The 103,356-nt window shown below is 67.7% G+C and carries 103 protein-coding genes, 1 tRNA gene, 1 other RNA gene and 1 riboswitch; of the genes, 52 read left to right on the forward strand and 53 right to left on the reverse strand.

Annotated elements, in window-relative coordinates:
- Window positions 1–259: 259 nt before the first annotated feature.
- From BUB20358_RS07760 to panD, 4 genes are all read left to right on the forward strand, one after another.
- Window positions 260–448, forward strand: coding sequence for a DUF3460 family protein (locus BUB20358_RS07760; RefSeq protein WP_006763667.1), 189 nt, complete (start codon window positions 260–262; stop codon window positions 446–448).
- Window positions 449–452: 4 nt separating this feature from the next.
- Complete coding sequence (locus BUB20358_RS07765) at window positions 453–1,325, forward strand: segregation and condensation protein A (RefSeq protein WP_006763666.1); 873 nt, start codon at window positions 453–455, stop codon at window positions 1,323–1,325.
- Between the two features lie 238 nt (window positions 1,326–1,563).
- On the forward strand, window positions 1,564–2,403 hold the full coding sequence (panC, locus tag BUB20358_RS07770; protein ID WP_006763665.1) for a pantoate--beta-alanine ligase: 840 nt from the start codon (window positions 1,564–1,566) through the stop codon (window positions 2,401–2,403).
- 44 nt (window positions 2,404–2,447) lie between these two features.
- Entirely contained in the window at window positions 2,448–2,834 is a 387-nt protein-coding gene (gene panD, locus BUB20358_RS07775; RefSeq protein ID WP_006763664.1) for an aspartate 1-decarboxylase, read from the forward strand.
- A gap of 123 nt (window positions 2,835–2,957) precedes the next feature.
- Here panD and BUB20358_RS07780 read toward each other — a convergent pair whose 3' ends face one another.
- The 4 genes from BUB20358_RS07780 to BUB20358_RS07790 form a co-directional block, all read right to left on the reverse strand.
- On the reverse strand, window positions 2,958–3,617 hold the full coding sequence (locus BUB20358_RS07780; protein ID WP_006763663.1) for a ParA family protein: 660 nt from the start codon (window positions 3,615–3,617) through the stop codon (window positions 2,958–2,960).
- A gap of 127 nt (window positions 3,618–3,744) precedes the next feature.
- Window positions 3,745–4,158, reverse strand: coding sequence for a DoxX family protein (locus tag BUB20358_RS07785; RefSeq protein WP_035971884.1), 414 nt, complete (start codon window positions 4,156–4,158; stop codon window positions 3,745–3,747).
- A gap of 147 nt (window positions 4,159–4,305) precedes the next feature.
- Window positions 4,306–4,434 (reverse strand): hypothetical protein, encoded by a 129-nt coding sequence (locus tag BUB20358_RS28555; protein WP_258230489.1) that lies wholly within the window; start codon window positions 4,432–4,434, stop codon window positions 4,306–4,308.
- Between the two features lie 79 nt (window positions 4,435–4,513).
- Window positions 4,514–6,016: a cobyric acid synthase gene (locus BUB20358_RS07790; RefSeq protein WP_035971883.1), complete on the reverse strand. Its 1,503-nt coding sequence runs from the start codon at window positions 6,014–6,016 to the stop codon at window positions 4,514–4,516.
- A 74-nt stretch (window positions 6,017–6,090) separates the two neighbouring features.
- Here BUB20358_RS07790 and cobU point away from each other — a divergent pair, with 74 nt between their 5' ends.
- From cobU to BUB20358_RS07810, 4 genes are read left to right on the forward strand one after another with little or no spacing between them, the layout of a single operon-like run.
- Window positions 6,091–6,645 carry a bifunctional adenosylcobinamide kinase/adenosylcobinamide-phosphate guanylyltransferase gene (gene cobU / locus BUB20358_RS07795; protein WP_035971882.1) on the forward strand — a complete coding sequence of 185 codons (555 nt, stop codon included), beginning with the start codon at window positions 6,091–6,093 and terminating at the stop codon, window positions 6,643–6,645.
- Window positions 6,639–7,583: an adenosylcobinamide-phosphate synthase CbiB gene (gene cbiB, locus BUB20358_RS07800; protein WP_035971880.1), complete on the forward strand. Its 945-nt coding sequence runs from the start codon at window positions 6,639–6,641 to the stop codon at window positions 7,581–7,583. Before cobU ends, cbiB begins: the two co-directional genes overlap by 7 nt.
- Window positions 7,576–8,595, forward strand: a complete 1,020-nt coding sequence (gene cobD / locus BUB20358_RS07805; RefSeq protein ID WP_006763658.1) for a threonine-phosphate decarboxylase CobD — start codon at window positions 7,576–7,578, stop codon at window positions 8,593–8,595. The genes cbiB and cobD overlap by 8 nt, the downstream gene beginning before the upstream one ends.
- A complete protein-coding gene (locus BUB20358_RS07810; RefSeq protein WP_035973295.1) occupies window positions 8,592–9,509 on the forward strand; it encodes a cobalamin-binding protein in 918 nt (305 codons plus the stop codon). The genes cobD and BUB20358_RS07810 overlap by 4 nt, the downstream gene beginning before the upstream one ends.
- 49 nt (window positions 9,510–9,558) lie before the next feature.
- Here the strand turns inward: BUB20358_RS07810 and cobC are convergent, their stop codons facing one another.
- The 6 genes from cobC to BUB20358_RS07840 are packed head-to-tail and all read right to left on the reverse strand — an operon-like array spanning window position 9,559 to window position 15,759.
- The gene (gene cobC / locus BUB20358_RS07815; RefSeq protein ID WP_035971879.1) at window positions 9,559–10,146 is read right to left on the reverse strand and encodes an alpha-ribazole phosphatase; all 588 of its coding nucleotides are present in this window, start codon (window positions 10,144–10,146) and stop codon (window positions 9,559–9,561) included.
- Window positions 10,131–10,907, reverse strand: a complete 777-nt coding sequence (locus BUB20358_RS07820; protein ID WP_035971878.1) for an adenosylcobinamide-GDP ribazoletransferase — start codon at window positions 10,905–10,907, stop codon at window positions 10,131–10,133. The genes cobC and BUB20358_RS07820 overlap by 16 nt, the downstream gene beginning before the upstream one ends.
- Window positions 10,897–11,952, reverse strand: a complete 1,056-nt coding sequence (cobT, locus tag BUB20358_RS07825) for a nicotinate-nucleotide--dimethylbenzimidazole phosphoribosyltransferase (RefSeq protein ID WP_035971876.1) — start codon at window positions 11,950–11,952, stop codon at window positions 10,897–10,899. The genes BUB20358_RS07820 and cobT overlap by 11 nt, the downstream gene beginning before the upstream one ends.
- A 52-nt stretch (window positions 11,953–12,004) precedes the next feature.
- Entirely contained in the window at window positions 12,005–12,811 is an 807-nt protein-coding gene (locus tag BUB20358_RS07830) for an ABC transporter ATP-binding protein (RefSeq protein ID WP_035971875.1), read from the reverse strand.
- Window positions 12,808–13,806: a FecCD family ABC transporter permease gene (locus tag BUB20358_RS07835; RefSeq protein WP_035973294.1), complete on the reverse strand. Its 999-nt coding sequence runs from the start codon at window positions 13,804–13,806 to the stop codon at window positions 12,808–12,810. The genes BUB20358_RS07830 and BUB20358_RS07835 overlap by 4 nt, the downstream gene beginning before the upstream one ends.
- Before the next feature lie 39 nt (window positions 13,807–13,845).
- Window positions 13,846–15,759 (reverse strand): TonB-dependent receptor domain-containing protein, encoded by a 1,914-nt coding sequence (locus tag BUB20358_RS07840; protein WP_035971873.1) that lies wholly within the window; start codon window positions 15,757–15,759, stop codon window positions 13,846–13,848.
- Between the two features lie 64 nt (window positions 15,760–15,823).
- Window positions 15,824–16,075, reverse strand: a riboswitch (cobalamin riboswitch).
- A 154-nt stretch (window positions 16,076–16,229) separates the two neighbouring features.
- Here BUB20358_RS07840 and BUB20358_RS07845 point away from each other — a divergent pair.
- The 5 genes from BUB20358_RS07845 to BUB20358_RS07865 all read left to right on the forward strand — a co-directional run bounded on the left by BUB20358_RS07845 (window position 16,230) and on the right by BUB20358_RS07865 (window position 18,608).
- Window positions 16,230–16,580 carry a hypothetical protein gene (locus BUB20358_RS07845; protein ID WP_006763653.1) on the forward strand — a complete coding sequence of 117 codons (351 nt, stop codon included), beginning with the start codon at window positions 16,230–16,232 and terminating at the stop codon, window positions 16,578–16,580.
- Window positions 16,577–16,891: a cell division protein ZapA gene (locus BUB20358_RS07850; protein WP_006763652.1), complete on the forward strand. Its 315-nt coding sequence runs from the start codon at window positions 16,577–16,579 to the stop codon at window positions 16,889–16,891. The genes BUB20358_RS07845 and BUB20358_RS07850 overlap by 4 nt, the downstream gene beginning before the upstream one ends.
- 81 nt (window positions 16,892–16,972) lie before the next feature.
- Window positions 16,973–17,154: non-coding RNA, 6S RNA (gene ssrS / locus BUB20358_RS07855), on the forward strand.
- A gap of 71 nt (window positions 17,155–17,225) precedes the next feature.
- Entirely contained in the window at window positions 17,226–17,687 is a 462-nt protein-coding gene (locus BUB20358_RS07860) for an EVE domain-containing protein (protein ID WP_006763651.1), read from the forward strand.
- Window positions 17,688–17,867: 180 nt separating this feature from the next.
- Entirely contained in the window at window positions 17,868–18,608 is a 741-nt protein-coding gene (locus BUB20358_RS07865) for an SIMPL domain-containing protein (RefSeq protein WP_006763650.1), read from the forward strand.
- 139 nt (window positions 18,609–18,747) lie between these two features.
- On the opposite strand, the gene lgt is transcribed toward BUB20358_RS07865, so the two are convergent.
- Both lgt and BUB20358_RS07875 read right to left on the reverse strand, forming a co-directional pair.
- A complete protein-coding gene (lgt, locus tag BUB20358_RS07870; RefSeq protein ID WP_035971872.1) occupies window positions 18,748–19,644 on the reverse strand; it encodes a prolipoprotein diacylglyceryl transferase in 897 nt (298 codons plus the stop codon).
- An 89-nt stretch (window positions 19,645–19,733) separates the two neighbouring features.
- Window positions 19,734–20,651, reverse strand: a complete 918-nt coding sequence (locus tag BUB20358_RS07875; RefSeq protein ID WP_006763648.1) for a LysR family transcriptional regulator — start codon at window positions 20,649–20,651, stop codon at window positions 19,734–19,736.
- Between the two features lie 134 nt (window positions 20,652–20,785).
- On the opposite strand from BUB20358_RS07875, the gene ilvD reads away from it, so the two are divergent.
- The gene (gene ilvD, locus BUB20358_RS07880; RefSeq protein ID WP_006763647.1) at window positions 20,786–22,459 is read left to right on the forward strand and encodes a dihydroxy-acid dehydratase; all 1,674 of its coding nucleotides are present in this window, start codon (window positions 20,786–20,788) and stop codon (window positions 22,457–22,459) included.
- Window positions 22,460–22,584: 125 nt separating this feature from the next.
- Window positions 22,585–22,908, forward strand: a complete 324-nt coding sequence (locus tag BUB20358_RS07885) for a c-type cytochrome (protein ID WP_035971870.1) — start codon at window positions 22,585–22,587, stop codon at window positions 22,906–22,908.
- A gap of 55 nt (window positions 22,909–22,963) precedes the next feature.
- Here BUB20358_RS07885 and BUB20358_RS07890 read toward each other — a convergent pair whose 3' ends face one another.
- Genes BUB20358_RS07890 through BUB20358_RS07900 form a run of 3 tightly spaced genes read right to left on the reverse strand, consistent with a single transcriptional unit; the run spans window position 22,964 to window position 25,785 of the window.
- Window positions 22,964–23,797, reverse strand: a complete 834-nt coding sequence (locus BUB20358_RS07890) for a DUF2486 family protein (protein WP_035971869.1) — start codon at window positions 23,795–23,797, stop codon at window positions 22,964–22,966.
- A gap of 25 nt (window positions 23,798–23,822) precedes the next feature.
- Window positions 23,823–24,239 carry a DNA polymerase III subunit chi gene (locus BUB20358_RS07895; RefSeq protein WP_006763644.1) on the reverse strand — a complete coding sequence of 139 codons (417 nt, stop codon included), beginning with the start codon at window positions 24,237–24,239 and terminating at the stop codon, window positions 23,823–23,825.
- Window positions 24,240–24,273: 34 nt separating this feature from the next.
- Entirely contained in the window at window positions 24,274–25,785 is a 1,512-nt protein-coding gene (locus BUB20358_RS07900) for a leucyl aminopeptidase (protein WP_006763643.1), read from the reverse strand.
- A 122-nt stretch (window positions 25,786–25,907) separates the two neighbouring features.
- Between BUB20358_RS07900 and lptF the strand changes: the two genes are divergently transcribed.
- From lptF to BUB20358_RS07915, 3 genes are read left to right on the forward strand one after another with little or no spacing between them, the layout of a single operon-like run.
- Window positions 25,908–27,002: an LPS export ABC transporter permease LptF gene (gene lptF, locus BUB20358_RS07905; RefSeq protein ID WP_006763642.1), complete on the forward strand. Its 1,095-nt coding sequence runs from the start codon at window positions 25,908–25,910 to the stop codon at window positions 27,000–27,002.
- A gap of 3 nt (window positions 27,003–27,005) precedes the next feature.
- Window positions 27,006–28,154, forward strand: coding sequence for an LPS export ABC transporter permease LptG (lptG, locus tag BUB20358_RS07910; protein WP_006763641.1), 1,149 nt, complete (start codon window positions 27,006–27,008; stop codon window positions 28,152–28,154).
- A 25-nt stretch (window positions 28,155–28,179) separates the two neighbouring features.
- Complete coding sequence (locus tag BUB20358_RS07915; RefSeq protein WP_006763640.1) at window positions 28,180–28,569, forward strand: sirohydrochlorin chelatase; 390 nt, start codon at window positions 28,180–28,182, stop codon at window positions 28,567–28,569.
- 102 nt (window positions 28,570–28,671) lie between these two features.
- Here the strand turns inward: BUB20358_RS07915 and cobA are convergent, their stop codons facing one another.
- The 6 genes from cobA to BUB20358_RS07945 form a co-directional block, all read right to left on the reverse strand.
- On the reverse strand, window positions 28,672–29,424 hold the full coding sequence (cobA, locus tag BUB20358_RS07920; protein ID WP_006763639.1) for a uroporphyrinogen-III C-methyltransferase: 753 nt from the start codon (window positions 29,422–29,424) through the stop codon (window positions 28,672–28,674).
- 69 nt (window positions 29,425–29,493) lie between these two features.
- Window positions 29,494–30,810, reverse strand: coding sequence for a sulfate adenylyltransferase subunit 1 (locus BUB20358_RS07925; protein ID WP_006763638.1), 1,317 nt, complete (start codon window positions 30,808–30,810; stop codon window positions 29,494–29,496).
- 22 nt (window positions 30,811–30,832) lie between these two features.
- Window positions 30,833–31,795 (reverse strand): sulfate adenylyltransferase subunit CysD, encoded by a 963-nt coding sequence (gene cysD, locus BUB20358_RS07930; protein ID WP_006763637.1) that lies wholly within the window; start codon window positions 31,793–31,795, stop codon window positions 30,833–30,835.
- A 79-nt stretch (window positions 31,796–31,874) separates the two neighbouring features.
- Window positions 31,875–32,621 (reverse strand): phosphoadenylyl-sulfate reductase, encoded by a 747-nt coding sequence (locus tag BUB20358_RS07935; protein ID WP_006763636.1) that lies wholly within the window; start codon window positions 32,619–32,621, stop codon window positions 31,875–31,877.
- A complete protein-coding gene (locus tag BUB20358_RS07940; RefSeq protein ID WP_006763635.1) occupies window positions 32,618–33,160 on the reverse strand; it encodes a DUF934 domain-containing protein in 543 nt (180 codons plus the stop codon). The genes BUB20358_RS07935 and BUB20358_RS07940 overlap by 4 nt, the downstream gene beginning before the upstream one ends.
- 25 nt (window positions 33,161–33,185) lie before the next feature.
- Window positions 33,186–34,865: a nitrite/sulfite reductase gene (locus tag BUB20358_RS07945; RefSeq protein WP_006763634.1), complete on the reverse strand. Its 1,680-nt coding sequence runs from the start codon at window positions 34,863–34,865 to the stop codon at window positions 33,186–33,188.
- Window positions 34,866–35,080: 215 nt separating this feature from the next.
- On the opposite strand from BUB20358_RS07945, the gene BUB20358_RS07950 reads away from it, so the two are divergent.
- From BUB20358_RS07950 to BUB20358_RS07960, 3 genes are all read left to right on the forward strand, one after another.
- Window positions 35,081–36,022, forward strand: a complete 942-nt coding sequence (locus tag BUB20358_RS07950; RefSeq protein WP_006763633.1) for a CysB family HTH-type transcriptional regulator — start codon at window positions 35,081–35,083, stop codon at window positions 36,020–36,022.
- 64 nt (window positions 36,023–36,086) lie between these two features.
- A complete protein-coding gene (locus BUB20358_RS07955; protein ID WP_006763632.1) occupies window positions 36,087–37,244 on the forward strand; it encodes an ABC transporter substrate-binding protein in 1,158 nt (385 codons plus the stop codon).
- A gap of 93 nt (window positions 37,245–37,337) precedes the next feature.
- Window positions 37,338–37,422, forward strand: a tRNA-Leu gene (locus tag BUB20358_RS07960).
- Between the two features lie 164 nt (window positions 37,423–37,586).
- On the opposite strand, the gene BUB20358_RS07965 is transcribed toward BUB20358_RS07960, so the two are convergent.
- On the reverse strand, window positions 37,587–38,489 hold the full coding sequence (locus BUB20358_RS07965; RefSeq protein ID WP_006763631.1) for a LysR family transcriptional regulator: 903 nt from the start codon (window positions 38,487–38,489) through the stop codon (window positions 37,587–37,589).
- A 117-nt stretch (window positions 38,490–38,606) separates the two neighbouring features.
- On the opposite strand from BUB20358_RS07965, the gene BUB20358_RS07970 reads away from it, so the two are divergent.
- Window positions 38,607–39,347 (forward strand): SDR family oxidoreductase, encoded by a 741-nt coding sequence (locus BUB20358_RS07970; protein WP_006763630.1) that lies wholly within the window; start codon window positions 38,607–38,609, stop codon window positions 39,345–39,347.
- Window positions 39,348–39,555: 208 nt separating this feature from the next.
- Here BUB20358_RS07970 and BUB20358_RS07975 read toward each other — a convergent pair whose 3' ends face one another.
- Window positions 39,556–40,446 (reverse strand): alpha/beta fold hydrolase, encoded by an 891-nt coding sequence (locus BUB20358_RS07975; RefSeq protein WP_035971867.1) that lies wholly within the window; start codon window positions 40,444–40,446, stop codon window positions 39,556–39,558.
- Window positions 40,447–40,552: 106 nt separating this feature from the next.
- Here BUB20358_RS07975 and BUB20358_RS07980 point away from each other — a divergent pair, with 106 nt between their 5' ends.
- On the forward strand, window positions 40,553–41,359 hold the full coding sequence (locus tag BUB20358_RS07980) for a LysR substrate-binding domain-containing protein (protein WP_035971866.1): 807 nt from the start codon (window positions 40,553–40,555) through the stop codon (window positions 41,357–41,359).
- Window positions 41,360–41,418: 59 nt separating this feature from the next.
- Here BUB20358_RS07980 and BUB20358_RS07985 read toward each other — a convergent pair whose 3' ends face one another.
- From BUB20358_RS07985 to copC, 4 genes are all read right to left on the reverse strand, one after another.
- A complete protein-coding gene (locus BUB20358_RS07985) occupies window positions 41,419–42,348 on the reverse strand; it encodes a LysR family transcriptional regulator (protein ID WP_006763627.1) in 930 nt (309 codons plus the stop codon).
- 215 nt (window positions 42,349–42,563) lie between these two features.
- Entirely contained in the window at window positions 42,564–43,337 is a 774-nt protein-coding gene (locus BUB20358_RS07990; RefSeq protein WP_006763626.1) for an SDR family oxidoreductase, read from the reverse strand.
- A 184-nt stretch (window positions 43,338–43,521) separates the two neighbouring features.
- Complete coding sequence (locus BUB20358_RS07995) at window positions 43,522–44,022, reverse strand: DinB family protein (RefSeq protein ID WP_035971865.1); 501 nt, start codon at window positions 44,020–44,022, stop codon at window positions 43,522–43,524.
- Between the two features lie 62 nt (window positions 44,023–44,084).
- Window positions 44,085–44,471: a copper homeostasis periplasmic binding protein CopC gene (gene copC / locus BUB20358_RS08000; RefSeq protein WP_006763624.1), complete on the reverse strand. Its 387-nt coding sequence runs from the start codon at window positions 44,469–44,471 to the stop codon at window positions 44,085–44,087.
- 113 nt (window positions 44,472–44,584) lie between these two features.
- On the opposite strand from copC, the gene BUB20358_RS08005 reads away from it, so the two are divergent.
- Window positions 44,585–45,301 (forward strand): pseudouridine synthase, encoded by a 717-nt coding sequence (locus BUB20358_RS08005; protein WP_006763623.1) that lies wholly within the window; start codon window positions 44,585–44,587, stop codon window positions 45,299–45,301.
- A 104-nt stretch (window positions 45,302–45,405) separates the two neighbouring features.
- Window positions 45,406–45,594: a hypothetical protein gene (locus BUB20358_RS08010; RefSeq protein WP_006763622.1), complete on the forward strand. Its 189-nt coding sequence runs from the start codon at window positions 45,406–45,408 to the stop codon at window positions 45,592–45,594.
- On the opposite strand, the gene BUB20358_RS08015 is transcribed toward BUB20358_RS08010, so the two are convergent.
- A complete protein-coding gene (locus BUB20358_RS08015; protein WP_006763621.1) occupies window positions 45,577–46,614 on the reverse strand; it encodes an NAD-dependent epimerase/dehydratase family protein in 1,038 nt (345 codons plus the stop codon). The two genes, BUB20358_RS08010 and BUB20358_RS08015, sit on opposite strands and share 18 nt — an antisense overlap.
- 106 nt (window positions 46,615–46,720) lie before the next feature.
- Here BUB20358_RS08015 and BUB20358_RS08020 point away from each other — a divergent pair, with 106 nt between their 5' ends.
- From BUB20358_RS08020 to BUB20358_RS08030, 3 genes are all read left to right on the forward strand, one after another.
- Window positions 46,721–47,752: a CDP-6-deoxy-delta-3,4-glucoseen reductase gene (locus BUB20358_RS08020; RefSeq protein ID WP_006763620.1), complete on the forward strand. Its 1,032-nt coding sequence runs from the start codon at window positions 46,721–46,723 to the stop codon at window positions 47,750–47,752.
- Window positions 47,753–48,046: 294 nt separating this feature from the next.
- Window positions 48,047–49,231: an acetylornithine transaminase gene (locus tag BUB20358_RS08025; RefSeq protein WP_035971864.1), complete on the forward strand. Its 1,185-nt coding sequence runs from the start codon at window positions 48,047–48,049 to the stop codon at window positions 49,229–49,231.
- Window positions 49,232–49,243: 12 nt separating this feature from the next.
- Window positions 49,244–49,699 (forward strand): GNAT family acetyltransferase, encoded by a 456-nt coding sequence (locus tag BUB20358_RS08030; protein WP_006763618.1) that lies wholly within the window; start codon window positions 49,244–49,246, stop codon window positions 49,697–49,699.
- Between the two features lie 207 nt (window positions 49,700–49,906).
- Here BUB20358_RS08030 and BUB20358_RS08035 read toward each other — a convergent pair whose 3' ends face one another.
- From BUB20358_RS08035 to BUB20358_RS08065, 7 genes are all read right to left on the reverse strand, one after another.
- Window positions 49,907–50,623, reverse strand: coding sequence for an ABC transporter ATP-binding protein (locus tag BUB20358_RS08035; protein WP_006763617.1), 717 nt, complete (start codon window positions 50,621–50,623; stop codon window positions 49,907–49,909).
- The gene (locus tag BUB20358_RS08040; protein ID WP_006763616.1) at window positions 50,623–51,399 is read right to left on the reverse strand and encodes an ABC transporter ATP-binding protein; all 777 of its coding nucleotides are present in this window, start codon (window positions 51,397–51,399) and stop codon (window positions 50,623–50,625) included. Before BUB20358_RS08040 ends, BUB20358_RS08035 begins: the two co-directional genes overlap by 1 nt.
- Before the next feature lie 23 nt (window positions 51,400–51,422).
- On the reverse strand, window positions 51,423–52,592 hold the full coding sequence (locus BUB20358_RS08045) for an ABC transporter permease subunit (RefSeq protein WP_006763615.1): 1,170 nt from the start codon (window positions 52,590–52,592) through the stop codon (window positions 51,423–51,425).
- A 19-nt stretch (window positions 52,593–52,611) separates the two neighbouring features.
- Window positions 52,612–53,562 (reverse strand): branched-chain amino acid ABC transporter permease, encoded by a 951-nt coding sequence (locus BUB20358_RS08050; protein ID WP_006763614.1) that lies wholly within the window; start codon window positions 53,560–53,562, stop codon window positions 52,612–52,614.
- Between the two features lie 211 nt (window positions 53,563–53,773).
- Window positions 53,774–54,334, reverse strand: a complete 561-nt coding sequence (locus tag BUB20358_RS08055; RefSeq protein ID WP_045552419.1) for a hypothetical protein — start codon at window positions 54,332–54,334, stop codon at window positions 53,774–53,776.
- Window positions 54,335–54,557: 223 nt separating this feature from the next.
- Window positions 54,558–55,535, reverse strand: a complete 978-nt coding sequence (gene ispH, locus BUB20358_RS08060; protein WP_035971860.1) for a 4-hydroxy-3-methylbut-2-enyl diphosphate reductase — start codon at window positions 55,533–55,535, stop codon at window positions 54,558–54,560.
- Between the two features lie 2 nt (window positions 55,536–55,537).
- On the reverse strand, window positions 55,538–55,993 hold the full coding sequence (locus tag BUB20358_RS08065) for an FKBP-type peptidyl-prolyl cis-trans isomerase (protein WP_035971858.1): 456 nt from the start codon (window positions 55,991–55,993) through the stop codon (window positions 55,538–55,540).
- A 135-nt stretch (window positions 55,994–56,128) separates the two neighbouring features.
- On the opposite strand from BUB20358_RS08065, the gene radC reads away from it, so the two are divergent.
- From radC to nadB, 4 genes are all read left to right on the forward strand, one after another.
- Window positions 56,129–56,905 carry a RadC family protein gene (radC, locus tag BUB20358_RS08070; protein ID WP_006763611.1) on the forward strand — a complete coding sequence of 259 codons (777 nt, stop codon included), beginning with the start codon at window positions 56,129–56,131 and terminating at the stop codon, window positions 56,903–56,905.
- A gap of 243 nt (window positions 56,906–57,148) precedes the next feature.
- Entirely contained in the window at window positions 57,149–57,382 is a 234-nt protein-coding gene (rpmB, locus tag BUB20358_RS08075; protein ID WP_004186391.1) for a 50S ribosomal protein L28, read from the forward strand.
- Between the two features lie 17 nt (window positions 57,383–57,399).
- Window positions 57,400–57,567, forward strand: coding sequence for a 50S ribosomal protein L33 (gene rpmG / locus BUB20358_RS08080; RefSeq protein WP_004185395.1), 168 nt, complete (start codon window positions 57,400–57,402; stop codon window positions 57,565–57,567).
- 160 nt (window positions 57,568–57,727) lie between these two features.
- The gene (gene nadB / locus BUB20358_RS08085; protein ID WP_174905061.1) at window positions 57,728–59,314 is read left to right on the forward strand and encodes an L-aspartate oxidase; all 1,587 of its coding nucleotides are present in this window, start codon (window positions 57,728–57,730) and stop codon (window positions 59,312–59,314) included.
- 106 nt (window positions 59,315–59,420) lie between these two features.
- On the opposite strand, the gene nadC is transcribed toward nadB, so the two are convergent.
- The 6 genes from nadC to purN all read right to left on the reverse strand — a co-directional run bounded on the left by nadC (window position 59,421) and on the right by purN (window position 66,480).
- Entirely contained in the window at window positions 59,421–60,377 is a 957-nt protein-coding gene (nadC, locus tag BUB20358_RS08090; RefSeq protein WP_223473310.1) for a carboxylating nicotinate-nucleotide diphosphorylase, read from the reverse strand.
- Entirely contained in the window at window positions 60,377–61,510 is a 1,134-nt protein-coding gene (gene nadA / locus BUB20358_RS08095) for a quinolinate synthase NadA (protein ID WP_035971857.1), read from the reverse strand. Before nadA ends, nadC begins: the two co-directional genes overlap by 1 nt.
- A gap of 252 nt (window positions 61,511–61,762) precedes the next feature.
- The gene (locus BUB20358_RS08100) at window positions 61,763–62,959 is read right to left on the reverse strand and encodes a DesA family fatty acid desaturase (protein ID WP_006763608.1); all 1,197 of its coding nucleotides are present in this window, start codon (window positions 62,957–62,959) and stop codon (window positions 61,763–61,765) included.
- A gap of 210 nt (window positions 62,960–63,169) precedes the next feature.
- Window positions 63,170–64,546, reverse strand: a complete 1,377-nt coding sequence (locus tag BUB20358_RS08105) for a mechanosensitive ion channel family protein (protein ID WP_006763607.1) — start codon at window positions 64,544–64,546, stop codon at window positions 63,170–63,172.
- Window positions 64,547–64,558: 12 nt separating this feature from the next.
- Window positions 64,559–65,821, reverse strand: a complete 1,263-nt coding sequence (locus tag BUB20358_RS08110; protein ID WP_006763606.1) for an RsmB/NOP family class I SAM-dependent RNA methyltransferase — start codon at window positions 65,819–65,821, stop codon at window positions 64,559–64,561.
- Window positions 65,818–66,480, reverse strand: coding sequence for a phosphoribosylglycinamide formyltransferase (gene purN / locus BUB20358_RS08115; RefSeq protein ID WP_006763605.1), 663 nt, complete (start codon window positions 66,478–66,480; stop codon window positions 65,818–65,820). Before purN ends, BUB20358_RS08110 begins: the two co-directional genes overlap by 4 nt.
- Window positions 66,481–66,603: 123 nt before the next feature.
- Between purN and BUB20358_RS08120 the strand changes: the two genes are divergently transcribed.
- From BUB20358_RS08120 to dut, 5 genes are all read left to right on the forward strand, one after another.
- The gene (locus BUB20358_RS08120) at window positions 66,604–67,596 is read left to right on the forward strand and encodes a bifunctional riboflavin kinase/FAD synthetase (protein ID WP_006763604.1); all 993 of its coding nucleotides are present in this window, start codon (window positions 66,604–66,606) and stop codon (window positions 67,594–67,596) included.
- A gap of 98 nt (window positions 67,597–67,694) precedes the next feature.
- Complete coding sequence (gene ileS / locus BUB20358_RS08125) at window positions 67,695–70,532, forward strand: isoleucine--tRNA ligase (RefSeq protein ID WP_006763603.1); 2,838 nt, start codon at window positions 67,695–67,697, stop codon at window positions 70,530–70,532.
- Window positions 70,533–70,535: 3 nt separating this feature from the next.
- Window positions 70,536–71,036: a signal peptidase II gene (gene lspA / locus BUB20358_RS08130; RefSeq protein WP_006763602.1), complete on the forward strand. Its 501-nt coding sequence runs from the start codon at window positions 70,536–70,538 to the stop codon at window positions 71,034–71,036.
- Between the two features lie 67 nt (window positions 71,037–71,103).
- Window positions 71,104–72,315: a bifunctional phosphopantothenoylcysteine decarboxylase/phosphopantothenate--cysteine ligase CoaBC gene (coaBC, locus tag BUB20358_RS08135; protein ID WP_006763601.1), complete on the forward strand. Its 1,212-nt coding sequence runs from the start codon at window positions 71,104–71,106 to the stop codon at window positions 72,313–72,315.
- Between the two features lie 55 nt (window positions 72,316–72,370).
- Window positions 72,371–72,817, forward strand: coding sequence for a dUTP diphosphatase (gene dut, locus BUB20358_RS08140; protein ID WP_006763600.1), 447 nt, complete (start codon window positions 72,371–72,373; stop codon window positions 72,815–72,817).
- A 181-nt stretch (window positions 72,818–72,998) separates the two neighbouring features.
- Here dut and BUB20358_RS08145 read toward each other — a convergent pair whose 3' ends face one another.
- From BUB20358_RS08145 to clpS, 3 genes are all read right to left on the reverse strand, one after another.
- Entirely contained in the window at window positions 72,999–74,378 is a 1,380-nt protein-coding gene (locus tag BUB20358_RS08145; protein ID WP_006763599.1) for an amino acid permease, read from the reverse strand.
- Window positions 74,379–74,478: 100 nt separating this feature from the next.
- Window positions 74,479–76,767 (reverse strand): ATP-dependent Clp protease ATP-binding subunit ClpA, encoded by a 2,289-nt coding sequence (gene clpA / locus BUB20358_RS08150; RefSeq protein ID WP_045552418.1) that lies wholly within the window; start codon window positions 76,765–76,767, stop codon window positions 74,479–74,481.
- Window positions 76,764–77,078 carry an ATP-dependent Clp protease adapter ClpS gene (gene clpS / locus BUB20358_RS08155; RefSeq protein ID WP_006398529.1) on the reverse strand — a complete coding sequence of 105 codons (315 nt, stop codon included), beginning with the start codon at window positions 77,076–77,078 and terminating at the stop codon, window positions 76,764–76,766. Before clpS ends, clpA begins: the two co-directional genes overlap by 4 nt.
- A 544-nt stretch (window positions 77,079–77,622) precedes the next feature.
- Here clpS and BUB20358_RS08160 point away from each other — a divergent pair.
- Complete coding sequence (locus BUB20358_RS08160; RefSeq protein ID WP_004196460.1) at window positions 77,623–77,826, forward strand: cold-shock protein; 204 nt, start codon at window positions 77,623–77,625, stop codon at window positions 77,824–77,826.
- 200 nt (window positions 77,827–78,026) lie between these two features.
- Here BUB20358_RS08160 and BUB20358_RS08165 read toward each other — a convergent pair whose 3' ends face one another.
- Window positions 78,027–79,631, reverse strand: coding sequence for a multicopper oxidase family protein (locus tag BUB20358_RS08165; RefSeq protein ID WP_035971853.1), 1,605 nt, complete (start codon window positions 79,629–79,631; stop codon window positions 78,027–78,029).
- 575 nt (window positions 79,632–80,206) lie between these two features.
- Between BUB20358_RS08165 and BUB20358_RS08170 the strand changes: the two genes are divergently transcribed.
- A complete protein-coding gene (locus BUB20358_RS08170) occupies window positions 80,207–80,431 on the forward strand; it encodes a hypothetical protein (protein ID WP_006763597.1) in 225 nt (74 codons plus the stop codon).
- 66 nt (window positions 80,432–80,497) lie between these two features.
- Here BUB20358_RS08170 and BUB20358_RS08175 read toward each other — a convergent pair whose 3' ends face one another.
- Both BUB20358_RS08175 and icd read right to left on the reverse strand, forming a co-directional pair.
- Window positions 80,498–82,726, reverse strand: a complete 2,229-nt coding sequence (locus BUB20358_RS08175; RefSeq protein WP_006763596.1) for an NADP-dependent isocitrate dehydrogenase — start codon at window positions 82,724–82,726, stop codon at window positions 80,498–80,500.
- A gap of 280 nt (window positions 82,727–83,006) precedes the next feature.
- Window positions 83,007–84,263: an NADP-dependent isocitrate dehydrogenase gene (gene icd / locus BUB20358_RS08180; protein ID WP_006763595.1), complete on the reverse strand. Its 1,257-nt coding sequence runs from the start codon at window positions 84,261–84,263 to the stop codon at window positions 83,007–83,009.
- On the opposite strand from icd, the gene BUB20358_RS08185 reads away from it, so the two are divergent.
- The 7 genes from BUB20358_RS08185 (at window position 84,262) to BUB20358_RS28055 (ending at window position 91,156) form a co-directional block, all read left to right on the forward strand.
- Window positions 84,262–84,471: a hypothetical protein gene (locus BUB20358_RS08185; RefSeq protein ID WP_035971851.1), complete on the forward strand. Its 210-nt coding sequence runs from the start codon at window positions 84,262–84,264 to the stop codon at window positions 84,469–84,471. The two genes, icd and BUB20358_RS08185, sit on opposite strands and share 2 nt — an antisense overlap.
- Before the next feature lie 51 nt (window positions 84,472–84,522).
- On the forward strand, window positions 84,523–85,101 hold the full coding sequence (locus BUB20358_RS08190) for a pseudouridine synthase (protein ID WP_006763594.1): 579 nt from the start codon (window positions 84,523–84,525) through the stop codon (window positions 85,099–85,101).
- 278 nt (window positions 85,102–85,379) lie between these two features.
- Window positions 85,380–85,595, forward strand: coding sequence for a hypothetical protein (locus BUB20358_RS08195; protein WP_080599357.1), 216 nt, complete (start codon window positions 85,380–85,382; stop codon window positions 85,593–85,595).
- 158 nt (window positions 85,596–85,753) lie between these two features.
- Complete coding sequence (locus tag BUB20358_RS08200; RefSeq protein WP_035971849.1) at window positions 85,754–86,254, forward strand: DUF192 domain-containing protein; 501 nt, start codon at window positions 85,754–85,756, stop codon at window positions 86,252–86,254.
- Window positions 86,255–86,450: 196 nt separating this feature from the next.
- Window positions 86,451–88,562: an elongation factor G gene (fusA, locus tag BUB20358_RS08205; RefSeq protein WP_035971848.1), complete on the forward strand. Its 2,112-nt coding sequence runs from the start codon at window positions 86,451–86,453 to the stop codon at window positions 88,560–88,562.
- Window positions 88,563–88,757: 195 nt separating this feature from the next.
- Window positions 88,758–89,768 (forward strand): HoxN/HupN/NixA family nickel/cobalt transporter, encoded by a 1,011-nt coding sequence (locus BUB20358_RS08210; protein ID WP_035973291.1) that lies wholly within the window; start codon window positions 88,758–88,760, stop codon window positions 89,766–89,768.
- Window positions 89,769–90,061: 293 nt separating this feature from the next.
- Window positions 90,062–91,156, forward strand: coding sequence for a hypothetical protein (locus tag BUB20358_RS28055; protein ID WP_217456669.1), 1,095 nt, complete (start codon window positions 90,062–90,064; stop codon window positions 91,154–91,156).
- 26 nt (window positions 91,157–91,182) lie between these two features.
- Here the strand turns inward: BUB20358_RS28055 and BUB20358_RS08220 are convergent, their stop codons facing one another.
- On the reverse strand, window positions 91,183–92,028 hold the full coding sequence (locus BUB20358_RS08220; protein ID WP_035971846.1) for an aldo/keto reductase: 846 nt from the start codon (window positions 92,026–92,028) through the stop codon (window positions 91,183–91,185).
- A gap of 168 nt (window positions 92,029–92,196) precedes the next feature.
- On the opposite strand from BUB20358_RS08220, the gene BUB20358_RS08225 reads away from it, so the two are divergent.
- Window positions 92,197–92,943, forward strand: coding sequence for a GntR family transcriptional regulator (locus BUB20358_RS08225; protein ID WP_006763589.1), 747 nt, complete (start codon window positions 92,197–92,199; stop codon window positions 92,941–92,943).
- Between the two features lie 15 nt (window positions 92,944–92,958).
- On the opposite strand, the gene BUB20358_RS08230 is transcribed toward BUB20358_RS08225, so the two are convergent.
- Window positions 92,959–94,350 carry a CoA transferase gene (locus tag BUB20358_RS08230; RefSeq protein ID WP_006763587.1) on the reverse strand — a complete coding sequence of 464 codons (1,392 nt, stop codon included), beginning with the start codon at window positions 94,348–94,350 and terminating at the stop codon, window positions 92,959–92,961.
- A gap of 136 nt (window positions 94,351–94,486) precedes the next feature.
- Here BUB20358_RS08230 and BUB20358_RS08235 point away from each other — a divergent pair, with 136 nt between their 5' ends.
- A complete protein-coding gene (locus BUB20358_RS08235; protein WP_045552416.1) occupies window positions 94,487–95,719 on the forward strand; it encodes a citrate/2-methylcitrate synthase in 1,233 nt (410 codons plus the stop codon).
- Here the strand turns inward: BUB20358_RS08235 and BUB20358_RS08240 are convergent.
- Window positions 95,692–96,015 (reverse strand): DUF2917 domain-containing protein, encoded by a 324-nt coding sequence (locus BUB20358_RS08240; protein ID WP_035971843.1) that lies wholly within the window; start codon window positions 96,013–96,015, stop codon window positions 95,692–95,694. The two genes, BUB20358_RS08235 and BUB20358_RS08240, sit on opposite strands and share 28 nt — an antisense overlap.
- A gap of 205 nt (window positions 96,016–96,220) precedes the next feature.
- On the opposite strand from BUB20358_RS08240, the gene mdtD reads away from it, so the two are divergent.
- Together mdtD and BUB20358_RS08250 are read left to right on the forward strand one after the other, a co-directional pair.
- Window positions 96,221–97,657 (forward strand): multidrug transporter subunit MdtD, encoded by a 1,437-nt coding sequence (gene mdtD, locus BUB20358_RS08245; protein ID WP_035971841.1) that lies wholly within the window; start codon window positions 96,221–96,223, stop codon window positions 97,655–97,657.
- Window positions 97,658–97,837: 180 nt separating this feature from the next.
- Window positions 97,838–99,112, forward strand: coding sequence for an EAL domain-containing protein (locus tag BUB20358_RS08250; RefSeq protein WP_006763584.1), 1,275 nt, complete (start codon window positions 97,838–97,840; stop codon window positions 99,110–99,112).
- Window positions 99,113–99,173: 61 nt separating this feature from the next.
- Here BUB20358_RS08250 and BUB20358_RS08255 read toward each other — a convergent pair whose 3' ends face one another.
- A complete protein-coding gene (locus BUB20358_RS08255) occupies window positions 99,174–99,698 on the reverse strand; it encodes an Mpo1 family 2-hydroxy fatty acid dioxygenase (RefSeq protein WP_035971839.1) in 525 nt (174 codons plus the stop codon).
- A gap of 80 nt (window positions 99,699–99,778) precedes the next feature.
- On the opposite strand from BUB20358_RS08255, the gene BUB20358_RS08260 reads away from it, so the two are divergent.
- Both BUB20358_RS08260 and chrA read left to right on the forward strand, forming a co-directional pair.
- Window positions 99,779–100,486, forward strand: coding sequence for a Crp/Fnr family transcriptional regulator (locus tag BUB20358_RS08260; RefSeq protein ID WP_006763582.1), 708 nt, complete (start codon window positions 99,779–99,781; stop codon window positions 100,484–100,486).
- An 81-nt stretch (window positions 100,487–100,567) separates the two neighbouring features.
- A complete protein-coding gene (chrA, locus tag BUB20358_RS08265) occupies window positions 100,568–101,800 on the forward strand; it encodes a chromate efflux transporter (RefSeq protein WP_375136219.1) in 1,233 nt (410 codons plus the stop codon).
- A gap of 118 nt (window positions 101,801–101,918) precedes the next feature.
- Here the strand turns inward: chrA and sodB are convergent, their stop codons facing one another.
- Both sodB and BUB20358_RS08275 read right to left on the reverse strand, forming a co-directional pair.
- Window positions 101,919–102,500, reverse strand: coding sequence for a superoxide dismutase [Fe] (gene sodB, locus BUB20358_RS08270; RefSeq protein ID WP_035971835.1), 582 nt, complete (start codon window positions 102,498–102,500; stop codon window positions 101,919–101,921).
- A gap of 345 nt (window positions 102,501–102,845) precedes the next feature.
- The coding region (locus BUB20358_RS08275; protein ID WP_302477217.1) for an exodeoxyribonuclease VII large subunit at window positions 102,846–103,356 on the reverse strand (511 nt) is incomplete at its 5' end.

Here is a 103,356-nt window from a genome sequence, read left to right on the forward strand (position 1 = left end):
CTCGGTTGTCGTGCTTTCGTGGAAAACCCTGTATTTGACCACAGGGGCGCGGCGCTGCCCGCGCGGGCGCCGCGCTGACGCCTGCGCGCAACGCCGTACGCGCGTGCACCGTGCGCGCGTGCACCGTGCGCACCGCGCGGCGGCCGTGCGCCGGCGAATTCGACGCGCAATCGACGCCGGCTGTTCCCCGCGATGCGGTAAAATCCCGCCATCGCAGAACCCGGCGCGTCGTGCGCCGCCAGAAACGGAAAGCCAAGCCATGCCGTATCAGTCCGACGTTACTCAGTTCCTGAACCAGCTCAAGCAACAGAAGCCGACGCTCGAGGAAGAGCAACGCAAAGGCCGCGCGCTGCTGTGGGACAAGCAGCCGATCGACCTCGACGAGCGCGCCGCGCAGCAGGAATCGCGCGTGAAGCAAACGCCGTACGTGTACTACCAGAACTTCTGACGACGTGAGCGCCGCCGACGAGGCCAGCGCCGCCCGCCAGGACGACGCGGTCGCCGCGCCCGCGGGCGCCGATTCGACGCCCGACACGGTCGACGGCGTCGCGGCGTTCGCTCGCCTGTACGGCGAGCCGCTGTTCAAGCTGCCGCAGGATCTGTACATCCCGCCCGACGCGCTCGAGGTGTTCCTCGAAGCGTTCGAAGGTCCGCTCGACCTGCTGCTGTACCTGATCCGCAAGCAAAATTTCAACGTGCTCGACATTCCGATGGCGCAGGTCACCGCGCAATATCTGGGCTACGTCGACCAGATCCGCACGTCGAACCTCGAGCTCGCGGCCGAATATCTGCTGATGGCCGCGATGCTGATCGAGATCAAGTCGCGGATGCTGCTGCCGGTCAAGAAGGCCGACACCGGCGAGGAAGCGGAAGACCCGCGCGCCGAACTCGTGCGCCGCCTGCTCGAGTACGAGCAGATGAAGCTCGCCGCGCAGCGGCTCGACCAGTTGCCGCAGCTCGGCCGCGACTTCCTGCGCGCCGAGGTCTATATCGAGCAGAGCATCACGCCGCGCTTTCCGGACGTCAGCTCGGACGACCTGCGCGCCGCGTGGGCCGACGTGCTCAAGCGCGCGAAGCTCGTCCAGCATCACAAGATCTCCCGCGAAGAGCTGTCGGTGCGCGAACACATGAGCCTGATCCTGCGCCGGCTGCAGAACGCGCGTTTCATGGAATTCGCCGACCTGTTCGATACGTCGCGCGGCGTGCCGGTCGTCGTCGTGAACTTCATCGCGATGCTCGAGCTCGCGCGCGAATCGCTCGTCGAGATCACGCAGGCCGAGCCGTTCGCGCCGATCTACGTGCGCCTCGCGTACCTGCCCGCTTAAGACGGGCCTTCGGCTCCGCGCATTTCGCTCCAGCATTCCCCGCGTCGCCGCATCGCCGCGCCCGTTTCCCGCTCGCCCGCTTAAAAGTGAACGACCGTTCCCTTTTCGGTGCGTCGGCCGGCCAAATCCTCTACAATCCGCCGACGCCCGACGCGCCCCGCGCGCGGGCGCCCGCTTCGACCCGACGCCGCTGCCGCGGCGTCAACGCGCGCATGCGCGAGGAACCCGCTACCCGATCATGAAAGTCATCAGCTCGATCCAGGAACTGCGCGACCAGCTGCGCGGCCAGAACCGCACGGCGTTCGTGCCGACCATGGGCAACCTGCACGAAGGACACCTGTCGCTGATGCGGCTCGCGCGCCAGCACGGCGACCCGGTCGTGGCGAGCATCTTCGTCAACCGGCTGCAATTCGGCCCGAACGAGGATTTCGACAAATACCCGCGTACGCTGCAGGACGATATCGAGAAGCTGCAGAAGGAAAACGTCTACGTGCTGTTCGCGCCGACCGAGGCCGACATGTATCCGGAGCCGCAGGAATATCGCGTGCAGCCGCCCGACGATCTCGGCGGGATTCTCGAAGGCGAGTTTCGGCCGGGCTTCTTCACGGGCGTGTGCACGGTCGTCGCGAAGCTGATGTCGTGCGTGCAGCCGCGCGTCGCGGTGTTCGGCAAGAAGGACTACCAGCAGCTGATGATCGTGCGCCGCATGTGCCAGCAGCTCGCGCTGCCCGTCGACATCGTCGCGGCCGAGACCGTGCGCGATACCGACGGCCTCGCGCTGTCGTCGCGCAACCGCTACCTGTCGCCGGACGAGCGCCAGGAAGCGCCCGAGCTCGCGAAGACGCTGCAGCGCGTGCGCGAAAGCGTGCTCGGCGGCGAACGCGATCTCGGCAAGCTCGAGCAGGCGGCGCGCGCGCATCTGGCCGGGCGCGGCTGGGCGCCCGACTACGTGTCGATCCGCCGCCGCGCGAACCTGATCGCGCCGAGCGCCGCCGAACTCGAAGCCGGCGAGCCGCTCGTCGTGCTCGCGGCCGCGAAGCTCGGTGCGACGCGCCTCATCGACAACCTGGAAATCTGACGGGCGGCCCGCCCGCCGCGTCCCTCACGCATCACGGAGACACCATGCAGCGCCACATGCTCAAATCGAAGATCCACCGCGCGGCCGTCACGCACTGCGAGCTGCATTACGAAGGCTCGTGCGCGATCGACGAAGATCTGCTCGAAGCCGCGAACATCGTCGAAAACGAGCGGATCGACATCTGGAACATCAACAACGGCGAACGCTTCTCGACGTACGCGATCAAGGGCGAGCGCGGCAGCGGGATGATCTCGCTGAACGGCTCGGCCGCGCGCCGCGCGCAGCTCGGCGATCTGGTGATCATCGCCGCGTTCGCGATGGTCGACGAAGCCGAACTGCAGGCCGGCTGGAAGCCGAAGCTCGTGTTCATCGGCGAAGGCAACAAGATCAACGGACATCGCGATCACGTGCCGACGCAGACCTGGACCTGACGCGGTCGGCGGCGGCCGGTCGCGGCAGGCCCGCGGCCCGCGTCGCCGCATACGAACAAAGGGCAGGATCCCGGATACGCCGGGATCCTGCCCTTTCTGCTTTTTACCGCGCGCGGCGCGCGCTCAGGACGCCCTGGCCGGCTTCTGCGCTTTCGGCGCGCTGCGCTCGGCCCATTCGACGATCGGCTGCCACTGCTCGAAATCCTTGTCGACGCGGCTCTTCGCGACGTCCCACAGCGTCAGCCCGTGCGCGGCGATCTGCACGTAGTTCTGCGTGTCGCGCAGGTAGCCGAGCACCGGCAGGCCGAGCCCTTCGACGAACCGGTGCAGCTGCTCGGACGAGCGCGTGCGCGCGTCCACGCGCATCCCGACGATCCCGACCTCGACGCTGCCCTTGCGTACGGCCTTCTCGGTCGCGAGGCGCTCAAGAAACTGCTGCGTCGCGAGAATATCGAACATCGACGGCTGCAGCGGCACGATCACCTTGTCGGCCAGTTGCAGCGCGACGTTGAGCCGCGTGCCGTGCAGCCCGGCCGGCGTGTCGATCACCGCGTATTCGAGGCCGCGCGGCGGCTTCGACGGCGCGTCTGGATCGAGATTCCACGCCTCGATCGCCGGCAGGCCGGCCGGACGCAGCTCGAGCCATGCATGCGCGGACTGCTGCCGGTCCAGATCGGCGAGCGCGACCCACGCGCCCTGCGCCGCGAAATAGCCGGCAAGATTGGTGGACAGCGTGCTCTTGCCGACGCCGCCCTTCGGATTCGCCACCACGATGACCGTCATGAATTCCCCCGAGAAAGCCGCGCGGCGCGGGCCGCATGGCCGACGCCGCTCGATTATGCGGATACAGGGAGCGATGATATCGGCAAAACCGACATCCCCGAAACGGTTCGTGTCGGCGGCGTGCCGGTTACGCGCGGCGGACGGCCGCCGATTGCGCGCCGAACACGAACGCGCCGCCGCCCAGCAGCGCCTGCACCGCGAGCGTGACGGCCCAGAACGCCGGGTATTCCCAGCCGCCGTGCGGCGACCCGAAGCTCCAGCCGTTCGGCAGATGCGCGGCGGTCGCGCCGAGCATGAACGGCAGCAGCACCAGCGCGGCGATCCGCACGCGGAAACCGGCGAGCAGCGCGATGCCGCCTGCCAGCTCGACGAACGTGGTCAGGTACGCGAGCCAGCCCGGCAGGCCGATCGATGCAAAGAACTGCGCGGTGCCGGGCAGCGTGAAGACGAACACCTTCTGCGCGACGTGCGCGAGATACAGCACGCCGAGCGCGACGCGCAGCAGCGTCGCGGCGAAATCGTTCAGGCGGTCGGAGTTCATGCGGATTCCTTCGTCAGTAGATGAGATGGATCGCACTCTATTCGATTCGAATCGGCCGATAAACGCGCATTCCGGCTTTGACTGATTCTCGACCGGAACGAATCCGCGTGCAAAAAGGGCATGACCGGCCATGCGCCGATGCGGTCGTCAGCAGCCGGGCTGGCGTTGCGCGACGTCGCCGGATGCGCGCGGGTTGCCGCCCGAACCGTACGAGTCGCGTGCGTGCGCATAGGCCGACGCGCCGAATAGCATGCCGGGCCGCCGTTCGAGCTTCATCGCCGCACGCCTTCGGGCCGACCTTCGCCCGCCAGCGTTGTACGCGAATGCGTGGAAGAAGCGAGCGCCCGCTCACGCATCAACGGAATTCGGCATAGAGCGCATCCAGGTCCAGATGCTCGGCGAACGTATCGGCAAGCCGCTCCAGCGACGCGTCGCGCAGCGCCGGATAGTCGATGCGCTCCGCGCCGTCGAGTCCCGCCCATGCGAGCAGCGCCGCGCACGCGTCCGGCGTGTCGAACAGTCCGTGCACATAGGTCGCGAGAATCTGCCCGTCTGCCGACAGCGCGCCGTCCGGCCGCGCACAGCCGTGCGGATCGTCGGCCGCCAGCTCCAGCGCGGGCACCGCGAGCGCCGGCCCGCGCGTGTCGCCCATGTGGATTTCGTAGCCGCGCACCGCGGCAGCGCCCGGCAGCGCGAGGCGGCCGGCGACGTTCTTCAGCGTCTTGTCCGGCAGCAGCGTCGTGTCGTAGTCGAGCAGCGCGAGCCCCGGCACGCTGCCCGGCGCGCCTTCGAGGCCGAGCGGATCGTCGAGCGTGCGGCCGAGCATCTGCATCCCGCCGCAGATGCCGATCAGCTTGCCGCCGTAGCGCAGATGGCGACGGATCACGGCGTCCCAGCCCGCGTCGCGCAGCCACGCGAGATCGCGCTGCACGCTCTTCGAGCCGGGCAGGATCAGCAGGTCGGCGGGCGGCACCGGTCCGCTCTTCCAGTACGTGAATTCGACCTGCGGATGCGCGCGCAGCGGATCGAAGTCGGTATGGTTGCTGATCCGCGGCAGCGCGGGCACGACGACGCGCAGCACGCCGCCGTCCGCGCGTGTCGCCGCGCTGCGCGCATGCGCGGGCAGCATGTCCTCGGCGTCGAGCGTCAGCCCGTGCAGATACGGCAGCACGCCGAACACCGGCTTGCCCGTCTGCGCGCGCAGCCAGTCGAGCCCCGGCTCGAGCAACCTGAAATCGCCGCGAAAGCGGTTGATCACGAAGCCGCGCACGCGTGCACGCTCGCTGTCGGACAGGCACGCGAGCGTGCCGACCAGATGCGCGAACACGCCGCCGCGGTCGATGTCGGCAACGAGCACGACCGGGCAGTCGACGCGCTCGGCGAAACCCATGTTCGCGATGTCGCCGGCGCGCAGATTGATCTCGGCCGGGCTGCCCGCGCCTTCGACGATCACCGTGTCGTAGCCGGCGCGCAACCGCGCATACGATTCGAGCACCGCGTCGAACGCGACCGGCTTGTAGTCGTGATACGCGCGCGCATTCAGGTTCGCGCGCGCCTTGCCGTGGATGATCACCTGCGCGCCGCGATCGCTGGTGGGCTTCAGCAGCACCGGATTGAAATCGGTGTGCGGTTCGACGCCCGCGGCGAGCGCCTGCAACGCCTGCGCGCGTCCGATCTCGCCGCCGTCGGCCGTCACCGCGCTGTTCAGCGCCATGTTCTGCGGCTTGAACGGCGCGACGCGCGCACCGGCGCGGCGCGCGAGGCGGCACAGGCCGGCGACGAGCGTGCTCTTGCCCGCGTCGGACGTCGTGCCCTGGATCATCAGCGTGCCGCGCGGCCGCGGTTCGAAGGCATTCATCGTAGGAAGGAGATGGCGAAGCGAAGGCCGCATTATCGCCCGCGTCGCCGCGCGCGCGCCGTTACAATCACGCGATGATTCCGCACGACCTCACCTTCGTCCTCGGCGGCGCGCGCTCGGGCAAGAGCGCGTACGCCGAGCGGCTCGCCGCCGACAGCGGCCGCCCCGTCACCTACATCGCAACCGCGACCGCCGCCGACGCCGAATTCGCGCAGCGCATCGCGCACCATCGCGCGCGCCGGCCGGCCGACTGGGGCTTTGCCGACGCGCCGGTCGATCTCGCCGGCACGCTCGCGCGGCTCGACGATCCGCGCGCATGCGTGCTGGTCGACTGCCTGACGCTGTGGCTGACGAACCTGCTGTGCCCGGCCGACGGCGAACCGCTCGACGACGCGCAGTACGCGGTGCAGGTCGACCGGCTCGACCATGCGCTGCGCGGCGCGCGCGCGAAGGTCATCGTCGTGAGCAACGAGATCGGCCTGGGCGTCGTGCCGCTCGGGTCGGTCACACGCCGCTACGTCGACGAGCTCGGGCGCCTGAACCAGCGCATCGCGGCGCTCGCCACGCGCGTGACGCTGCTCGTTGCCGGGTTGCCGCTCGACATCAAATCCGGAGCGCCGTCGTGCTGATGCTGTCGCTGCCCGTCGTCGCGATGCTCGCGGTCGCGGCCGCCCTCGTCGATCGTGCGCTCGGCGAGCCGGCCGGCTGGCATCCGCTCGTCGCGTTCGGTCGGCTCGCCGCGCGTATCGAACTCAAGCTGAACACGGGCCGGCGCGGCCGCGCGATCGGCGTCGCCGCGTGGGTCGCGGCCGTCGTGCCGCCGGTCGCCGTCGCCGCCTGGCTGGCAGCCGTGCTGCCGTGGCCGTTCGCGGCTGCGCTGCACGTCGCGCTGCTGTGGTTCGCGCTCGGCGCGAAGAGTCTCGCCGATCATGTCGCGCCGATCGCCGCCGCGCTGCTGCGGCGCGACCTCGGCGCCGCCCGCACGCTGACCGCGCGGATCGTGTCGCGCGACACGAGCGACGCCGACGAAGGCGCGCTGGCGCGCGCGGCCGTCGAATCGGCGCTCGAGAACGGCAACGATGCGATCTTCGGCACGCTGTTCTGGTTCGTCGTCGCCGGCGGCCCCGGCGCGCTGCTGTTTCGGCTCGCGAACACGCTCGACGCGATGTGGGGCTATCGCACGCCGCGCTTCCTGACCTTCGGCTGGGCCGCGGCACGCATCGACGACGCGCTGAACTGGATTCCCGCGCGCGTCACCGCCGCAAGCTACGCGCTGCTCGGCGATACGGCATCGGCATGGCGCTGCTGGCGCACGCAGGCGCGCCACTGGGACAGCCCGAACGCCGGCCCGGTGATGGCGGCCGGCGCGGGCAGCCTGAACGTGCAGCTCGGCGGTCCGGCCGTCTATCACGGCACACTCGAGGATCGGCCCGCGCTCGGCACCGGCGCCGTCGCGAGCGCCGCGCACGTGGTCGCCGCGCTGTCGCTCGTCATGCGCACGCTCGCGCTATGGCTCGCGCTGCTCGTCGCGAGCGGCGCACTCGCTCTCGCTACCCATCATGTCTGACGCACGCATACCGCACGGCGGCAACCTGCACGAAGCCGCGCGTCGCCACGGCATTCCGTACGACGCGTGGCTCGACCTGTCGACCGGCATCAATCCGGTCGGCTATCCGGTCCCGCCGGTCCCGGCCGATGCGTGGCGCCGGCTGCCCGACGACGACGACGGTCTCGCCGCGTGCGCGGCCGGCTACTACGCGGCGCCCGACGCCGCGCACGTGCTGCCGGTGGCCGGCAGTCAGGCCGCGATCCGCGCATTGCCGGCGCTGCTGCCGGCCGGCGACGCGGGCGTCGCGACGCTCGCATACGGCGAATACGCGCCCGCGTTCACGCGTCACGGCCATCGCGTCGTACCGCTCGACATCCACGCCGACACGCTGCCCGCGACGCTGCGCCACGTGATCGTCGGGAACCCGAACAATCCGACCGCCGATCGTGTGCCCACCGAGCGTCTGCTCGGCTGGCATGCGCAGCTGTCGGCACGCGGCGGCACGCTGATCGTCGACGAGGCGTTCGCCGACACCGGCGCCGTGCCGTCGCTCGCTCCGCACGTTCAGCGCGCGGGGCTCGTCGTGCTGCGCTCGGTCGGCAAGTTCTTCGGGCTCGCCGGCATTCGCGCCGGCTTCGTGCTCGCGTGTCCGGAACGGATCGCCGCGCTGCGCGACCTGCTCGGCGCATGGACGGTCGGCGGACCGGCGCGGCACGCCGTCGCTGCCGCGTTCGCGGACCGCGCATGGCAGGCCGCCACGCGCGAACGGCTCGCGGCCGACGGTGAACGGCTCGCCGCGCTGCTGCGCATGCACGGCTTCGCGGTTCGCGCGACGCCGCTGTTCAGCTGGACCGACGATCCGCGCGCCGCCGCGTTGCACGCGGCGCTCGCGACACGCGGCATCTGGACGCGGTACTTCGCACGACCGTCGAGCCTTCGCGTCGGCCTGCCGGGCAACGAAGCCGAGTGGCGACGCGTCGCCGATGCGCTCGCGCAATGCGTGCCGACGCTGCAGCGGGAGCCGGCATGAGCGCACGCGTCCTGTCGCGCCGGCGGTCGATCGCGATGGCGGTCACGCTCGCGTACGCCCCGCTCGTCCACGCGGACGTCACCGCGCTCGACGACGCGGGCCACACCGTCACGCTGCCGGCCCCGGCCCGCCGCGTGATCAGTCTCGCGCCGCACGCGACCGAGCTCGTCTACGCGGCAGGCGGCGGCGCAAAGCTCGTCGGCACCGTCGCGTACAGCGACTATCCGCCGGCCGCGCGCGCGGTGCCGCGCGTCGGCGACAACAAGGCGGTCGATCTCGAACGAATCGCCGCGCTGAAACCGGACCTGATCGTCGTGTGGCGGCACGGCAATGCCGAGCGGCAGACCGACGCGCTGCGCGCGCTGCACATCCCGCTGTTCTTCAGCGAGCCGAAGCATCTCGACGACGTGTCGTCGTCGCTGCGCCGGCTCGGCACGCTGCTCGGCACGCAGCCCGCCGCCGATGCGGCGGCTGCCGCGTTCTCGCGCGACATCGCGGCGCTGCGTGCGCGCTATGCGGCCCGCGCGCCGGTCACGCTGTTCTTCCAGGTGTGGGATCGACCGCTGACGACGCTCAACGGTGCGCATCTGATCAACGATGTAATTGCGCTGTGCGGCGGCCGCAACGTGTTCGCGTCGCTGAAGCCGCTCGCACCGGCCGTCACCGACGAGGCCGTGCTCGCCGCCGATCCGGAAGCGATCGTGACGACGAGCGCCGGTGCGACGCGTTCGGACGAGCCGCTGCCGAGCCTCGCGCGCTGGCGTGCGTGGCCTGCGCTGACGGCCGTCGCGCGCAACAACCTGTTCGCGATCGATGGCGATCTGCTGACGCGGCCGTCGCCGCGCATCGCGCAGGGCGCGGCCGAGCTGTGCGAGGATCTCGACACCGCGCGTGCGCGGCGGCCTGCGCGATAGCCGCGTGCCGCGCGAACGGTGCCGACATGCGGGCACGCGATGTCGGCGGCTAGTCGTCCCAGTGCACGACGTCCCACGCACGCCCCGCGCCGCCGCGCGAACGCAGCCACACGGCGCCGCCCGGCGGCACCGGCCGCGACAGCAGCGTATCGAGCGGCACCTGCAACGCACACGACGCGAACGCGCGAATCGTGCCGGCATGCGTCAGCGCCCATTGCGGCGCACCGACCTGCGCGACCGCGTCGACCATCCGCGCGACGCGCGCGGCAAAACACGCGACGCTTTCGCCGCCGTGCGCACGCGCGTTCATCAGATCGGCGGCCCACGCATCGAGCGCCGCGCGGCCGATATCGTCCCAGCGACGCATCTCCCACGTGCCGAAATCCATTTCCTGCCAATCCACATTGCGCTGCAGCGGTACGTCGAACGCTTGCGCGAGCCGTTCGGCGATCGCCGCGCAGCGCGTGAGCGGGCTCGTCCACAACAACGCCGGCAGCGGTGCGCCGAGTTCGGCGATATGCGTTCGAACCGCCTGCACCGACGCGTCGACCGGCGCGGCGAGCGGCACGTCGCTGCTGCCGTAGCAGACGCCGGGCTCGACGGCGACGGCCGGATGGCGGATCAGGACGATATCCATCCGAGCGCCACGAGATAGATCGCGATTTCGCCGAGCTGCTGCGCGAAGCCGAGACAGTCGCCCGTATAGCCGCCGATCCGCTTCACGAAATAGCGCGCCGCCCACGCGCGCACGAGCACGAGCGCGACGCATGCGGCAACGCCTGCGCGCCAGTCCGGCCAGAACAGCCACGGCAGCCCGAACGCCGCGGCGACGCATGCGGCGCGCGCGCCCATCCGCTGCGCGACCGGCTTCGCCTTGCCTTCCGGCCGGACGTAGTCGAGCGACATCAGCAGACTGACCGCGCCCGCGCGGCTCGCCGCATGCGCGGCGATCATCGTCCACGCGGCGAGCCGCGGCGGCATCGCCGCGAGCGCCTGCCATTTCACGCCGAGCGCGATCACGAGCGCGACCGCGCCGAACGTGCCGATCCGCGAATCGTGCATGATGCGCAGCACGTCGTCGCGCGTGTAGCCGCCGCCGAACGCATCGCAGCTGTCGGCGAGACCGTCCTCGTGAAACGCGCCGGTCGCGACGAGCGTCGCGGCCATCGACAAGCCGACCGCGATCGACGCCGGCAGCGCGCGCGACGCGACCAGATAGACGAGCGCGCCCCACGCGCCGACCCATGCGCCGACGAGCGGAAAATAGCGCGCCGCCTGATCGAGGTCGCCCGCCGCATAGCCGATCGCGCGCGGCACCGGCACGCGCGTGAAATAGCCGAGTGCGACGAAGAAGTAGCGCAGCTCCGCGCGGATTCCGCGCACGCGCTCACGCGTCACGATCGTCGACGCCTGCCGATTCGAAGCTCGCCATCTCGGCGAGGAATGCAGCGGCCGCGCGCACGAGCGGCAGCGCGAGCGCCGCGCCCGTGCCTTCGCCGAGCCGCAGATCGAGCGCGAGCAGCGGCTTCGCGCCGAAATGCTCGAGCATGCGCCGGTGCCCCGCTTCGTGAGATGCATGCGAAAACACGCAGTAGTCGCGCACGCCGGGCGCGATGCGTTCGGCGACGAGCAGTGCGGACGTCGCGATGAATCCGTCGACGAGGATCGTCATCCGCTCGCTCGCGGCTGCGATGTACGCGCCTGCCATCATCGCGATCTCGAAGCCGCCGAACGTTGCGAGCACATCGATCGGCGCGATCGCGTGCGCGTGCGCGGCGAGTGCGCGGCCGAGCACCGCGCGCTTGTGCGCGAGGCCCTGATCGTCGAGTCCGGTGCCGCGGCCGACGCACGCGTCGATCGGCACGTCGAGCAGGCGGCTCATCAGGCACGCGGCCGACGACGTGTTCGCGATCCCCATCTCGCCGAACCCGATCACGTTGGTGCCGAGCGCCGCGTGATGACGCACGCGCGCCGCGCCGGCCGCGAGCGCGGCAGCGGCGGCGTCGCGCGTCATCGCCGGTTCGACAGCGAAGTTGCGCGTACCGCGCGCGATCGGCAGCGAGATCAGCCGATCGGACGCCGGCAGCGGCGACGCGACACCGGCATCGACGATCTCGAGCGTGCTCTGCGCGACGCTCGAGAACGCGTTGATCGCCGCGCCGCCGGCCAGGAAGTTCGCGACCATCTGCGCGGTCACCGACTGCGGATACGGACTCACGCGCTCGGCCGCGATTCCGTGATCGCCGGCGAACACGATCGTCACCGGCCGCTGCACGCTCGGCCGCTCGGTGCGCTGGATCAGCCCGATCTGCAGCGCGAGCGCTTCGAGCTGGCCGAGGCTGCCCGGCGGCTTGGTCTTGTGGTCGATCACGTGCTGCAGGCGCGCGCGCAGCGCATCGTCGAGCGGCGCGATCGCGGGCGGGAAATCGGTCGGGGTCGTCATCGGAGGGTTGCCTCGTAAGTGCGGCATGCGCCGCCCGTCGAAAGAAGGAAGTTCATCGCCGCTGCGGCCATGCGGGCAGCAGTGCGTCGCGGCCGTTCTCGCGGATCAGCACGAGCGGATAGCCGAACGCGCTGCTCGCGCGCTCGGGCGTCAGCACGTCGTGCACGCGGCCGGCCCATGCGCGGCCGCGGCCGTCGAGCAGCAGCGCGTGCGTCGCAAAGCGCCGCGCGAGGTTCAGGTCGTGGCACGAGAACAGCACGGTGCGCGGGCCCGCATCGAGCCACGCGGACAGCGCGTTCAGGCAGCCGATCTGGTGATGCAGGTCGAGATGCGCGAGCGGCTCGTCGAGCAGCAGCAGCGGCGCGTCCTGGCACAGCGTCGCCGCGAGTGCGACGCGCTGCCGTTCGCCGCCGGACAGCGACAGCACGTCGCGCGTCGCCAGCCCGGTCAGGTCGAACGTCGCGAGTGCGGCGCGCGCGGCGGCGCGATCGCCGTCGCGCTCCCAGCCCCAGCCGGCCAGATACGGAAAACGGTTGAGCAGCACGGTGTCGAATACCGTCGCACTGAACGCGTCGTGCAGTTGCTGCGGCATCAGCGCGCGGCGCTGTGCGAGCTGCGCGTGCGGCCATGCGGCGAGCGGCCGGCCGTCGATCTCGATGCGGCCCGCGGCCGGCGGCAGCAGCCCCGCGAGCGTCGCGAGCAGCGTCGTCTTGCCTGCGCCGTTCGGGCCGGCGACGCACCAGATCTCGCCGGGCCGGAACGCTTGCGTGAAACCGTCGAGCAGCGTGCGTGCGCCGGCCTTCAGCGTCAGGTCGACTGCCGCGTACCGCATGTCGGCGTGCAGATCGGCATCCGTCATCGCATCGGCCTTCGGAGCAGCATCCACAGGAACACCGGGACGCCGATCAGCGCGGTCATCACGCCGACTGGCAGTTGCGCGGGCGCGATCGCGGTACGCGCGAGCAGGTCGGCCGCCATCACGCCGCCGCCGCCCGCGAGCATCGCGGCGGGCAGCAGCATGCGCTGATCGTTGCCGAACGCGAGCCGCAACGCGTGCGGCACGACGAGGCCGACGAAGCCGATCGTGCCGGCCGTCGTCACGGCGGCCGCGGCGGCCAGCGACGCGACGAGATAGATCCGCACGCGCAGCCGCGCGACCGGCACGCCGAGCGCGAGCGCGGTGGCGTCGCCGCGCAGCAGCACGTTCAGTTGCGGCGCGGCCGGCAGCGCGACGCACGCGCACAGCAGCAGCGCCGCACACGCGAACCACGGCGCGGTCACGCCGTTCAGATCGCCGGTCAGCCAGAAGATGATGCCGCGCAGCCGCGCGTCGGGTGCGAGCGACAGCAGCAGCGTGACCAGCGCGCCCCACCCGGCCGCGATCACGACGCCCGTGAGCAGCAGCCGCGGCGACGCATCGCGCGGCTCGCCGCGCCACAGCTCGCGGCGCGCGAGGCCGAGCACCAGCGCGACCGACACGAGCGCGCCGCCGAACGCCGACACGTCGACGAGCCACCATGCGCCGCCCGCGATCATCGCGACGAGCGCGAAGCCGGCCGCGCCGCCCGACACGCCGAGCACGTACGGCTCCGCGAGCGGATTGCGCAGCAGCACCTGCAGCAACGCGCCCGCGAGCGCGAGCAGCGCACCGCATGCGAAGCCCGCGACTGCGCGCGGCAGCCGCAGCGTACGGACGATGTCGGCCGACAGTGCGTCGCCGCCGTGCGCGACGAGCGACGCAAGCGCGTGCCACGGCGACATCGGCACGCTGCCGATCGACAGCGATGCGGCGAACAGCAGCGCGACCGCAGCCGCGAGCGCGGCCCAGATCGCCGCGGCACGTGCGGCGCTCATGCCGCGCACGATGTCGTGCACGCTGCGCGGCACGCCCGCTTACCGCTGTTGCCAGCCGAGCGTGACATAGGCGCCGCGCTTCGGCGTGTTGTAGGCATACGCAAGCTCGTAGTCCTTGTCGAACAGGTTGTCGATGCGCGCGCTGACGTACCACGACTTCGTGATGTCGTAGCGTGCGGACAGATTGACGATTCCGTAGCCGCCGAGCCGCTCGCCGCCCGCATCGGTCCGCGCGCCGCTCACGAGCCATTCGCCGCCGACGCGCCAGCCGCCGAACGGCCGGCTCACGGCCATCGACGCGAAACGGCGCGCACGGCGGTCGAGATCCCGATTCTGCGTTTCGTCGATCGGATTCTGCAGCGTCGCGGCGACGCGCACGTCCGTCGCGCCGACGTGCCCCTGCCACGATCCTTCGAGCCCCTGCACCTTCGCGCGGCCGACGTTCTGCGCAATATAGTAGAAGCTGCGCGCGTCGGGCCGATAGTCGATCAGGTTCGAGTAGCGCGTCTGGAACGCGGTCACGCGCACGACGCCGACGGCATCCGACGCATATTGCAGCGCGGCTTCGACCGAATGGCTGCGCTCGGGCAGGATCGACGGATTGCCGGCCATCGGGTAATAGAGATCGTTGAAGGTCGGCGCGCGAAACGCGTCGGAATAGCTCGCGGTCACCTTCCAGCGATCGGTCAGGTCGATACCGTAGCCGACATAGTACGAGTTGGCGCCGCCGAAATCCGAGTACTGGTCGCGCCGCACGCTCGCCTGGAACTGCTGGCGGCCGACGCGCCCCGCATAGCGGAGCCAGCCCGAATTCACGTGGCGCTGCGGCGCCGAATACACGTTCGACATGAACTGCTGATCGAGCCGTTCGTAGCCGGCCTGCACGCGATGGTCCGGCGCGATGCGGAAATCGTTCTGCCACGTGTACTGACGGTTGTCGGTGTTGAAGTGGTCCGTATAGACGCCGTTCAACGCCGACTGGCTGCGATCGTTGCCGGTCGCGACGCTCACGTGCGAGGTCCACCAGTCGGTCAGCTTGCCGTTCGCGAACGCACGCACCTGCTGCACGCGCGAATAGAGATTGTTCACGTCGGTCGGCGCGCCCCATGCGTTGTCGTAGCTGTTGTTGCCGTTCGACTGGAAATAGCTGACGCCCGCATCCCAGCGATCGTTGAAGCGATGACGCAGCGCGGCCGTGATGCTCTCGTTCAGATAGCCGTTCGCATTCGGGTTCGCGTTCGGCTTGCGTGCCGGATCGAGCGCGGAAAAACCGTTGTCCTTCTCGCGCGCGATCGACACGCTGAACGTCGTGTTGCCGTCGCCGTCGAGCCTGCCCGACACGCCGGCCTGCTGCGTCTGCGTGCCGTAGCTGCCGATGCCGACCGAGAAATTGAAGCGCGGCGGATGGTTGCCGCCGTCTTTCGTGAACACCTGCACGACGCCGCCGATCGCACCCGAGCCGTACAGCGACGACACGTTGCCGTTCACGACCTCGACACGCTCGATCTGGTCCAGCGGCAACTGGCTCAGCTGCGCGGTGCCGAGGCTCGCGGAGTCGACGCGCACGCCGTCGATCAGCACGAGCGATTGCGTCGACTGCGCACCGCGCAAGAACATCGTCGTATTCGCGCCGGGGCCGCCGTTGCGCACGATCTGCGCGCCGGGCGCGAACGCGAGCAGCGTCGCCAGATCGGCGCCCGGATGCGCGGCGATGTCCTGCGCGTCGAACACGGTGGTTTGCGGAATCGCGTCGGCCAGCGCCTGCGGCGCGCGCTGCGCGGTGACGACGACCGGTTCGAGCGGCGGCGCGTCGACCGTCTGCACGGCGGACGCACCAGGTGTCGCCGCGCGCGCGGAAGTGGCGGAATCGGATTGCGCCGCGGTCTGCGCAACGGCGGCAAGCGGCAATCCGCAGAGCGCGCCGAGCGCCGCGCGGACGATTGGGGTCAGCATCGAAGAAATTTCCGTGAAGCACTGCGCGCCCCGCTTCCCCGCAGGCCGCGCGTCACGAAGCCCGCACGGGCTTCCCGCCTCGGCCGGTATCCGGGCTGGCGGCGTACCGGCTCGCCTTCCCGCGCGATTCGCGCAGTGGCCCGCACCCGCGTGCGAAGCATGCATGCGGATGCGCCCGAGCCGGCCTGCGTTCGAACACGCGGCCGCTTACCGTTGCGGGGGCAGCGCAGGTTGGCGACCTCGTGGCGGAGCCCGCGCCCTGCTTCCCGTTTAACCGCGCGTATGACGCGCGAGCACCGAGGCGGCGCCAGTTTAGGAGCGGGCTGCGCGAGCGTCAAGGAACGCGCGGGCCGAACGCGCGATACGCACATTCGCGGCAAGAAGCAGGGGTGTTACGACTGGAAACGTTACAGATGTCGGAATGCGCGTTATTCCGCGCTAAAATGCTGGGTCTTTAGAGGACGCAGCAGATGCTCAACGAACTCGAAACCCTATCTCAGAACATTGGCCGTCTGATTTCGCTGAACAAGCGCTATCACTCGGAACGGCTCGCGCTCGAGGAGCAGGTCGCGCAACTGCGCGCGGAAGCGGACACGGTCCGCGCGGAACTCGCGCAGCTGCGTGACGAACGCAATGCACTGGCGGCCGAGCGCGACACGCTGTCGGCGAAGATTGACGACGCGCAGGTCAAGCTGAACGCGATCCTCGAAAAGCTGCCGCGCACGAAGAGCGTCGAGCAAGCCGACAACCAGCTCGACCTGCTCGATGCGCAGGCCGGCACCGGTAGCGACGACGCGGCCAGCCACGGAGAACACGCATGAGCACGAAGCAGATCGAAGTCTCGATTCTCGGCCAGCCGTACCGGCTCGCCTGTTCTGCAGAGACCGAAGCGGCGCTGCTCGAGGCCGTCGCCCGCGTCGACGCGGAAATGTCGAAAATCCGCGCGAACAGCTCGGTGCGCGGCACCGATCGCATCGCGGTGATGGCCGCGCTGTCGCTCGCATCGGAATTGCTGCGACTGCAAACGAGCGTGCGGCACGGTGAAGCATTTCCGGCCGAAGAAATCCGTCGTACAATGCGCCAGATGAACGAACAGCTCGGCGCAGTGCTCGCACAGCACGGAGCGCAGTAAGGTTCGAATCGATGCGTCGATTCCGCTTGATCTCGACGATCAACGGTGTTCAAATTGGCGCAACGAAACACAGTTCAGTCAGCTTCCCTGCCTGGTTCGCCAAGGTCATATATTCCTTGAACCAATGCCATGTGCACGGTTGCGGAAATTTGTAGCACGGGCGCGCGCGTCACTCTGTCTGATGTACCCGAAGTGCTGCTAACTGCGACCAATTCTGAACCTCAGGTTCAGGATGCCGGCCTAGCGGCCAAGGCGGGGGCCTATTCAACGGCATCGGGCGCGTCCCGATGCCGTTTCCTTTTGTAGCAGCCTCTTTCTGCGTCGATCACAATCCATGCAATATTGGCTGATGAAGTCCGAACCGGACGAAGCGAGCATCGACGATCTCGCGAACGCACCGCAACGCACGTTGCCCTGGACCGGCGTGCGCAACTATCAGGCGCGCAATTTCATGCGCGACACGATGAAGATCGGCGACGGCGTGCTGTTCTATCACTCGAGCTGTCCCGAGCCCGGCATCGCCGGCCTCGCCGAAGTCGCGTCGACGCCCTATCCCGATCCCACGCAGTTCGATCCGAAAAGCCCGTACTACGATCCGAAATCGACGCAGGAAGCGCCGCGCTGGCTGCTCGTCGACGTGCGCTTCGTGAAGAAGTCGCCGCTCGTGCCGCTCGCCGCGCTGCGCGAGCACGACGAACTCGCGGACATGCGCGTGCTCGCGCGCGGCAACCGGCTGTCGATCACGCCCGTCACGCGTGCCGAATGGCGCTTCATCACCGAAAAGCTGATGAAGTAGCCGCGCCAAACGTCAAATCCCGTCAAACGCGCGCCGTCTCCACGGAACTCGCCGCAGCTTCGCGCGGCCTAAGCAACCGCTGTCGGCGCGAGCGCGCCGGCAGCCGTTTTTTCGTCGCGCGGCACGCCCGCGTCGCGTACGCACGAATCGCGTGCGCGCCCTCGCACAAGGAGTCCAACAATGACCAAGAAATCCGCACTCGCGCTGTCGCTCGTTCTGGCCGCCGCCGTTCCCGTCGCACTGACGCTCGCGTCGCCGGCCGCGCACGCGCAGGCCGCGAATCCGCACTTTCCGGAGCCGGCCGGCGTGCTGTCGCTGTCCGCGCAGGCGAGCGCCGACGTACCGCAGGACATCATCCACATCACGCTGTTCTACGAGCAGCAGGCGAAGGATCCGGGCAGCCTGACCGCCGCGCTGAACCAGCGCGCCGATGCGGCGCTCGCGCAGGCGAAGGGCGTATCGGGCGTCACCGCGCACACCGGCGCGTTCTCCGTGTATCCGAGCACCGATCGCGACGGGAAGATCTCCGCATGGCGCGGGCGGACGGAAGTCGTGCTCGAATCGCGCGATTTCGCCGCGGCATCGAAGCTCGCGGGGCAGCTGTCGAACCAGATGCAGATCGCGAACGTCGAGTTCTCGCTGTCGCCCGAAGCGCAGCGCACGGCCGAGCAGAAGCTGACGACCGAAGCGATCAAGTCGTTCCGCGCACGCGCGGACGAGGCCGCGAAAGCGTTCGGCTACAGCAGCTATTCGATTCGCGACGTAAACGTCGGCGGCGGCCGCAACGTGCAGCCGTATCCGCGGATGATGGCGATGGCGGCCGCGCCGATGGACAGCGCGAAGATGAGCGCGCCGATCTCGGTCGAAGGCGGCAAGGCGACCGTGTCGGTCACCGTCAACGGCTCGGTGCAGATGAAGTAACGCGCAGCGTCTGCACGACGAGGGCCGCTCGTCGGCGGCCGATACGAAAACGCCGGCCCGCGGGCCGGCGTTTTTCATTCGAACGAATGCGACGTATTGCACTCATGCATGCGCACGCGCATCCATCATCGTCGGCAGATCACGCGGTCGCGTTCGCGTTCGCCGCGCGGCGGCGATACGCCCACACCATCAACGCGACACCGGCCACGATCATCGGCAGCGACAGCCACTGCCCCATCGACAGCCCGAGCGCGAGCAGCCCGAGGAAGTCGTCCGGCTCGCGTGCGAACTCGACGGTGAAGCGCGCGAGACCGTAGCCGATCAGGAACAGCGCGGACACCGCACCCATCGGCCGCGACTTGCGCGAGAAGAAGAACAGCACGAAGAACAGCACGATGCCCTCGAGCGCGATTTCGTAGAGCTGCGAAGGATGGCGCGGCAGCATCTGGTACTGCATGAACACGTCGGCAAGATGCCACTTCTCGACGAGTTCCGGATGCTTCGGCAGCCATGCGGCATCGTCCCGCATCGCGCCGGGGAACAGCATCGCCCACGGCGCGGACGGATCGGTCACGCGGCCCCACAGCTCGCCGTTGATGAAGTTGCCGAGCCGCCCCGCCGCGAGCCCGGTCGGCACCATCGGCGCGACGAAATCGGTGACCTGCAGCCAATGGCGCTTGCGCTGCCATGCGAACAGCATCATCGCGAGCGTCACGCCGAGAAACCCGCCGTGAAACGACATCCCGCCTTCCCATACCTTGAACACGTCGAGCGGGTGCGAGAAATAGAAGTCGGCCTTGTAGAACAGCACGTAGCCGAGCCGGCCGCCGAGCACGGTGCCGAGCACGCCGTAGAACATCATGTCGTCGATGTCCTTCGCGGTCCATCCCTGCGCGGCGACGTGCGGCAGCTTCAGGCGGAGCCGGCCGATGACGATCGCCGCGATGAAGCCGACGAGATACATGAGGCCGTACCAGCGCACGGCCAGCGGCCCGAGATGGATCGCAACGGGGTCGAAATTCGGGTGAATGATCATGGGTTAGCGGTGAAGTTTTCGAATGCGGCACGGCGCGCGCAGAGACGCCGGACCGCGCATTGGACGACGCCGGTGCGCGATCGTTCGCGTCATGCGTCGAGCGCCGCCTGCGCGCGTACGACGTCGATGAAGCCCGCGAGCACGGGACTCACGTCGCCCGTGCGCCACACGAGACCTGTTTCGACGACCGGTGCGGCGCCGGCCAGCGGCCGATAGACGACGCCGGTGCGCCGCAGGTTACGCAGCGATTGCGGCACCAGTGCGACGCCCATGCCGGCCGATACGAGACTGACGATCGTCTGCATCTGGATCGCTTCCTGGCCGATGCGCGGGGTTTCCCCCGCCGCGCCGTAGCAGCCCGTAATGATGTCATAAAAGCCGGGCGCCAAACGGCGCGGGAAGATCACGAGCGGCAGCGCGGCGACGTCCGCCAGATGCACGGGCTCGTCTTCGCCCGCGTCGGAAGCGGCGGCCGGCATCGCGACGACGAGCGGCTCGCGCACCACCGGCAGATACGACAGCCCGGCCGCGTGTCGCGGCGGCACCGGCGGTATCACGAGCCCCGCGTCGATGCGGCCGGCCACCAGTTCGTCGATCTGCACGTCGCTGGTCGCCTCGGCAAGCTGCAGACGCACCTGCGGAAAGCGCGCACCGAACGCGCGCAGCAGCGACGGCAGCAGCCCGTAGTCGGCGGTCGATACGAATGCGAGCGACAGCGAGCCGGCCTCGCCGCGCGCAAGCCGCCGCGCGAGCGGCGGCAGCGCATCGGCCGCGGCGAGCAGCCGGCGCACGTCGGGCAGCAGCGCGGCGCCGACCGCCGTCAGCGCGACCGAACGCTTCGTCCGTACGAACAGCGCAACGCCGAGCGTGTCCTCCAGCGCCCGGATCGCCTGCGACAGCGGCGGCTGCGTCATCGCCAGCCGCTCCGCGGCGCGGCCGAAATGGCGCTCGTCGGCAACGGTCGCGAAATAGCGCCATTGGCGCAGGTCGGGCGTCGGATCGGCCATGCTCCACTCATTCGAAAAACGACTTAATAAGCGTTGAATAATATATTGGACATCCGAAAGTCGAAACTTCATTCTTGTCGCATTCGAACCGGCGCGCCGCTGCACGCGCCGCCCACACGACCACGGAGTCCCCCATGCCCTACAACCGCCGCTCGAAGCACATCACGCAAGGCGTCGCGCGTTCGCCGAACCGCTCGATGTATTACGCGCTCGGCTATCAGAAGGACGATTTCGACAAGCCGATGATCGGCATCGCGAACGGCCACTCGACGATCACACCGTGCAACGCGGGCCTGCAACGGCTGTCCGACGCCGCGGTGGCCGCCGTCAAGGCCGCCGGCGCGAATCCGCAGATCTTCGGCACGCCGACGATTTCCGACGGCATGTCGATGGGCACCGAAGGGATGAAATATTCGCTGGTGTCGCGCGAAGTGATCGCCGACTGCATCGAGACCTGCGTGCAGGGCCAGTGGATGGACGGCGTCGTGGTGGTCGGCGGCTGCGACAAGAACATGCCGGGCGGCATGATCGCGCTCGCGCGGCTGAACGTGCCGGGCATCTACGTGTACGGCGGCACGATCCGGCCCGGCCACTGGAAAGGCCACGACCTGACGATCGTGTCGGCGTTCGAGGCGGTCGGCGAGTTCACCGCGGGCCGGATGACGCAGGAGGATTTCGACGGGATCGAGAAGAACGCGTGCCCGACGTCCGGCTCGTGCGGCGGCATGTACACCGCGAATACGATGAGCTCGTCGTTCGAGGCGCTCGGAATGTCGCTGATGTATTCGTCGACGATGGCGAACCCGGATCAGGAAAAGGTCGATTCGGCGGCCGAATCGGCGCGGGTGCTCGTCGAAGCCGTGAAGCGCGACCTGAAGCCGCGCGACATCATCACGAAGGAATCGATCGAGAACGCGGTGTCGCTGATCATGGCGACCGGCGGATCGACCAATGCGGTCCTGCACTATCTGGCGATCGCGCATGCGGCCGAGGTCGACTGGACGATCGACGACTTCGAGCGCATCCGCAAGCGCGTGCCGGTGATCTGCGACCTGAAGCCGTCGGGCCGCTACGTCGCGACCGATCTGCACCAGGCCGGCGGCATCCCGCAGGTGCTGAAGATCCTGCTCGATGCGGGGCTGCTGCACGGCGACTGCATGACGATCACCGGCCGCACGCTCGCCGACGAGCTGAAGGACGTGCCGGCCGCGCCGCGCGCGGATCAGCAGGTGATTTTCCCGATCGACCGCGCGCTGTACGCCGAAGGCCATCTCGCGATCCTGAAGGGCAATCTCGCGGAGGACGGCGCGGTCGCGAAGATCACCGGCCTGAAGAACCCGGTGATCACCGGCCCCGCACGCGTGTTCGACGACGAGCAGAGCGCGATGGACGCGATCCTCGGCGACCGGATCCGCGCCGGCGACGTGCTCGTGCTGCGCTACCTCGGCCCGCAGGGCGGCCCGGGGATGCCGGAGATGCTCGCGCCGACGTCGGCGATCATCGGCAAGGGGCTCGGCGAGTCGGTCGGCTTCATCACCGACGGCCGCTTCTCGGGCGGCACGTGGGGGATGGTCGTCGGCCACGTCGCGCCGGAGGCGTTCGTCGGCGGCACGATCGCGCTCGTCCAGGAGGGCGACTCGATCACGATCGACGCGCACCGGCTGCTGCTGCAGCTGAACGTCGACGACGCGGAACTCGCGCGCCGGCGCGCCGCGTGGAAGCCGCCCGCGCCGCGCTACACGCGCGGCGTGCTCGCGAAATACGCGGCGCTCGCGCGGCCGGCGAACCAGGGCGCCGTCACCGGCTGACGCGCGCCGTCGCGCGATGCGACCCCGTCGCGGGCAAGCGCGCCGGAACGCGCAAAACGTGCGTTCCCTTTGCTCTTATAATGCGCGGACCGTGAAGCCGGCCGTTCGTGCCGGCGGAGAACCGCATGAAACAAACGATATTGCACGCGCTGCTCGCGACGCTGCTTGCCGGCGTCATGGCCGCCGCACACGCGCAGGCCGACGGGCTCGCGCTCGCGCAACGCAAGAACTGCATGGCGTGCCATGCGGTCGGCAAGCCGCTGATGGGTCCGTCGTTCCACGACATCGCCGGCCGATACGCGAGCCGCCCGGACGCCGCCGATTACCTCGCGCAATCGATCGTCAAAGGCAGCGTCGGCGTGTGGGGCAGCGTGCCGATGCCGGCGAATACGCAGCTGACGGGCGCCGAAGCCCGTACGCTCGCGCAATGGGTGCTGTCGCTGCGATGAATCGTCGCGTGCGCGACGCACGCCAGCCGTCGCGCCGGCTGCCGCACGTCGCCGTTCAGCCCAGGCGGCCGGCGCCGCGACGCGCGATCTCTTCTTCGATCGCGTCGCGAACCCACTCCATCACTTCCGTTTCGAGCGTCAGCGCGACCTCGCGCGTGATCTGGCCGACGAGCCAGGCCGAATGCTCGTGCAGCGCATCGCGGCAGCGGGCCTCGATCGCGTCGCGCCCTTCCCCGGTCAGATAGTTCGCGAGCCGATTGCGCAAGCGCTCGGCGATGTGCTGCGCGTCTTCCGGCGTCAGCACGGCGGCCGTTTCCGGCGCGACCGGTGCCGGCGCTCGTGGAGTCGGGCCGTCGTCCGACGCGTGAGCGGCCGGTACGGACGCGCCGGTCGCAGCGGCGACGACCGCATCGGGGTCGCGCACCGCCGCTTCGGCGGCCGGGCCGCCGATGCCGGGTGCAGGCGCGGGTACGACGGCCGTTGCGCCGAAAACCTCCGCCGCCGAATCGCCGCCCGCCAACGACGACGGAAGCGGCGCGGTCATCGCCGGTGCGTCGTCGGCAACGACGCGCTGCGCCGCGCCGGGCTCCGCGGGCGCGTCGGTATCGCGCATGGCCGCCGCCGTGTCGCCCGGCAGTTCGACTGCCGGCACGTGCGGCGTCGGCACCGGCTCGACGACGACCGAATCGGCGCCGGTGCCAGCGCCGGCGTCGTGCGAGGCGGCCGACGCCGCACGCTCGCGGCCGGGCGCGATCATGTCGGTGAGTACCGGAATGGCAGCGGCGTCATGCGGCTGCGGATCGGCCGCGGACGAGCGCGCCGGCACCGGTTTGCCCGGCACCAGCACGTCGGTCAGCGTCGGGATCGAGGATGATTCGGCTTGTGTCACGGGAAGGCTCCGTCGACGGTTTCGGCTAGCTGCCCTGCTTGTAGTTGTTCAGCGCGTACCCGCGGTCGCGGTAGAAGCGGTAGCGATCGCGGCCCGCGGCGAGTTCGTCCGGATCGTTGCCGACCACTTCCAGCAGCCGTTCGAAGCGCGCGAACTGCGCGGGCACGGCCGCGCCGAGATTCAGCAGCACGCGATGATGCGGCGACTTGTCGAGATCGGCGGTCAGCACGATCGGCGTGCTGGCCGCATGCGCGCTGTCGACGCCGCAGTGCGGAATGAAATCGAGCGGCGAGAACGTCCAGAGCCGCTCGTCGAGCGCGCGCAGCCGCGCGGGCTCGGCGACCACGACGACCGGCTGCCCGGCCTGGTAGGCCTTGCGCAGCAGCCGGCACGCATACGCGAGCGAATCGCCGACGTTCGAATGGAAATCGATCCGCGTCATCGCGCGCGCACCCGCATCGTCGTCAGCTGCGCCATTACTGGCCGGCGCGATCGATCAGGAACTGCGTGAGCAGCGGCACCGGACGGCCGGTCGCGCCCTTCGCGGCACCGCTCTTCCACGCGGTGCCCGCGATGTCGAGGTGCGCCCACGGATAGTTCTCGGTGAAGCGCGACAGGAAGCACGCGGCGGTCACGCTGCCGGCCGGCCGCCCGCCGATGTTCGCGAGATCCGCGAAATTCGACTTCAGCTGATCCTGGTATTCGTCGTCGAGCGGCAGACGCCACGCCGGGTCGTTCGCCTCGCGCGACGCGTCGAGCAGTTCGCCCGCGAGCGCGTCGTCCTTAGAGAACAGCCCGCTGTTGTGATGGCCGAGCGCGATGATGCACGCGCCGGTCAGCGTCGCGATGTCGATCACCGCCGCCGGCTTGAAGCGCTCCGCATACGTGAGCGCGTCGCACAGGATCAGGCGGCCTTCGGCGTCGGTGTTCAGCACTTCGATCGTCAGCCCCTTCATGCTCGTGACGATGTCGCCGGGCTTCGTCGCGTTGCCGGCCGGCATGTTCTCGCAGGTCGGGATGATGCCGACGACGTTCAGCTTCAGCCCCATCTCGGCGACCGCACGGATCGTGCCGAGCACCGAACCCGCGCCGCACATGTCGTACTTCATCTCGTCCATGCCTTCGCCCGGCTTCAGCGAGATGCCGCCCGTGTCGAACGTGATGCCCTTGCCGACCAGCACGATCGGCGCAGCCTTCGCGGCGGCGCCCTGATAGTGGAGCACGATGAACTGCGGCGGCTCGACCGATGCGCGCGCGACCGACAGGAACGACCCCATCTTCAGCGCCTGGATCTGCTTGAGGCCCAGCACTTCGGCCTTCAGGCCCCAATCCTTCGCGAGCTGCTTCGCGGTGTTGCCCAGATAGGTCGGCGTGCAGACGTTGCCCGGCAGGTTGCCGAGATCGCGCGTGAGATCCATCCCGTTCGCGAGCGCGACCGCCTGCTTCGCCGCGAGCTTGGCCGCCTTCTCGTCGGCCGGATCGACGCTGAACACGACGCGCTTGAGCGTATGCGAAGCCGGTTCCGGCTTGCTCTTCATCTGCGTGAAGCGGTACGTTTCGTTGCGCAGCGCGAGAATCGCCGCGCGCACGCCCCAGTCCGAGCCGCGCTCGTCGACCGGCAGTTGCGCGAGCGTGAACGTGACCTGCACGACCTTCGTCGCGAGCAGCGCGCGCCACGCGGCGGTTGCCGCGTCGTTATAGGCTTTCTGGTTGAAAGCATCCTGCTTGCCGAGGCCGACCAGCAGCACGCGCGACGCGCCGATGCCCGACACCTCGGGCAGGAACAGCGTCTTGCCGCGCTTGCCGTCCATGTCGCCGGCCTTCACCACGCGAGAAATCAGCCCCTTCGTGGCCGTGTCGATGTCGAGCGCCGCACCCGATAGCGTCTGCGCCTCGAAGATGCCGAGCACGATGCAGTCGGACTTCCCGGTCAGGAACCCCTTCGCCTCGCCTTTGCTCCAATCACAGCCTTTTATGCTAAAGTCCATCGCGCTTGTCCTCGGATAAAATCTGGGCTAAGGATGAAAGCCGCAATTATCCGCTATTTTTCCCGTGGCGGCGCGAGCGCCCCACCACGCGTGCGCAGCCTCCCGCCCTCTTCTCATCAAGAATGATCTTCGAACGCTCCCTCCAGCGCGAGCTTGCGTATACGGCTGGCGCCGTGTTCATGGTGCTGCTCACGATCATGCTCACGACGATGATGATCCGCATCGTCGGTTATGCCGCGTCCGGCGAAGTCGATCCGAAGGACGTGCTCGTGCTGATCGGCCTCACCGTGATCGGCTATCTCGCCGTGATGCTCGTCGTCACGCTGTTCGTATCGATCCTGTTCGTGCTGACCCGCTGGTACCGGGACTCCGAAATGGTGGTCTGGCTCGCGTCCGGCGTGAGCCTCACGCGGCTCATCAAGCCGATCGGCGTGTTCGCGACGCCGATCATCGTGCTGATCGCGTTCTTCGCATTCGTCGGCTGGCCGTGGTCGAACCAGCAGAGCAAGATGATCAAGGCACGCTTTCAGCAGCGCGACGAGATCTCGCTGCTCGCGCCGGGCCAGTTCCGCGAGTCGGCCGCGAACCACCGCGTGTTCTTCATCGAGAAGATGACGCCCGACCAGAGCAAGGTGCAGAACGTGTTCGTCACGTCCACCGAGAACGGCAAGGTGAACGTCGTCGTGTCGCAGACGGGCCATACGGAAACGTCGAAGGACGGCGACCGCTTCGTCGTGCTCGAAGACGGCCGCCGCTACGACGGCACGCCCGGCCAGCCGAACTTCAAGATCATGGAATTCGAGCGCTACGGCGTGAAGATCACGAGCAAGCCGATCGTCAACGTACCGACGACCAGCGGCACGCCGACGCTCGAGTTGCTGCGCAATCCGACGCGCGACAACCTCGCGGAATTCGCGTGGCGCGCGGGGCTGCCGCTGATCGCGATCAACCTGATGGTGCTCGGCATTCCGCTCGCGTATCAGAACCCGCGCCGCAGCCGCACGATCAACCTCGTGATGGCCGTGCTGATCTACCTCACGTATTCGAACCTGCTGAACGTCGTGCAGGCGCAGATCGAGCAGGGCAAGATGTCGTTCGGCGTCGGGCTCGTCGGGCTGCACGTGATCGTCGCGGCGATCGTCGCGTTCATCTTCTGGTTGCGCGTACGCAATCGTCCGCTATTCACACGCGCGCTGTTCGGCCGCTCGGGAGCATGATCGATGCGGCTTTATGAAAAATACTTCGCGCGGCAGATCTACGTCACGTTCGTCTTCATCCTGTTCGCGTTCTCGGGCCTGTTCTTCTTCTTCGACCTGATCAGCGAACTGAATTCGGTCGGGCACGGCAACTACAAGTTCGGCTATGCGGTGCTGCGCGTCGCGCTGCAGACGCCGTCGCGCTTCTACGAGATCATCCCGGTCGCGACGCTGATCAGCGCGATCTACGTGTTCGCGCAGATGGCCGCGAACTCGGAGTTCACGATCTTCCGCGTGTCGGGCCTCGCGACGAACCAGGCGCTGCGCTCGCTGCTGAAGATCGGCGTGCCGCTCGTGATCGTCACCTATCTGATCGGCGAATTCGTCGGCCCGTATGCGGACCAGCTGTCCGAACGCGTGCGGCTGCAGGCGCTCGGCGCGTCGGTATCGTCGAACTTCCAGTCGGGCGTGTGGGTGAAGGACACGCTCGCCGCGCGCGAGAACGGCGAGCACGTGACGCGCTTCGTCAACGTCGGCAGCCCGTCGCCGGACTCGACGATCAGCAACGTGCGCATCTACGAGTTCGACTCGAAATTCCAGCTGCGCAACGTGCGAATCGCGCAGAGCGGCCGCTACGAGCCGCCCGGCCACTGGCTGCTGACCGGCGTGACCGAGACGGAGCTGACGCCGATCAAGCCGGTCGCCGGTCAGCCGGCCGATGCGCTGAGTCCGGTGTACCGGTCGCAGCAGGTGACGCTGCCCGAATACCGGCTGCGTTCGGACCTGACGCCGCAGATCCTGTCAGTGCTGCTCGTGTCACCGGAACGCATGTCGATCGTCAACCTGTTCCGCTACATCCAGCATCTGCGCGAAAACCAGCAGGACACGCAGCGCTACGACATCGCGCTGTGGCGCAAGCTGCTGTACCCGTTCGCGGTGTTCGTGATGCTCGTGCTGTCGCTGCCGTTCGCGTATCTGCATACGCGCGCCGGCGTGGTCGGCGTGAAGGTGTTCGGCGGCATCATGCTCGGGATGAGCTTCCAGCTGCTGAACACGCTGTTCTCGCACATCGGCACGCTGAACACGTGGCCCGCGCCGCTCACCGCCGCGACGCCGGGCCTCATCTATCTCGCGCTCGGCCTGTTCGCGCTGAAGTGGGTCGACCGCCACTGAGCGCGGCCACGACGGAGGCTTCGACATGAGTACGCAAGGCATCGTCCTGTTCGGCCACGGCGCACGCGATCCGCGCTGGGCCGAGCCTTTCGAGCGGCTCGCGGAGCGCCTGCGCGGCGCCGGCGCACCGGCGCCGCTCGTGTCCGTCGCGTTCCTCGAGCTGATGACGCCGTCGCTCGACGCCGCCGTCGCATCGCAGGTCGCGGCCGGCTGCACGCGGATCACGATCGTCCCGGTGTTCTTCGGTCAGGGCGGGCATGTGCGGCGCGATCTGCCGCAGCTCGTCGATGCGTGCCGCGCCGCGCATCCGGGCATCGAGATTCGCTGCGCGACGGCCGTCGGCGAAGACGATCGCGTGCTCGATGCGATCGCGCGTTATTGCCTGGACCAGATCGGACACGACGCGCAGGCGTAGTTGACGGGCCCCCCGAAACGAAAAAAGCGCCGGCATCTCGATGCCGGCGCTTTTCTTTTTACGGCGTCCGTCGCGAATCAGCGTCGGTTCGGTCGCATCGGCTCACGCCGCATTCCTGAACGCGCGGTGCGCTTTTCCGTGCTGCGCGTCGCGCTGCGCGAACGCGTCGCCGATCATCAGCAAGCTCGGCTCCGCCGGGTCGAGCCACGCCTGCGCGTCGCCCGCCGCCATCTGCGCGAGCGTCAGCGTCAGCGTGCGCTCGCGCGCGGTGCTGCACGCTTCGACGATCGCGACCGGCGTCGTCGGCGCACGGCCGGCGTCGATCAGTTCCTGCGCGATGCCGGGCGCGCTGTCGCGGCCCATGTAGTAGACGATCGAATCGGCGCGCGCGGCCTCGCGAATCTCCGCGCTGCCCGGCGCGCGGCTGTGCGTCGCGAACGCTACGCTGCGCGCGACGCCGCGCAGCGTCAGCGAGCGCTTCAGCGTCGCCGCACCGGCCAGCGCCGCGGTGATCCCCGGCACGACCTCGTAGTCGATGCCGGCTGCCTCGAGCGCGCGCATTTCCTCTTCCGCGCGGCCGAACAGCATCGGATCGCCGCCCTTCAGCCGCACGACGCAGGCGTGCTCGCGCGCCGCGTCGACGATCTGCTTGTTGATGAAGTGCTGCGCCGTCGAGCGCTGCCCGCAGCGCTTGCCGACCGCGATGCGGCGCGCGTTCGGCGCGTAGTCGAGCATCGCGGGCTCGACGAGCGCGTCGTGCAGCACGACGTCGGCCGCGGCGAGCAGCCGCGCGCCGCGCACCGTGATGAGGTCCGCTGCGCCCGGCCCTGCTCCGATCAGATACACCTTGCCCATATTCGTCGCTTCGCTTTCCTGCGGACGACGGCGGCCGGCATGCGCGCCGCTTGCGCGGCGCACCGCCGGTTACGCCGAAAACGCCCGGATCATCCCTGCGGCGACCGTGTGATGGGTCGCCTCGTCGATCAGCACGAACGCGCCGGTGCCCGGATGCGCGTCGTACGTGTCGCACACGATCGGCTTTTGCAGCGTCAGCGCGACGCGGCCGATGTCGTTCATCTTCAGGTCCTGACGGTCGGTCGCGTGCGACAGCGTATGCACGTCGAGCACCTCCTTGACCGCGCCGATCTTCGCGAACACCGTGCTCGTGGTCTGCTTCAGCAGATACTTGCGCTGCGGCGACAGCGGCACGTCGTCGAACCAGCACAGGTCGGCCTCGAGCTTCTTCGCGGGCGCGACCGGCTCGGCAGCCGTCACGAACATGTCGCCGCGCGACACGTCGACGTCCTCGCCGAGGCGGATCGTCACCGTCTGGCCCGCGAACGCGTGCGCGACGGCCGCGGTGCCGCCCGGCACCGGCGCGATGATCTCGGCGACCGTCGCGGTGCGATTCGACGGCAGCACGACGATCGCGTCGCCCACCTTCACTTCGCCCGATTCGATCCGGCCCATGTAGCCGCGGAAGTCGTCGGCCGAGCTGCCGTCCTGGCGTGCGACCCACTGCACCGGAAAGCGCAGCGCGTCGTGCGCCTGCGTCGCGACCGGCAGCGATTCGAGCACGTCGAGCAGCGGCTCGCCCGCGTACCACGGCATGCGCTCGCTCGCGCCGACGATGTTGTCGCCCTTGAGCGCCGACACCGGCACGAAGCGCACGTCGGTCAGGCCGAGCTGCTTCGCGAGCGCGACGTATGCGTCGCGGATCTCGTTGAAGCGCGCTTCGCTGTAGTCGACGAGGTCCATCTTGTTGATCGCGACGATCACGTGCTGCAGCGCGAGCAGCTTCACGATCGCGCTGTGGCGCTTGGTCTGCGGCAGCAGTTCGGCGACGCCGTTCTCGACAGTCACGCGCGTCGCGTCGATCAGGATGATCGCCGCGTGCGCGGTCGACGCGCCGGTGACCATGTTGCGCGTGTACTGCTCGTGCCCCGGCGTGTCGGCGATGATGAACTTGCGCTTCGCGGTCGCGAAGTAGCGGTACGCGACGTCGATCGTGATCCCCTGCTCGCGCTCGGCCTCGAGACCGTCGGTCAGCAGCGCGAGGTCGAGTTCGTCGCCGACCGTGCGCTTGTTCTTCGCACGCGACAGCGCGGACAGCTGGTCGGACAGCACGGCCTTGCTGTCGTACAGCAGGCGGCCGATCAGCGTGCTCTTGCCGTCGTCGACGCTGCCTGCGGTGATGAAGCGCAGCACGCCGAGGTCTTCGGTGTTCTCGATGATGCTCATGATGTGAATGTCCTCGTGTGCTTCAGAAATAACCCTGCTTCTTGCGCTGCTCCATCGCGGCTTCCGACGTCTGGTCGTCCATCCGCGTCGCGCCGCGCTCGGTGATTTCGGTCACGGCCGTCTCGGCGATGATCTTCTCGACGTCGTCCGCGTCGCTCTCGACCGGGCACGTGCACGAGATGTCGCCGACCGTGCGGAAGCGCACCTGCGCGATCTCGCTCGTCTCGCCTTCGCGCATCGGCGTGAGCGGCGTGACCGGCACGAGCAGCCCGTTGCGGCGGACGATCTCGCGGCGATGCGCGTAGTAGATCGACGGCAGCTCGAGGTTCTCGCGCGCGATGTACTGCCACACGTCGAGCTCGGTCCAGTTCGAGATCGGGAACACGCGCAGATGCTCGCCGTTGTGCAGGCGCGCGTTGTACAGGCTCCACAGCTCGGGGCGCTGCGCCTTCGGATCCCACTGGCCGAATTCGTCGCGGAACGAGAAGATGCGCTCCTTCGCGCGCGCCTTCTCCTCGTCGCGGCGCGCGCCGCCGATCATCGCGGTGAAGCCGTGCGCGTCGATCGTCTCGAGCAGCGTGACGGCCTGCGCGGCGTTGCGCGAATCGGTCTCGCGGCGCAGCACGACGGTGCCGCGCTTGATCGAATCCTCGACGTGGCCGACGATCAGCTCGGCGCCGATCTCTTTCGCGCGGCGATCGCGGAAGTCGATCACTTCGTCGTAGTTGTGGCCCGTATCGATGTGCACGAGCGGGAACGGCAGCGTCGTCTTGCGGTTCGCGCCGAGCCCGAACGCCTTCAGCGCGAGATGCAGCACGACGACCGAATCCTTGCCGCCGGAGAACAGCAGCGCCGGCTTGCTGCATTCGGCGACCAGCTCGCGCAGGATGTGGATCGACTCGGCCTCGAGCCAGTCGAGATGGCCCATGCGGCTGTCGGCGCCGGTGGGCGGGGCAAAGGCGGATTGCTCGAGCGTCGTGCTCATGGTTTCGGTCCTTCTCTTCCGGGTTCGTGCCGCCCGCTGTCGCAGGCGGCGCAAGATTCAGTTTTCGTCGGCGACGCGTTCAGTGCGCGGCGCCTGTATCGGCCGTCGCGGGCAGCGGCGTGATCGCGATGTGCAGCCCGCACTCCTTCGTATCACGCGATTCCCACCACCAGCGGCCCGCGCGGCTGTCTTCGCCGGGACGGATCGCCCGCGTACACGGCTCGCAGCCGATGCTCGGGTAGCCGCGCGCGTGCAGCGGATTCACCGGCACGCCGAACGCGTCGAGATACGCCCATACGTCGCTTTCGGTCCAGTCCGCGAGCGGATTGTATTTGGCGATACCGCGCGCTTCGTCGTGCTCTTCCTCGTGCAGCTCCGCACGCGTGACCGACTGCTCGCGGCGCTGGCCCGTGACCCACGCGTCGACGCCGGCGAGCGCACGGTTCAGCGGCTCCACCTTGCGGATGTGGCAGCACGACTTGCGCAGCTCGACGCTCTCGTAGAACGCGTTCAGCCCGTGCTCGGCGACGTAGCGGTCGACCGCGTCCTGCTGCGGATGGAACTGCTCGATCTCGTAGCCGTAGCGTTCGCGCACGCGGTCGATCATCCCGAGCGTCTCCGCATGCAGGCGGCCGGTGTTCAGCGAGAAGATGCCGATCGCGACACCGTTCGACAGGATCGCGTGCGTGAGCAGCATGTCCTCGGCAGCGAGGCTGCTCGCGAGCTTCACGTTCGGATGGCGCGCGGCGATCTGCGCGAGCAGCGCGTCGAGGCGCTCGACCTTCGCGGCGAGTTCCGGCGTCAGTGCGGCGGTCGCGGCGCTCATGCGCTCACCTTCGCGTCCGGCGTCGCCGCGCGGCGGCGGAACAGCGGCGCCGGCTCGTCGAACGCGCCCTGGTAGCGCTGCGTGAACTCGCCGAATGCGTTCAGCGCGTCGTGGATGTCCTTGTCCGCGCGCACCGCGAACGCGTCGAAGCCGCAGCGCGACATGTACAGCAGCTGGTCGCGCAGCACGTCGCCGATCGCGCGCAGCTCGCCGGTCCAGCCGTAGCGCTCGCGCAGCAGCCGCGCGATGCTGTAGCCGCGGCCGTCCGCGAAGCGCGGGAAATCGACGGCGATCAGCGAGATCGCGCCGAAATCGGCCGCGAGATCCGCCGGCTCGCTGTCCGGCGCGAGCCACACGCCGAGCTCGTCCTTCGTCTTCGCGGCCACCAGCGCCGCGCGCTCGGCCTGCCACAGCGCGAACGGCACCAGCACCTTGCCGGCCGGCAATGCGTCGACCGCGGGCAGCGCACCGTCTTGCGCCGCGCGCACGACCTGCCATGCGTCGTCGATCACTGCGCGGTTCTTGATAATCGAAGCCATCTGCAAATTCCTTCTACCCGGTTGGTTACGCGTTCACCGTCTGGCGCGCCGCATACACGCGCTCCTTGAACGGCGCGATGCCGATGCGATCGTACGTGTCGATGAAGCGCTCGCCGTCGACGCGCGAATCGACATATGTGTCGATCAGCTTCGCGATCACGTCCGGCACTTCGTCGGCGGAGAACGACGGGCCGATCACGCGGCCCAGGCGCGCGCCGTTGTGGCCCGTGCCCTGCTCGCCGCCGAGCGACACCTGGTACCACTCCGAGCCGTCCTTGTCGACGCCGAGAATGCCGATGTTGCCGACGTGGTGGTGACCGCACGAGTTCATGCAGCCCGAGATGTTCAGCGACAGATCGCCGAGGTCGTACACGTAGTCGAGATCGTCGAAGCGCTGCTGGATCGCGAGCGCGATCGGAATCGACTTCGCATTCGCGAGCGAGCAGAAGTCGCCGCCCGGGCACGCGATGATGTCGGTCAGAAGGCCGATGTTCGGCGTCGCGAAACCGGCTGCCTTCGCCTTTTCCCACAGCGCGAACAGGTCGCGCTTCTTCACGTTCGCGAGAATCAGGTTCTGCTCGTGCGACACGCGCAGTTCGCCGAACGAATACGCGTCGGCCCAGTCGGCGACCTGCTCCATCTGCGTGTCGGTCGCATCGCCGGGCGCCGCGCGGTGGTCCTTCAGCGACAGCGTGACGGCCGCGTAGCCCGGCACCTTGTGCGGCGCGACGTTGCGCTCGACCCAGCGCGCGAACGCCTTGTTCTCGAGCAGATGCTGTTCGAACGACGCGTCGGTGTCCGGCAGCTTCTCGTAGACCGGCGGCTTGAAGAACTGCGACACGCGATCGACTTCGGCCTGCGTGAGCGTCGACGGGCCGTCCTTCAGGTGCTGCCATTCCTCTTCGACCTGCTGCGCGAACTTCGCCGGCGACAGCGCCTTCACGAGGATCTTGATGCGCGCCTTGTACAGGTTGTCGCGGCGGCCGTAACGGTTGTACACGCGCAGCACCGCTTCGCAGTACGTGAGCAGGTGCTGCCACGGCAGGTCTTCCTTGATCACCGCGCCGACGATCGGCGTGCGGCCGAGGCCGCCGCCCGCGAGGATGCTCGCGACCACGTCGCCTTGCGCGTTCTTCTTCAGGTACACACCGAGATCGTGGATCTGCACGGCCGCGCGATCGACCTTCGAGCCGGACACCGCGATCTTGAACTTGCGCGGCAGCCACGCGAATTCGGGATGGAACGTCGACCACTGGCGCAGGATCTCGGCCCACGGACGCGGATCGATCTCCTCGTCCTGCGCGACGCCCGCGAACTGGTCGGCGGTGATGTTGCGGATGCAGTTGCCCGACGTCTGGATCGCGTGCATCTGCACCGACGCGAGCTTCGCGAGGATCTCCGGCGTCTCCTCGAGCTTCACCCAGTTGAACTGGATGTTCGAGCGCGTCGAGAAGTGACCGTAGCCGCGGTCGTGCTCGCGTGCGATGCGCGCCAGCATCCGCAGCTGGTCGCTGCGCAGGTTGCCGTACGGAATCGCGATGCGGTGCATGTATGCGTGACGCTGCATGTACAGGCCGTTCTGCAGACGCAGCGGACGGAATTCGTCCTCGCTCAACTCGCCCGACAGGCGCCGGCGCACCTGATCGCGGTACTGCGCGACACGTTCGTCGACGATCGTCTGGTCGTACTGGTCGTACTGATACATTCGGGGACCCCAGGGTTTTCGTGTTGACCGCGCGACGTCCTAGCCACGTCGCGCCCGAATCTCCGTTCCGCCATCGCCGCCGGCCATCCGCTGCCGCGTGGATTGCTAATGACGAAAACAGATATCCATATTTGAAAAACTCCGGTGAATCGTAATAAACTCGCCTTATATTTCAAACGACTAAAAAATTCTGTTGATATGCGGAAGGGTTATAAATGAACCTGCACCAATTTCGCTTCGTGCGCGAGGCCGTCCGCCAGAATTTCAATCTCACCGAAGCCGCGAAGGCGCTGTACACGTCGCAGCCGGGCGTGTCGAAGGCGATCATCGAACTCGAGGACGAGCTGGGCGTCGAGATCTTCACGCGTCACGGCAAGCGCGTGCGGTCGCTGACCGAGCCGGGCCGGATCATCCTCGCGTCCGTCGAGCGGATTCTGCAGGAAGTCGAAAGCCTGAAAAGGGTCGGAAAGGACTACGCGGCGCAGGATCAGGGCAATCTGACGATCGCCGCGACCCACACCCAGGCGCGCTACTCGCTGCCGGCCGCGATCGCGGAGTTCAAGAAGCGCTTCCCGAAGGTGCATCTGTCGATCCTGCAGGGCAGCCCGACGCAGGTCGCCGAGATGGTGATCCACGATCAGGCGGACCTCGCGATCGCGACCGAGGCGATCGCCGACTACAAGGAACTCGTGTCGCTGCCCTGCTTCCAGTGGCACCACGCGGCCGTCGTGCCGGCCGACCATCCGCTGCTCGAGCGCAAGCCGCCGACGCTCGACGATCTCGCGCAATACCCGCTGATCACGTACGACGACGCGTTCGCCGGCCGGCGGAAGATCAATCATGCGTTCGCGCTGCGCGGCCTGTCGCCGGATATCGTGCTCGAGGCGATCGACGCCGACGTGATCAAGACCTACGTCGAGCTCGGGCTGGGCGTCGGAATCATGGCCGATATCGCGTTCAACCCGGAGCGCGACCGCAACCTGCGGCTGATTCCGGTCGGCCACCTGTTCGGCAGCAACGTGACGCGCGTCGCGCTCAAGCAGGGCGCGTATCTGCGCAGCTATGTGTATACGCTCGTCGAGCTGCTGTCGCCGACGCTGAACCGCAAGCTGATCGAACAGGCGCTCAAGGGCGAATCCGAATCGTACGAGCTTTGAGCCGCGTGTATAACGACAGGGGCGCATATCGCGCCCCTTTTTGCTGCCCGACGGAGATTCCCGCATGACGCTTCCCGCCCTGCTGCGCCGCGCCGCCGGCGCCGCCCTCGTGCTCGCGTGCGCGACCGCGCAGGCCGACCTGAAGGTCGGCGTCGACCTGTCGTCGACCGGCCCCGCCGCCGCGATCGGCATCACGAGCAAGAACGCGATCCTGATGTGGCCGAAGACGATCGCCGGGCAGCCGCTGCAGGTCACGGTGCTCGACGACGCGTCGGACCCGGGCACGGCCGTGCGCAATATCCGCAAGCTGGTCGACGAGGACCGCGTCGACGTCGTCGTCGGCCCGAACATCACGCCGGCCGCGCTCGCGGCGCTGGACGCGGTCGCCGCTGCACAGACGCCGATGATCACGCTGGTCGGTTCCGGCGCGATCGTCGAGCCGCAGGAAGGCGCACGAACGTGGGCGTTCAAGATGGCGCAGAGCGATCGCGCGATGGCCGACGTGATGACGCGCTACATGGCGAACCACGGCGTGAAGACGGTCGGCTTCATCGGCTTCGCGGACAGCTACGGCGACAGCTGGCTGAGCGAGTTCACGCGCTTCGCGGACCTGCGCAAGATCCGCGTGATCGCGACCGAGCGCTTCAACCGGACCGACGCGAGCGTCACCGGTCAGGCACTGAAGCTGATCGCCGCGAAGCCCGACGCGATCCTGATCGCCGGCTCCGGCACGCCGGCCGTGCTGCCGCAGCGCACGCTGATCGAGCGCGGCTACCGCGGCCCGATCTATCAGACGCACGGGATCGCCACGCCGGAATTCATCAAGCTCGGCGGCAAGGACGTGGACGGCACGCTGTTTCCGACGCAGCCGGTCGTCGTCGCGCGCACGCTGCCGGCCGATCATCCGGCCCGCAAGGCGGCGCTCGCGTTCGTCGACGCGTACGAAGCGAAATACGGGGCCGGCACGGTCACGCAATTCGCCGGCGACGCGGCGGGCGTCTACCCGCGCCTCGCCGATGCGGTCGGCCGTGCGCTGAAGTCCGCGCAGCCGGGCACGCCCGCGTTCCGCGCGGCGCTGCGGCGCGAGCTCGAACGCGCGCACGAGCTGGTCGTGCCGAACGGCGTCGTCAATACGAGCGACAAGGACCACGTGGGCCTCGACCAGCGCGCGAGCGTGATGGGAATCGTCAAGCAGGGCCGCTTCGTGTACCTGAGCCAGTAACGCGCGGCCGGGCGCCGCGCGGCTTGCCCGGTGCCCGGTTTTCGGCCATAATCCGCGTTTCGCCGCGCACGATTGCATGCGCGGGCCGAACAAGCCCAGGTGGTGAAATTGGTAGACGCAGGGGACTCAAAATCCCCCGCCGCAAGGCGTGCCGGTTCGATTCCGGCCCTGGGCACCAGACATGAAGGCGGCGCCCCCTTCACGTTCATGCGGAACGTCCGCTGAATGAAATACGGCCGCCGCGTCGACGAGCTGCGCATCCCGCTCCGCGACGCATACGCAGCGAGCCCCGTGTCACCCACGACCGGGGCTTTTTCTTTGTCCGCGCGCCCTCTGGCCGCGTCAGTCCATCAGTTCGCGGACGAAATCGAGAAACGCGCGCACCTTCGCCGACACCAGGTTCGACGCGTGGTAATACGCGTATAGCGGAAACGTTTCGTCCGTCCATTCCGGCAGCAGCAGTTTCAGTCGGCCGTCCGCGATGGTGTCCCGCGCATACAGCTCGAGCAGTTGCGCGACGCCCGCGCCGCCCACGCACGCGCCGAGCAGCGAACCCGTATCGTTGACCATCAGCCGGCCGGCCGCGGCGAGCGGCACGACCTCGCCGCCGCGATGAAACGCCCATTCGAACGGCCGCCCCGTCGCCGGGTCGCGCATCAGCACGCAGCAATGGCCGTCCGCGAGCTCGTGCGGGTGCCGCGGTTCGCCGTGGCGCGCGACATACGCCGGCGACGCACACGTCAGCACGCGCGTCTCGAGCAGCAGCCGCGCGCGGTACGACGACGGCTCCGGCACGCCGAAACGCACGGCCACGTCGAAGCCGTCGGCGACGAGATCGCCCATCCGGTCGCGCACGCTGATCTCGACGGACAGATCGGGAAAGCGTTCGAGGAACGCCGCCATCTTCGGCGCGAGCACGTAGTGGCCGAACGTGCCGTCGACGTTGACCCGCAGCTTGCCCCTGACCTTGGCCTTCGCGCGGCCCGCGTCGAGCGCGGCATCCTCGATGCCGGCCAGCAGCGGCGCGACCGCTTCATAGAAGCGCCGCCCTTCGTCGGTCAGCGTGATCGCGCGTGCGGTCCGGTTGAAGATCCGGATGCCGATGCGCTCCTCGAGCCGTGCAACCGCGCGGCTGACCGCCGGCTGCGTCAAGCCCAGCGCCTCGCCCGCGCGCGCGAACGTGCCGGCCTCGATCACGGCAGACAGCACGCCGATTCCGCTCAGAAGTCTGCTGTCGAATCCCATGAGACATACTTTCAGTCATTCTTGATCTGAGCATTATTCATTATTTTTATCGATCGCGGACGCCTACAGTACTCCTGTCGCCGGCACGAACGGCATTTCACGAACAAGGAGCAGCAGATGAACGCATCGGAACAGAAGGTCGCCCTCGTCACGGGCTCGTCGCGCGGAATCGGCGCGGAAATCGCCCGCCGGCTCGCCGCCGACGGATTCGACGTCGTCGTCAATTACGCGGGCAACGGGGACGCCGCGCGCGACGTGGTCGACGCGATCGTCGCCGTCGGCGGCCGCGCGGTCGCGGTGCAGGCGGACGTGGCGGATCCGGCCGCGGTGGCCGCGATGTTCGACACGGCGGCGCAGACGTTCGGCGGCATCGACGTGGTCGTCAACAGCGCGGGCGTGATGAAGCTCGCGCCGATCGCCGAGTTCGACGACGCGATGTTCGACGAGACGATCGCAATCAACCTGAAGGGCACGTTCAACGTGTGCCGCGAAGCGGCGACGCGTGTGCGCGACGGCGGCCGCATCGTCAACCTGTCGACGAGCGTGATCGGCACGCGGATGCCAACCTACGGCGTGTACGTCGCGAGCAAGGCGGCCGTCGAAAGCCTCACGCAAGTGCTCGCGCAGGAGATGCGCGGGCGCGGCATCCGCGTGAACGCCGTCGCGCCGGGACCGGTCGCGACCGAGCTGTTCCTGCGCGGCAAGACGCCGGAGCTGATCGACCGGCTCGCGAAGCTGAATCCGCTCGAGCGGCTCGGCCAGCCCGACGACATCGCGGCGGTCGTGGCGTTCCTCGCGGGGCCCGACGGCGCATGGATCAACGGCCAGATCCTGCGTGCGAACGGCGGCATGTGCTGACGCACGCGAACCGGTGAAGCGGTCGCGCGGCCGGCTCGGTCACATCCGGCCGCGCGCGGCGACAGCCGATATCCGGGGCGCGTGCCGTTCGCTCGAATCGGCTGCGACGATCGGCTGGCGCCGCTCGGCAGCGTCCGACGCGCGGCACCGCGCGCACGTCTGTACGTCTGCACATCCGCACGTCGGCACATCCACACATCGACGCAAATCACCCGCGCTCGCAAAACGCGATCACCGCATCGGCGACCGCCGCCGGCGCCTCGCGCTGCGGAAAGTGCCCGACGCCGTCGAGCACCTGCCGCTCGTAGCGTCCGGCGAAGAAGCGCTCGCGGCCGGCCGAACTGTCCGGGTGGTTGCACGCGTCCGCGCCGCCGTGCAGCACGAGCGTCGGCACCGACAGGACCGGCGCCGGATTCAGCCGCGCGTCGTCGTCCGCATAAGCCGGCGCCCCGGGCGCGAATCCCCAGCGATGCCGGTACGAGTGCAGCACGACGTCGATCCAGTCGGGCCCGTCGAACGCGGCGGCGGCCGCATCGAAGTCGGCGTCGCGATACCAGCCGGGCGGCGACCATGTCTCCCACATCAGGCGCGCGAACGCGCGGCGATCGTCGCGCAGCGCCTGCTCGCCGCGCGGCGTCGCCATGAACCAGTGATACCAGTAGTTGCGCGCCTGCTGGAGCGACAGCGGCTGGCGCGGATCGTTGGTGCCGTATCCGACCGACAGCATCACCAGATGCGACGCGGCGCCGTCGCGCAGCCCGCACGCATTGGCGGCCGCACGCGCGCCCCAGTCGTGCCCGACCAGCACCGGCCGCTCGACGCCGAGCGCATCGACGAACTCGAGCAGGTCGCGGCCCAGCGCCGCGAGCTGGCCGCTGCGCGGCACCGACGCGTCGCGAAACCGGGTCGGCGCAAAGCCGCGCAGCGCGGGCGCAAGCACGCGGTAGCCGTGCGCGGCCAGCGCATCGGCGACCGGCGTCCAGCCGACCGCGCTGTCCGGCCAGCCGTGCAGCAGCACGGCCACGCGCTCGCCGCGCGGGTTCCATTCGAGATAGGCGATATCGAGCGATGCAGTGAGCGCATGCGCATAAGCGGTCATCGTGTCCTCCGTTGGGTCGATCCGATCGCTCGATGGTAGGCCGCCGTCTCATCACGATTCGCGGAGTATCATCACACATTCATCAAATATTGCGTTGAATTGTCCGATGGACCCGCTGACCGATCCCGCGTCGACGTCGCTCGACATCGCGCTGCTGCGCACCTTCCTCGAAGTGGTCGACAGCCGCGGCTTCGCGCCGGCGGCCGAACGGCTCGCGCTGACGCCGGCCGGCGACACGCTGTACGCGTACGCGCGCAACATCGTCGACATGGAGCGCGAAGTGCGCGCGCGGCTGCGCGGCGCGCCGGCGCACGGGCGGCTGCGCGTCGGCGCGTCGGAGGATTTCGCCGGCGCGTGGCTGCCGCACGTGTTGCGCACGTTTCGCGATCACCATCCGTACGCGTCGATCGAGCTGAAGGTCGGAATCACCGCGTCGCTGCTGCGCGAGCAGACGCTCGGCCGCCTCGACGTCGTGTTCGGCAAGCAATGCAGGCACGTCGATGCGGCCGGCGAGCTGCTGTGGGAAGAGCCGCTCGTGTGGGCGTTCGCGGCGGACGTGTCGCTCAATCACGGGCGCGAAGTGCCGCTCGCGCTGTTTCCCGAACCGTGCGTCTATCGCGAAGCCGCGGTGTCGGCGCTCGCCGCGTCGCTGCGGCCGTTTCGCGTGCTGTTCGAGAGTGCGAGCATGGCCGGCTGCGTGTCGGCCGCGCTCGCGGGCTTCGCGGTCACGGCACTCGCGCGCAGCCAGCTGCGCGACGGGCTGCGCGCGTGCGGGCCAGAGGACGGGCTGCCCGCGTTGCCGGCCGCGCGGTTTTACGCGTTCGCGGCGAAGCCGGGCGGCACCGCGGCCGCACTGATCGACGCGGTGCGGGAAACCGGGCGAAGCACGCAGTTCGCTGCCGTGCCGGGCTGACATGGCGCCGCGGTCCGAACAGGCCGCGCATGTTCGCGCCGTTCGGGAGCGTCGGCCGTTCAGCCTCGCTCGGCGTCGGGAGCCGTCTGCGTCAACGCATCGGCCATCAGCTCGCCGAACCATTCGACGAACGCGTTGAGCCGCCGCGACCGGTGCCGGCGGTGCGGATACACGGCCGATACGTCCATCGGCGCCGCGCGATAACGCGGCATCACCTCGACGAGCGCGCCGCTGTCGAGCAAGTGCGCGACGTCGAAGCGCGGAATCTGGATCAGCCCCATTCCGGCGATGCAGCTCGCGATATAGGTTTCGGCGTTGTTGACGATCACGCGGCTCGGCAGCGGCAGCGCGTGCCGCGCGCCGTCCACGCAGTATTCCCAGTCGAGCGCGCGTCCGGTGGTCGGCGACGCATAGCCGATCGCCCGATGTCCGTTCGCGAGCGCGTCCGGATGCTCGGGCACGCCGCATTCGCGCAGGTAATCGGGGCTCGCGCAGTTGATCAGCTCGAAGTGCCCGAGCGGCCGAACGACGAGGCTGCTGTCCGCGAGACGCCCGACGCGGATCGCGCAGTCGACGCCTTCCTGCACGAGATCGATCGAGCGGTCGGTCGAGCCGAGCGCCAATTGCAGCTTCGGATAGCGGCGAAACAGCGCGGGCAGCGCAGGCGCGATCACACGGCGCGCGATCCGGCTCGGCACGTCGACGTTCAGCCGCCCGACCACGTCGCGACCGCGACGCCGGAACAGGCGGTCGAGCTCGTCGGCTTCCGCGAGCAGGCGCCGGCCGCGCTCGACGAGCAACGTGCCGTCCGCGGTCAGCTGGACCTGCCGTGTCGTGCGGTGCAGCAGCCGCGTGCCGAGCCCCGTCTCGAGTTGCTGAACGGCGGCGGACACGGTCGCGCGCGGCACGTCCAGCGCGTGCGCGGCCTTGATGAAGCTGCCCATTTCGGCAACCTGAAGGAAGATTCTGACCTGATCCAGCTTGTCCATCGGCGGGAAACGTAGGGGGACGAACGCGCGCCGGCGGCGCGGCAACGCCGGCGGCACCGACACGAAGCGGGCGCGCGGCTTCGTGCCGGCGCTCCCGCCCATTGTCCACGCAAACGATCCATTGCGGCGCGTTAGCCGCCGCAGCGCCCGTCGCTTCGTCGTCCGGCCGCTGCGTCGTCGCTCGCCGATCGCCGATCGCCGAGCGCCGAGCGCCGCTACTTCGTCGTGTAGCCGCCGTTGATCAGGATCGTCTGGCCGGTGATCCACCAGCCGTCCGTCACCAGATGACGAATGAATGGCACGACGTCCTCGATGTCGGTGAGCCCCGTCTTGCTGAACGGCGACAGCGCAGCCGCGGTCTTGTGATACGCGACCGCATCGGCGCCTTCGGCCGGATAGAAGAACGGCGTGTCCATCGGGCCCGGCCCGACCGCCGTCACCGAAATCCCGCGCGCGCCGTATTCCTTCGCAGCCGCGCGCGTGAAGTGCTCGACCGGCGCCTTCGATCCCTCGTATGCCGCGTAGAACGGCGTGAACGCGCCGAGCAGCGACGTGACGAGCGTGACCAGCTTGCCGTGATCCTCGAGGTGACGCCCCGCTTCCTTGACGAAGAAGAACGCGGACTTGCTGTTGACCGCGAACATCTCGTCGTATTCCGCTTCGGTGATCTCGGTGAACGGCTTCTTCAGCACCTTGCCGACGGTGTTGATCGCGATGTCGATCTTGCCGAAGCGCCGCTTCGTGTCGTCGAACAGCTTCTCGACCGCCGCAGCCGTCGTCAGGTCGCCCTGGAACGTCTCAGCGTCCGCGCCGGCGGCGCGCACCGCGGCCGCGGTCTCTTCGGCCTGCGCGCGCGTCGACGCGCTGTTGTAGTGGATCGCCACCGCCTTCGCGCCGTGGCCGGCCAGATCGCGGGCGAGCAGTCCGCCGAGGTTTTTCGCGCCGCCGGCGATCAGCACGACCTTGTCTGCGAGCGTGTGAGTGGCCATCGTGGACTCCTTTTTCTCGTTGAACGAAGTTCGGAGTGTAGGCACGCGCAGCGCGCCGGTCAGCCACGTGCGGCTGGATGGATTATCCAGAAAAGCGCGCCAATCCGGCGCGCCGAAGTGCGGCTTGCCGCACCGACGAGCGCGCCGGAATTCGCCGGTGACGATGCGCGCCGCGCCGGCTGCGTCAGCGCGCGTGCAGATGCGAGTCGATCTTGCCGAGCAGCCACTGCATGCCGGCCAGATGCTGCTGATCGTGGCTGCACAGATAGTGGACGAGGCCGCGCACCGTCAGCGCGCCGTAGCCTTCGAACTCGCCGGTGCGCGCGAACTGCTCGGGCGTCGTGCGGGCGAGCAGTTCGACCGTCTCGCGCCGCGCTTCGCGGATCGCGGCGAGCACGTCGGACGCGTGGGCCGCATCGTAGCGGCGCTCGATCGCGAGCGCATCGCCGTCGATCGACACGAGCAGCGGATGATCCTCTTCGAGCATCCGCCGCAGCCGCACGTGGTAGCCATCGATTTCGATGTCGCGTACGTGGCACAGCTGGCCGAGCGGCGAGAAATGCTCGCTCGGCATCCCGGTCCAGTCGTCGGGCGTCCAGCGCGCGTAGCCGTCCGGAACGGCGGCGAAGTGCGCTTCGAGCTGGCGGGGAAAATCGGCGAGTGCGTCGAGCGTCGTGCGATTCATGGGAACACTCCGTGTCGGTCGAGCGGCGGCATGCGCGGGACCGCGTGCCGCCGCCGTGGCGGTCACTTCACGCTGAAGCGGTAGACGCCTTGCGTGCGATGTCCATCGGTCGCGACGGCGACCCATTTCACCGTATAGGCGCCGGCACCGACGGCCGTCAGCGGCACCGTCATCCGTTTGCGGTTCGCGTCGTCGACGCGCGCGCGGCCTTCCGATACCGTGCGGCCGGCGCCGTCGGCGACGACGATCGAGCTGAACGCCGGCTCGAGCGGCTCGGTGAAATCGATCGTGACGGCGGCCGGTGCGGCGCTCAATGTCGCGTTGGCGGCCGGATCGCTGGTCGCGACATGCGCGTGCGCGAATGCCGCGGACGAAATCGTCGCGGCGAGCACCGCGGCGGCCGCGCGGCGGCCGAGCCTGAAAGCGAGCGGGAACGAATCGAAATGCATGGGGTTTCCGTAACGAGTGGACGAACGCCGCGCGCCGCGCAGCGCCTCGCAGCTTACCAGCGCCCGCACGTTCGTGCCGACGCGCGGACGCCGCTTGATAGAATGCGCGCGCTATGGATCTCGAAAGCATTCTCTACACGCAGGGCTTCGGCTCGCGCCGCCAGTGCCGCGGCCTGATCGAAGCGGGCCGCGTCGCCGTCGGCGGCGCGACTGCGACCGACCCGGACACCGCATTCGACACCGACGGCCTCGTCTTCACGGTCGACGGCACCGCATGGCCGTTCCACGCGCGCGCGTATCTCACGCTGAACAAGCCGGCCGGCTACGAATGCTCGCGCGATCCGCAGCATCATGCGAGCGTGTTCAGCCTGCTGCCCGCGCCGCTCGTCGCGCGCGGCGTGCAATGCGTCGGCCGCCTCGATCAGGACACGACGGGCCTGCTGCTGCTGTCCGACGACGGCCAGTTCGTCCACGCGTACACGTCGCCGAAGCGCAAGGTGCCGAAGACCTACGTCGCGACCGTGCGTCACCCGCTCAGCGATACGCAGCTGCATACGCTGCGCACCGGCGTGCAGCTGCACGGCGAGCCGAAACCGATCGCCGCCGTGGCCGCCGATGCGCGCGACGCGCACACGCTCGTGCTGACCGTCGTCGAAGGCAAATACCACCAGGTGAAGCGGATGGTCGCGGCGGTCAGCAACCGCGTCGACGCGCTGCACCGCGAAAGCATCGGCGGACTGACGTTGCCGGACAACCTCGCGCCGGGCACGTGGCGCTGGCTCGACGAAGCGGAGCTCGCCGCGCTGCGCAATCCCGTCAAAACCCTGTAAGGGAAAATCCGCACGGTCGTTCGGCGCTCGCACGCGTCGCGGCCGCAAGTTCCCCCGCTATACTGAAATCACAAGTTGTACGAGCGGCATGCAGGGGGGACATCATGAACATCAATCATTCTTTCGAACTGTCGTCCGTGATGATCGCGTTCGCGATCGTCGGCGCCGTCGCGATCGGCACGCTGCTGACCGCGATGCATCTGAAGCGCAAATACCACCCGAACCTGATCGGCGCACTCATCGGCGCGCTGCTCTGTTTCCTGCTGATCGAGGCGCTACCGGCGCTGACGTGACGCGCCGCCCGGCGCGAGCGTTTGAAGGAAATCGTCTACGGTCGGATAGCGCAACGTCACGCACAATTCGTCCTTCAGCCGGGCGTTGGACAGACGCCGCGACTCGCGCATGAACGACAGCAGCGTCGGCTCGAGCTGGCGTTCGGCGTCCGCGCGGCTCACGCGCGGCGGCGTCGGCAACCCGAACGCGTGCGCGACGCGATCGAAATACTCTCCCATCCGCAGTTCGCTGTCGTCCGACGCGTGCACGACGCGCGCCGGCCTGCCGCGCTGCGCGACGCGGCGCAGAATCGCCGCGAGGTCGTCCGCGTGGATGTGATTCGTATAGACGTCGTCGGCTGCGTCGAGCGCGGGCGTGCCGCGTTCGAGCCGCGCGAGCGGTAGCCGGTTCTCCGCATAGATGCCGGGGATACGCACGATACGGGCCGACAGCACGCCGCGAGCGGTGGCCGCGCGCAGCTGGCGCTCCGCCGACACGCGCCGGAACGCCCGCGGATTCGCGGGCTGCAGCGGATGTGTCTCGTCGATGCGCGCGCCGCCGCAATCGCCGTAAACGCCGGTCGTGCTCGCGTAGACCAGCGTCGGCGCGCGAAGACCGTCGGGTACAATACGCGCTGCCCGAACGGGCGCGCTGCCGCGCTGCGCAACGGCACGCACCGTTCGGAACCGGCCGGGTCGCAGCGTCGACGGCGCTGCCGGCCGCCGCGCGGGCACGGTCAATGCGGCGATCAGCGCGCGCGTGCGGCGATCGTCCTGGCCGTCCGGCTGGGGCGGCGCGAGATGCAGGATCGTGCGCGCCAGACCCGCGATGCGGCGCAGCGTCGCGGGCCGGTCGAGGTCGCCGACGATCGGCGTCACGCCCGCGGCGCGTAGCGCGTCGCGGCGGGCCGGATGGCTCGTCAGCGCGACGATCCGCAGGTTGCGCGGCGCGGCGCGCCATTGCGCGACGCAGCGCAGCCCGACGTCGCCGCAGCCGACGATCAATGCGCGCGGCCGGCGCAGGATTCGTGTCGCGATCATGTTGGTTGCGAAATCAGTAGCCGTCGTTGCGCGGCGCGCAACGGGTTTGCATTGTAGCTGCCGTGCACGATCCGCACGGTCCCCACATTTTGTTCTAGTTGGTTCTATGGCATTCAACGTCACTCTCAAGCAAAGCGGCCGGCAATTCCAGGTCGAGTCGGACGAAACCGTGCTGGCGGCTGCGCTGCGCCAGAACGTCCATCTGCCGTACGGCTGCAAGAACGGCGCGTGCGGCTCCTGCAAGGGCCAGATCGTGTCGGGCCAGATCGAACAGGGCCCGCACGCCGCGTCGGCGCTGTCCAACGACGAGCGCACGCGTGGGCTCGCGCTGCTGTGCTGCTCGAAGGCGCAGTGCGATCTCGAGATCGACGTGCGCGAGATCGCCGGCGTCGACGGCGTGCAGGTCAAGAAGCTGCCGTGCCGGATCGCGGCGCTCGAGCGCCGCGCCGACGACGTGATGGTCGTGAAGCTGCAGTTGCCGGCGAACGAGCGCCTGCAGTATCTGGCGGGCCAGTACATCGAATTCATCCTGAAGGACGGCTCGCGCCGCAGCTACTCGATGGCGAATGCGCCGCACGAAGAAGGGCCGATCGAGCTGCACATCCGCCACATGCCGGGCGGCAAGTTCACCGATCACGTGTTCGGCGCGATGAAGGAGCGCGACATCCTGCGCTTCGAAGGTCCGCTCGGCACGTTCTTCCTGCGCGAGGATTCCGACAAGCCGATCGTGCTGCTCGCATCGGGCACCGGCTTCGCGCCGATCAAGGCGATCATCGAGCACGTGAAGCATACGGGCATCACGCGTCCGATGACGCTCTACTGGGGCGCGCGCCGCAAGAAGGACCTGTACCTCGACGAGCTGGCCGAGCAGTGGGCGCGCGAAATTCCGAACTTCAAGTACGTGCCGGTGCTGTCCGAGCCGGACGATGCGGATCAGTGGAGCGGGCGCACCGGCTTCGTCCATCGCGCGGTGATCGAGGATCTGGCCGATCTGTCCGGCTACCAGGTCTATGCGTGCGGTGCACCGGTGATGGTCGAGTCCGCGCAGCGCGATTTCACGCAGCACCACGGCCTGCCGGCCGACGAGTTCTACGCGGACTCGTTCACGAGCGCAGCCGATCTCGCGCATCCGGTCTGATTGCAGGCGCCGCCCGCGCCGTCGCCGTGCGCCGCCGCATGTCATATCGATGGCATCGCGGCGGTTTACAGTCGGGCGCGGGATGCCTTATGCTTGCGCACATGAACCGCTTCCTGTCCGCTCTCCGACGTCGCCGCTCGCCGCTCCGCCCGGATGCCGCCGGCTCGTCACGGACTCGCGCGTAACCCTCCCCGCCTCACCGGTTACGCACAAGCTGTTCGATCCACCAGCCACGGCATTCCGTGGCTTTTTTATTGCCCGTTTCCCTTTCAACGTCCGCCGGAGTCTGCTGCCATGCCCCTGAACGATTACCCGATCGACTCGCTGATGTACATCACGAACCGCCCCGACATCGTGTTTACGCACGGCAAGGGTTCGTGGCTCTACGATCACACGGGCAAGCGCTATCTGGACTTCATCCAGGGTTGGGCCGTCAACAGCCTCGGTCACTGCAACGACGGCGTCGTCGAAGCGCTGAAGAAGCAGGCCGACACGCTGCTGAACCCGTCGCCGGCGTTCTACAACGAGCCGATGGCGAAGCTTGCGGGCCTGCTCACGCAGCACAGCGTGTTCGACAAGGTGTTCTTCACGAACAGCGGCGCCGAAGCGAACGAAGGCGCGATCAAGCTCGCGCGCAAGTGGGGCCGCAAGTTCAGGAACGGCGCATACGAGATCATCACGTTCGACCACAGCTTCCACGGCCGCACGCTCGCGACGATGTCGGCGAGCGGCAAGGCCGGCTGGGACACGCTGTACGCGCCGCAGGTGCCCGGCTTCCCGAAGGCCGAGCTGAACGACATCAACTCGGTCGAGAAGCTGATCACCGACAAGACCGTCGCGGTGATGCTCGAGCCGATCCAGGGCGAAGGCGGCGTGATCCCGGCCACGCGCGAGTTCATGCGCGAGCTGCGCGCGCTGACGAAACAGCACAACCTGCTGCTGATCGTCGATGAAGTCCAGAGCGGCTGCGGCCGTGCGGGCACGCTGTTCGCCTACGAGCTGTCCGGCGTCGAGCCCGACATCATGACGCTCGGCAAGGGCATCGGCAGCGGCGTGCCGCTCGCGGCGCTGCTGTCGAAGGCCGACGTCGCGGTGTTCGAGGCCGGCGATCAGGGCGGCACGTACAACGGCAATCCGCTGATGACGGCGGCCGGCTATGCGGTGATCTCGCAGCTCGTCGCGCCGGGCTTCCTCGAAGGCGTGCGTGCGCGCGGCGAATACCTGAAGCGCAAGCTGCTCGAGCTGTCGGAAGAGCGCGGCTTCGAAGGCGAGCGCGGCGAAGGCCTGCTGCGCGCGCTGCTGCTCGGCAAGGACATCGGCCCGCAAATCGTCGAGAAGGCGCGCGACATGCAGCCCGACGGCCTGCTGCTGAACGCCGCGCGGCCGAACCTGCTGCGCTTCATGCCGGCGCTGAACGTGACGACCGACGAGATCGATCAGATGATGGCGATGCTGCGCTCGATTCTCGACACGCTGTAACGAGGACGACCGATGGATGCCGCCGCAACCGACGTCGCGATCCGACCGTTCGAACGCGCCGACACCGACGCGGTGCTCGCCGTGTGGCGCGACGCGTTTCCGCACTATGACGAGCCCGGCGCGCCGCCGCATCGCGACCCGCTGCGATCGATCGAGCTGAAGCTCGCGACGCAGCCGGAGCTGTTCTTCGTCGCGGTGTGCGGCGCACGGGTGGTCGGCACGCTGATGGCGGGCTTCGACGGCCATCGCGGCTGGCTCTATTCGTTCGGCGTCGCGAACGGCGCGCGGCGGCTCGGCATCGGTCGCGCGCTGATCGCGCACGCGGAACGCGCGCTCGCGGCACGCGGCTGCCTGAAGGTCAATCTGCAGGTGCTGCCCGGCAACGACGACGCGTGCCGCTTTTACGCGGCGCTTGGGTATCGCGTCGAAGAGCGCATCTCGTTCGGCAAGACGCTGTCGGCTGCATGACGCGACGCGGCGCGTTGCGCCGGCCGGCGTCGGTGCGTGATCGGCGGCCGCATCGGCGTACCGCGTCGCTGCATGCCGATGCACGCACGAAGTGCGACGCGAGCGAGCGCCCACAACAAGAAAAAGGGCCGTCACGGCATCCCGTGACGGCCCTTCGAACGCGTCGCGCCGCGCGTACAGCTCACCGCATCGCGACGCGCGCTTCGCTCATTCGCCGAGATACGCGGCGCGCACCTTCGGATCGTCGAGCATCTGCTTCGCGTCGCCTTCCATCGTGACCGTGCCCGAATCCATCACGTAGCCGCGATCGGCCGCCTGCAGCGCGAGGCGTGCGTTCTGTTCGACGAGCAGCACCGTGATGCCCTCCTTCGAGATCTCGCGCACCACTTCGAAGATCTTTTCAACCATGATCGGCGACAGGCCCATCGACGGCTCGTCGAGCAACAGCAGCTTCGGCTTGGACAGGATCGCACGCGCCATCGCGAGCATCTGCTGCTCGCCTCCCGACAGCGTGCCCGCGAGCTGCGACGCACGCTCCTTCAGCCGCGGGAAGAAGCCGAACATCCGGTCGACGTCCTTCTTGATCTGCTCCTTGTCGTTGCGCAGATACGCGCCCATCTGCATGTTCTCGACGATCGACATCCGCGCGAAGATCCCGCGGCCTTCCGGCACCATCGCGAGGCCGCGCTTGAGCAGCTCGTGCGGCGGCACGCCCTTGATCGACTTGCCGTCGTATTCGATGTCGCCGGCCGAATACGGCTTCAGGCCGGTGATCGCCTTCATCGTCGTGGTCTTGCCCGCGCCGTTCGCCCCGATCAGCGTCACGAGCTCGCCCTGACGGACTTCCATGTCAACGCCCTTGACGGCCTGAATGCCGCCGTAGTTGACCTGCAAGCCCTTGATTTTCAACATTGCCGCTGCCATCAGTGCACCCCTGCGCCGAGATATGCCTCAATCACCTTCGGATTCTTCTGCACGTCCTGCGGCAGACCCTCGGCGATCACCTTGCCGTAATCGAGCACCGTCATCCGGTTGCACAGCCCCATCACGAGCTTCACGTCGTGCTCGATCAGCAGGATCGTGCGGCCGTCGGAGCGGATCTTGTCGAGCAGGCGCGTGAGTTCGACCTTCTCGGTCGCGTTCATCCCGGCTGCCGGCTCGTCGAGCGCGAGCAGCTTCGGGTCCGTCGCGAGCGCCCGCGCGATTTCGAGGCGCCGCTGATGGCCGTACGACAGGTTGCGCGCGGTGTAGTCCGCATACTGCAGCACGCCGACGTATTCGAGCAGCTCGATCGCGCGCTCCTTGATCTCGCGCTCTTCCTGACGCTCGGCCGGCGTCTGGAACACCGCGCCGAGCAACCCGTGCTTGGTGCGCACGTGGCGGCCGACCATCACGTTCTCGAGCGCGGTCATCCCGCCGAACAGCCGGATGTTCTGGAACGTGCGTGCGATGCCTGCCTTCGCGACCTGATGCACGGCCGTCGGCGTGTAGTGCTCGCCGTCCAGCTTGAACTCGCCGGAGTCCGGCGTGTAGAGGCCGGTGATCACGTTGAAGAACGTGGTCTTGCCCGCGCCGTTCGGGCCGATCAGCCCGTAGATCTCGCCTTCGCGGATCTGCAGCCCGACGTCGGACAGTGCCTGCAGCCCGCCGAAGCGCTTGTTCACGCCCTGCACGGACAGACGGATTTGCTTGTCGCTCATGTGTGGATCCCCTTGTCCGTTGATTACGCGCGCACCGGCTTCTTGCTGTTGCGCTTCGCCAGTTTCGCGATCTTGTCCTCATGCTTCGGCGCGGGCCACAGGCCTTCCGAGCGGTACAGCATGATGATGACCATCGCGAGGCCGTACAGCGCCTGACGGATCACTTCGGTATCGACGACGTCGTGGCCGAACAGCGCGTGCTGCAGCGGGCTCATCGTCGAACGCAGGAATTCGGGGAACACGGCGAGCAGCACCGCGCCGAGGATCACGCCCGGGATGTGCCCCATCCCGCCGAGCACGACGCACGCGAGCACGACGATCGACTCCCAGAACGTGAACGACTCGGGCGACACGAAGCCCTGGAACGCGCCGAACATCGCCCCCGACAGGCCGCCGAACGACGCGCCCATCGCGAACGCGAGCAGCTTCACGTTGCGCGTGTTGATGCCCATCGCCTTCGCGGCGATCTCGTCTTCGCGGATCGCGGCCCATGCGCGGCCGATGCGCGAGTGCTGCAGGCGCGTACAGACCCAGATCACCAGCAGCGCGCACAGCACGAACAGGTAGTAGTACATGTACACCGACGGCAGCTGGAAGCCGAACAGCGTATGCGTCTGCGACAGGTTGAAGCCGCCGACGTGCACCGGATCGATGCCCGTGATCCCCTTCGGGCCGTTCGTGATGTTCACCGGACGGTCGAGGTTGTTCATGAAGATCCGGACGATTTCACCGAAGCCGAGCGTGACGATCGCGAGGTAGTCGCCGCGCAGGCGCAGCGTCGGCGCGCCGAGCAGGATCCCGAAGGTCGCGGCGAGCGCCATCGCGATCGGCACGATGATCAGGAACGGCACGTGCAGCCCGTTCGGCGCGAGCGCCGCGATCCACTCGAACTGCGAGGTCAGGTGCGGCGAGCTCAGCAGCGCCGCCGTATACGCGCCCACCGCGTAGAACGCGATGTAGCCGAGGTCGAGCAGGCCGGCGAAGCCGACCACGACGTTCAGCCCCAGCGCGAGCATCACGTACAGCATCGCGAAGTCGAGCACGCGAACCCAGTAGTTGCCGCCGGCCGCGCCGATCACCAGCGGTGCGGCGATCACGAAGGCCGCGGTCAGGATGCCGATGGTGACGGTCTTCGCGGTGTTGCGCTCTTCGACGAGCGTCGTCGACGATTCGATCGGTTGAATGGATGTCATGTTGTTTGCTCCCCTTCCGTTACGCGCGGTCCGCGACACGTTCGCCGAGCAGGCCCGACGGACGGAACACCAGCACGATGATCAGCACGATGAATGCGAACACGTCCTGGTAGTTGCTGCCGAACACGCCGCCGGTGAGGTTGCCGATGTAGCCGGCACCCAGCTGCTCGATCAGGCCGAGCAGCACGCCGCCGACCATCGCGCCGCCGAGGTTGCCGATCCCGCCGAGCACCGCGGCGGTGAACGCCTTCATGCCGGGGATGAAGCCCATGTAGAAGTGCACGTTGCCGTATTCGGACGCGATCATCACGCCGGCCAGCGCGGCGAGCGCGGAGCCGATCATGAACGTCGCGGAGATCACGAAGTTCGGGTTCACGCCCATCAGGCTCGCGGTGTTCGGGCTTTCGGCGATCGCGCGCATCGCGCGGCCGAGCTTCGTCTTGTGCACGAGCAGCAGCAGGCCCGCCATCACGATGAACGCGACCGCGATGATCACGATTTCGGTCACCGAGATCACGGCGCCCGGCGTCGTGTCGGTCGCCTTGATCACGTTGATCGGATCGGTCGGCAGCAGTTGCGGGAACGGCAGCGGATTGCGCGACCAGATGATCATCGCGGCGGTCTGCAGCAGGATCGACACGCCGATCGCGGTGATCAGCGGCGCGAGACGCGGCGCGCGGCGCAGCGGCCGATACGCGACGCGCTCGATCGTGAAGCCGACGAACGCGCAGACGATCGCGGCGATGCCGAGACCGATCGTCAGCGTCGCGACGTTGCCGAGTTCGGGGAAATGGTTCTGCAGCACGGTGATGGCCGACAGCGCGACCATCGCGCCGATCATCAGCACGTCGCCGTGCGCGAAGTTGATGATGCCGAGAATGCCGTACACCATCGTGTAGCCCAACGCGATGATGGCGTACACACTGCCGAGCACCAGCCCGTTGAGGATCTGCTGGATGAAAATATCCATTTAAAGCTCCTTGGCCCGTGCTGCCGGAGGACGTTGCGCCCCGCGGGTAAGCGAGGAATCGCGCCATCTCGGCGACACTGCGGGTACTAGTCGATACCGGTAAGGGTGAGTCGTCCCGGCGCGCGCCGCCCGGCCTGTACGGCCGGACCTGCTGCCGGAGCGGATACAAAAACGGCACCGCACTGTTCCGGTGCCGTCGCGAGTCCTGTCGCTAAATCGTCACGACGTCGAGGACGGTGTGGTTGGCCTCCTTGAAGTCGTAAGCCAGCGTGCCGAAATGGCCGTCGCCCGCGCCGGAATCCGTCGCGCGAATCGGGCCGCGCGCCGCGACGCAATCGGCCGCGGCGACACGCTGTTTCGTCGAGTCGAAATGAAGAGGGACCGGCACCCGTCGCGCGGCTGCCGCGCCGCGATCGCCCGCTTCGCGTCGGACATTGCCGCCGGCGAACGATGCACGCCGTGCGGGATGCGCACCGATCGTCAGGCCATGCGCGTAGATTTCGTCGATCGCCAAACCTGCCCCGTTTCCCTTGTCGTTTCCCAGCTGCGCGATGCGGCGCGTCGATGGCGCCGCATGCCCGGTTCCGGCGACGCGCACGTCGCTGGCCGGCGTTGTCGCGAGCGCCGCGGCCCCGCCGCCCGCCCTGCCGTCGCTCTTTTTGCTACGACCGGCAGTCATTGCAACCGGTGCGGCGACGGACACGGCGTAAGCCAACTTCACATGCATCGAATAGGTCTCCTGCGCCTTGCCAAAATCCGGTTTCAAAGCCATTCCGGCCTGAAAACGGGCGCATTGTAACTCCATTTGGAACGCGCCAATATTCCTGATTCGATGGGGTTTTCCTGCATTGCAACCAATTTTGAGAAACGGGCAGGAATATGCGGAGCAACCCGGTTGCACCGTGATTGTGAATATCGGTTGCGATTGCGTTTTCGTCGCACAAAAAAAGCGCGCCGTCAGGCGCGCTTTGGTGCTCCGCGGTGCGACGCCGCAATCAGGCGGCAGGCAGGTTCAAGCCACGCGGCAGCGGAAACGACACGTTTTCCTCGATGCCTTCGAGTGCGCGGACGTTGCGCACGCCCAGTTCGCGCAGCCGCGCGATCACGGCCTGCGCGAGCACTTCGGGCGCCGATGCGCCGGCCGTCACGCCGATGCGGCGCTTGCCGGCCACCCATGCCGGATCGATCTGGTCCGGCGCGTCGACCATGTACGCGGCCACGCCGCGCTTCTCGGCCACTTCGCGCAGGCGGCTCGAGTTCGAGCTGTTCGGGCTGCCGACGACGATCACGACATCGCACTGCGGCGCCATGAACTTCACCGCGTCCTGACGGTTCTGCGTCGCGTAGCAGATGTCCTGCTTCTTCGGTTCGCGGATCTTCGGATACTTCGCCTTCAGCGCGGCGATGATCTCGGCCGCGTCGTCGACCGACAGCGTCGTCTGCGTGACGAGCGCGATCCGTTCGGGATCGGCGAGCTCGAGCTTCTGCACGTCCTCGACGCTTTCGACCAGATGCATCCCGCGCTCGACCTGGCCCATCGTGCCTTCGACTTCCGGGTGGCCCTTGTGGCCGATCATCACGATGTCGACGCCGTCCTGGCGCATCTTTGCGACTTCGACGTGCACCTTCGTGACGAGCGGGCACGTCGCGTCGTAGATGCGCAGCCCGCGCACCGCGGCTTCGTCGCGCACGGCCTTCGACACGCCGTGCGCACTGAAGATCACGGTGTTGCCGGACGGCACTTCCTCGAGCTCTTCGACGAAGATCGCGCCCTTCTTCTTCAGATCCTCGACCACGTACTTGTTGTGGACGATCTCGTGGCGGACGTAGATCGGCGCACCGTGCATCGCAATCGCGCGCTCGACGATCTCGATCGCGCGATCGACGCCCGCGCAGAAACCGCGCGGCTGCGCGAGCAGGATTTCGGCGTCGGCGGCAACCGTCTGTCCGGACAGCGTATCGGTGGTGCTCATGATTACAGGATTCCGATGATTTTCACTTCGAACGTGAGCGCTTGGCCCGCGAGCGGATGATTGAAGTCGAACAGCGCCGAGGTTTCGCCGACTTCCTTCAGCACCCCTGCATAGCGGCCGCCGTCCGGCGCGTTGAACTCGATCAGCTCGCCCGGCGTGAAGTCGTCGCCGACCATCCCGTTCTCGCGCAGCGTCGACAGCGTCACGCGCTGCAGCATGTCGGGATTGCGGGGACCGAACCCTTGCTCGGGCGTTAGCTGAAAAGTCGAATGGTCGCCGACCTTCAGCCCCAGCAGAATCTGTTCCAGCGAGGGCGCCAGTTGCCCGGCGCCGAGCAGCAGCGTGGCGGGCTTGTCGGAGAAGGTGTTGACGATGTCGGCGCCGTCGGCCAGTGCAAGCCGGTAATGCAGCGTGACATGGGAACCGGGCTTCACTTCGGATAGATCGATGAGGCTCATGAATTACTCGTTCAGTCGGCGCCCGAACGGCCGAAAGGCCCAGCGCAAAGCCAATATTGTAAGTCACATGAGCGTGCAAGGCTGAAAGTGCGACGACGTCGCGCAGAGGGCCGGCCGCCGATGGAGTTTCGGATCATGCTGTCACCCTGCCTCGTCTTTCCGCCGCCCGAATGCCGCGACACGCCCGATGCGCGCGAAAATCCGCCGCCGCGCCCCGCCGTCACGCCGACGCGCCGGCGCCGCCCGCGCAACTGGCGCTCCGATCTGCCGCGCGAACGGCTGCTGGAGCGCGGGCCGGGCGCGCTGACCGACGCGGAGCTGGTCGCGCTGCTGCTCGGCACCGGCTCGCGCGGGCAGGACGTATTCGTCAGTGCGCGCGCACTGCTCGACCGCTTCGGCGGCTCGCTGCGCGGCATGCTCGACGCGGCGCCCGCGGAGTTCGAAACCCATCCCGGCATCGGCGCCGCGCGGGCGGCGCTGCTGATCGCGGTGACGGAACTGGCGCGCCGTGCGCTGGCGGAAGAGGTCGACGAGCGTCTGCGGATCGGTTCGCCGGGCGCGGTCGAAGACTTCCTGAGGCTGAAGATCGGCACGCGCGAGCACGAAGTATTCGTCACGCTTTATCTGGATGCACGTCACGGCGTGATCGACGTCGAGGAAAGCGCGCGCGGCTCGCTGACGCGCATGGCCGTCTATCCGCGCGAGATCGTGCGTCGCGCGCTCGCGCTGAACGCCGCCGCGCTGATCGTCGCGCACAATCATCCTTCCGGCGCGGTTCAGCCGAGCGCCGAAGACCGCCGGCTCACGCGCGTGCTGCGCGAAGCGCTCGCGCTCGTCGACGTGCGGCTGCTCGATCACGTCGTGGTCGGCACGGCGGAAACGTTCTCGTTTGCACGCGCCGGCTGGCTGTAGACTGTGGCCCGCCGCGATGGGCGCACCGCCCCGTATAACGACGCAGCGAAATTGGGTTTGATTTTCCTGAGATTTTTCTGCTAGAATCGTCGTCTGTCTTTTTTCCAACCAGTTCTAGCCATCGAAGGGCCTTGTCTGTCAAAGGGCTTGGGCGTTCGGAGTGCAGCTATGGATCACGTGGCTGCGCGATGAGAACCTTCACCGGCGATCGAACCCCGAATTTAGCGTATTAGGAGTGCTCTCATGGCACGCGTATGCCAAGTAACTGGGAAAGCGCCGATGAGCGGCAACAACGTTTCCCACGCGAACAACAAGACCAAGCGCCGCTTCCTGCCGAACCTGCAAAACCGCCGGTTCTGGGTGGAAAGCGAAAACCGTTGGGTGCGCCTGCGCGTTTCGAACGCCGGCCTGCGCCTGATCGACAAGAACGGCATCGATTCCGTGCTCGCTGACCTGCGTGCACGCGGCGAAGCCTAAGCCCAAGGAGCACAATCATGGCAAAAGGCGCACGCGACAAGATCAAGCTCGAGTCGACCGCTGGCACGGGCCACTTCTACACGACCACGAAGAACAAGCGCAACATGCCGGAAAAGATGGAGATCATGAAGTTCGATCCCGTCGCCCGCAAGCATGTGGCGTACAAAGAAACCAAGATCAAGTAATCTCCGGTTTCAGCGAGCCTGACGACAAGCGAAGAGCCCCGCACATGCGGGGCTCTTTGTTTTGCGCGCACGGCTCGGGCGCGACGCGGTATGCTCTCCCCTTTCCGCGGCCTCGGCTGCCGGAACGCACGATCAAAAAGCGTAACGATGGAGATGCAGCATGAAATTCGACGTGGCGATCGTCGGCAGCGGCCTGGCAGGCCTGTCGGTCGCGCTCAATCTGGCCAGCACGCGACGTGTCGCGCTGATCGCGAAACGTTCGATGATGGAGGGCGCGAGCGATAACGCGCAAGGCGGGATCGCCGCCGTCCTCGATTCCGCGGACAGCATCGAGAACCACGTCGACGACACGCTGGTCGCCGGCGGCGGGCTATGCGACGAAGGCGCGACGCGCTACATCGTCGAACACGGCCGCGAGGCGATCGAGTGGCTGATCTCGCAGGGCGTGCCGTTCACGAAGGACGACGCAGCCGAACTCGGCTTCCATCTGACGCGCGAAGGCGGCCACAGCCACCGGCGGATCATTCATGCGGCGGACGCGACCGGTCACGCGGTGCTCGCCACGCTGTCGGAGCGCGCGCGCCAGCATCCGAATATCACGTTCTTCGAAAACCACCACGCGATCGACCTGATCACGTCGGAGCGGCTCGGCCTTCCCGGCCGCCGCTGCCATGGACTGTATGCGCTCGACGTCGACAACGACCGCACGATCACGATCGAAGCGCCGCACACGGTGCTCGCGACCGGCGGCGCGGGCAAGGTGTACCTGTACACGACGAACCCGGACACCGCGACCGGCGACGGCATCGCGATGGCATGGCGCGCGGGCTGCCGCGTCGCGAACATGGAGTTCATCCAGTTCCATCCGACCTGCCTGTTCCATCCGTATGCGAAATCGTTTCTGATCTCGGAAGCCGTACGCGGCGAAGGCGGGCTGCTCAAGCTGCCCGACGGCACGCGCTTCATGCCCGCGCACGACCCGCGCGCAGAACTCGCACCGCGCGACATCGTCGCGCGCGCGATCGACTTCGAGATCAAGAAGCGCGGGATCGACTGCGTGTATCTCGACATCAGCCACCAGCCCGAAGCGTTCCTGCGCGAACACTTTCCGACGATTCACGCACGCTGCCTCGAGTTCGGCATCGACATCGCGAAGCAGCCGATCCCCGTCGTGCCGGCCGCGCATTACACGTGCGGCGGCGTCGTCACCGATCTCGCCGGACGTACCGATCTGGCCGGCCTGTATGCAGTCGGCGAAACGTCTTACACGGGGCTGCACGGCGCGAACCGGCTCGCAAGCAACTCGCTGCGCGAATGTCTGGTGATCGGCCGCGCGACCGCCGGCGCAATCGAAGCGGCCGGCTTCGATGCGGACATGCCGGGCACGCTTCCCGCATGGGACGAAAGTCGCGTGTCGGACGCGGACGAGGAAGTCGTCGTCGCCCACAACTGGGACGAACTGCGCCGCCTGATGTGGAACTACGTCGGCATCGTGCGCACCGACAAGCGGCTCGAGCGCGCGAAGCATCGGCTGTCGCTGCTGCGCGACGAGATCCACGAGTACTACGCGAACTTCCGCGTGACGCGCGACCTGCTCGAACTGCGCAATCTCGTCGACGTCGCGACGTTGATCGTGAAAAGCGCATACTCGCGCCGCGAAAGCCGCGGGCTCCACTACAGCCGCGACTGGCCGCACACGCTGCCGAAGGCGCTGCCGAGCGTGCTGACGCCGCGCGCACGTCGCTGATCGACAACGGCGCGTTGCAACGCTGCGCGCCCCGTCAAGCGAAAAAAGCCGTTGGCGGTTGCGCGCCAACGGCTTTTTTCATCGGATCGCCCGAAGCTCGAACGGCTCAGTCGACGATTCGCATCGAATAGTCGGTCGCGCGCACGTCCTTCGTCAGCGCGCCGATCGAAATGCGATCGACGCCGGTTTCGGCGAACGCGCGCACCGTATCGAAATTGACGCCGCCCGACACCTCGAGCAGCGCCTTGCCGGCCGTCACGCGCACCGCTTCGCGCATCATGTCGAGCGGGAAGTTGTCGAGCAGCACCGACTGCGCGCCATGCGCGAGCGCCGTATCGAGCTGCGCGAGCGTTTCGACTTCGATCTGCACCGGCACGCCCGCATTCAGCGCGAACGCCGCATCGAGCGCCTCGCCGACGCCGCCCGCCGCCGCGATGTGGTTCTCCTTGATCAGGATCCCGTCGTACAGCGCGAGACGCTGGTTCTCGCCGCCGCCGACGCGCACCGCATACTTCTGCGCGAGCCGCAGGCCCGGCAGCGTCTTGCGCGTATCGAGAATCTTCGCGCGCGTGCCTTCGACGCGGTCGACGTAACGGCGCGTCGCCGTCGCGACGCCCGACAGCAATTGCAGGAAGTTCAGCGCGTTGCGCTCGGCGGTCAGCAACGCGCGCGCCGGCCCGTCGAGTTCGCAAACGATCGAGTCGGGCGCCATTCTGTCGCCCTCGCGATAGCGCCATTGCACGACGATCGTCGGGTCGATGCGCTCGATCACGCGCTCGAACCACGGCACGCCGCACAGCACGGCTTCCTCGCGCACAATGACGCGTGCGCGGCGACGCTCGTCCGCCGGCACGAGCCGGCCGGTCTGATCGCCGGCGCCGACGTCTTCGGCAATCGCGTCGGCCACGTTGCGTGCGATCGCATCGTCGAATGCCGCGCCGTACTGCGCGCGAATCGCGTCGAAAAGCGGCGACACGGCGCCGCTCGCCGCGCGCACGGCGCGGTCGTTCGCGGCGCCGGCGACGCGTTCGTCCGGCAGCGGCTGAACGTACGGACCGTTCATTACGCCGCCCCCACGTTTGCGAACAGCGGCTGGTCGCGCTGCAGATCGCCGCTCGCCTGCACGCGCTTCTTGTGCGCGGCCGCGAAATCGAGCATCCGGTCGATCGGCACACGTGCGCGTTCGCCGATCGCCGGATCGACGAAGATCTCGTTGTGGCCGCGCTCGAGCACGTCGGCGAGGTTCGCGAGGCCGTTCATCGCCATCCACGGACAGTGCGCACAGCTCTTGCACGTCGCGCTGTTGCCGGCGGTCGGCGCCGCGATGAACGTCTTGCCGGGCGCGGCCAGCTGCATCTTGTGCAGGATGCCGAGATCGGTCGCGACGATGAAGCGCGTCGCGTCGAACTTGACGGCAGCATCGATCAGTTGCGTCGTCGAGCCGACGACGTCGGCCTGCGCGACGACGCTCTCCGGCGATTCAGGGTGGACCAGCACTTTTGCGTCCGGATATTCGGCGCGCAGCAGATCGAGCTCGATGCCCTTGAACTCGTCGTGCACGAGGCACGAGCCCTGCCACAGCAGCATGTCGGCGCCGGTTTTCTTCTGAATATAGCTGCCGAGATGACGGTCCGGCGCCCAGATGATCTTCTCGCCGCGCGCATGCAGGTCGGCGACGATCTCGAGGCCGATCGACGACGTGACCATCCAGTCGGCCCGTGCCTTCACGGCCGCGCTGGTATTCGCGTACACGACGACGGTGCGGTCCGGATGCGCGTCGCAGAACGCGGAGAATTCGTCGACCGGGCAGCCGAGATCGAGCGAGCACGTGGCATCGAGATCGGGCATCAGGATGCGCTTGTTCGGGCTGAGGATTTTGGCGGTTTCGCCCATGAAGCGCACGCCTGCGACAACGAGTGTCTGCGCGTCGTGATCGCGGCCGAACCGCGCCATTTCGAGCGAGTCGGCTACGCAGCCGCCGGTTTCGTCCGCGAGCGCCTGCAGTTCGGCGTCCACGTAGTAGTGGGCGACGAGCACGGCCTTTTCGCGTACGAGAAGTGCCTTGATGCGCGCTTTCAGTGCGGCGCGTTCTTCGGCGGACGGCGTGTCGGGCACTTTCGCCCATGCCTGTCCGACGCCGCACACGCCTGCGGCGACCGGCCGGTCGTACTCGACGGGTTTGATCGTCGATTGCATCTCCGTATCTCCTGTCGACCCGAGTTAGCGCTTTAGCGCTTACTCGGGTCCCATGCAAAGCCATCGGCCCGAGTCCGCGCTTCAACGCTCACTCGCGTCCCATGCAAAGCCATCGATCCGAGTTGGCGCTCCAGCCCCCTCCGATCCCGAGCAGGCTTCCTCCTGCCGCAGGCCGCGCGAAACGCGCGGCCAAATGAAAAAACCCCGCCAGCGCGGGGTTTGTGACGTCCTGAGATTCTAATCGATTTCGAATCACGCGTAGCGGCGCAGACGCATCGCAAATTCCTGCAGCGCCTTGATCCCGCTTTGTTCCGCGCGATGACACCAATCCTGCAATTGCGCGAGCAGTTGTTCGCGCGATGCCGTCGAGCGGTCCCAGATCGCCGCGAGATCCTGGCGCAGCTGGAAGTACGTGTGCAACTTCTGGCTGCTCGCGAAGATCTCGGGCAGCAGCTTCTTCTGCGGCTCGTCGAGGCCGTCGGCATCCTTGTGGAACCACTTGCGCGCGCTGCGCATCAGCTGATACTTCTCGCTCGAGCCGAGCTCCTTCAGATGCGCGAGCTCCTGCCGGTACGCGCGCTTCAGCGCCTTGCCGTAGCGCGCCATCACTTCGTAGCGGTTCGACAGCACGGCCTGCAGCGTCTCCTGGTCGAGCACGGTCTTCGGCTTGTTCAGGCGCGGCGTCGGTGCGATCTTCTTCACCTTCGCGAGGCCGAATGCCGACATGATGCGGATGTACATCCAGCCGATGTCGAACTCGTACCACTTGTTCGACAGCTTCGCCGACGTGGCGAACGTATGGTGATTGTTGTGCAGCTCTTCGCCGCCGATCACGATGCCCCACGGGAACAGGTTCGTGCTCGCGTCGGCCGAGTTGAAGTTGCGATAGCCCCAGAAGTGGCCGAAACCGTTGACGACGCCCGCGGCCCAGAACGGAATCCACGCCATCTGCACGGCCCAGACGGTCAAGCCGAGCACGCCGAACAGCGCGACGTCGATCACCATCATCAGGCTCACGCCGAGAATCGGGTACTTCGAATAGACGTTGCGTTCGATCCAGTCGTTCGGCGTGCCGTGACTGAACTTGCGCATCGTCTCTTCATTCTTCGCTTCCGCGCGGTACAGCTCCGCGCCTTCGAGGAACACCTTCCAGATGCCGCGCGTCTGCGGGCTGTGCGGATCTTCCTCGGTCTCGCACTTCGCGTGATGCTTCCGATGAATCGCGGCCCACTGGCCGGTCAGCATGCCGGTCGTCATCCACAACCAGAAGCGGAAGAAGTGACTTGCGATCGGATGCAGCTCCAGCGCGCGGTGCGCCTGACAGCGATGCAGATAGACCGTCACGCCGATGATCGTGACGTGCGTGACGGCCAGCGCGAACAGCGCGACCTGCCACCATGAAAAACGCAGGAGCCCGTGGGAAAGAAAATCGAGCAGGGAATTCAGCAAGGCAGTTACCTGTGGTGAGAGCGACCCCGGCACACGCCGGCGTCATAAAAATGAAAGCATACCTCGGATAGACCGAAATTTTACTTCAACCGTTCCAAGCCTTTGTAACAAATGAACATTTTCTTGCCTTGACGCAACGACGATAGTCCATCGCCGGACCCGGTCGGCCGATCGCTCCGCGCTCCGCCGTTCCGCCGCGTCAGATGCGGCTCAGGCAGCCGAGGCCCGCAGATCGTCCGCGCCGCTCCGGGGCGCCGAATCGCGATCGGCAGCGACATCCGCCGCGACGAAGCCGTCCGGCAGCCCGACGACGCGCACGTCGCGTTGCGGAAACGGAATCGACACGCCGTGCTCGCAGAACAGCCGCCAGATGTTCCGATTGACCGCCGAGCGCACGCCGGACGTGCCCTTCGCCGCATCCTCGATCCAGAAGCCGAGCTCCAGATCGATGCCGTCGGCGCCGAACCCGACCAGATACGGCGTCGGCGGCGGGTCGTCCAGCACGCGCGGCACGCCCTTCGCGGCATCCGCGAGCAAGGCGAGTGCCTGCTCGACATCGCTCGTGTACGCGACCTGCACCGCGACCTTCGCATGGCCGCGCGTCTGATACGACGACTGGTTCTGCACGACGTCGGTGATCAGCTTCTCGTTCGGAATCAGCGTCTCGTTGCCGTCGAGGCCGCGCACGACCGTATAGCGCGTGCGGATCTGCGTGACGACGCCCTGCAGCCCGCCGACGCTGATCGCGTCGCCGAGCCGCAGCGAGCGGTCGAGCAGGATGATGAAGCCGGACACGTAGTTGCTCGCGATCTTCTGCAGCCCGAAACCGAGGCCGACGCCCAGCGCACCGCCGAATACGCCGAGCACCGTCACGTCGATGCCGACGAGCGACAGCCCGATCAGGACTGCCGCGAACACCAGCAGCGCGCGGCCGATCCGCGACAGCACGACCCTCAGGTTCGCATCGAGCGTGCTCGAGCGCGCGAGCCGCTCCTCGAGCACCGAGCCGGCCCACATCGCGACCATCAGCGTCACGCAGACCCACAGTGCGCCGGAAATCACCGACAGCAGCGTCAGATGCGCGTTCGCGACGCGGAACTGAACGCTGTCGAGCCACGCGAGCACGTCGCGCTGGATGCCGAGCACGGTCAGCACCATCGCCGCCCATACGATCACCGACACGATCTTCTCGACGATCGACAGCCACGCATGCGTGTGGCCGTCGCGCGCGAACACGCGCCGCGCAAAGAAGAACAGCACATAGATGAGCCCGATGCCGAACAGCGGCACGAGCGCGAGCGACAGCAGCGACGTCGACATGAACGGGTCGAGCGCGAGCTGCGCGGCGAGCACGAACGACCCGCCGAACAACGGGAACAGCGCGCGCTTCAGGCTGTGCGCACCCGCGCCGGGCGCGCGGCCGGCCGCACGCCGGCGTGCGTCGATGCGGCCGTGCACGAAGCGCGCGGTCAGCCACGCGAGGCCCAGCGCGCCGACGAGAATCGCGGCCTGCCAGATCATCACCGGCTGGTTGAAGTCGCGGATCACCGACGCGAGCCGGTGCGACAGCAGGCGGTTCTCCGTCATGATGCGCGGCCGTTACTGCGCGCGCCGCTCGAGCACCGCGGCGAAAAAGCCGTCGGTCGCGTGACGATGCGGCCACAGCGACAGGTAGTCGCCGGTGTCGAGCGCGATGCGCTGATCGGCGAGCACCTTCTGCGCGGGCACCAGCACGAAGTCCGGATGATCGGCCAGGAACTGCGCGACGATCTGCTCGTTCTCCGCGTCGAGCACGCTGCAGGTCGCGTAGACGAGCCGGCCGCCCTTCTTCACGAGGCGCGCCGCGCTCGCGAGGATCGACGCCTGCTTCGGCGTCAGCTCGTCGACCGACGTACGCGTCTGGCGCCACTTCAGGTCCGGATTGCGGCGCAGCGTGCCGAGTCCGCTGCACGGCGCGTCGACCAGCACGCGATCGATCTTGCCGGCGAGCCGCTTGATCTTCGCGTCGTGCTCGCTGTCGATCAGCACCGGGTTCACGTTCGACAGCCCGCTGCGCGCGAGGCGCGGCTTCAGCTTCGCGAGGCGCTTTTCCGATACGTCGAATGCATACAGACGGCCGGTCGAGCGCATCGCCGCGCCGAGCGCGAGCGTCTTGCCGCCGGCACCCGCGCAGAAGTCGACGACCATCTCGCCGCGCCGCGGCGCGACCAGCGAGCACAACAGCTGGCTGCCTTCGTCCTGCACCTCGATCTGGCCTTCCTCGAACAGCTTCAGCCGCGTGAGCGCCGGCTTGCCGACGACGCGCACGCCGTGCGGCGCGAACGGCGTCGCGCCCGCATCGATGCCGACCGCGCGCAGCCCGTCGATCACCTGGTCGCGCGTCGCCTTCAGCACGTTCGCGCGCAGATCGAGCGGCGCCGGGTAGTTCAACGCGGCCGCGAGCTGCGCGAGTTCGTCGGCGTCGAAACGGGTCGCGAGCGCCTGATGGATCCAGTCCGGCAGGTTCGTGCGAATGCGCACCGGCAGGCTGGCCGGATCGATCTTCGACACGTGCTCGAGCCATGCGGCCTCGTCGGCCGACACGAACGGCTTTAGCGCGTTGCGGCCGACCGTCTGCATCAGGCCGAGCAGCGTCAGGCGCCGCGCGGGGCTGCCCGTACCGCTCTCGGCCAGGTGCGCGAACTCCATCTTCCGGCGCAGCACCGCGAACACGGCCTCGGCGATCACGCCGCGCTCCGCATGCCCGAGCTTCGGGTGCGCGCGGAAGAACCGGCTCGTCGTCGCGTCGGCGGGGCCGGCGAATTTCAGCACTTCGGCCAGCAAAGTCTCGGTCTGGCCGATCAGGAATCCGTGCAGCTTCATACGCCCTCGTTCGTTTCAGTGTGCGGTTGATCCGCGAAAATCCAGCGCGCCTCGCCCGGCGCGACGATCGCGCGGCCGTCCTCGAGGCGCAGCCGCCCTTCGACGAACCAGCGCACCGCGCGCGGATACAGCACGTGCTCGACGGCCAGCACGCGCTCGGCGAGCGCGGCCGCGTCGTCGCCCGCACGCACGGGCACCGCGCCCTGCGCGACGATCGCGCCGCTGTCGAGCTCGGGAATCACGAAGTGCACGCTCGCGCCGTGCAGCGCGACGCCGGCGTCGAGCGCCTGCTGATGCGTATGGATGCCCTTGAAGCTCGGCAGCAGCGACGGATGGATGTTCAGCAGCCGGCCTTCGTATCGTCTGACGAAAGCCGGCGTGAGGATGCGCATGAAGCCCGCGAGGACCACGAGATCGGGCGCGAAGCGGTCGATCTCGGCGGCGAGCGCCGCGTCGAAGCTGTCGCGGCCGTCGAACGAGCGGTGGTCGACCACCGCGGTCGCTACCCCGTGCGACGCGGCAAAAGCAAGACCGGCCGCATCCGGCCGGTTGGCGATCACGGCGGCGACTTCGGCCGGCCAGCGTTCGCGCTCGCATGCGCGGACGATGGCCTCCATGTTGCTGCCGCGACCGGAAATCAGGATCACGAGTTTTTTCATCCGCGAATTTTACCATTCGCCCCCGTGTTTCCCGCCCTTGTCGGCCGCCGGTGCGCCCGAGCGTTTATAATCTTCTGCTTTGCGGCATTCCACCGCCCATTCCCCGACGCTGCATCCGCTATCGTGAAAGTCTTCCGCGGCCTGCCCAACGCCGAGAGTCGCGCGCCGTGCGCGCTGACCATCGGCAACTTCGACGGTGTCCATCGCGGCCACCAGGCCCTGCTCGCGCGCGTGCGCGCGGCAGCGGACGCACGCGGGCTGCCCGTGTGCGTGATGACTTTCGAGCCGCATCCGCGCGAATTCTTCAACCCGGCCGGCGCGCCGCCGCGCATCGCGATGCTGCGCGACAAGCTCGAGGCGCTGCGCGAGCACGGCGTCGACCGCGTCGTCGTCGAGCACTTCAATCACACGTTCGCGAGCCAGTCGCCGCAGGCGTTCGTCGAGCGCACGCTGGTCAACGGGCTGCATACGCGGTGGATGATGGTCGGCGACGACTTCTGCTACGGCGCGAAGCGCGCGGGCACGTTCGACACGTTGAAGGCAGCCGGCGAGCAGTACGGCTTCGAGGTCGAGCAGATGGGCACGGTCGCCGGCAGCGACGGCACGCGCATTTCGAGCTCGGGCGTGCGCGCCGCACTCGCGGCCGGCGATCTCGCCGCGGCCGCGCAGGCGCTCGGCCACGGCTACGCGATCAGCGGCCACGTCGCGCACGGCCTGAAGCTCGGCCGCGATCTCGGCTTTCCGACGCTGAATCTGCCGATCGCGCACAAGCGGCCGGCGCTCGCCGGCATCTTCGTCGTGCAGGTGCACGGTCTCGGGCCGGCTCCGCTGCCGGGCGTCGCGAGCCTCGGCCTGCGTCCGACCGTCGACGATTCCGGCCGCGTGCTGCTCGAAGTCCACCTGCTCGACTGGCACGGCGACGCGTACGGCAAGCTCGTGCGCGTCGAATTCCTGCAGAAACTGCGCGACGAGGCGAAATTCGACGATCTGGAGGCGCTGTCGCGCGCGATCGCGCAGGACGTCGCGAATGCGCGCGCGTACTTCATCGAGCGCGACCGCGCGCCGGGCAGCCGCGCGACCGGCTTCTCGACGTCGGCAACCGACCGAATTAGCTGATCCGGCCTGCGGCCTTGCGCCGCTCCGTCGCGCCGCCGCCGCGCGCGCATACCGATTCACGACGCTCGAGCGTCTCCCGATTTGATAGCGATCCCATCATGAGCAACAAGAAAGCCGATTCGAAACCGCAGGCCAAGTATCCGGTCAACCTGCTCGACACGCCGTTCCCGATGCGCGGCGATCTTCCCAAGCGCGAGCCGCAATGGGTGAAGGAGTGGGAAGAGCGCCGCGTGTACGACAAGATCCGCGCAGCCAGCAAGGGCCGGCCGAAGTTCATCCTGCACGACGGCCCGCCGTATGCGAACGGCGACATCCACCTCGGTCACGCGGTGAACAAGATTCTGAAGGACATCGTCGTGAAGTCGCGCAACATGGCCGGCTTCGATGCGCCGTACGTGCCCGGCTGGGACTGCCACGGGATGCCGATCGAGATCCAGATCGAGAAGCAGTTCGGCAAGTCGCTGCCGGCCGCGGAAGTGATGAGCAAGGCGCGCGCGTACGCGACCGAGCAGATCGAGAAGCAGAAGGCCGGCTTCAAGCGCCTCGGCGTGCTCGGCGACTGGGCGAATCCGTACAAGACGATGAACTTCGTCAACGAGGCGGAAGAGATCCGCGCGCTCGGCAAGATCCTCGAGAAGGGCTATGTGTACCGCGGGCTCAAGCCGGTGAACTGGTGCTTCGACTGCGGCTCCGCGCTCGCCGAGGCGGAAGTCGAGTACAAGGACCGCACGGATCCGACGATCGACGTGATGTTCCCGTTCGCGGAGCCGGAAAAGACCGCGCATGCGTTCGGCCTGTCCGCGCTGCCGCGCGCGGAAGGCGGCATCGTGATCTGGACCACGACGCCGTGGACGATCCCCGCGAACCAGGCGCTGAACCTTCATCCGGAAATCGTCTACGCGCTCGTCGACACCGAGCGCGGGCTGCTGATCATCGCGGAAGAGCGCGTCGCCGCGTGCATGGCCGAATTCAAGCTGACCGGCCGCGTCGTCGCGACCGCGCCGGGCGTGAAGCTCGCGAACCTGCGCTTCCATCACCCGCTCGCGTCCGCACATCCCGGCTATCAGCGCACCGCGCCCGTCTATCTCGGCGACTACGTGACGACCGACACCGGTACCGGCATCGTGCACTCGTCGCCCGCATACGGGATCGAAGACTTCATCTCGTGCAAGGCGCACGGAATGACCGATTCCGACTTCATCAACCCGGTGATGGGCGACGGCCGCTACATCGAGTCGCTGCCGCTGTTCGGCGGGCTGTCGATCTGGGACGCGAACCCGAAGATCGTCGACGCGCTGAATGCGGCCGGCACGCTGCTGCGCAGCGAGAAGTACACGCACAGCTACATGCACTGCTGGCGCCACAAGACGCCGATCATCTACCGCGCGACGTCGCAGTGGTTCGCCGGCATGGACGTGAAGCCGCGCGACGGCGGCAAGACGCTGCGCGAAACGGCGCTCGAAGGCGTCGACGCGACCGCGTTCTATCCGTCGTGGGGCAAGCAGCGGCTGTTCAGCATGATCGCGAACCGGCCGGACTGGACGCTGTCGCGCCAGCGCCAATGGGGCGTGCCGATGGCGTTCTTCGTGCACAAGGAAACCGGCGAGCTGCACCCGCGCACGCTGGAGCTGCTCGAGGAAGTCGCGAAGCGCGTCGAGCAGGCGGGCATCGAGGCGTGGCAGACGCTCGATCCGCGCGAGCTGATCGGCGACGACGCGAACCTGTACGAGAAGAACCGCGACACGCTCGACGTGTGGTTCGACTCCGGCACGACGCATTGGCACGTGCTGCGCGGCTCGCACAAGGACCAGCTGCAGTTCCCGGCCGATCTGTACCTCGAAGGCTCCGACCAGCACCGCGGATGGTTCCATTCGTCGCTGCTGACCGCGTCGATGCTCGACGGCCGCGCGCCGTACAAGGGGCTGCTCACGCACGGCTTCACCGTCGACGGCGAAGGCCGCAAGATGAGCAAGTCGCTCGGCAACGGCATCGATCCGCATGAAGTCGCGAACCGCCTCGGCGCGGAAATCATCCGGCTGTGGATCGCGTCGACCGACTATTCGGGCGAGCTCGCGATCTCCGAGGAGATCCTGAAGCGCGTGACCGAAGGCTATCGCCGCATCCGCAACACGCTGCGCTTCCTGCTCGCGAACCTGTCCGACTTCGATTACGCGCAGCACGCGCTGCCCGCCGGCGAATGGCTCGAGATCGACCGCTATGCGGTCGCGTTCTCCGCGCAGCTGCAGACCGAACTGCTCGCGCACTACGAGAAGTACGAGTTCCACCCGGTCGTCGCGAAGCTGCAGACGTACTGCTCGGAGGATCTCGGCGGCTTCTATCTCGACGTGCTGAAGGACCGCCTGTACACGAGCGCGGCCGATTCGCGCGCGCGCCGCTCCGCGCAAACCGCGCTGTACCACCTGACGCAAGGGCTGCTGCGCGTGCTCGCGCCGTTCCTGTCGTTCACCGCCGAAGAGGCGTGGAAGGTGTTCCAGCCGGCGAGCGACACGATCTTCACAGAAACGTACTACGCGTATCCGGCGATCGACGATGCCGCCGCGCTGATCGACAAGTGGGCGCTGTTGCGCGACGTGCGCGGCAACGTGACGAAGGCGCTCGAGGAAGCGCGCACCGCGAACCGCATCGGTTCGTCGCTGCAGGCCGAGGTAGCCGTGCACGCGAGCGGCGCGCGCTACGATGCGCTCGCGAGCCTCGGCGACGATCTGAAATTCGTGCTGATCACGTCGGCCGCGACGGTCGTGAAGGTCGACGACGAAGCGCAGGAAAGCGTCGACGTCGCTGCGTCGAAGTACCAGAAGTGCGAACGCTGCTGGCATTACCGCGAGGACGTGGGCGCGCACGCCGACCATCCGACGCTGTGCGGCCGCTGCTTCTCGAACCTCTTTGAAAACGGCGAAATCCGGAGCGCTGCTTAAACCATGGCGAAAACCCTGTCGAAGCCGGCCAGCGGCGCGCTCGCGCCCTGGCTCGGCATTTCGCTGATCGTGATCCTGTTCGACCAGCTGTCGAAGATCGCGATCCTCAAAACGTTCGCATACGGCGCGCAGCACGCGCTGACGTCGTTCTTCAACCTCGTGCTCGTGTACAACCGCGGCGCCGCGTTCGGCTTCCTGTCGACCGCGAGCGGCTGGCAGCGCTGGGCATTCACCGCGCTCGGGATCGGCGCGACGCTCGTGATCTGCTTCCTGCTGAAGCGCCACGGCCATCAGCGGCTGTTCAGCCTGTCGCTCGCGCTGATTCTCGGCGGCGCGCTCGGCAACGTGATCGACCGGCTCGTCTACGGCCACGTGATCGACTTCCTCGATTTCCACATCGGCACGTGGCACTTCCCGGCATTCAACCTCGCCGATTCCGCGATCACCGTCGGCGCGGTGCTGCTGATCTACGACGAACTGCGTCGCGTGCGCGGCTCGCGCTGAGCGTGCATACTCGGCGTCGACGGCCGGCCGCGCGCCGGTCGTCCGGATCGACTCCTGGAGGCCTGAGTTGGCACACGCAGAACTCGCTGGAAAACACCTCGTTCTCGGCCTGACGGGCGGCATCGCCTGCTACAAGATCGCCGAGCTCACGCGGCTGCTCACGAAGGCAGGCGCGACCGTGCAGGTCGCGATGACCGAAGCCGCCACGCAATTCATCACGCCCGTCACGATGCAGGCGCTGTCCGGCCGGCCGGTCTACACGAGCCAGTGGGACGCGCGCATCGACAACAACATGGCGCACATCGACCTGTCGCGCGAAGCCGACGCGATCGTGATCGCGCCCGCGTCGACGGATTTCCTCGCGAAGCTCGCGCACGGGTTCGCGGACGATCTGCTGTCGACGCTGTGCGTCGCACGCGATTGTCCGCTGCTCGTCGTTCCCGCGATGAATCGCCAGATGTGGCAAAACCCGGCCACGCAGCGCAACGTCGCGCAACTGCGCGCGGACGGCGTGTCGGTACTGGGCCCCGACTCGGGCGCGCAGGCGTGCGGCGAAGTCGGCGACGGCCGCATGCTCGAGCCCGAAGCGATCTATGAAGCGATCGTCGCGCACTTCCAGCCGAAGGTGCTCGCGCACCGGCGCGTGCTGATCACGGCCGGCCCGACGCTCGAACCGCTCGACCCGGTGCGCGGCCTCACGAACCGCTCGAGCGGCAAGATGGGCTTCGCGCTCGCGCGCGCCGCACAGCAGGCCGGCGCCGACGTGCACCTCGTCGCCGGCCCGGTCGCGCTCGACACGCCGTGGGGCGTGTACCGCGAGGACGTGCAGACCGCGCAGCAGATGTACGACGCGGTAATGCACGCGGTCGCCGACGCCGACATCTTCATCGCGGTGGCCGCGGTCGCGGACTGGCGCGTCGAGCAGCCGGCCGAGCACAAGATGAAGAAAACGGCCGACCGCAAGATGCCAGCGCTGACGTTCGTCGAAAATCCCGACATCCTCGCGTCGGTCGCCGCGCTGCCCGACCCGCCGTTCTGCGTCGGGTTCGCAGCGGAAAGCGGCGACCTCGACGTGCACGGCGACGAGAAGCGCAAGCGCAAGAACGTGCCGCTGCTCGTCGGCAATCTCGGCCCGCTGACGTTCGGCCGCGACGACAACGAGGTCGTGCTGTTCGAGGCGGCGGGGCTCACGCGCCTGCCGCGCGCGCCGAAGGACGAACTCGCGCACGCGCTCGTCGCGGAGATCGCGAAGCGCCTGCCCGACAACCGGCTGATCTGATCACCCGCGCGGCGACAAGCACGCGCCGCGCCCCTCCGACCGATTCGACGACTGCATGAAACTCGACCTGAAGATTCTCGACGCGCGCATGCGCGACTACCTGCCCACCTACGCGACCGCCGGCAGCGCGGGCCTCGACCTGCGCGCGTGCATCGACGCGCCGATTTCGCTGAAGCCGGGCGAAACGGCTTTGGTGCCGACCGGCCTCGCGATCCACGTCGCCGACCCCAACTACGCGGCGCTGATCCTGCCGCGCTCGGGCCTCGGCCACAAGCACGGGATCGTGCTCGGCAACCTCGTCGGCCTGATCGACTCCGACTATCAGGACCAGTTGATGATCTCGACGTGGAACCGCGGCCAGACCGAGTTCGTGCTGAATCCGTTCGAGCGGCTCGCGCAGCTCGTGATCGTGCCGGTCGTGCAGGCGCAGTTCAACATCGTCGACGACTTTGCCGCGAGCGAGCGCGGCGAAGGCGGTTTCGGCAGCACGGGGCGTCACTGACGCAAGGCAAGCGCGAGGAAGCAGGCGCTATGCGTCCTTCGTCCGCTCGGCGCTCGTCGTCGACGGCCGGGCGCGCTGCCGGCCTGCGTCGCAGAACGCCAGCGAACCTCACCGTCGTGTGCTTCACGGAACGTGGGCAACCGTGAAGACACGACCGCCCGCGACGCGACCCCGTCACACGTCAACGTGCGCGTTCGTGCCGATAGTGCAGCGCATACGCGAGTATCAGCAGCACGACGAACACGACGCCCACCACCATCGTCATCCGGAATTCGCGCGTAAACGCGGTCGTCAGCAAAATCGCCGCGACGAGCACGGCACCGAGCAGGCTGCCGAACGGATGCGCCCACATCCGGAACGCGAGCGCAGGGCCGCGATACCGCGCCCGGAAGCGCAAATGCGTGACGAAGATCATCAGCCATGTGAACAGCGCGCCGAACATCGCGATCGCCATCATCACGGTGAATGCGGTATCGGGCACCAGGGCGACCAGCACCGCGGCGACCGCGACGCCGCTCGTCGAAATCCACAGCGCCGCGCGCGGCACGCCGTTCGCGCCGAGCCGGCCGAACACCGCGGGCGCGAGCCGCGCCCGTGACAGGCTGAACATCATGCGTGTGGTCACGTAGAGCTGGCTGTTCATCGCTGATAGCGCCGCGATCAGCAGCACGAAGTTGATCACGCCGGCTGCGTACGGCACATGCGTCGCGGCCATCACTTTCACGAACGGGCTCTCGTCGGTGCCGGCCTGCGTCCATGGCACGATCGCGAGCATCAGCGCCAGCGTCAGCAGATAGAACAGCACGAGCCGGAACACCGTCGAGCGGAACGCGCGCGTGACCGCGTGCTGCGGGTTGCGCGCCTCGCCGGCCGCGATCGCGACCGCTTCGATGCTCATATAGCTGAAGATCGCGACGATCACCGCCACCCACGTGCCCCACGGCCCTTTCGGCATGAAGCCGCTGTGCGCGGTGTAGTTCGCGAAGCCGATGCCGGATGCGGACGGCGCGGTCCAGATCAGATACGCACCGAGCACGATGAACACGACGATCGCCGCGATCTTGAGCAGCGAAAACGCATACTCGACCGATCCGTACAACGTGACGCTCGCGAGATTCACCGCGATCAGCAGCGCGGAGAAGCCGATCACCCAGTACCAGCCGGGCACGGCCGGAAACCAGTACTTCATGAACACGGCGATTGCGCTGATCTCGGTGCCGATCGCGAACACGACCGCGAACCAGTACGCATAACGCACGAGAAAGCCCGCGAGCGGGCCGACGTAGTGTTCGGCATACGCGCCGAACGAACCGGCCGTGGGATGCGCGACCGTCATTTCGGCGAGCGCGCCCATCAGCAGCAGCGCGATCAGCGCGCCGATCGCATACGACAGCAGCACGCTCGGGCCGGCGAGCCCGATCGCGAAGCCGCTGCCGAGAAAGAGGCCCGTACCGATCGCGCCGCCGATCGCGATCATCGCCATCTGCCCCGACGTCAGCGCGTGGCGCAGCCCTTGTTCGCGCTCGACGATGTCGTCGAACGACCGGTTTTGTTGTGTCACTGCGTTACCGCTCCCTGCACCATCTGCGCCGCCGGCGCCCGATAAAACGAAACGGCGCGGAGAACTTCCCGCGCCGTTCCAATGAACAACGGATTATCGCTTATTCGACTTCGACGGTCTCTTCGTTCGGCTTGTGCGGCGGGTTGCCGAGCTTGTCGAACGACAGTTGCACCTTGCCGCTCTCGTCGATGTCGACCGTCACGTGACCGCCGTTCACGAGCTTGCCGAACAGCAGTTCGTCGGCCAGCGCGCGGCGGATCGTGTCCTGGATCAGCCGCTGCATCGGCCGCGCGCCCATCAGCGGGTCGAAGCCGTTCTTCGCGAGATGCTTGCGCAACGCGTCGGTAAAGAGCGCGTCGACCTTCTTCTCGTGCAGCTGTTCCTCGAGCTGGATCAGGAACTTGTCGACCACGCGCATGATGATTTCCTCATCGAGCGAGCGGAAGCTGATGATCGCGTCCAGACGGTTGCGGAACTCCGGCGTGAACAGGCGCTTGATGTCGGTCATCTCGTCGCCGGTCTCGCGACGCGTCGTGAAGCCGATCGTCGCCTTCTGCATCGACTCGGCACCCGCGTTCGTCGTCATGATGATGATCACGTTGCGGAAATCCGCCTTGCGACCGTTGTTGTCGGTCAGCGTGCCGTGATCCATCACCTGCAGCAGCACGTTGAAGATGTCCGGATGCGCCTTCTCGATTTCGTCGAGCAGCAGCACGCAGTGCGGCTTCTTCGTGACCGCTTCGGTCAACAGGCCGCCCTGGTCGAACCCGACGTAGCCGGGCGGCGCGCCGATCAGGCGGCTCACCGCATGACGCTCCATGTATTCGGACATGTCGAAGCGGATCAGCTCGATGCCGAGCGTGAACGCGAGCTGGCGCGCGACTTCGGTCTTGCCGACGCCGGTCGGGCCCGAGAACAGGAACGCGCCGATCGGCTTGTCCATCTTGCCGAGACCCGCGCGCGCCATCTTGATCGACGCGGCGAGCGCGTCGATTGCCGGATCCTGACCGAACACGACGCTCTTCAGATCGCGGTCGAGCGTCTGCAGCTTGCTGCGGTCGTCCTGCGACACGCTCTGCGCCGGCACGCGCGCGATCTTCGAAATGATTTCCTCGATCTCGCTCTTGCCGATCGTCTTCTTCTGCTTCGACTTCGGCAGGATGCGCTGCGCGGCACCCGCTTCGTCGATCACGTCGATCGCCTTGTCGGGCAGATGACGGTCGGTAATGAAGCGCGCCGACAACTCGGCCGCAGCCGACAACGCACCGGACGAGTACTTGACGCCGTGATGCTCTTCGAAGCGCGACTTCAGCCCGCGCAGGATCGCGACCGTCTGCTCGACGCTCGGCTCCGTCACGTCGACCTTCTGGAAGCGCCGCGACAACGCTGCATCCTTTTCGAAGATCCCGCGATATTCGGTGAAGGTCGTCGCGCCGATGCACTTCAGCGTGCCCGACGACAACGCTGGCTTCAGCAGATTCGACGCGTCGAGCGTGCCGCCCGATGCGGCGCCCGCGCCGATCAGCGTGTGGATCTCGTCGATGAACAGAATCGCGTGCGGACGCTCCTTCAGCTCCTTCAGCACCGTCTTCAGACGCTGCTCGAAATCGCCGCGATACTTGGTGCCCGCGAGCAGCGCGCCCATGTCGAGCGAGTACACCTGCGCGTTCGCGAGGATGTCCGGCACTTCGCCGCGCGTGATCCGATACGCGAGCCCTTCCGCGATCGCGGTCTTGCCGACACCGGCCTCGCCGACGAGCAGCGGATTGTTCTTGCGCCGACGGCACAGCACCTGCACGACGCGCTCGACCTCCGGCTCGCGCCCGATCAGCGGATCGATGCGACCGTCCTTCGCCATCTGATTGAGGTTCTGCGTGAACTGCGCGAGCGGGGTTTCCTTCTGCGCGTTCGCATCGTCGCTTTCCGCGTTCGCGTCGCCCGACTTCGCGGCTTCGCCGCTGTTCGTCTTCGCGATCCCGTGCGAGATGAAGTTCACGACGTCCAGACGCGTAACGCCCTGCTGCTGCAGGTAGTACACCGCGTGCGAATCCTTCTCGCCGAAAATCGCGACCAGCACGTTCGCGCCGGTGACTTCCTTCTTGCCGTTCGACGTCGACTGCACGTGCATGATCGCGCGCTGGAAGCCGAGCGTCGGCTGGGTATCGACGTCGTCGGTACCCGGAACGGTAGGCGTGTTGTCGTGAATGAAATTGCGCAGGTTCTGACGCAGATCCTCGATGTTCGCTGCGCACGCGCGCAACACCTCGGCTGCCGTCGGGTTATCCAGCAAGGCGAGCAGCAGATGCTCGACCGTAATGAACTCATGGCGCGCCTGACGTGCTTCCATGAACGCCATGTGCAGGCTGACTTCCAATTCCTGGTCAATCATGCTTCCTCCATCACGCACTGCAGCGGATGCCCGGCCTGCCGCGCATGGGTAACGACTTGCTCAACCTTGGTCGACGCGATGTCTCGCGTATAGACCCCACATACCCCTCGCCCCTCGCGATGGACCTTCAGCATGATCTGCGTGGCCGTCTCGCGATCCTTCTTGAAATACTCCTGGACCACCATCACGACGAATTCCATCGGCGTGAAGTCGTCATTCAGCAGCACCACCTTGTACATCGAAGGCGGCTTGAGCTTCTGCTGCTTGCGTTCCAGGACGGTGCTGTCCTGCTTGTCCGGGATAATCGCCATACACCCATTCTAAACAACTCGGACAGGCCCGCAATCCTGCCGTTACCCGACCGACCGGCCGGCACCCTCCCCGGTATCCCGGAAACACGCGAACCTCTTCGCGCCATACGAAAGCCGGCTGCGGTGCCGGCTTTCACGCTTGGCGCGGAACACGAACCGTCAAGGGGAACCGCGCCGGGACGTCATCTGCGCATCCAGTATCCCACAAGCCGGGGCGACTCGAACGCGTGTCACTCGAGCCTGGTATATGAGCCGATTATGCGACTTTTCAAGCGCACGCGCTTGGTCGCATGTTGCGAAGCAAAGCCGGAAAAACCCTGAAAATGGGTTCTTTACAACGTCCCTTCTAACCGTCTAAAAATTCCCCTTGACACTCAAATAAAGAGCGCCAACAATCAAGCTGGCACTTTTTTCATTTGCCGGTCGGCGAATTGAAAGAGGCCGAAGGTGAGCTTGTGAGGGGGGAACGGCTGCATTTTTCCGGTCGTTTAGCTTTTCGAGCGTGCTCGTGGTAAGTAGCGACTGTGTGACAGGGGAAGTAGGTATGGCAACTGGTATTGTCAAATGGTTCAACGACGCGAAGGGCTTCGGTTTCATCACCCCCGACGAGGGCGGTGAAGATCTGTTTGCGCACTTCTCGGCCATCAACATGCAGGGTTTCAAGACCCTGAAGGAAGGCCAGAAGGTGAGCTTCGAGGTCGTCCAAGGGCCGAAGGGCAAGCAAGCGTCGAACATCCAGGCCGCGTAAAGGCACCGGATATCGGACGAAAGAAACCCGGCACTGCGCCGGGTTTCTTTTTTTCAAGCCGGCCGAGCGACTATCGATTGGCCGGCTCGTTTATACAATCGCAGCGTAAAGACCGCGATTATCGGAACGGACATGCAGATGGTCGAAGATATGACCATCCGTTCAGTGCGTCTATATCCCGACCGACGCACTTCGCTGCATCAGACGACCTTCAGCGTGCCCATCATGCCGAGGTCCTCGTGTTCCAGAATGTGGCAATGGAACATGCGCTCGCCTCGCATGTCCTGCACCACGTGGATCGTCACCGTCTCGCCGCTGCGCACGTTCACCGTGTCGCGCCACGCGCGGAACGGCTCGGTCGTGCGCGTGCCGTTCGATGCACGCTCGACGACCTGAAACTGCGTGCCGTGCAGATGGAACGGATGATCCATGTCGGTCGCGTTGCGGATCGTCCAGCGTTCGACGTCGCCGCGGCGGCTCGTCAGCGTCGCACGATGCGGCGCATAGACGTCGCCGTTGACCGTGAAGCGCATGCCGGCCGGACGACCGTGCTTGGCCCCCTTCATCATCGCGTCCATGTCCATCTCTTCGCCGAACGCGACTTCCTTCGTCGCGACCGGCTCGCCAAGCGCCGGGACCGCCCGCAGCGTCGCCGGCACCGCGCGCGGCGCGGCGGGAGCGAACGATACATCAGCCAACGCGAGCGACGGATCGGGCGGCAGGCTGGCGTGGCCCTCGTCGTGCGACATCGCCATCTTGCCGCGATCGTATTCGGCTGCCTGCAACACAGCGCGCGATGCGCGGTCGCCGGCGCGAACCAGCAGTTCCGCGCGCTCACCCGGCGCGAGCAGCAACGATGTGACGCGACGCGGTGCGTCGAACAACCCGCCGTCGGTGCCGACATGGTCGAACGCACGACCGTCGTCGAACGCGATGCGCAGATAGCGCGCGCTGCACGCGTTCCACACGCGCCAACGCTCGTCGCCCGCGACGTCGATCCGCGGCCGCCGCGCGCCGTTGACCAGCACGAACTGGCCTTCACGGCCGTTCATCCAGTCCATCATGTCGTTCGGCGCGATCGTGCCGTCGCGCGCGAGTTTCAGGTCCGACACGAACAGGTTGCGTTCGGGCCAGCCGGCGAGCGGATCGTCGGCGGCGCGCACGACGAATGGGCCCGCGAGCCCGCGGAATACCTGCTCGGCCGTCATCATGTGCGGATGCGGGTGGTACCAGTACGTGCCGGCACTCCCCTTCGGCAGCGTGAAGCGATAGACGCGCGTCGCACCCGGTGCGACGAGGTCGGCCGGATTGCCGTCCTGATCGGGCGGCACCGGCAAACCGTGCCAGTGAATCGTCGACGGCTGCGGCAGCCTGTTCACGAACCTGATTTCGACCATGTCGCCTTCGCGCACGTCGATCAACGGCCCGATCACCGGGCCCTGCGTGCCTTCGCCGAATTGCCAGAACGTCGTCGGCCGCGCGCCGCGCAGCAGCGGACGCGCGACCGGCTGCGCGACCAGCGTCGCGCGGAACGTGCCCGGCTCGCGGCTTTCGTTTGCGAGCGTGCGCAATGTCGCGAGCGGTGCGCCGGCCGGCAGCGCATCGGCGGCGGCAAGCGCGGCCGGTGCCGGTGCCGGCTTGCCGTGCCCCGCGTGGCCCGACATGCCCGACATGCCCTGCATGTCGTCCATCTGGTCCATGCCCGCCATCCCCGCGTGGCCCGCATGCTGCGCCCACGCGGTGCGCGCGAGCAGCGAAGCGGCCGCGACGCCGATGGCGCGCGATAGAAAGGTTCTCCGTATCATCGATCGTTCCTCGTTATTCGTGCCGCGTCGCGCGGCCGGACGCTTTCCGCTGTTGCCGGATGTGTTCGGACACCGCGCCGCCGGACGCCCGCGTCATCATAACGGCAGGCCGGAACCGAAACGCGGCGACGCCGAAGCAGCGGCAATCCGTCGCGGGTGACGCGAATGGGCCTCGGCTCAGTCCGACGACCGGCGCGTTGTCCGCCGGCACCGTTGCGCCGACCTTCATCGACGAGCGCGGCAGCCCCGCTTCTCCCCTCATGCGAAGCGCGATCGCGCCGTCGCGATATTTCACGATACGCAACGCAGCGTTGCGTTATAAAAATCCGTGGTGCGGAGCACAAATTCGCTGTTTCGCGATGCCGAAAAACGTTGCACATTGCAAAATGCAATCCGCAAGCCTCTGTTTTTAAACCGTTATTTTTGTTTTGAGAAGCCGTTCTACACAGCCCCTTCGGCGAAGTCGCAGACGTAGACTTTGTCCATGCGCCGACGCTTCGCGATGAGGTTCGATACCGGAAACCCAACGCGAGCGGCACGACAGAATCGCTTGTGATCAGAAAGGGAGAACGGAAATGAAGGGATTTCGCTTTGGTTCAGCGCTCGGGTCGTTCTACATCCTGCCGGGTAACGGCGGCTGGGAAGCGACGTTCGGCAACGCCCTGCTCGGCGCGTTCTCGTGTCCGGAAGTCGCGGCGGATCATATCTCGCGCGGCGACTGCCCGAAGCTCGCCGAACTCGATACGGCGACGCTCGAAGTGCCGCACGAACTCGACGAGTGGGAAATCGTTCACGTCTGACCGGCAGCCGCCAATGAAAACGCCCCGGACATCCGGGGCGTTTTCCGTTCAATCACGCGTCGCGCGTCACGCGATTGCGTCGACGATCGCGTTCAGCGTCGCGCTCGGGCGCATCGCCTGGCTCGTCAGCGCGACGTCCGGACGATAGTAGCCGCCGATGTTCTGCGGCTTGCCCTGCGCGGCCGACAGCTCTTCGAGGATGCGCGCCTCGTTGTCCGCGAGCGCCTTGGCGACGCCTTCGAACTGCGCCTTCAGCGCCGCGTCTTCGGTCTGCTCCGCGAGCGCCTGCGCCCAGTACAGGCACAGATAGAAGTGGCTGCCGCGGTTGTCGAGACCGCCGACCTTACGCGCCGGCGACTTGTTTTCGTCGAGGAACTTGCCGGTCGCCTGATCGAGCGTCTTCGCGAGCACGAGCGCCTTCGGGTTCCGGTACGCATGGCCGAGGTGCTCGAGCGACGCCGCGAGCGCGAGGAATTCGCCGAGCGAATCCCAGCGCAGGAAGCCTTCCTCGACGAACTGTTGCACGTGCTTCGGCGCCGAGCCGCCGGCGCCCGTCTCGAACATCCCGCCGCCCGCCATCAGCGGGACGATCGACAGCATCTTCGCGCTGGTGCCGAGCTCCATGATCGGGAACAGGTCGGTCAGGTAGTCGCGCAGCACGTTGCCGGTGACCGAAATCGTGTCCTTGCCCGCGCGGATGCGCTCGAGCGAGAAACGCGTCGCTTCGACCGGCGTCATGATCCGGATGTCGAGGCCGCTCGTGTCGTGATCCTTCAGGTAGCGTTCGACCTTCGCGATGATCTGCGCGTCGTGCGCACGCGCCGGATCGAGCCAGAATACGGCCGGCGCGCCGGTCGCGCGGGCGCGGTTCACCGCGAGCTTGACCCAGTCCTGCACCGGCGCGTCCTTCGTCTGGCACATGCGCCAGATATCGCCGGATTCGACCGCATGCTCGAGCAGCACGTTGCCGGCTTCGTCGATCACGCGCACGACGCCGTCGGCCGGAATCTGGAACGTCTTGTCGTGCGAACCGTATTCTTCGGCCGCCTGCGCCATCAAGCCGACGTTCGGCACGCTGCCCATCGTGACCGGATCGAACGCGCCGTGCTGCTTGCAGTCGTCGATCACAGCCTGATAGACGCCTGCGTAGCAGCGGTCGGGAATCACGGCCTTCGCGTCGTGCAGTTCGCCGTCCGGGCCCCACATGCAGCCCGATTCGCGGATCATCGCCGGCATCGATGCGTCGACGATCACGTCGCTCGGCACGTGCAGGTTCGTGATGCCCTTGTCCGAGTTCACCATCGCGAGGCGCGGGCGCACCGCGTATTCGGCCTTGATGTCGGCTTCGATCGCTTCGCGCGTATCGGCCGGCAGATCCTTCAGGCGCGCGTACAGATCGCCGATCCCGTTGTTCGGATTGAAGCCGGCCTGCGCGAGCACGTCCGCATGCTTGGCCAGCGCGTCGCGGTAGAACACCGACACGACGTGGCCGAACAGGATCGGATCGGAGACCTTCATCATGGTCGCCTTCAGGTGCACCGAGAACAGCACGTCCTGCGCCTTCGCGTCCGCGATCTGCGCTTCGAGGAAGCTGCGCAGCGCGTTGCGGCTCATCACCGATGCGTCGATCACTTCACCGGCCTTCACGGCCGTCTTTTCCTTCAGCACCTTCTTCACGCCGTCGGCGGTCGTGAGCTCGATCTTCACGCTGCCGGCGTCGGCGATCAGCGCCGACTTTTCGCTGCCGTAGAAGTCGCCTTCGCTCATGTGCGCGACGTGCGCCTTCGACGTCGGCTTCCACGCGCCCATCTTGTGCGGATGCTTGCGTGCGTAGTTCTTCACCGACAGCGGCGCGCGGCGATCCGAGTTGCCTTCGCGCAGCACCGGGTTCACCGCGCTGCCCTTGATCTTGTCGTAGCGCGCCTTGATCGCCTTTTCTTCGTCGGTCGACGGCTCTTCCGGATAGTCCGGCAGCTTGTAGCCCTGCGCCTGCAGCTCGGCGATCGCGGCCTTCAGCTGCGGCACCGATGCGCTGATGTTCGGCAGCTTGATGATGTTCGCTTCCGGCTTCAGCGTCAGCTGGCCCAGCTCGGCCAGATCGTCCGAACCCTTCTGCTCGGGCGGCAGCATGTCGGCAAATGCCGCGATGATGCGGCCGGCGAGCGAAATGTCGCGCGTCTCGACGGCGACGCCGGACGAACGCGTGAAGGCCTTGACGATCGGCAGCAGCGAATAAGTGGCGAGCGCGGGCGCTTCGTCGGTCAGGGTGTAGATGATCTTGGGCGAAGTGGACATGGTCGATGCGTTGCTACGTGAAAGTGGGACTGAAGAGCGCCGGCGGTAACCGGCGGGGAGCGACCGGGTCGGTCGCGAAACGGGCGCGCCGGCTCAGCCGGGCGAGGGTGTTGCGAGGGCCGTCATGTTGTACCTTGCGGGGCATCCGGGCCGCATCGCGGCGCCGCGGCCCGCATGCGGGGCCGCCCCGTCAAACCAAACCTGCCATCCACGAAACGCCCCGGCGCCGGCAGTAGGCGCCGGGGCGGCCGGAAACGCGCCGGCCCGCCCCGAACGGGACTTACATGTTCTCGATCAGCACTTCGCCGAAACCCGAGCACGACACCTGCGTCGCGCCTTCCATCAGACGCGCGAAGTCGTACGTGACGCGCTTCTGCAGAATCGACTTTTCCATCGCGGCGATGATCGTGTCGGCCGCTTCCGTCCAGCCGAGATGGCGCAGCATCATTTCGGCCGACAGGATTTCGGAACCCGGATTCACGTAATCCTTGCCCGCGTACTTCGGCGCGGTGCCGTGCGTCGCCTCGAACATCGCGACCGAATCCGACAGGTTCGCGCCCGGCGCGATCCCGATGCCGCCGACCTGCGCGGCGAGCGCGTCGGAGATGTAGTCGCCGTTCAGGTTCAGCGTCGCGATCACGTCGTATTCGGCCGGGCGCAGCAGGATCTGCTGCAGGAACGCATCGGCGATCGAATCCTTGATCACGATCTCGCTGCCCGTCTTCGGATTCTTCACGCGCATCCACGGACCGCCGTCGATCAGCTCGCCACCGAACTCCTTCTGCGCGAGCGCATAGCCGGCGTCACGGAACAGGCCTTCCGTGAACTTCATGATGTTGCCCTTGTGCACCAGCGTGACCGACTTGCGATCGTTGTCGATCGCGTACTGGATCGCCTTGCGCACGAGCCGCTCGGTGCCTTCGGTCGACACGGGCTTCACGCCGATCCCCGACGTTTCCGGGAAGCGGATCTTCTTCACGCCCATCTCGTCCTGCAGGAACTTGATCACCTTCTTCGCCTGCTCGGAGCCGGCGGACCACTCGATGCCCGCGTAGATGTCTTCCGAGTTCTCGCGGAAGATCACCATGTCGATCTTGTGCGGCTCGCGCACCGGCGACGGCACGCCGTTGAAGTAGCGGACCGGGCGCAGACACACGTACAGGTCGAGCTCCTGCCGCAGCGCGACGTTCAGCGAGCGGATGCCGCCGCCGACCGGCGTCGTGAGCGGCCCCTTGATCGATACCACGTATTCTTTCAGCACCTGCAGCGTCTCGTCCGGCAGCCACACGTCCGGACCGTAGACTTTCGTCGCCTTCTCGCCCGCGAAGATCTCCATCCAGTGGATCTTGCGCTTGCCCTTGTAAGCGTGCGCAACCGCCGCATCGACGACCTTGATCATGACCGGCGTGATATCGAAGCCCGTGCCGTCGCCTTCGATATACGGAATGATCGGCTGATCGGAAACGTTGAGCGAGAAGTCCTTGTTGACGGTGATCTTGTCACCGCCGTCCGGAACCTTGATGTGCTGATACGGCATGATCGACTCCAGTGACGTGGCTGAGCAGGTGATGCTGGTCGAAGCTGCGCGCGCCGGCGAGGCGGCGTTGCCACCCGTGACGGCGACAGCGAGCCGCTATTCTAGCGCCCGAACTGCGGGCGGCGGCACGAACCGCGGCACTGCGTATCAAGTCTTCCCTTATGTCTTATATAAGACAGAGGACTTGCCGTTCCGTATTATGCATTAAGATTCCGCCATTTGCCATAGACCGCCCGCCCCGCCTGCGGCGGCGCCTCCGATGACCCTGCTCGCCCTCAACAAGCCGTTCGGCACGATTTGCCAGTTTTCCGCGCACGAAACGCGACCGTCGCTCGGCGACTGGGTAAAAACGCCCGGCGTCTATCCGGCCGGCCGGCTCGATGCGGACAGCGAAGGGCTGCTGCTGCTGACCGACGACGGCGCACTGCAGGCGCGCATCGCGGAGCCGCGCCACAAGCTCGTCAAGCGGTACTGGGCGCAGGTCGAAGGCGCACCCGGCCCCGCCGACCTGAAGGCGCTCGCTCGCGGCGTCGATCTCGGCGACTACGTGACGCGCCCGTGTCGCGCCGAGTTCATCGAGCCGCCCGACACGCTCTGGCCGCGCAATCCGCCGATCCGCTACCGCGCCGCGATCCCGACGACGTGGATCGAGCTTGCGATTACCGAAGGCAAGAACCGGCAGGTGCGCCGGATGACGGCGGCAGTCGGCTTCCCGACGTTGCGTCTGGTGCGCGTCGGCATCGGCGCGCTGGATATATTCGCGCTCGGCATTGCACCGGGCGAAACGATCGCGCTGCCGCCGCGCGCGCCGTGGGACGGTTTCGCGCACGCGCGGTGACAATCGGCGGCCCGCGCTTTTTTTTGCGATTTTTTCGTCAACCGTCCGCAAAGACCGCGCGTTAAACCACGCAGATGCCACCCTGAGCTATCCGGCATTGGCAGCCGAGCCGTGTTTGCGTCACGAAAGCGACGTTTTATTCGAATACGATTCGGCGCCCGCAGCGCAATGAGAAATTTCTCGGAGCGTCTGTCAACCGAAAGGTGGATGGCACCGTTAGACGTCATGACTCCTATGCCGGGTCATTTGGTTAATTAACTAAAGCTGAGGAACACAACATGAACAAACTGATCGCCGCTCTGGTCGCTGGTCTCTTCGCAACGGCTGCTTTCGCACAAGCTTCGGCTCCGGAAGCTGCTTCGGCTGCTGCTCCGGCAGCTGCTTCGGCACCGGCAAAGAAGGCCCACGCCAAGAAGCACCACGCAGCGAAGAAGCACCACGCAGCGAAGAAGGCTGCTAGCGAAGCCGAAGCCCCGGCAGCTGCTTCGAACTAAGCAAGCTGGTTGTAATAACGCAGTCAAGAACACGCATTCTTGCCGTTCTTACGGCGTTGAAAGGCAGATCCCGCAAGGCGATCTGCCTTTTTCTTTTTGTGCCCGCCGGTGCGCATCGCGTACCATGCGGGTCTCGTTTTCCAGATAGGAGCCCTGCTGTGCGATTCTCCCCGCGCTCGTCGCTCGGCCGCCTCGCGCGCGCCGTCGTGTTTCCCGCCGCGCTCGCCGTCCTCGCGCTCGGCATGCAGACCGCCGCCGCGCAGATGCCGCCCGGCGCCAAGCAGCCGAGCGAGTTTCCGCGCGTGAAGCTGCGCGCCGGCATGTACGTGATCGATGCGGCCGTGGCCGCGAACGACGCCGACCGCGAACAGGGGCTGATGTACCGGTCGCAGCTCGCGCCGAACGAAGGCATGCTGTTCGTGTTCAACGAGAATGCGGTGCATTGCTTCTGGATGAAGAACACGCTGATCCCGCTGTCGATCGCGTTCATCCGCGCGGACGGCACGATCACCGACATCGACGAGATGCGCGCCGAGACGACCGACAACCACTGTCCGCGCAACAACGGCGTCTATGCGCTCGAAATGAGCAAGGGCTGGTTCGCCGCGAAGGGCATCAAGCCCGGCATGAAGCTCGAGGGGCTGCCGAAGCCGCAGTAACGCGCCGCCGCGCGTCTCCGCCCGAAACCGGCCGCGCGCCGGTTTTTTTGCGTCCGCCGACTGCGGCGCCTTGATTCCGCCGGCGCGGCCCGCATCTGCAAAAGCCGCGCGCACGCGCTATGCTTGAAGTCTCGCTTGTTCCAAGTCCGGGCCGGCACCGCCGGCCCGCTTACGATCCGAACCACAGGAGGTTCACGTGCCCCGCAAAACCCCCATCGAGCGCTATCGCAACATCGGGATCAGCGCTCACATCGATGCCGGCAAGACCACGACGACCGAGCGCATCCTGTTTTACACCGGCGTGAGCCACAAGATCGGTGAAGTGCACGACGGCGCGGCCACGATGGACTGGATGGAGCAGGAGCAGGAACGCGGCATCACGATCACGTCGGCCGCGACCACGGCCTTCTGGAAGGGCATGGCCGGCAACTATCCGGAACATCGCATCAACATCATCGACACGCCCGGGCACGTCGACTTCACGATCGAGGTCGAGCGCTCGATGCGCGTGCTCGACGGCGCGTGCATGGTCTACGACTCGGTCGGCGGCGTGCAGCCGCAGTCTGAAACCGTGTGGCGCCAGGCGAACAAGTACAAGGTGCCGCGCATCGCGTTCGTCAACAAGATGGACCGCATCGGCGCGGACTTCTTCCGCGTGCAGCGTCAGATCGGCGAGCGGCTGAAGGGCGTCGCGGTGCCGATCCAGATTCCGATCGGCGCGGAAGAACACTTCCAGGGCGTCGTCGATCTCATGAAGATGAAGGCGATCGTCTGGGACGACGAAAGCCAGGGCGTGAAGTTCACGTACGAAGACATCCCCGCGAACCTCGTCGATCTCGCGCACGAATGGCGCGAGAAGATGGTCGAGGCCGCGGCCGAGGCCAGCGAGGAACTGCTCGAGAAGTACCTGCACGATCACGAATCGCTGACCGAGGACGAGATCAAGGCCGCGCTGCGCCAGCGCACGATCGCGAACGAGATCGTGCCGATGCTGTGCGGCAGCGCGTTCAAGAACAAGGGCGTGCAGGCGATGCTCGACGCGGTGATCGACTATCTGCCGTCGCCGGTCGACGTGCCCGCGATCCTCGGCCACGACTTCGCCGATCCGGAAAAGCCGGCGGAGCGTCATCCGAGCGACGACGAGCCGTTCTCGTCGCTCGCGTTCAAGATCATGACCGACCCGTTCGTCGGCCAGCTGATCTTCTTCCGCGTGTATTCGGGCGTCGTCGAATCGGGCGACACGGTGCTGAACGCGACGAAGGACAAGAAGGAGCGGCTCGGGCGGATCCTGCAGATGCACGCGAACGAGCGCAAGGAAATCAAGGAAGTGCGCGCGGGCGACATCGCGGCGGCGGTCGGCCTGAAGGAAGCGACCACGGGCGACACGCTGTGCGATCCGGCCAAGCCGATCATCCTCGAGAAGATGGAGTTCCCGGAGCCGGTGATCTCGCAGGCGGTCGAGCCGAAGACGAAGGCCGATCAGGAAAAGATGGGCCTCGCGCTGAACCGCCTCGCGCAGGAAGACCCGTCGTTCCGCGTGCAGACCGACGAGGAATCGGGCCAGACGATCATCTCCGGGATGGGCGAGCTGCACCTCGAAATCCTGGTCGACCGGATGAAGCGCGAATTCGGCGTCGAAGCGACGGTCGGCAAGCCGCAGGTCGCGTATCGCGAGACGGTGCGCACGACGGCCGCCGACGTCGAAGGCAAGTTCGTCAAGCAGTCGGGCGGCCGCGGTCAGTACGGTCACGCGGTGATCACGCTCGAGCCGAATCCCGGCAAGGGCTACGAGTTCATCGACGAGATCAAGGGCGGCGTGATTCCGCGCGAATACATCCCGGCCGTCGACAAGGGGATCCAGGACACGCTGAAGAGCGGCGTGCTCGCCGGCTACCCGGTCGTCGACGTGAAGGTGCGCCTGACGTTCGGCTCGTACCACGACGTCGACTCGAACGAAAACGCGTTCCGCATGGCCGGTTCGATGGCGTTCAAGGAAGCGATGCGCCGCGCGAAGCCGGTGCTGCTCGAGCCGATGATGGCGGTCGAGGTCGAAACGCCCGAGGACTTCATGGGCAACGTGATGGGCGACCTGTCGAGCCGACGCGGCATCGTGCAGGGGATGGAGGACATCGCCGGCGGCGGCGGCAAGCTCGTGCGCGCCGAAGTGCCGCTCGCGGAGATGTTCGGCTATTCGACGTCGCTGCGCTCGGCCACGCAGGGCCGCGCGACGTACACGATGGAGTTCAAGCACTATGCGGAGACGCCGACGAACGTGTCGGAAGCGGTGATCAACGCGAAGACGAAGTAACGCGCCGCGCCCGTCCGCCGTTGCACGCGGCAGACGGGCGAACGCGTGAAACGCCGGGCCCGTCCGTTGCAGCGGACGGGCTTTTTTTCGTGTGCGCGACGGCGCCGCTCGTCGTGCGCATCGTTTTCGACCGGCGCCGCATGCGTTTTTTTCGCGTGCCACAATCGGTCCGATCCGTCCGATGGAACCTTGCCGATGTCGCCGTCCCCTGCCCTGCGCCGCCTGCTGATTCTCTACGCCGGCCTGATCGCCGCGAACGTCGCCGTATGGCTGTGGGCGCTCGCGGTGTTGCGCGATCGTCCGCTGCTGCTCGGCACCGCCGCGATCGCATACGGGCTCGGGCTGCGCCACGCGGTCGACGCCGACCACATCGCCGCGATCGACGTCGCGACGCGCAAGCTGATGCAGGACGGCCGGCGGCCGGTCACGGTCGGCCTGTTCTTCTCGCTCGGCCACTCGACGATCGTGATCGCCGCGACGCTCGGCATCGCGCTCAGCGCATTCGCGCTGCGCGACCGGTTCGATGCGTTTCGCGAAATCGGCGGCACGATCGGCACCGCGGTATCCGCGACGTTCCTGCTCGTGCTCGCATGCGTGAACCTGACGATCCTGCGCGACGTGTGGCGCCGCTATCGCGGCAAACCGGGCCACGCGCACGATGCCGCCCATGCGCACCGTCCGGCCGGCCTCGTGTCGCGCGCGCTTCGGCCGCTGTTCCGGTTCGTGTCGAAGAGCCGCCACATGTATCCGGTCGGCGTGCTGTTCGGCCTCGGCTTCGACACCGCCACCGAAATCGGGCTGCTCGCGATCGCCGCGGCGCAGGCGAGCCAAGGCCTGCCCATCTACACGATCATGCTGTTTCCCGCATTGTTTACGGCCGGCATGACGCTGATCGACTCGACCGACAACGTGCTGATGCTCCACGCGTACGGCTGGGCGATGGACGACCCGCAGCGCAAGCTGCTCTACAACGCGAGCATCACGTTCGTGTCCGCAGCGGTCGCGCTCGCGATCGGCGCGATCGAGGCTGCCGGCCTGCTCGCCGACAAGCTCTCGATGACGGGCCCGGTGCGCGATGCGCTCGACGCCGTCGGCGAGCGCTTCGGCACGATCGGCTACGGGATCGTCGCGCTGTTCCTCATCTGCTGGATCCTGTCGATCCTGTTCCATCGCTGGCAGCGCGCGGCCCACGCCGCGGCACGCTGAGCACCGGCTCCTCAGACGTTTCATTTCAGAAACAAAACGCCCGCCACGACGTTTCACGTCCGTCATCCGCGCTGCGTGCGCCTTGCGCCACGGACTCGAGCGGCCGATGGCACGGATCTCGCAGATCGGGATTCGCACGGCGGGCCCGCGTGCCGATGAGCTTCCGCGACCGGATTTCGACGCCGGTCCGGACGTAATCGGCCGCCGAAACGACAACCCAACTTTGCTGGCCCCCTGCAACACACGCAAATAGTCGCGCGGCGACGAGGCATCGCGCGCATAGGGAGGCCATGATGGACAACACGAAACAGCCGTTCCGCGCGGCGGGACGGTGCAATCGCGCGGCCGTGCTCGCCGCTGCCGCATTGGCGTGCTTCTGCTCGTATGCCGTCGCGCAGGACTCGACGGTCGTCGTGCCGGTCGTCGCTGCAACCGTCGACGACGCTTCTTCCACCAACCCGATACCGGCCGCTCAGCATACGGCGCCTGACGATGTGGACGCCGTGATGATGCTTGCCGAGAACGCGTCGGCATGCGTGGGCAACCAGGCTTCGTGCGCGGTGCGCGTGTATGCCGGCGGCGGCCGCAGCGGCGGCAACGGCGCAGGCATTGGCACGACCGGCAGCGGTGGCGGCGGCGGAAACACGGGCGGCGGCACTCCGGGCGGCGGCGGAAATACCGGCAACGGCGCGGTCGGGCCGGCCGGCATCGGCGGGACGAGCGGCGCGCCGTCCGGCGGGACAGATGGGACGGGCCGCGGAGGTAATGCTTCGGGCAGCGGCGGTTCGGGTGGTGGTTCTTCCGGTGGCGGTTCTTCCGGTGGTGGCTCTTCCGGTGGTGGCTCTTCCGGTGGTGGCTCTTCCGGTGGTGGCTCTTCCGGTGGTGGCTCTTCCGGTGGTGGGTCTTCCGGTGGCGGGTCTTCCGGTGGCGACGGCGGTTCCGGAGGCCACGGTGGCGGTCACGGCAACGGCGATGGTGGCGGCAACGGCGGCGGTCACGGCAACGGTGGCGGTGGCGGCAACGGCGGCGGTGGCGGCAACGGTGGCGGTCACGGCAACGGCGGTGGTGGCGGCAACGGCGGCGGTCACGGCAATGGCGGTGGTGGCGGCAACGGCGGTGGTGGCGGCAACGGTGGTGGTGGCGGCAACGGTGGCGGTGGCGGCAACGGTGGCGGTCACGGCAACGGCGGCGGTGGCGGCAACGGCGGCGGCCAAAATGGCGGCCACGGCAATGGCGGTGGCAACGGCAACGGGAACGGGAATGGCGGCGCCGGTAACGGCGGAGCCAACGGTGTCGGCAACGGCAACGGTACCGGTACCGGCGGCGGCGGTCACGGCAATGGCGGCGGTGGCGGCAACGGCGGCGGTGGCCACGGCGGCAACCACTGAACCGACGTGCTCGCGAACCGGCGTCGTCAGAGCATTTCGAGCGCGCGCTTGCTGCGCGGCGGACGGAAATACGCATCCAGCTGCGCGCGCTCGTCGTCGGTCAGCGCGAGATCGAGCGCCGCGCGGTTGTCGCGCACATGCTCGATCCGCGACGCCTTCGGAATCGCGAACACACCCGGTTGCGCGAGCACCCATGCGAGCGCGACGCGCATCACCGACACGCCGCGCTCGCGCGCGATTTCGTCGAGCGGCGAGCGCTTCGGCAGCCGCGCGTGATCGACCGGGCTGTACGCCATCGCAGGCATCCGGTGTTCGGCCAGCCACGGCAGCAGGTTGAACTCCGGACCGCGGCGCGCAATGTTGTAGAGAATCTGATTGGTCGCACATGCGGCGCCGCCAGCGTCTTCGACGAGTTCCACCATATCGGCCGTATCGAAGTTGCTCACGCCCCAGTGGCGAATCTTGCCCGCGCGCCGCAACGTCTCGAAACCCTCGACCGTCTCCTCGAGCGGCACCGAGCCGCGCCAGTGCAGCAGATACAAGTCGAGACGATCGGTGCGCAGCCGCTTCAGGCTCGCGTCGCATGCGGCGACGACGCCTCGCCGGCTCGCATGATGCGGATACACCTTGCTGACGAGGAACACGTCGTCGCGCAGCCCCGCGAGCGCGTCGCCGACGAGTGTTTCGGTCGCGCCATCGCCGTACATCTCGGCCGTGTCGATCAGCGTCATCCCGAGCGCGATGCCCTCGCGCAATGCAGCGATCTCGTCCGCGCGCCGCGCCGGCCGCTCGCCCATTTCCCACGTGCCCTGCCCGAGCTTCGGAATCGTTTCGCCGTCCGGCAGGACGACCGTCGCGATCGTGTCTGTCATGCGTTCCTCGTTGCCGATTCGTTGCTGCGTTTCACTGCCGAAACATCCGGTACGACGCGCTCCAGTGTAGTCAATCGGCACGCGAGCCGCCTATTGCACGGCAAAAACCGGCTATAACGGTGCGGCATGATGACTTAGAATGGCCGCAACCTGATCGATACCCATTCCATGAAGGCACCCACGGACGACCGCTGGCAGGACCTGCGCCCCGACCCCGACAACGACACGCCGCTCTACCTGCAGCTCGCCCGCAAGCTCGGCGATGCGATCCACGACAACCGCTGGACGGCCGGCGAGGCGCTGCCGTCCGAACGCGTGCTGTCCGATGCGCTCGGCGTGTCGCGCATCACCGCACGCAAGGCGATCGCGCTGCTCGTCGAGCAGGGGCTGATTCGCCGCACGCAGGGCGCAGGCAACTTCATCCGTCCACGCTACGAGGATCCGCTGTCGCGGCTGTCCAGCTTCAGCGAGATGCTCGAGCGGCGCGGCTTCAAGCCGAGCTCGCAATGGCTCGCGCGCGAGATCCAGCCGGCGAACCGCGACGAAGTGATTCAGCTCGGGCTGTCGCCGGCGGCATCCGTTACACGGCTGAAACGTCTGCGCCTCGCCGACGGCATCGTGATGGCCGTCGAGAACTCGACGTTCCCCGCGACGCTGATTCCCGATCCGCAAGCGATCGGCGGATCGCTGTACAGCTATCTCGAAGCGCGCGGCACGCCGATCGTGCGCGCGCTGCAGCACTTCCGCGCGGTCAACGCGACCGACGAGATCGCCGAGCAGATGGGGATCGCGCCGCACGACGCGCTGCTGCTGATCACGCGGATCGGGTACACGACCGACCAGCGCGCGATCGAGCTGACCGATACCTACTGCCGCAACGACTATTACGATTTCGTCGTCGAGCTGCGCAAGTAGACGCGCCGCCGACGCTCACAGCCAGCACGCCGCATCCGTGCCGAGCGGCACGGGCGGGCGGGCGAACCACGGCGGCGTCGCCGACAAACGTTCGGCCGGACGCACGGCGTCGACCGCACCGAACGGCGACGCGATCCGCTCGATCCGGTCGAGCACGTCGTCCGTCGCGAAATCCGGCGCACGCAGGCCGTCCGGCACGATGCCGAACGACTGCAGCCAGTGCCCGGTCTGCGCGAGCGACAGCCGCACGTGCCAGCTTCCTCCTTCGCGAGCCCGCCGCGCAAGCGCGATCATCGCGCCGAACGCAGCGAGATAACCGGTCGCATGATCGAGCGCCTGGCACGGCAGATGACGTGGCGCATCCGCATGCGCGGCTTGCCGTTCGCGCCATGCGATCCCGCTCGCCGACTGCACGAGGCTGTCGAAGCCGCGCCGCTTCGCCCACGGGCCCGCATGGCCGTACGCGGAGATCGACACGCAGACGATTCCCGGCCGCAGCTGCGCGAGCGCGTGCGGCGCGAAGCCGCGTGCGGCGAGTGCGCCGGGGCGGTACGCCTGCACGAATACGTCGGCGTCGCGTGCGAGCCCGCGCAGCGTTTCGACGCCGGCCGCGTCGCGCAGGTCGATCCACGCCGACCGCTTGCCGCGGCCGTTGTCGATCACGAGCGGCGCGATGTTCGGCAGATGCGGCCCGTTGACGAGCAGCGTCTGCGCGCCGTGCGACGCGAGCGTGCGCCCGGCGACCGGCCCCGCGATGATCCGCGTCAGATCGAGCACGCGCACGCCCGCGAGCGGCCGGTCCGCGTCGCCGCGGCCGATCGGCTCGACCGGTGCGTCGCCGATGCGTTCGATCTCGAACAGCGGCAGCGACGCGATCGCGCGCGCCTGCTCGTGCGCGGCCCATTCTTCCGGGCTTCTGATCAACGCAGCGCACAGGCCCGCGTTCGCGAGCGCCGTGTCGAGCGCCGCGCCGTCCCACGTGCGAATCGCCGCTGCAACGTCGGCCGGCTGCGCGTCGCAGCCGAGCACGTCGACGATTCCGCGCAGGTGATGCGGAAAATTTGCGTGCAGCTGGATCCAGCGCCCGTCGCCCGTCTCGTAGAAGCCCGTCACCGGATGCCGCAGTTCGGGCGGCGGGCCGTCGTCCACGCGCAGATAGCGCTCGCTGCGGAATGCGACGAGCGCGTCGCGCACCGATACGTCGACACGCTGCGCAACGCCCGTGCGCAATCGATGACATTCGGCCGCCGCCAGCCCGGCAGCCGCGATCGTCGCCGCGGCGAGCGTGCCCACGTGAAACGTCGACGGCAGCGTCGGATCCTGTCCGCTGATCGCGACACGCGACAGCGCGCCGGAGTCGCCGTGCGCGAGTTGCCACAGATGCGTCAATGCGAGTTCGGGTGTCATGGCGGTCGGCAGCGATCGGAAGGTGGAATCGAGTCTAGAATTCCGGCCGGGCGCGATCAATCTTGATTGCGCGAATCGATACATAACGAATAGTTGTAGCGCGGCCGCGCTTCATGCGGCGCGGCAGGAGCGATCCATGACGTTGGTCAGCGCGCCGGAAGCGGCCCGCATCCTCGGTGTGAGCGTGAGCACGCTGTATTCGTACGTGAGCCGCGGGCTGCTGCGCTCGCTGCCCGACGGCGCAAGCAAGCGCCGCCGCTACGACGCGGACGAAGTCCGCCTGCTCGCGCGCCGCCGTGCCGACGCGAAGCGCGCGGGCGCGGTCGCCGAACGTTCGCTCGACTGGGGCGTGCCGGTGCTCGAATCGCGGATCACGCAGATCGCCGACGGACGGCTGCGCTACCGCGGGATCGATGCGATCGCGCTCGCCGACGGCGCGACGCTCGAAGAAGCCGCCGCCACGTTGTGGGATTGCCCGCCGGCGCGGCTCGCCGCCGCGTCGCTGACGTCGAGCGGTTTCGACGTGTCGCAGTGGGACGACTGGGCGCGACGCTGGGCGTCGCTCGCACCGCTCGAACGCGCGCTCGTGCTGCTGCCGGCCGCGGCCGCATCGCTGCCGCGGCTGTGGGCGCAAGGACGCGACGCGCAGCTCGATTCGGCCGCGCTGCTGCTGCGCGTGACGGCCGCTGCGCTCGTCGGCCGCATGCCGACCGACGCGCCGATCCATCGACAAATCGCCGCCGCATGGCGGGTGCGAACGCGAGCCGAAGCCGATCTGCTGCGCCGCGCGCTCGTGCTGTGCGCCGATCACGAGTTGAATCCGTCGACGTTCGCGGTGCGTTGCATCGCGTCGACGGGCACGCATCTGTTCGGCGCGATCGCGGGCGGACTCGCCGCGCTGTCGGGGCCGCGCCACGGCGGCGAAACGTTGCGCGCCGGCGCGCTGCTCGACGAAGCCGCCCGCGTGGCCGATCTCGACCGCTACGTCGCGCGGCGCATCGCGCACGACGAACGCGCCGCCGGCGGCCGCACCGCGCTGTCCGGCTTCGCGCACCCGCTGTATCCCGACGGCGATCCGCGCGCGCATGCGCTGCTCGATGCGCTCGACGCGGCCGTACCCGACCGTGCGCCGCTGCGCAACGCGCGTGCGCTGGCCGCGCGCGTCGAAGCGGCAACCGGGTTGCGGCCGACGATCGATTTTGCGCTCGCGGTGCTCGAGCGCACGCTCGCGCTGCCGGACGGCGCCGCGTTTACGCTGTTTGCGGCCGGCCGAACCGCGGGCTGGATCGCACACGCGCTCGAGCAATACGCGGACGGCAAGCTGATCCGCCCTCGCGCGCGCTACGTCGGCAACGACGCGGCCGCGTGATGGCGCCTGCCGCACCAGCCGGCGAGCGCGCGCCACCAAGGATGCGCGCTCGGTGCGGACGACGCGGCGGGCGGCCCCAGCGCGAACGTCGCGCCGAGCGCGCCCGCACCGACCCACACGCGCATGCGCGGCAACAGCGTCAGCGAGTCGCCGGCGCGCAGCCAGTGATCGTCCGCGCGGCCCTCGATCGTCACCCACAGCTCGCCTTCGGCCACGTGCAGCGCGGTGCGATCGACGATGCGCCAGCGTCCGGCCGGCTCGTCGCCGTCCATCACGTAAAGCCGCAGTTCGTGCATGGCCGCCTCCTGTCGTCGCATCGGTTCGATCGCAGCAGTATTTCGGACGGCAGCGGCACAGGCACAGATACGCCTGAAGACAGTTCCGGCTGAACTGTACCGGCCGGCGGCCGGACGCGCGTCCGGCGTGCGACGCGCCGTGAAACGACGCGGTCGGGCCGGTTTGCCTACAATGTCGGCTGTCACGCGCCACCGCCCCGCCTTCATGTTCCAAAGCCCGCCCGCCGCCGCTCCCGGCGAAAAGAACCTCACCGTCATGCTGTGGCTCGTCGCGACGGGCTTCTTCATGCAGACGCTCGATTCGACGATCGTCAACACGGCGCTGCCGTCGATGGCGGCCAGCCTCGGCGAATCGCCGCTGCGGATGCAGTCGGTCGTCATCGCGTATTCGCTGACGATGGCGGTGATGATTCCCGTGTCCGGCTGGCTCGCGGACACCTTCGGCACGCGGCGCGTGTTCTTCAGCGCGATCCTGATCTTCACGCTCGGCTCGCTGCTCTGTGCGAATGCGCATACGCTCGCGCAGCTCGTCGCGTTCCGCGTGGTGCAGGGCGTCGGCGGCGCGATGCTGCTGCCGGTCGGCCGGCTCGCGGTGCTGCGCACGTTCCCGGCCGAGCGCTACCTGCCCGCACTGTCGTTCGTCGCGATTCCCGGCCTGATCGGCCCGCTGATCGGGCCGACGCTCGGCGGCTGGCTCGTGAAGATCGCATCGTGGCACTGGATCTTCCTGATCAACGTGCCGGTCGGCATCGCGGGCTGCATCGCGACGTTCTACTCGATGCCCGACTCGCGCAACCCGGCAGTCGGCCGCTTCGACGTGAAAGGCTATCTGCTGCTGACGATCGGCATGGTCGCGATTTCGCTGTCGCTCGACGGGCTCGCCGATCTCGGGATGCAGCACGCGGCCGTGCTCGTGCTGCTGATCCTGAGCCTCGCGTGTTTCGTCGCGTACGGGCTGTACGCGGTGCGCGCGCCGCAGCCGATCTTCTCGCTCGAGCTGTTCAAGATCCATACGTTCAGCGTCGGGCTGCTCGGCAACCTGTTCGCGCGGATCGGCAGCGGCGCGATGCCGTACCTGATCCCGCTGCTGCTGCAGGTGAGCCTCGGCTACTCGGCGTTCGAAGCGGGGCTGATGATGCTGCCGGTCGCCGCGGCCGGGATGTTCTCGAAGCGCGTGATCACGCGGCTGATCACGAAGCACGGCTACCGCAAGGTGCTGCTCGCGAACACGATCATGGTCGGCGTGATGATGGCGAGCTTCGCGCTGATGCGCGACACGATGCCCGTATGGCTGAAGGTCGTGCAGCTTGCGCTGTTCGGCGGCTTCAACTCGATGCAATTCACCGCGATGAACACGCTGACGCTGAAGGATCTCGGCACCGGCGGCGCGAGCAGCGGCAACAGCCTGTTCTCGCTCGTGCAGATGCTGTCGATGAGCCTCGGCGTGACGGTCGCCGGCGCGCTGCTCGCGACCTTCACCGGCATGCTGCGCACCGTGACGCCGAGCAACACGCTGCCCGCGTTTCACGCGACGTTCGTCTGCGTCGGGCTGATCACCGCGGCGTCCGCGTGGATCTTCGCGCAGCTGGCGCCCGATATCCGCGGCACCGCGCGCAAGACCGACCCGTCCGAACGCGCATGACGCGCGATGCGCGCGAACGCGGCCCGCACGCGGCGCGCGGCGCACCAGCGCGGTGCAGCCGAGCGGCATCGCGCGGCCGCGCAGCCGGGCCGCACGCGGCCGCCACGGGGCGCGATTCTTTGCATGCTTCTTGCTCGCCTATTCTGTAGGTAAACTGGCAGCCTTCCCCCGGCCGACATCATGAGCATGATCGACATCGATCCCCCAGGCTTTCAGCCGCCGCGCCCCGTCGCGGGCGACGACGGGAACCGGCGCACCGTGCTGTACGGCGGCTACACCGTGTTCAGCGTGTTCCAGCCCGTTTTTTCGGTGTCGCACCGCCGTGCGATCGGCTATCACGCGTCGCTGCGCGCGCACGACGAGGAAAACCGTCAGGTCGCGTCGCACGAGGTGTTCACGCAGGCCGCGCGGCGCGGCGACCTGCTCGAGCTCGGCCGGCTCGCCGAGTCGCTGCATCTGGGCAACTTCCACGCATTCGACAGCCGCGACGAATGGCTCTTCCTGAGCCTGCATCCGGCCGCGCTGATGGACACCGTGTACGGCGACGCGCTGCTCGCGAACCTGAAGGCGCTCGGGCTGCCGCCGCACCGCGTCGTGCTCGAGGTGCCGGAGCAGGCCGGCGGCGAGACGCCGCGCTACGCGGCGATCGTCGACGGCTTGCGCAAGGCCGGCTTTCTGATCGCGCTCGGCGGCTTCGGCGCGAAACACTCGAACATCGACCGCGTGTGGCACCTGCATCCGGACATCGTCACGCTCGATCGCGGGATTCTCGCGCAGGCGAGCGAGCACTCGCATCTCGAGCGCGTGCTGCCGGGGCTCGTGTCGCTGCTGCACGAATCCGGCCAGCTGGTGCTGATGGGCGGCCTCGCGACCGAGCGCGACGCGCTGATCGCGCTCGAATGCGACGTCGATTTCGTGCAGGGCCAGTATTTCGCGGGGCCGAGCGTCGACCCGGTACAGCCGCAGGCCGCGGCCGGCTGCATGGATACGCTGTCGGCGGCCTTGCGGCTGCGCGTCGCGCAACGCGAACGCACGCAGGCGGAACGCCTCGCGCCGTACGTCGCCGCGCTCGAGGAAGCGAGCCAGAAGATCGGCGCCGGCGAGTCGCTGATCGATGCGGCCGCCGCCGTGCTCGGGCTGCCCGAGACCGCGCGCTGCTTCCTGCTCGATGCGTCGGGTCGCCAGATCGGCGACAACGTGCTCGCGCGCGGCAGCGTGTCGCAACGCGCGAAGCGCTTCCGGCCGCTGCTGCATTCGGAAGGCGCGAGCTGGGAGCGGCGCCCGTACTTCATCAACGCGGTGCGTGCGCCGGGCCGCGTGCATCTGACGCCGCCGTACCTGTCGATCAACGAGGCGCACCTGTGCGTGACCGCGTCGGTCGCGGCGCCCGTCGCGACCGGCATGCAGGTGCTGTGCGTCGACATCAACTGGGAAGCCGCGCTCAGCCGCGACTGAACGCAGCGCACCGCCCAGGCGCGACGCCGGACACGCGCAACGGATCGGCGTCGCGGGCGCGTCACACGTGCGAATGCGCGCCGCCGTGCACGGGGCCGGCCCGCCGTTCGATTTCCCGGCGCACTTCGTCGCGCAGCCCGGCAAAGAACGCGACTTCGGCGACGACGAACAGCGGCCCGATCGCCAGACCGACGAGATCGTCGACGAACGCGGGCTTGCGCCCTTCGAACCAGTGGCCGACGAACTGGACGATCCAGCCGACCACGAACGCACCGGCGCCGATGCCGAGCCATGCCGACGTCGGCAGCGACGCGATCGCGTGCGCGGCCCACAGTCCGAGCGCGAGCAGCACGGTCATCGCCGCGCCGAACCGCCGATCGAGCCGCAGATAGAACGCCGCGAATCCGGCCGCGAGCAGCCACGCCGGCGACAGCGCGACGCCGATCGGCGTGCCGAACGCCGGCCGCGACAGCAGCACCTCGACCGCGAATACGATCATCGGAATGCCGACCAGATGCGTCGCGATGTTGCGCGCGTCGCGATGGTAGGCCGCATACTGCGAAAGGTGATCTTCGAGCGTCTTCATCGCGTCTCCCGACCAGGTTTTGCACGCTATGATGCCCGTCACGCCCGACAATCTCTGTCAGCTACCCGACATCGCGCGCCATGGCCTCGTCGCTGTCCCCCTATCTGCCGCAGCTCGAAGCGAACCCGTGGTTCGCCGCGCTGCCGCCCGCGCTGCGCACGGAACTGCTCGCGAACGCTGCGCTGCGCCGGCTGCCGGCCGGCCACGCGCTGTTCCGGCGCGGCGACCCGCCGTGCGGGCTGTACGCGGTCGTCGCAGGCGCGCTGACGATCGGTTCGGTCGATCCGCAGGGCAAGGAAGTGTTGCTGACGGTCGCCGAACCCGTGACCTGGTTCGGCGAAATCGCGCTGTTCGACGGCCAGCCGCGCACGCACGACGCGATCGCGCTCGACGACACGCTGCTGCTGCACGTTGCGCAGCACGCGCTGCTCGCGATGCTCGACGCGACGCCGCAATACTGGCGGCTGTTCGCGCTGCTGATGGCGCAGAAGCTGCGCCTCAGCTTCCTGACCGTCGAATCGATGAGCGTGATGTCGGCCGCCCAGCGCGTCGCCGCGCGGCTGCTGATGATCGCGGACGGCTACGGCGGGATCAGCGCAGGCCGCACGCGCATCCGGCTGTCGCAGGAAAAGCTCGCGGCGATGCTGTCGCTTACGCGGCAAACGACGAATCAGCTGCTGAAGGCGCTGCAGGCCGACGGCATCGTGCGGCTGCACGTCGGAGAAATCGAACTCGTCGACGTCGACGCGCTGCGCCGCGCAAGCGGGCTGGCCGACGGCATGCGGTAGGCGTCGCGACCGGCCGCTGCAACGGCGCGCCGTCCGGCACCGCGTTGCGCTATCGTGGCGGCTCGCCCGTTCGCCGACCGCATGATTCCGTCCCAGCCTACCTTGAGCACATCGACCGTTCCCGTCCATTCCCGCCGCCCGTGGCCGGTGTTCGTCGCGTTCCTGCGACTCGGCCTCACGTCGTTCGGCGGCCCGGTGGCGCATCTCGGCTACTTCCGCGACGAATTCGTCACGCGCCGCGGCTGGCTGACCGAGCGCACGTATGCGGATCTGGTCGGGCTGTGCCAGTTCCTGCCAGGGCCCGCGAGCAGCCAGGTCGGGATGGCAATCGGCCTCGCGCGCGCCGGCTACGCGGGCATGTTCGCCGCGTGGCTCGGCTTCACGCTGCCGTCCGCGCTGCTGATGATGCTGTTCGCGCTCGGCATGCATGCCGCCGGCGCGCCGCTCGAAGCGGGCGCGCTGCACGGGCTGCGAATCGTGTCGGTCGCCGTGATCGCGCAGGCGGTCTGGGGGATGGCGCGCACGCTGTGCGCGGATGCGCGTCGCGCGACGCTGATGGCCGCGGCCGCGTGCGTCGCGCTGCTCGTGCCGGCCGCATGGACGCAGTTGGTCGTGATCGTCGCAGCCGGTGCGGCCGGACTCGCGCTGCTGCCGCAACCGCCGCGCGCGGCGCACGATACGCTGCCGCTGCACCTGTCGCATCGTGCGGGCGTACTGTGGCTCGCGTCGTTCGCGACGCTGCTCGTCGTGCTGCCGCTCGGCGCCCGCGCGCTGCATTCGCACACGCTCGCGGTCGTCGACGCGTTCTTCCGCACGGGCGCGCTCGTGTTCGGCGGCGGGCACGTGGTGCTGCCGCTGCTGCAGGCGGCCGTCGTGGCGCCGGGCTGGGTCGGCGATTCGGCCTTCCTCGCCGGCTACGGCGCCGCGCAGGCCGTGCCGGGGCCGCTGTTCACGTTCGCGGCCTTTCTCGGTGCATCGCTGCGCGATGCGCCCAACGGCTGGCTCGGCGGCTCGATCGCGCTCGCGTCGATCTTCGCGCCGTCGTTCCTGCTGATCGCCGGCACCGCGCCGTTCTGGGAACGCCTGCGCGCCAGCGCGCGGATGCAGGCCGCGCTCGCCGGCGTGAACGCGGCGGTCGTCGGGCTGTTGCTCGCGGCGCTCTATCATCCGGTGTGGACCGACACGATCGCGTCGCCGCGCGACTTCGCCGCCGCACTCGTCGCTTTCATCGCGCTGACGTTCTGGCGCGCGCCGCCGTGGGCCGTCGTGATCGCGAGCGCGGCGCTCGGCTGGCTCGCGCCGACGATCGTGTGAGCGGCAGGCGACCCACATTCGGCACGCCGCTTCACATCCGACGAAAACGAAAAAGCCCTCGAAACGAGGGCTTTTCTTCAGACGCAGCGCGCCGCGACGGCGCGCGCCGCATCGGCACTTACGCGGCGAAATTCTTCGCTGCGAAGTCCCAGTTCACGATGTTCCAGAACGCTTCGACGAACTTCGGACGTGCGTTGCGGTAGTCGATGTAGTACGCGTGCTCCCACACGTCGATCGTCAGCAGCGGCTTGTCGGCGGTCGTCAGCGGCGTCGCGGCGTTGCTCGTCGATACGATGTCGAGCGAACCGTCGGCCTTCTTCACGAGCCATGCCCAGCCCGAACCGAACGTGCCGACCGCGGCCTTCGTGAACGCTTCCTTGAACGCGTCGTACGAACCCCACTTCGCGTTGATCGCGTCGCCCAGCGCGCCCGTCGGTGCGCCGCCGCCGTTCGGCGACAGGCTGTTCCAGAAGAACGTGTGGTTCCAGATTTGCGCGGCGTTGTTGAAGATGCCGCCCGACGACTTCTTGATGATCTCTTCCAGCGGCAGGTTCTCGAATTCCGTGCCCGGGATCAGGTTGTTCAGGTTCGTCACATAAGCCTGATGGTGCTTGCCGTAGTGGTACTCGATCGTCTCTTTCGAGATGGTCGGCGCGAGTGCGTCTTCAGCGTACGGGAGCGGCGGGAGCGTATGAGCCATGGCGAATTCCTTCGTTGAGTATGTAGGGAGGCTGTGTTGAATGCTGCCGAGCGTCCGATTGTAGGCGAGGACGAATAACCCCGCAAACTCGTGGGCCATTTATCCGCGGTATGCGGAAAAGCGGCGTTCGCGCAACGTCCGGTGCGGTGAATCGGCGGGCGACGAGCAGCGTTCGTTCCCGCGGCGGTCGGTGCGTTTCGGTCGGTGCGTTTCGGTCGGTGCGTTTCGGTCGGTGCGTTTCGGTCGGTGCGTTTCGGTCGACTAGTTTCGACCGCTTTGTCCGGCTTGCCCGCGGCGACCGATCGCCAACAGCGCGCCGCGCTCGAACGCGCTCGGCGAACTACATCAGATCGTATCGGCCAGCCGCGGCTGCACGTCGGCGAGCGACACGTCGGCCGATCCTTCCGCGAGATGCACGGTCAGCCGGCGCTGCGGCTTGAGCGCATTCGGCGCGCGCACCGCGCGCCCGGTCTGCGCGTCGATCAACGCCGCATAGCCGCGCTCGAGCGTGCGCTGCGGGCTCAGCACCTCGAGCCGCGCCGCACAGGCGGCAACGCGCGCGGTATCGCGCTCGTGACGACGCTGCAACGCATGCGCGAGACGCTGCGCAAGTGCGTCCAGCCCGCGGCGCGCGTGCGCGGGATCGGGCCGCGCGCGCTGCCAGCGCAATTGCGCGAGCGCGAAACGCGCGCGCGCGTCGCGCACTGGCCGCGACGCGGCCGACGCAAGCCGCACCGCGAGCTGCGTGAGATGCGTGCGCTGCCGCTCCAGCCGCTCGGCCGGGCTGACGAGCCGGCGCGCGAGCGTGGTGACGACGTCGCGCAGCGCGGCCGCCTGCAGCGAGATCGGAAGAGCG

It is taken from the genome of Burkholderia dolosa, assembly GCF_902499135.1.
GTDB lineage: Bacteria > Pseudomonadota > Gammaproteobacteria > Burkholderiales > Burkholderiaceae > Burkholderia > Burkholderia dolosa.

Coding starts and splice junctions, on each gene's coding strand:
- BUB20358_RS07760 (WP_006763667.1), top strand. CDS start 260: ATGCCGTATCAGTCCGACGTTACTCAGTTCCTGAACCAGCTCAAGCAA.
- panC (WP_006763665.1), top strand. CDS start 1,564: ATGAAAGTCATCAGCTCGATCCAGGAACTGCGCGACCAGCTGCGCGGC.
- panD (WP_006763664.1), top strand. CDS start 2,448: ATGCAGCGCCACATGCTCAAATCGAAGATCCACCGCGCGGCCGTCACG.
- BUB20358_RS07780 (WP_006763663.1), bottom strand. CDS start 3,617: ATGACGGTCATCGTGGTGGCGAATCCGAAGGGCGGCGTCGGCAAGAGC.
- BUB20358_RS07785 (WP_035971884.1), bottom strand. CDS start 4,158: ATGAACTCCGACCGCCTGAACGATTTCGCCGCGACGCTGCTGCGCGTC.
- BUB20358_RS28555 (WP_258230489.1), bottom strand. CDS start 4,434: ATGAAGCTCGAACGGCGGCCCGGCATGCTATTCGGCGCGTCGGCCTAT.
- BUB20358_RS07790 (WP_035971883.1), bottom strand. CDS start 6,016: ATGAATGCCTTCGAACCGCGGCCGCGCGGCACGCTGATGATCCAGGGC.
- cobU (WP_035971882.1), top strand. CDS start 6,091: ATGATTCCGCACGACCTCACCTTCGTCCTCGGCGGCGCGCGCTCGGGC.
- cobD (WP_006763658.1), top strand. CDS start 7,576: ATGTCTGACGCACGCATACCGCACGGCGGCAACCTGCACGAAGCCGCG.
- BUB20358_RS07810 (WP_035973295.1), top strand. CDS start 8,592: ATGAGCGCACGCGTCCTGTCGCGCCGGCGGTCGATCGCGATGGCGGTC.
- cobC (WP_035971879.1), bottom strand. CDS start 10,146: ATGGATATCGTCCTGATCCGCCATCCGGCCGTCGCCGTCGAGCCCGGC.
- cobT (WP_035971876.1), bottom strand. CDS start 11,952: ATGACGACCCCGACCGATTTCCCGCCCGCGATCGCGCCGCTCGACGAT.
- BUB20358_RS07830 (WP_035971875.1), bottom strand. CDS start 12,811: ATGACGGATGCCGATCTGCACGCCGACATGCGGTACGCGGCAGTCGAC.
- BUB20358_RS07835 (WP_035973294.1), bottom strand. CDS start 13,806: ATGAGCGCCGCACGTGCCGCGGCGATCTGGGCCGCGCTCGCGGCTGCG.
- BUB20358_RS07840 (WP_035971873.1), bottom strand. CDS start 15,759: ATGCTGACCCCAATCGTCCGCGCGGCGCTCGGCGCGCTCTGCGGATTG.
- BUB20358_RS07845 (WP_006763653.1), top strand. CDS start 16,230: ATGCTCAACGAACTCGAAACCCTATCTCAGAACATTGGCCGTCTGATT.
- BUB20358_RS07850 (WP_006763652.1), top strand. CDS start 16,577: ATGAGCACGAAGCAGATCGAAGTCTCGATTCTCGGCCAGCCGTACCGG.
- BUB20358_RS07860 (WP_006763651.1), top strand. CDS start 17,226: ATGCAATATTGGCTGATGAAGTCCGAACCGGACGAAGCGAGCATCGAC.
- BUB20358_RS07865 (WP_006763650.1), top strand. CDS start 17,868: ATGACCAAGAAATCCGCACTCGCGCTGTCGCTCGTTCTGGCCGCCGCC.
- lgt (WP_035971872.1), bottom strand. CDS start 19,644: ATGATCATTCACCCGAATTTCGACCCCGTTGCGATCCATCTCGGGCCG.
- BUB20358_RS07875 (WP_006763648.1), bottom strand. CDS start 20,651: ATGGCCGATCCGACGCCCGACCTGCGCCAATGGCGCTATTTCGCGACC.
- ilvD (WP_006763647.1), top strand. CDS start 20,786: ATGCCCTACAACCGCCGCTCGAAGCACATCACGCAAGGCGTCGCGCGT.
- BUB20358_RS07885 (WP_035971870.1), top strand. CDS start 22,585: ATGAAACAAACGATATTGCACGCGCTGCTCGCGACGCTGCTTGCCGGC.
- BUB20358_RS07895 (WP_006763644.1), bottom strand. CDS start 24,239: ATGACGCGGATCGATTTCCATTCGAACGTCGGCGATTCGCTCGCGTAT.
- BUB20358_RS07900 (WP_006763643.1), bottom strand. CDS start 25,785: ATGGACTTTAGCATAAAAGGCTGTGATTGGAGCAAAGGCGAGGCGAAG.
- lptF (WP_006763642.1), top strand. CDS start 25,908: ATGATCTTCGAACGCTCCCTCCAGCGCGAGCTTGCGTATACGGCTGGC.
- lptG (WP_006763641.1), top strand. CDS start 27,006: ATGCGGCTTTATGAAAAATACTTCGCGCGGCAGATCTACGTCACGTTC.
- BUB20358_RS07915 (WP_006763640.1), top strand. CDS start 28,180: ATGAGTACGCAAGGCATCGTCCTGTTCGGCCACGGCGCACGCGATCCG.
- cobA (WP_006763639.1), bottom strand. CDS start 29,424: ATGGGCAAGGTGTATCTGATCGGAGCAGGGCCGGGCGCAGCGGACCTC.
- BUB20358_RS07925 (WP_006763638.1), bottom strand. CDS start 30,810: ATGAGCATCATCGAGAACACCGAAGACCTCGGCGTGCTGCGCTTCATC.
- cysD (WP_006763637.1), bottom strand. CDS start 31,795: ATGAGCACGACGCTCGAGCAATCCGCCTTTGCCCCGCCCACCGGCGCC.
- BUB20358_RS07935 (WP_006763636.1), bottom strand. CDS start 32,621: ATGAGCGCCGCGACCGCCGCACTGACGCCGGAACTCGCCGCGAAGGTC.
- BUB20358_RS07940 (WP_006763635.1), bottom strand. CDS start 33,160: ATGGCTTCGATTATCAAGAACCGCGCAGTGATCGACGACGCATGGCAG.
- BUB20358_RS07945 (WP_006763634.1), bottom strand. CDS start 34,865: ATGTATCAGTACGACCAGTACGACCAGACGATCGTCGACGAACGTGTC.
- BUB20358_RS07950 (WP_006763633.1), top strand. CDS start 35,081: ATGAACCTGCACCAATTTCGCTTCGTGCGCGAGGCCGTCCGCCAGAAT.
- BUB20358_RS07955 (WP_006763632.1), top strand. CDS start 36,087: ATGACGCTTCCCGCCCTGCTGCGCCGCGCCGCCGGCGCCGCCCTCGTG.
- BUB20358_RS07965 (WP_006763631.1), bottom strand. CDS start 38,489: ATGGGATTCGACAGCAGACTTCTGAGCGGAATCGGCGTGCTGTCTGCC.
- BUB20358_RS07970 (WP_006763630.1), top strand. CDS start 38,607: ATGAACGCATCGGAACAGAAGGTCGCCCTCGTCACGGGCTCGTCGCGC.
- BUB20358_RS07975 (WP_035971867.1), bottom strand. CDS start 40,446: ATGACCGCTTATGCGCATGCGCTCACTGCATCGCTCGATATCGCCTAT.
- BUB20358_RS07980 (WP_035971866.1), top strand. CDS start 40,553: ATGGACCCGCTGACCGATCCCGCGTCGACGTCGCTCGACATCGCGCTG.
- BUB20358_RS07985 (WP_006763627.1), bottom strand. CDS start 42,348: ATGGACAAGCTGGATCAGGTCAGAATCTTCCTTCAGGTTGCCGAAATG.
- BUB20358_RS07990 (WP_006763626.1), bottom strand. CDS start 43,337: ATGGCCACTCACACGCTCGCAGACAAGGTCGTGCTGATCGCCGGCGGC.
- BUB20358_RS07995 (WP_035971865.1), bottom strand. CDS start 44,022: ATGAATCGCACGACGCTCGACGCACTCGCCGATTTTCCCCGCCAGCTC.
- copC (WP_006763624.1), bottom strand. CDS start 44,471: ATGCATTTCGATTCGTTCCCGCTCGCTTTCAGGCTCGGCCGCCGCGCG.
- BUB20358_RS08005 (WP_006763623.1), top strand. CDS start 44,585: ATGGATCTCGAAAGCATTCTCTACACGCAGGGCTTCGGCTCGCGCCGC.
- BUB20358_RS08010 (WP_006763622.1), top strand. CDS start 45,406: ATGAACATCAATCATTCTTTCGAACTGTCGTCCGTGATGATCGCGTTC.
- BUB20358_RS08015 (WP_006763621.1), bottom strand. CDS start 46,614: ATGATCGCGACACGAATCCTGCGCCGGCCGCGCGCATTGATCGTCGGC.
- BUB20358_RS08020 (WP_006763620.1), top strand. CDS start 46,721: ATGGCATTCAACGTCACTCTCAAGCAAAGCGGCCGGCAATTCCAGGTC.
- BUB20358_RS08025 (WP_035971864.1), top strand. CDS start 48,047: ATGCCCCTGAACGATTACCCGATCGACTCGCTGATGTACATCACGAAC.
- BUB20358_RS08030 (WP_006763618.1), top strand. CDS start 49,244: ATGGATGCCGCCGCAACCGACGTCGCGATCCGACCGTTCGAACGCGCC.
- BUB20358_RS08035 (WP_006763617.1), bottom strand. CDS start 50,623: ATGGCAGCGGCAATGTTGAAAATCAAGGGCTTGCAGGTCAACTACGGC.
- BUB20358_RS08040 (WP_006763616.1), bottom strand. CDS start 51,399: ATGAGCGACAAGCAAATCCGTCTGTCCGTGCAGGGCGTGAACAAGCGC.
- BUB20358_RS08045 (WP_006763615.1), bottom strand. CDS start 52,592: ATGACATCCATTCAACCGATCGAATCGTCGACGACGCTCGTCGAAGAG.
- BUB20358_RS08050 (WP_006763614.1), bottom strand. CDS start 53,562: ATGGATATTTTCATCCAGCAGATCCTCAACGGGCTGGTGCTCGGCAGT.
- BUB20358_RS08055 (WP_045552419.1), bottom strand. CDS start 54,334: ATGGCTTTGAAACCGGATTTTGGCAAGGCGCAGGAGACCTATTCGATG.
- ispH (WP_035971860.1), bottom strand. CDS start 55,535: ATGAGCACCACCGATACGCTGTCCGGACAGACGGTTGCCGCCGACGCC.
- BUB20358_RS08065 (WP_035971858.1), bottom strand. CDS start 55,993: ATGAGCCTCATCGATCTATCCGAAGTGAAGCCCGGTTCCCATGTCACG.
- radC (WP_006763611.1), top strand. CDS start 56,129: ATGCTGTCACCCTGCCTCGTCTTTCCGCCGCCCGAATGCCGCGACACG.
- rpmB (WP_004186391.1), top strand. CDS start 57,149: ATGGCACGCGTATGCCAAGTAACTGGGAAAGCGCCGATGAGCGGCAAC.
- rpmG (WP_004185395.1), top strand. CDS start 57,400: ATGGCAAAAGGCGCACGCGACAAGATCAAGCTCGAGTCGACCGCTGGC.
- nadB (WP_174905061.1), top strand. CDS start 57,728: ATGAAATTCGACGTGGCGATCGTCGGCAGCGGCCTGGCAGGCCTGTCG.
- nadC (WP_223473310.1), bottom strand. CDS start 60,377: ATGAACGGTCCGTACGTTCAGCCGCTGCCGGACGAACGCGTCGCCGGC.
- nadA (WP_035971857.1), bottom strand. CDS start 61,510: ATGCAATCGACGATCAAACCCGTCGAGTACGACCGGCCGGTCGCCGCA.
- BUB20358_RS08105 (WP_006763607.1), bottom strand. CDS start 64,546: ATGACGGAGAACCGCCTGCTGTCGCACCGGCTCGCGTCGGTGATCCGC.
- BUB20358_RS08110 (WP_006763606.1), bottom strand. CDS start 65,821: ATGAAGCTGCACGGATTCCTGATCGGCCAGACCGAGACTTTGCTGGCC.
- purN (WP_006763605.1), bottom strand. CDS start 66,480: ATGAAAAAACTCGTGATCCTGATTTCCGGTCGCGGCAGCAACATGGAG.
- ileS (WP_006763603.1), top strand. CDS start 67,695: ATGAGCAACAAGAAAGCCGATTCGAAACCGCAGGCCAAGTATCCGGTC.
- lspA (WP_006763602.1), top strand. CDS start 70,536: ATGGCGAAAACCCTGTCGAAGCCGGCCAGCGGCGCGCTCGCGCCCTGG.
- dut (WP_006763600.1), top strand. CDS start 72,371: ATGAAACTCGACCTGAAGATTCTCGACGCGCGCATGCGCGACTACCTG.
- clpA (WP_045552418.1), bottom strand. CDS start 76,767: ATGATTGACCAGGAATTGGAAGTCAGCCTGCACATGGCGTTCATGGAA.
- clpS (WP_006398529.1), bottom strand. CDS start 77,078: ATGGCGATTATCCCGGACAAGCAGGACAGCACCGTCCTGGAACGCAAG.
- BUB20358_RS08160 (WP_004196460.1), top strand. CDS start 77,623: ATGGCAACTGGTATTGTCAAATGGTTCAACGACGCGAAGGGCTTCGGT.
- BUB20358_RS08165 (WP_035971853.1), bottom strand. CDS start 79,631: ATGATACGGAGAACCTTTCTATCGCGCGCCATCGGCGTCGCGGCCGCT.
- BUB20358_RS08170 (WP_006763597.1), top strand. CDS start 80,207: ATGAAGGGATTTCGCTTTGGTTCAGCGCTCGGGTCGTTCTACATCCTG.
- BUB20358_RS08175 (WP_006763596.1), bottom strand. CDS start 82,726: ATGTCCACTTCGCCCAAGATCATCTACACCCTGACCGACGAAGCGCCC.
- BUB20358_RS08185 (WP_035971851.1), top strand. CDS start 84,262: ATGATCGACTCCAGTGACGTGGCTGAGCAGGTGATGCTGGTCGAAGCT.
- icd (WP_006763595.1), bottom strand. CDS start 84,263: ATGCCGTATCAGCACATCAAGGTTCCGGACGGCGGTGACAAGATCACC.
- BUB20358_RS08190 (WP_006763594.1), top strand. CDS start 84,523: ATGACCCTGCTCGCCCTCAACAAGCCGTTCGGCACGATTTGCCAGTTT.
- BUB20358_RS08195 (WP_080599357.1), top strand. CDS start 85,380: ATGAACAAACTGATCGCCGCTCTGGTCGCTGGTCTCTTCGCAACGGCT.
- BUB20358_RS08210 (WP_035973291.1), top strand. CDS start 88,758: ATGTCGCCGTCCCCTGCCCTGCGCCGCCTGCTGATTCTCTACGCCGGC.
- BUB20358_RS28055 (WP_217456669.1), top strand. CDS start 90,062: ATGGACAACACGAAACAGCCGTTCCGCGCGGCGGGACGGTGCAATCGC.
- BUB20358_RS08220 (WP_035971846.1), bottom strand. CDS start 92,028: ATGACAGACACGATCGCGACGGTCGTCCTGCCGGACGGCGAAACGATT.
- BUB20358_RS08225 (WP_006763589.1), top strand. CDS start 92,197: ATGAAGGCACCCACGGACGACCGCTGGCAGGACCTGCGCCCCGACCCC.
- BUB20358_RS08230 (WP_006763587.1), bottom strand. CDS start 94,350: ATGACACCCGAACTCGCATTGACGCATCTGTGGCAACTCGCGCACGGC.
- BUB20358_RS08235 (WP_045552416.1), top strand. CDS start 94,487: ATGACGTTGGTCAGCGCGCCGGAAGCGGCCCGCATCCTCGGTGTGAGC.
- BUB20358_RS08240 (WP_035971843.1), bottom strand. CDS start 96,015: ATGCACGAACTGCGGCTTTACGTGATGGACGGCGACGAGCCGGCCGGA.
- mdtD (WP_035971841.1), top strand. CDS start 96,221: ATGTTCCAAAGCCCGCCCGCCGCCGCTCCCGGCGAAAAGAACCTCACC.
- BUB20358_RS08250 (WP_006763584.1), top strand. CDS start 97,838: ATGAGCATGATCGACATCGATCCCCCAGGCTTTCAGCCGCCGCGCCCC.
- BUB20358_RS08255 (WP_035971839.1), bottom strand. CDS start 99,698: ATGAAGACGCTCGAAGATCACCTTTCGCAGTATGCGGCCTACCATCGC.
- BUB20358_RS08260 (WP_006763582.1), top strand. CDS start 99,779: ATGGCCTCGTCGCTGTCCCCCTATCTGCCGCAGCTCGAAGCGAACCCG.
- chrA (WP_375136219.1), top strand. CDS start 100,568: ATGATTCCGTCCCAGCCTACCTTGAGCACATCGACCGTTCCCGTCCAT.
- sodB (WP_035971835.1), bottom strand. CDS start 102,500: ATGGCTCATACGCTCCCGCCGCTCCCGTACGCTGAAGACGCACTCGCG.